The 107,959-nt window shown below is 63.0% G+C and carries 99 protein-coding genes, 1 pseudogene and 1 riboswitch; of the genes and pseudogenes, 50 read left to right on the top strand and 50 right to left on the bottom strand.

The genetic code is table 11. From position 1 onward, the window contains the following. Positions 1-57: 57 nt before the first annotated feature. Entirely contained in the window at positions 58-330 is a 273-nt protein-coding gene (locus ASD01_RS15290) for a hypothetical protein (RefSeq protein ID WP_244495245.1), read from the top strand. A 310-nt stretch (positions 331-640) separates the two neighbouring features. Here ASD01_RS15290 and ASD01_RS15295 read toward each other — a convergent pair whose 3' ends face one another. Then, the gene (locus ASD01_RS15295) at positions 641-7,297 is read right to left on the bottom strand and encodes an apolipoprotein A-IV repeat region-like domain-containing protein (RefSeq protein ID WP_034794624.1); all 6,657 of its coding nucleotides are present in this window, start codon (positions 7,295-7,297) and stop codon (positions 641-643) included. A gap of 538 nt (positions 7,298-7,835) precedes the next feature. On the opposite strand from ASD01_RS15295, the gene ASD01_RS15300 reads away from it, so the two are divergent. Continuing rightward, the gene (locus ASD01_RS15300) at positions 7,836-8,204 is read left to right on the top strand and encodes an Hpt domain-containing protein (RefSeq protein WP_034794621.1); all 369 of its coding nucleotides are present in this window, start codon (positions 7,836-7,838) and stop codon (positions 8,202-8,204) included. A 247-nt stretch (positions 8,205-8,451) separates the two neighbouring features. Next, positions 8,452-8,772, top strand: coding sequence for a 2Fe-2S iron-sulfur cluster-binding protein (locus ASD01_RS15305; protein WP_034794619.1), 321 nt, complete (start codon positions 8,452-8,454; stop codon positions 8,770-8,772). A 436-nt stretch (positions 8,773-9,208) separates the two neighbouring features. On the opposite strand, the gene ASD01_RS15310 is transcribed toward ASD01_RS15305, so the two are convergent. Further along, the gene (locus ASD01_RS15310) at positions 9,209-9,838 is read right to left on the bottom strand and encodes a DUF922 domain-containing Zn-dependent protease (protein WP_034794616.1); all 630 of its coding nucleotides are present in this window, start codon (positions 9,836-9,838) and stop codon (positions 9,209-9,211) included. A gap of 107 nt (positions 9,839-9,945) precedes the next feature. Here ASD01_RS15310 and folP point away from each other — a divergent pair, with 107 nt between their 5' ends. The 3 genes from folP (at position 9,946) to folK (ending at position 11,794) form a co-directional block, all read left to right on the top strand. After that, positions 9,946-10,797 (top strand): dihydropteroate synthase, encoded by an 852-nt coding sequence (gene folP / locus ASD01_RS15315; protein WP_034794612.1) that lies wholly within the window; start codon positions 9,946-9,948, stop codon positions 10,795-10,797. Positions 10,798-10,911: 114 nt separating this feature from the next. Then, the gene (gene folB, locus ASD01_RS15320; RefSeq protein ID WP_034794609.1) at positions 10,912-11,280 is read left to right on the top strand and encodes a dihydroneopterin aldolase; all 369 of its coding nucleotides are present in this window, start codon (positions 10,912-10,914) and stop codon (positions 11,278-11,280) included. Further along, complete coding sequence (folK, locus tag ASD01_RS15325) at positions 11,270-11,794, top strand: 2-amino-4-hydroxy-6-hydroxymethyldihydropteridine diphosphokinase (protein ID WP_034794607.1); 525 nt, start codon at positions 11,270-11,272, stop codon at positions 11,792-11,794. Before folB ends, folK begins: the two co-directional genes overlap by 11 nt. 78 nt (positions 11,795-11,872) lie before the next feature. Here the strand turns inward: folK and ASD01_RS15330 are convergent, their stop codons facing one another. Next, a complete protein-coding gene (locus ASD01_RS15330; RefSeq protein ID WP_034794604.1) occupies positions 11,873-12,424 on the bottom strand; it encodes a hypothetical protein in 552 nt (183 codons plus the stop codon). Between the two features lie 236 nt (positions 12,425-12,660). Between ASD01_RS15330 and ASD01_RS15335 the strand changes: the two genes are divergently transcribed. Both ASD01_RS15335 and ASD01_RS15340 read left to right on the top strand, forming a co-directional pair. After that, positions 12,661-13,524, top strand: a complete 864-nt coding sequence (locus ASD01_RS15335; RefSeq protein ID WP_051659311.1) for a cytochrome b/b6 domain-containing protein — start codon at positions 12,661-12,663, stop codon at positions 13,522-13,524. Beyond that, complete coding sequence (locus tag ASD01_RS15340) at positions 13,521-14,312, top strand: molybdopterin-binding protein (protein ID WP_034794601.1); 792 nt, start codon at positions 13,521-13,523, stop codon at positions 14,310-14,312. The genes ASD01_RS15335 and ASD01_RS15340 overlap by 4 nt, the downstream gene beginning before the upstream one ends. Positions 14,313-14,325: 13 nt before the next feature. On the opposite strand, the gene ASD01_RS15345 is transcribed toward ASD01_RS15340, so the two are convergent. From ASD01_RS15345 to ASD01_RS15355, 3 genes are all read right to left on the bottom strand, one after another. Beyond that, on the bottom strand, positions 14,326-15,411 hold the full coding sequence (locus ASD01_RS15345; RefSeq protein WP_034794598.1) for a YcjF family protein: 1,086 nt from the start codon (positions 15,409-15,411) through the stop codon (positions 14,326-14,328). After that, entirely contained in the window at positions 15,408-16,904 is a 1,497-nt protein-coding gene (locus ASD01_RS15350) for a YcjX family GTP-binding protein (RefSeq protein WP_034794595.1), read from the bottom strand. Before ASD01_RS15350 ends, ASD01_RS15345 begins: the two co-directional genes overlap by 4 nt. A gap of 147 nt (positions 16,905-17,051) precedes the next feature. Further along, positions 17,052-17,555 (bottom strand): SixA phosphatase family protein, encoded by a 504-nt coding sequence (locus tag ASD01_RS15355; protein WP_034794591.1) that lies wholly within the window; start codon positions 17,553-17,555, stop codon positions 17,052-17,054. Positions 17,556-17,958: 403 nt separating this feature from the next. On the opposite strand from ASD01_RS15355, the gene dksA reads away from it, so the two are divergent. After that, positions 17,959-18,378, top strand: a complete 420-nt coding sequence (gene dksA / locus ASD01_RS15360) for an RNA polymerase-binding protein DksA (protein WP_034794589.1) — start codon at positions 17,959-17,961, stop codon at positions 18,376-18,378. 174 nt (positions 18,379-18,552) lie between these two features. Here dksA and ASD01_RS15365 read toward each other — a convergent pair whose 3' ends face one another. Continuing rightward, complete coding sequence (locus ASD01_RS15365) at positions 18,553-19,554, bottom strand: flagellar biosynthetic protein FliO (RefSeq protein ID WP_034794586.1); 1,002 nt, start codon at positions 19,552-19,554, stop codon at positions 18,553-18,555. Positions 19,555-19,821: 267 nt separating this feature from the next. Here ASD01_RS15365 and cckA point away from each other — a divergent pair, with 267 nt between their 5' ends. Then, positions 19,822-22,440, top strand: a complete 2,619-nt coding sequence (gene cckA / locus ASD01_RS15370) for a cell cycle histidine kinase CckA (RefSeq protein WP_060644128.1) — start codon at positions 19,822-19,824, stop codon at positions 22,438-22,440. A 61-nt stretch (positions 22,441-22,501) separates the two neighbouring features. On the opposite strand, the gene ASD01_RS15375 is transcribed toward cckA, so the two are convergent. The 3 genes from ASD01_RS15375 to ASD01_RS15385 all read right to left on the bottom strand — a co-directional run bounded on the left by ASD01_RS15375 (position 22,502) and on the right by ASD01_RS15385 (position 24,764). Further along, on the bottom strand, positions 22,502-22,780 hold the full coding sequence (locus ASD01_RS15375) for a hypothetical protein (protein WP_051659310.1): 279 nt from the start codon (positions 22,778-22,780) through the stop codon (positions 22,502-22,504). A 75-nt stretch (positions 22,781-22,855) separates the two neighbouring features. Further along, on the bottom strand, positions 22,856-23,785 hold the full coding sequence (locus tag ASD01_RS15380) for a pseudouridine-5'-phosphate glycosidase (protein ID WP_034794581.1): 930 nt from the start codon (positions 23,783-23,785) through the stop codon (positions 22,856-22,858). Positions 23,786-23,816: 31 nt separating this feature from the next. Continuing rightward, complete coding sequence (locus ASD01_RS15385; RefSeq protein WP_034794577.1) at positions 23,817-24,764, bottom strand: carbohydrate kinase family protein; 948 nt, start codon at positions 24,762-24,764, stop codon at positions 23,817-23,819. Positions 24,765-25,083: 319 nt separating this feature from the next. On the opposite strand from ASD01_RS15385, the gene recA reads away from it, so the two are divergent. The 4 genes from recA to ASD01_RS15405 all read left to right on the top strand — a co-directional run bounded on the left by recA (position 25,084) and on the right by ASD01_RS15405 (position 31,496). Then, positions 25,084-26,172: a recombinase RecA gene (gene recA / locus ASD01_RS15390; protein ID WP_034794574.1), complete on the top strand. Its 1,089-nt coding sequence runs from the start codon at positions 25,084-25,086 to the stop codon at positions 26,170-26,172. Between the two features lie 231 nt (positions 26,173-26,403). Continuing rightward, complete coding sequence (gene alaS, locus ASD01_RS15395) at positions 26,404-29,067, top strand: alanine--tRNA ligase (protein ID WP_034794561.1); 2,664 nt, start codon at positions 26,404-26,406, stop codon at positions 29,065-29,067. Between the two features lie 372 nt (positions 29,068-29,439). Beyond that, the gene (locus tag ASD01_RS15400; protein WP_034794558.1) at positions 29,440-30,291 is read left to right on the top strand and encodes an AraC family transcriptional regulator; all 852 of its coding nucleotides are present in this window, start codon (positions 29,440-29,442) and stop codon (positions 30,289-30,291) included. A 209-nt stretch (positions 30,292-30,500) separates the two neighbouring features. Next, positions 30,501-31,496 (top strand): carbon-nitrogen hydrolase family protein, encoded by a 996-nt coding sequence (locus ASD01_RS15405; RefSeq protein ID WP_034794555.1) that lies wholly within the window; start codon positions 30,501-30,503, stop codon positions 31,494-31,496. 151 nt (positions 31,497-31,647) lie between these two features. On the opposite strand, the gene ASD01_RS15410 is transcribed toward ASD01_RS15405, so the two are convergent. Further along, entirely contained in the window at positions 31,648-32,862 is a 1,215-nt protein-coding gene (locus ASD01_RS15410) for an NADP-dependent isocitrate dehydrogenase (protein WP_034794552.1), read from the bottom strand. A 278-nt stretch (positions 32,863-33,140) separates the two neighbouring features. On the opposite strand from ASD01_RS15410, the gene ASD01_RS15415 reads away from it, so the two are divergent. The 3 genes from ASD01_RS15415 to murI all read left to right on the top strand — a co-directional run bounded on the left by ASD01_RS15415 (position 33,141) and on the right by murI (position 36,844). Continuing rightward, positions 33,141-35,117, top strand: coding sequence for an FUSC family protein (locus ASD01_RS15415; protein ID WP_034794651.1), 1,977 nt, complete (start codon positions 33,141-33,143; stop codon positions 35,115-35,117). A gap of 64 nt (positions 35,118-35,181) precedes the next feature. Next, positions 35,182-36,012: an RNA methyltransferase gene (locus ASD01_RS15420; RefSeq protein WP_034794549.1), complete on the top strand. Its 831-nt coding sequence runs from the start codon at positions 35,182-35,184 to the stop codon at positions 36,010-36,012. Further along, complete coding sequence (gene murI / locus ASD01_RS15425; protein WP_034794546.1) at positions 35,999-36,844, top strand: glutamate racemase; 846 nt, start codon at positions 35,999-36,001, stop codon at positions 36,842-36,844. Before ASD01_RS15420 ends, murI begins: the two co-directional genes overlap by 14 nt. 37 nt (positions 36,845-36,881) lie before the next feature. On the opposite strand, the gene ASD01_RS15430 is transcribed toward murI, so the two are convergent. Continuing rightward, the gene (locus ASD01_RS15430) at positions 36,882-37,067 is read right to left on the bottom strand and encodes a hypothetical protein (protein WP_034794543.1); all 186 of its coding nucleotides are present in this window, start codon (positions 37,065-37,067) and stop codon (positions 36,882-36,884) included. Positions 37,068-37,371: 304 nt separating this feature from the next. Between ASD01_RS15430 and ASD01_RS15440 the strand changes: the two genes are divergently transcribed. After that, entirely contained in the window at positions 37,372-38,889 is a 1,518-nt protein-coding gene (locus ASD01_RS15440; RefSeq protein WP_034794538.1) for a helicase HerA domain-containing protein, read from the top strand. 77 nt (positions 38,890-38,966) lie between these two features. Here the strand turns inward: ASD01_RS15440 and ASD01_RS15445 are convergent, their stop codons facing one another. Beyond that, the gene (locus ASD01_RS15445; protein ID WP_034794649.1) at positions 38,967-39,302 is read right to left on the bottom strand and encodes a cupin domain-containing protein; all 336 of its coding nucleotides are present in this window, start codon (positions 39,300-39,302) and stop codon (positions 38,967-38,969) included. A gap of 117 nt (positions 39,303-39,419) precedes the next feature. Between ASD01_RS15445 and ASD01_RS15450 the strand changes: the two genes are divergently transcribed. From ASD01_RS15450 to ASD01_RS15470, 5 genes are all read left to right on the top strand, one after another. Then, positions 39,420-39,947: a MarR family winged helix-turn-helix transcriptional regulator gene (locus ASD01_RS15450; RefSeq protein WP_034794535.1), complete on the top strand. Its 528-nt coding sequence runs from the start codon at positions 39,420-39,422 to the stop codon at positions 39,945-39,947. 227 nt (positions 39,948-40,174) lie between these two features. Further along, entirely contained in the window at positions 40,175-40,792 is a 618-nt protein-coding gene (gene rpsD, locus ASD01_RS15455) for a 30S ribosomal protein S4 (protein WP_034794529.1), read from the top strand. A gap of 153 nt (positions 40,793-40,945) precedes the next feature. After that, complete coding sequence (locus ASD01_RS15460; RefSeq protein WP_034794526.1) at positions 40,946-41,893, top strand: glutaminase; 948 nt, start codon at positions 40,946-40,948, stop codon at positions 41,891-41,893. Between the two features lie 129 nt (positions 41,894-42,022). Continuing rightward, positions 42,023-42,904, top strand: coding sequence for a tRNA 2-thiocytidine(32) synthetase TtcA (gene ttcA, locus ASD01_RS15465; protein ID WP_034794511.1), 882 nt, complete (start codon positions 42,023-42,025; stop codon positions 42,902-42,904). Beyond that, positions 42,901-43,725 carry an inositol monophosphatase family protein gene (locus ASD01_RS15470; protein ID WP_034794509.1) on the top strand — a complete coding sequence of 275 codons (825 nt, stop codon included), beginning with the start codon at positions 42,901-42,903 and terminating at the stop codon, positions 43,723-43,725. Before ttcA ends, ASD01_RS15470 begins: the two co-directional genes overlap by 4 nt. A 78-nt stretch (positions 43,726-43,803) precedes the next feature. On the opposite strand, the gene ASD01_RS15475 is transcribed toward ASD01_RS15470, so the two are convergent. The 8 genes from ASD01_RS15475 to ASD01_RS15510 form a co-directional block, all read right to left on the bottom strand. Then, positions 43,804-45,096 carry a multidrug effflux MFS transporter gene (locus ASD01_RS15475; protein ID WP_034794494.1) on the bottom strand — a complete coding sequence of 431 codons (1,293 nt, stop codon included), beginning with the start codon at positions 45,094-45,096 and terminating at the stop codon, positions 43,804-43,806. Between the two features lie 81 nt (positions 45,097-45,177). Further along, positions 45,178-46,416 (bottom strand): multidrug effflux MFS transporter, encoded by a 1,239-nt coding sequence (locus ASD01_RS15480; protein ID WP_034794489.1) that lies wholly within the window; start codon positions 46,414-46,416, stop codon positions 45,178-45,180. 475 nt (positions 46,417-46,891) lie between these two features. After that, positions 46,892-47,230: a Grx4 family monothiol glutaredoxin gene (gene grxD, locus ASD01_RS15485; RefSeq protein WP_034794485.1), complete on the bottom strand. Its 339-nt coding sequence runs from the start codon at positions 47,228-47,230 to the stop codon at positions 46,892-46,894. 131 nt (positions 47,231-47,361) lie between these two features. Then, on the bottom strand, positions 47,362-47,607 hold the full coding sequence (locus tag ASD01_RS15490; RefSeq protein WP_034794450.1) for a hypothetical protein: 246 nt from the start codon (positions 47,605-47,607) through the stop codon (positions 47,362-47,364). A gap of 6 nt (positions 47,608-47,613) precedes the next feature. Further along, positions 47,614-47,847 carry a BolA family protein gene (locus ASD01_RS15495; protein ID WP_034794447.1) on the bottom strand — a complete coding sequence of 78 codons (234 nt, stop codon included), beginning with the start codon at positions 47,845-47,847 and terminating at the stop codon, positions 47,614-47,616. A gap of 225 nt (positions 47,848-48,072) precedes the next feature. After that, positions 48,073-50,304 (bottom strand): phosphoribosylformylglycinamidine synthase subunit PurL, encoded by a 2,232-nt coding sequence (gene purL / locus ASD01_RS15500; RefSeq protein WP_034794444.1) that lies wholly within the window; start codon positions 50,302-50,304, stop codon positions 48,073-48,075. A 197-nt stretch (positions 50,305-50,501) separates the two neighbouring features. Further along, positions 50,502-51,083 (bottom strand): acyloxyacyl hydrolase, encoded by a 582-nt coding sequence (locus tag ASD01_RS15505; RefSeq protein WP_034794442.1) that lies wholly within the window; start codon positions 51,081-51,083, stop codon positions 50,502-50,504. Between the two features lie 92 nt (positions 51,084-51,175). After that, on the bottom strand, positions 51,176-52,594 hold the full coding sequence (locus ASD01_RS15510; RefSeq protein WP_034794440.1) for an aminotransferase-like domain-containing protein: 1,419 nt from the start codon (positions 52,592-52,594) through the stop codon (positions 51,176-51,178). 130 nt (positions 52,595-52,724) lie between these two features. Here ASD01_RS15510 and ASD01_RS36745 point away from each other — a divergent pair, with 130 nt between their 5' ends. Further along, positions 52,725-52,931, top strand: a complete 207-nt coding sequence (locus ASD01_RS36745) for a DUF1127 domain-containing protein (protein WP_034794438.1) — start codon at positions 52,725-52,727, stop codon at positions 52,929-52,931. A 94-nt stretch (positions 52,932-53,025) separates the two neighbouring features. Here ASD01_RS36745 and ASD01_RS15520 read toward each other — a convergent pair whose 3' ends face one another. From ASD01_RS15520 to purC, 4 genes are all read right to left on the bottom strand, one after another. Continuing rightward, positions 53,026-53,433: a hypothetical protein gene (locus ASD01_RS15520; protein ID WP_034794436.1), complete on the bottom strand. Its 408-nt coding sequence runs from the start codon at positions 53,431-53,433 to the stop codon at positions 53,026-53,028. A 54-nt stretch (positions 53,434-53,487) separates the two neighbouring features. Beyond that, complete coding sequence (gene purQ, locus ASD01_RS15525; protein ID WP_034794430.1) at positions 53,488-54,159, bottom strand: phosphoribosylformylglycinamidine synthase subunit PurQ; 672 nt, start codon at positions 54,157-54,159, stop codon at positions 53,488-53,490. A 168-nt stretch (positions 54,160-54,327) separates the two neighbouring features. Beyond that, positions 54,328-54,570, bottom strand: a complete 243-nt coding sequence (gene purS, locus ASD01_RS15530; RefSeq protein ID WP_034794427.1) for a phosphoribosylformylglycinamidine synthase subunit PurS — start codon at positions 54,568-54,570, stop codon at positions 54,328-54,330. A 17-nt stretch (positions 54,571-54,587) separates the two neighbouring features. Further along, complete coding sequence (purC, locus tag ASD01_RS15535; RefSeq protein ID WP_034794646.1) at positions 54,588-55,352, bottom strand: phosphoribosylaminoimidazolesuccinocarboxamide synthase; 765 nt, start codon at positions 55,350-55,352, stop codon at positions 54,588-54,590. 331 nt (positions 55,353-55,683) lie between these two features. Between purC and ASD01_RS15540 the strand changes: the two genes are divergently transcribed. After that, positions 55,684-55,998 carry a DUF1476 domain-containing protein gene (locus ASD01_RS15540; protein ID WP_034794424.1) on the top strand — a complete coding sequence of 105 codons (315 nt, stop codon included), beginning with the start codon at positions 55,684-55,686 and terminating at the stop codon, positions 55,996-55,998. A 59-nt stretch (positions 55,999-56,057) separates the two neighbouring features. Here the strand turns inward: ASD01_RS15540 and ASD01_RS15545 are convergent, their stop codons facing one another. Beyond that, the gene (locus ASD01_RS15545) at positions 56,058-58,580 is read right to left on the bottom strand and encodes a sensor domain-containing protein (protein ID WP_051659309.1); all 2,523 of its coding nucleotides are present in this window, start codon (positions 58,578-58,580) and stop codon (positions 56,058-56,060) included. Between the two features lie 178 nt (positions 58,581-58,758). Beyond that, positions 58,759-59,313 (bottom strand): RBBP9/YdeN family alpha/beta hydrolase, encoded by a 555-nt coding sequence (locus ASD01_RS15550; RefSeq protein WP_034794640.1) that lies wholly within the window; start codon positions 59,311-59,313, stop codon positions 58,759-58,761. Positions 59,314-59,573: 260 nt separating this feature from the next. On the opposite strand from ASD01_RS15550, the gene ASD01_RS15555 reads away from it, so the two are divergent. After that, positions 59,574-60,389 carry a DUF2189 domain-containing protein gene (locus tag ASD01_RS15555; RefSeq protein ID WP_034794419.1) on the top strand — a complete coding sequence of 272 codons (816 nt, stop codon included), beginning with the start codon at positions 59,574-59,576 and terminating at the stop codon, positions 60,387-60,389. A gap of 95 nt (positions 60,390-60,484) precedes the next feature. On the opposite strand, the gene ASD01_RS15560 is transcribed toward ASD01_RS15555, so the two are convergent. The 7 genes from ASD01_RS15560 to ASD01_RS15590 form a co-directional block, all read right to left on the bottom strand. Next, the gene (locus ASD01_RS15560; RefSeq protein WP_034794416.1) at positions 60,485-60,790 is read right to left on the bottom strand and encodes a PilZ domain-containing protein; all 306 of its coding nucleotides are present in this window, start codon (positions 60,788-60,790) and stop codon (positions 60,485-60,487) included. A gap of 154 nt (positions 60,791-60,944) precedes the next feature. Next, positions 60,945-62,246, bottom strand: coding sequence for an adenylosuccinate lyase (gene purB, locus ASD01_RS15565; protein ID WP_034794401.1), 1,302 nt, complete (start codon positions 62,244-62,246; stop codon positions 60,945-60,947). A gap of 63 nt (positions 62,247-62,309) precedes the next feature. Beyond that, positions 62,310-62,870 carry a hypothetical protein gene (locus ASD01_RS15570; protein ID WP_082572765.1) on the bottom strand — a complete coding sequence of 187 codons (561 nt, stop codon included), beginning with the start codon at positions 62,868-62,870 and terminating at the stop codon, positions 62,310-62,312. Beyond that, a complete protein-coding gene (locus tag ASD01_RS15575; RefSeq protein WP_034794398.1) occupies positions 62,867-63,610 on the bottom strand; it encodes a DUF2259 domain-containing protein in 744 nt (247 codons plus the stop codon). Before ASD01_RS15575 ends, ASD01_RS15570 begins: the two co-directional genes overlap by 4 nt. Beyond that, complete coding sequence (gene rpe / locus ASD01_RS15580; RefSeq protein ID WP_034794395.1) at positions 63,607-64,284, bottom strand: ribulose-phosphate 3-epimerase; 678 nt, start codon at positions 64,282-64,284, stop codon at positions 63,607-63,609. Before rpe ends, ASD01_RS15575 begins: the two co-directional genes overlap by 4 nt. A gap of 76 nt (positions 64,285-64,360) precedes the next feature. Beyond that, entirely contained in the window at positions 64,361-65,368 is a 1,008-nt protein-coding gene (locus tag ASD01_RS15585) for a P1 family peptidase (protein ID WP_034794392.1), read from the bottom strand. Then, positions 65,365-66,456: a branched-chain amino acid ABC transporter substrate-binding protein gene (locus ASD01_RS15590; protein ID WP_034794390.1), complete on the bottom strand. Its 1,092-nt coding sequence runs from the start codon at positions 66,454-66,456 to the stop codon at positions 65,365-65,367. The genes ASD01_RS15585 and ASD01_RS15590 overlap by 4 nt, the downstream gene beginning before the upstream one ends. 260 nt (positions 66,457-66,716) lie before the next feature. Here ASD01_RS15590 and ASD01_RS15595 point away from each other — a divergent pair. From ASD01_RS15595 to ASD01_RS15625, 7 genes and pseudogenes are all read left to right on the top strand, one after another. Then, positions 66,717-67,243: pseudogene (locus ASD01_RS15595) on the top strand (flavin reductase family protein). 125 nt (positions 67,244-67,368) lie between these two features. Further along, entirely contained in the window at positions 67,369-68,295 is a 927-nt protein-coding gene (locus ASD01_RS15600; RefSeq protein WP_060528802.1) for an AAA family ATPase, read from the top strand. Beyond that, the gene (locus ASD01_RS15605; protein ID WP_051659307.1) at positions 68,295-69,590 is read left to right on the top strand and encodes a vWA domain-containing protein; all 1,296 of its coding nucleotides are present in this window, start codon (positions 68,295-68,297) and stop codon (positions 69,588-69,590) included. Before ASD01_RS15600 ends, ASD01_RS15605 begins: the two co-directional genes overlap by 1 nt. Beyond that, a complete protein-coding gene (locus ASD01_RS15610; RefSeq protein ID WP_034794382.1) occupies positions 69,587-69,919 on the top strand; it encodes an XdhC family protein in 333 nt (110 codons plus the stop codon). The genes ASD01_RS15605 and ASD01_RS15610 overlap by 4 nt, the downstream gene beginning before the upstream one ends. Before the next feature lie 2 nt (positions 69,920-69,921). Continuing rightward, entirely contained in the window at positions 69,922-70,623 is a 702-nt protein-coding gene (locus tag ASD01_RS15615; RefSeq protein ID WP_034794379.1) for an XdhC family protein, read from the top strand. Then, positions 70,620-72,248, top strand: coding sequence for an NTP transferase domain-containing protein (locus ASD01_RS15620; protein WP_034794377.1), 1,629 nt, complete (start codon positions 70,620-70,622; stop codon positions 72,246-72,248). Before ASD01_RS15615 ends, ASD01_RS15620 begins: the two co-directional genes overlap by 4 nt. Next, complete coding sequence (locus tag ASD01_RS15625) at positions 72,241-72,558, top strand: TfoX/Sxy family protein (RefSeq protein ID WP_034794374.1); 318 nt, start codon at positions 72,241-72,243, stop codon at positions 72,556-72,558. Before ASD01_RS15620 ends, ASD01_RS15625 begins: the two co-directional genes overlap by 8 nt. A gap of 188 nt (positions 72,559-72,746) precedes the next feature. Here ASD01_RS15625 and ASD01_RS15630 read toward each other — a convergent pair whose 3' ends face one another. From ASD01_RS15630 to ASD01_RS15650, 5 genes are all read right to left on the bottom strand, one after another. Beyond that, positions 72,747-73,178, bottom strand: coding sequence for an NUDIX domain-containing protein (locus ASD01_RS15630; RefSeq protein ID WP_034794370.1), 432 nt, complete (start codon positions 73,176-73,178; stop codon positions 72,747-72,749). A 9-nt stretch (positions 73,179-73,187) separates the two neighbouring features. After that, the gene (locus tag ASD01_RS15635) at positions 73,188-74,696 is read right to left on the bottom strand and encodes a DEAD/DEAH box helicase (RefSeq protein ID WP_034794369.1); all 1,509 of its coding nucleotides are present in this window, start codon (positions 74,694-74,696) and stop codon (positions 73,188-73,190) included. A 185-nt stretch (positions 74,697-74,881) separates the two neighbouring features. Further along, complete coding sequence (locus tag ASD01_RS15640) at positions 74,882-76,216, bottom strand: M23 family metallopeptidase (RefSeq protein WP_034794366.1); 1,335 nt, start codon at positions 76,214-76,216, stop codon at positions 74,882-74,884. A gap of 104 nt (positions 76,217-76,320) precedes the next feature. After that, positions 76,321-77,148, bottom strand: coding sequence for a ferritin-like domain-containing protein (locus ASD01_RS15645; RefSeq protein WP_034794364.1), 828 nt, complete (start codon positions 77,146-77,148; stop codon positions 76,321-76,323). An 8-nt stretch (positions 77,149-77,156) separates the two neighbouring features. Then, entirely contained in the window at positions 77,157-77,624 is a 468-nt protein-coding gene (locus ASD01_RS15650) for a peroxiredoxin (protein WP_034794362.1), read from the bottom strand. A 411-nt stretch (positions 77,625-78,035) separates the two neighbouring features. On the opposite strand from ASD01_RS15650, the gene ASD01_RS15655 reads away from it, so the two are divergent. Continuing rightward, positions 78,036-81,428, top strand: coding sequence for a YhdP family protein (locus tag ASD01_RS15655; protein ID WP_034794360.1), 3,393 nt, complete (start codon positions 78,036-78,038; stop codon positions 81,426-81,428). Positions 81,429-81,578: 150 nt separating this feature from the next. Here ASD01_RS15655 and tyrS read toward each other — a convergent pair whose 3' ends face one another. Continuing rightward, complete coding sequence (gene tyrS / locus ASD01_RS15660) at positions 81,579-82,832, bottom strand: tyrosine--tRNA ligase (protein WP_034794357.1); 1,254 nt, start codon at positions 82,830-82,832, stop codon at positions 81,579-81,581. 100 nt (positions 82,833-82,932) lie between these two features. Between tyrS and ASD01_RS15665 the strand changes: the two genes are divergently transcribed. Next, positions 82,933-84,054 (top strand): anhydro-N-acetylmuramic acid kinase, encoded by a 1,122-nt coding sequence (locus ASD01_RS15665; RefSeq protein ID WP_034794354.1) that lies wholly within the window; start codon positions 82,933-82,935, stop codon positions 84,052-84,054. 140 nt (positions 84,055-84,194) lie between these two features. Next, entirely contained in the window at positions 84,195-85,394 is a 1,200-nt protein-coding gene (locus ASD01_RS15670; RefSeq protein WP_034794350.1) for a GGDEF domain-containing protein, read from the top strand. A gap of 11 nt (positions 85,395-85,405) precedes the next feature. On the opposite strand, the gene ASD01_RS15675 is transcribed toward ASD01_RS15670, so the two are convergent. Both ASD01_RS15675 and ASD01_RS15680 read right to left on the bottom strand, forming a co-directional pair. Then, a complete protein-coding gene (locus tag ASD01_RS15675) occupies positions 85,406-86,224 on the bottom strand; it encodes an alpha/beta fold hydrolase (RefSeq protein WP_034794347.1) in 819 nt (272 codons plus the stop codon). Between the two features lie 205 nt (positions 86,225-86,429). Next, a complete protein-coding gene (locus ASD01_RS15680) occupies positions 86,430-87,107 on the bottom strand; it encodes an alpha/beta hydrolase (protein WP_034794344.1) in 678 nt (225 codons plus the stop codon). A gap of 224 nt (positions 87,108-87,331) precedes the next feature. On the opposite strand from ASD01_RS15680, the gene ASD01_RS15685 reads away from it, so the two are divergent. The 9 genes from ASD01_RS15685 to ASD01_RS15725 all read left to right on the top strand — a co-directional run bounded on the left by ASD01_RS15685 (position 87,332) and on the right by ASD01_RS15725 (position 96,601). Further along, entirely contained in the window at positions 87,332-88,498 is a 1,167-nt protein-coding gene (locus tag ASD01_RS15685; RefSeq protein ID WP_034794341.1) for a cysteine desulfurase family protein, read from the top strand. 149 nt (positions 88,499-88,647) lie between these two features. After that, positions 88,648-90,117 carry a Fe-S cluster assembly protein SufB gene (gene sufB / locus ASD01_RS15690; RefSeq protein ID WP_034794338.1) on the top strand — a complete coding sequence of 490 codons (1,470 nt, stop codon included), beginning with the start codon at positions 88,648-88,650 and terminating at the stop codon, positions 90,115-90,117. A gap of 80 nt (positions 90,118-90,197) precedes the next feature. Next, positions 90,198-90,953 (top strand): Fe-S cluster assembly ATPase SufC, encoded by a 756-nt coding sequence (gene sufC, locus ASD01_RS15695; protein ID WP_034794631.1) that lies wholly within the window; start codon positions 90,198-90,200, stop codon positions 90,951-90,953. 22 nt (positions 90,954-90,975) lie between these two features. Further along, positions 90,976-92,256 (top strand): Fe-S cluster assembly protein SufD, encoded by a 1,281-nt coding sequence (sufD, locus tag ASD01_RS15700; protein ID WP_034794325.1) that lies wholly within the window; start codon positions 90,976-90,978, stop codon positions 92,254-92,256. Positions 92,257-92,385: 129 nt separating this feature from the next. After that, on the top strand, positions 92,386-93,627 hold the full coding sequence (locus tag ASD01_RS15705; protein WP_034794323.1) for a cysteine desulfurase: 1,242 nt from the start codon (positions 92,386-92,388) through the stop codon (positions 93,625-93,627). Positions 93,628-93,696: 69 nt separating this feature from the next. After that, the gene (locus ASD01_RS15710; protein ID WP_034794321.1) at positions 93,697-94,077 is read left to right on the top strand and encodes an SUF system Fe-S cluster assembly protein; all 381 of its coding nucleotides are present in this window, start codon (positions 93,697-93,699) and stop codon (positions 94,075-94,077) included. Between the two features lie 93 nt (positions 94,078-94,170). Then, the gene (gene sufA / locus ASD01_RS15715; protein WP_034794319.1) at positions 94,171-94,563 is read left to right on the top strand and encodes a Fe-S cluster assembly scaffold SufA; all 393 of its coding nucleotides are present in this window, start codon (positions 94,171-94,173) and stop codon (positions 94,561-94,563) included. Positions 94,564-94,655: 92 nt separating this feature from the next. Beyond that, on the top strand, positions 94,656-96,161 hold the full coding sequence (locus ASD01_RS15720) for a sensor histidine kinase (RefSeq protein ID WP_051659306.1): 1,506 nt from the start codon (positions 94,656-94,658) through the stop codon (positions 96,159-96,161). Between the two features lie 11 nt (positions 96,162-96,172). Continuing rightward, positions 96,173-96,601 (top strand): response regulator, encoded by a 429-nt coding sequence (locus ASD01_RS15725; protein WP_127889067.1) that lies wholly within the window; start codon positions 96,173-96,175, stop codon positions 96,599-96,601. Positions 96,602-96,743: 142 nt separating this feature from the next. Here ASD01_RS15725 and gcvP read toward each other — a convergent pair whose 3' ends face one another. Genes gcvP through gcvT form a run of 3 tightly spaced genes read right to left on the bottom strand, consistent with a single transcriptional unit; the run spans position 96,744 to position 101,126 of the window. After that, complete coding sequence (gcvP, locus tag ASD01_RS15730; RefSeq protein WP_034794312.1) at positions 96,744-99,608, bottom strand: aminomethyl-transferring glycine dehydrogenase; 2,865 nt, start codon at positions 99,606-99,608, stop codon at positions 96,744-96,746. Next, on the bottom strand, positions 99,608-99,970 hold the full coding sequence (gene gcvH, locus ASD01_RS15735) for a glycine cleavage system protein GcvH (RefSeq protein ID WP_034794310.1): 363 nt from the start codon (positions 99,968-99,970) through the stop codon (positions 99,608-99,610). Before gcvH ends, gcvP begins: the two co-directional genes overlap by 1 nt. A gap of 16 nt (positions 99,971-99,986) precedes the next feature. Beyond that, on the bottom strand, positions 99,987-101,126 hold the full coding sequence (gene gcvT / locus ASD01_RS15740) for a glycine cleavage system aminomethyltransferase GcvT (protein WP_034794307.1): 1,140 nt from the start codon (positions 101,124-101,126) through the stop codon (positions 99,987-99,989). Positions 101,127-101,266: 140 nt separating this feature from the next. Continuing rightward, positions 101,267-101,354: riboswitch (glycine riboswitch) on the bottom strand. A gap of 162 nt (positions 101,355-101,516) precedes the next feature. Between gcvT and ASD01_RS15745 the strand changes: the two genes are divergently transcribed. Continuing rightward, a complete protein-coding gene (locus tag ASD01_RS15745) occupies positions 101,517-101,906 on the top strand; it encodes a hypothetical protein (protein WP_034794303.1) in 390 nt (129 codons plus the stop codon). A gap of 95 nt (positions 101,907-102,001) precedes the next feature. Then, on the top strand, positions 102,002-102,988 hold the full coding sequence (locus ASD01_RS15750) for a copper chaperone PCu(A)C (RefSeq protein ID WP_034794300.1): 987 nt from the start codon (positions 102,002-102,004) through the stop codon (positions 102,986-102,988). A 22-nt stretch (positions 102,989-103,010) separates the two neighbouring features. Here ASD01_RS15750 and ASD01_RS15755 read toward each other — a convergent pair whose 3' ends face one another. Continuing rightward, entirely contained in the window at positions 103,011-103,367 is a 357-nt protein-coding gene (locus ASD01_RS15755) for a hypothetical protein (protein ID WP_034794298.1), read from the bottom strand. 199 nt (positions 103,368-103,566) lie between these two features. Between ASD01_RS15755 and ASD01_RS15760 the strand changes: the two genes are divergently transcribed. Continuing rightward, positions 103,567-103,995: a nuclear transport factor 2 family protein gene (locus tag ASD01_RS15760; protein WP_034794296.1), complete on the top strand. Its 429-nt coding sequence runs from the start codon at positions 103,567-103,569 to the stop codon at positions 103,993-103,995. On the opposite strand, the gene ASD01_RS15765 is transcribed toward ASD01_RS15760, so the two are convergent. Together ASD01_RS15765 and ASD01_RS15770 are read right to left on the bottom strand one after the other, a co-directional pair. After that, the gene (locus ASD01_RS15765; protein WP_034794294.1) at positions 103,992-104,306 is read right to left on the bottom strand and encodes a chaperone modulator CbpM; all 315 of its coding nucleotides are present in this window, start codon (positions 104,304-104,306) and stop codon (positions 103,992-103,994) included. The genes ASD01_RS15760 and ASD01_RS15765 overlap by 4 nt on opposite strands. Positions 104,307-104,309: 3 nt before the next feature. Further along, a complete protein-coding gene (locus ASD01_RS15770; RefSeq protein WP_060528803.1) occupies positions 104,310-105,224 on the bottom strand; it encodes a DnaJ C-terminal domain-containing protein in 915 nt (304 codons plus the stop codon). 227 nt (positions 105,225-105,451) lie between these two features. Between ASD01_RS15770 and ASD01_RS15775 the strand changes: the two genes are divergently transcribed. Both ASD01_RS15775 and ASD01_RS37255 read left to right on the top strand, forming a co-directional pair. Then, on the top strand, positions 105,452-105,694 hold the full coding sequence (locus tag ASD01_RS15775; RefSeq protein ID WP_034794289.1) for a hypothetical protein: 243 nt from the start codon (positions 105,452-105,454) through the stop codon (positions 105,692-105,694). Between the two features lie 193 nt (positions 105,695-105,887). Beyond that, on the top strand, positions 105,888-106,013 hold the full coding sequence (locus ASD01_RS37255) for a hypothetical protein (RefSeq protein ID WP_255380881.1): 126 nt from the start codon (positions 105,888-105,890) through the stop codon (positions 106,011-106,013). 90 nt (positions 106,014-106,103) lie between these two features. Here ASD01_RS37255 and ASD01_RS15780 read toward each other — a convergent pair whose 3' ends face one another. Both ASD01_RS15780 and ASD01_RS37260 read right to left on the bottom strand, forming a co-directional pair. Next, positions 106,104-107,777 (bottom strand): ABC transporter ATP-binding protein/permease, encoded by a 1,674-nt coding sequence (locus ASD01_RS15780; RefSeq protein ID WP_034794286.1) that lies wholly within the window; start codon positions 107,775-107,777, stop codon positions 106,104-106,106. Between the two features lie 25 nt (positions 107,778-107,802). Then, on the bottom strand, positions 107,803-107,959 hold a 157-nt coding region (locus ASD01_RS37260), incomplete at its 5' end, for a glucoamylase family protein (RefSeq protein ID WP_280138780.1).

Raw genomic sequence — 107,959 nt, forward strand, 5'->3', positions numbered from 1 at the left:
AGTGTAACTCCGGTCGGGCTACGCCCTCCCTTCGTCACACCCCCGCCGCCGAGTCTCATCCTGATTGACGCTGAATCTCACCTTGATTGCCGCCGCGCAGTGGTCGGCAACGGAGAGAAGACGTTCTTTTGCCGGCTGAACGTCGCTTCTGCCTATGTCAACAAGAAGGAGATGGTGAGCTTCACCGCAAGCGGCCGCATGCTCAAGATCGACCGTGCGACCTACGACGGCGCGCTCGGCGGACCGGACCCGAACAAGCCTTACCTGAAGGATCTGCAGGCGGGCCGGGTCAAGCCCGCCGATGTCGGCGGCTGTTCGCCACTGCGTTGAGCCGGTCCAGTCAGCACGCGTCGCCAGGCGCGGCTAAAGCATGTCGACAGCCCGTTGTTCACGACACCCGCCTACGAACCCAAATCCCCTTCGCGCAGCCGTGATTAGCGGGTAGTGGCTCGAACTTGCGACAAGGGGCAGAGTCCGGTCGTACGCGTGCCGGGAGCGCCTTAAGGAGCGCTCTGCATCATAAGGGATCGCCAGTATCTTAGCGGAAGTGATCCGTCGCTTTTCTTCTCTGATATCCCTGCAAACGAAAACGGCCCCGTCGCAAGACGGGGCCGTTTTGATTGTTTCTATCCGGGCTCGCTTAGCTGAAGCGACCGGCGGCGTGGGCGAGCATCGTATAGACCTTGCCGGTATCCGACGTCAGGTAGGTCTGGGTGATGCGCTTGTCCGGGTCGTTGCGGGCGACATCTGCGAGCAGCTTCTCGAAATCTGCGATGTAGCGATCGACAGCGGTGCGGAATTCCGGCTCGCGGTCGTACTTGCGCTTGATCTCGTCGAAGGTCTGCTGGCCCTTCAGCGTGTAGAGGCGACGCGTAAAGACGTCGCGCTCGCCGCGCTGGTAGCGGCGCCACAGATCGACCGACGCATCATGATCGATGGCGCGGGCGATATCGACCGAAAGCGAGTTCAGCGATTCAACCACGTGGCGCGGGTTGCGGCTGTCGCCGGCCCGTGCCGTCGGCTGAGCCTCGGCCGGACGCTGCGGCGCGGGCGAGGGTGCTTCTTCGCGCGACGCCGCACGGAGCAGGTCACGCATCCAGCCACCACCTTCGGCGACCTCGTTGCTCACAGCCTGCGTCGGCGCCGGCTGGCGAACGGCGGGCTGCTCGATACCGAGGCTGCCGCGCAGCGCCGGTGCCGGTTCCTGACGGCGCGGCTGCTCGATGACGGGCTGCTGCGCTACAGGCTGCTGTGCCACCGGCTGGGGCTGCGGCTGTGCGACCGGTTGCGGCTGCGGGGCTGCCTGCTGCTGCACCGGACGGGCGACCGGAGCGGCGGCCGGCTGCTGGCGCAGCGGCTGGGCCACTTCGAGCTGCGTCGAGGACTTGCCGATGATGTCGGACAGTTCCTGCAGCGCCTTGATCTGCTCGCCGACGGCACGGCGCATGACGGCCGCATTTTCCTTGGCTTCTTCCGGCAGGTCGAAGGCGCCGCGCTTCAGCTCTTCGCGGGTCATGTCGAGTTCCTTGCGGATCTCGCCAGCCGAGCGACGGATCTCGTCAGTCGCGCCGCTGAAGCGGCCGATCGCCTCGTCGATTGCGACGCGAACGGCGTCACGCAGCTGGTCTGCGACGCCATCGGACTTCTTGCCGCTTTCGGCAAGCATGCGCTCGATGTCGGACACCGAGGCCGCAACGCTGCCGCGCAGACGCGAGGCGACTTCCTTGGAGCGCTCCTCGGCATTGGCAAAGGCACCCTCGATCGAGGCACCGGCATCTTCACCGACCTTGGCGATCGCCTGGCGAAGGGCTTCCGATGCGCCGAGCGCACGGCCTTCGACGGAGGAGAGCGTCTTGTTGACGTCGGCAAACGAGGTCTCGACGCCCGAGCGAAGCGTGTTGGCGATCTGGCGCGAACGCTCTTCGGCACGGCTGAAGACCTGCTCGACCGAGGCGCCGGCTTCGTCACCGGCCTGGGCGAGCGTGTTGCGCATCGATTCAGCAGCTTCCGCCGCGCGCTGTTCGGCGCTCGTCAGCAGGCGACCGACATCGGCGAAGGACTGCTGGATGCCGCTGCGCAGGTTTCCGGCAACGTGGCCCGAGCGTTCTTCGGCCCGCTGGAAGGCGCCGTCGACGAAGCCTTCGAGCGCACGCATCGTGCGTTCGATCTCTTCCGAGCGCTGGACGAGGCCGACCGACAGGGTGCGAAGCGCATCCTGGCGTTCCTCGAGCGTGCTGACGAGGTTCGACTGGGCCGCGCCGAGCAGGTCGGAGGCCTGGCCGAGAACGCGCGAGTGGTCTTCGAACCGGCCGACAATGCCGCCGATCTGCGACAGGGTCGAGGCGGAGATATCGGAGAGCTTGTCGACCTTGCCTTCGATGAGGCGGGTGGAGGTCGACAGCATGTCGGAGGCCTGACGGGTCGATTCCGACACGCGGGCGATCGTCGATTCCAGACGCTGGTCCATTTCGCCGAGGTTGCTGCTCGCCTGGTCGATGACCGTGGCAATGGCCGCATTGTTGTTGGCGAGCTGGTCGATCAGGCCAAGGGCGGTCGACTGCAGACGGTTTTCGACCATCTTCATCGCCTTTGCCGTCTCTTCGGCGCGGTAGGAGATCGCGTTCAGCGTCTCGCCCGTGCGCTCGGCGATGGCGTTGACGAGGGCGGCGTTTTCCGCACGCAGGCGGTCGGCGCTTTCCTGTGTCACCGCAGCGATGCGCTCGGCTGCCTCGCGGCCGGTGGCGGCATACTGGTCGATGACAGGGCGTGCCTGCTCGTCGATCAGGCGCGAGAGCTCCATCGAGCGGCCGGCGAGCATCGAGTTGAGTTCGCGGGTGCGCTCGTCGAGCGTGGTGCGGATTGCTTCGCCACGGGCTTCCAGCGCCTTCTCCGTATTGCTGAGGCCCTGGTGGATGTTGTCGGCGTGGTTGGCGATCTGGCTGTGCGTTGCGGCCAGCCGTGCGCTTGCGGTGTCGGCCGCGTCGGCGATCGAGCGGGCAAGCTCGGCATGACGTGCAGCGGTCGCTGCCGCCTTCTGCTCGATCGAGTTGGCAAGCTCGGCGTGGCGCGCGGCGGTGGCGGCTGCCGTCTGGTCGATCGTGTTGGCGAAGTCTGCCTGGCGAGCGGCAAGTGCGGAGGCGAAATCGTCGCCTGCCTTCGACAGCAGCCCGGCCGAGCGGACAGCTTCCGCGTCGATTTCCTGAGCTGCACCGCTGATGGCGCCGCGCAGGCTGTTCACAAGGCCGGCGGCCTTGTCTTCCATGCGCAGTGCCTCTGCGTCGAGTTCCTGGGCGACGTCGCCAACGGCGCTGCGAAGCGTGTTGACGAGGCCGGCAGCCTTGTCTTCCATGCGCAGCGTTTCTGCGTCGAGTTCCTGCGCGACATCGCCAACGGCGCTGCGGAGCGTGTTTGCGAGACCGGCTGCCTTGTCTTCCAGGCGCACGGCTTCGGCATCGAAGTCCTCAGCCACGCCGCCGACTGCGCTGCGCAGATTGGCGACGATGTCGGACGTCTTGCCTTCCAGGCGATTGGCTTCAGCGTCGATATCCTGCGTTGCCTCGTGAACGGCGCCGCGCAGGCTGGTGACCAGAACGGCCGCCTTGCCCTCGATCGTGCGGTTGACGTTATCTAGGCCGATGTTGAGGGCACGATCCATGGTGCCGAGGCGTTCGGCGATGCGTTCCGCACCGGACTCGATGGCGCCGGTGATCCGGGTTGCCGCAACTTCGCTCATGCGGTCGATGTCGCCAGCGCGGTCACCAAGGCTGTCGGCGATCCGCTGTCCGGCGCCGTCGACGATCTGGTTGACGCTGCCGACGCTGTCGCGGACCCGATCTTCCAGCGAGCTGAGGCTGACTTCCAGGCGCAGGCCGGTATCGTCGACCAGGGTGTTGACGTCGTTGACGCTGCCGCGGATGCGGTCCTGAAGGACGCCGAGGCTGTTTTCGATCAGTGCACCGGTCTCGCCGACGATCGCGTTGACGCCGCTGACGCTGCCACGGATACGGTCTTCGAGCGCGCTGAGGCCACCTTCGACACGGGCCGCCGCATCATCAACGACGGAGCCGACATTGGTGACGCTGCCGCGAATGCGGTTTTCGAGGGCACCGAGATTGCTCTCGATCCGTGCGCCGGTGTCGTCGACCACGGCGCCGACATTGCCGACGGTGCCACGAATACGGTCTTCGAGGACGCCAACGCGGGTCTCGAGATGCATGCCGGTTTCGTCGACGATCGAGCTGATGTTGCCGGCGCTCTCGCGCATGCGCTCTTCGAGTGCGCCGAGGCTGGTTTCAACGCGCATGCCGGTATCGTCAAGGCGATCGTTGAGGCCGTTGATCGACAGGTCAACGCGGTTGGTGAGGCTGTCGGCCGCCAGGCTGATCTGGTTGGCGGTTTCGGCCAGGCGCTCGGCAATATGGCCCGTGGTCGAGCGCATACGGCTGTCGAGCACTTCGCCGCTGCGGTCGATGGCGCCGGCGAGTGCCGACTGGCGTTCTTCGAGCGACATTTCCAGCATGCCGGCGCTGGTGGCGAGCGTCGTGGCGATCGCGGTCGACTGATCGGCAAGCATGCCTTCGAGCTGCTCGCGGCCCTGGCCGACGGCAAGGTTGATGGCGTTGATGCGGTCGTCGAGCGTGACGCGGATCTGCTCGTGCGTGGACGAGAGCGTATCGCGCAGGTGCTCGGCGCGGCCGCTCAGCGTCTCCTCGATTTCCGCTGCCTTTCCGGCAAGCGACGCGGTCGCTTCGGTGGTGCGCGCCGTCAGCGCATCGGCGATGTGCGCGCTGGTCTCGGTCAGCGTATCGGAGATCTTGCTGACACGGCCGCTCAGATCCTCGGCGATGCGGGCACTCGTCTGGGTGAGCGTATCGGAGATCAGGCTGACGCGGCCGCCGAGGTTTTCTGCGATCGTGTTGACGCTCTCGGAGAGCTTCTGCTCGATATCACCGACACGGTCGGTCATGGTTTCGGCGACGGCGGTTGCCCGGAAGGTCAGGCTGTCGGCCACGTCTTCGGCGTGACGGCTCAGCGTATTGGCCATCTCGTTGGCACGCGACGACATCGTCGAGGTGATGGCGGCGGCGCGCTCGGCGAGTACGCCGTCAAGCGCCGTCGTCTGGTTGGTGAGCGCGTCGGAGATCGCTTCGCCGCGTTCGGAAAGAACGCGCTCCAGCCGGTCGGCCGTGCCGCTGACGGCGGTGTCGATCGAGTCTGCGCCCATGGAGAGGATCGTCGAAAGCGCGAGCGTGCGTTCCGACAGGGTGTTATCGAGGCGGTGCTGGCTGGCAGCGATCGCGCTGGTGATCTCGTCGGTCGAGCCGTGCAGGGTCTGCTCGATGCGGGCGTGCGCGGCCTGCAGGCCGTCGACGAAGGCAGCGGTACGGCTGTCGAGACCTTCGGTCAGGCGCTGTTCGCTCGTCGTCAGTGCGCTCGAAAGTGCGTCCGCACGCTGGCCGAAGCCGTTTTCGATGCGGTCCTGTGCCTGGGTGAGGGCACCCATGAGGCCGCTGGTCTTTTCGGAGAGCACGCTGTCGATGCGGGTGTGCGCATCGCCGATCATGTTGCCGAGTTCCGTGGTACGGCTCGCAATCGTCTCTTCGATGAAGTCCTGGGTCGCGCCGAGCGTGGTCGCAAGCGTCAGCGACTGGTCGGAAAGGGCCGAGCCGATCTTCTCGATGCTGCTGTCGAGTGCGCCGCCGATCGCTTCCGAACCGCCGGAGACGGTCTCGTTGATGCGGTGCAGGCTTTCCATGAGCTTGGTGTCGAGCAGGCTCGCACGCTTGTCGAAGGCGGAGGCAAACTCGTGGAACCGCTCGTCGAAGGCGGTTGCGAGCTGGCCGACGGTCGTCTGCAGCTTCTCTTCAAAGAAGCCGCCGCGAAGGTCGAGGTCCATGATCGCGTCGTCGGCGCTGGAGCGCAGGCTCTGGCGGAAGCTCGCGCCCTTTTCGTCGAGCGTGGCGTTGAGCGAGGCGAGCACGTGGTCGAGGCCACCGGTGATGGCGTGCTGGCCGACGCTCAGGCTTTCGTTGAGGTCGCGGGTGCGGGCGATCAGTGTTTCGTTGAGCTGGCGGGCGCGTTCGTTGAGCGCCGCATTCAGCTTCTCGGTGCTGGCGTCAAGCGAGGAGGCGCGCGTTTCGAACTGGCTGAGCAGGTCTTCGCCGCGCTTCGTCAGCGTGTCGCTGAGCTGGTCAAGCCGGGTGTCAAATTCAGTGCTGAGACCGAGGCCGGCAGCGGTCAGGCCCGAAAGCAGCGCATCGGTGCGGGTCGTCAGCATGCTGCCGATCGACTGCAAGGCGCCGTCCGATTTCTCGCTGAGGGCAGCCGCGCGGGTGTCGATCAGCGAGGCAAAGGCTTCGCCCGAAATTGCAATGCGCGAAGCGATGTCTTCGCTCGCCTGTTCCAGGTCGTCCTTCAGCTTGCCATGCGCACCGGAGATGGCCGAACGGATACGCTCCGAATGGCCGATGATGGCTTCGCGCTCAAGCCCGAGTTCCTGCACCAGGGTGCGCACGCGCAGTTCGTTTTCGCTGTAGCTGCGTTCGAGCGCGTTGACCTCGGAATGAACCAGCGTTTCGAGTTCGGTGGCGCGGGCAATCGTGCGTTCGATGCCTTCGTTCATCGCCGAGACTTCGCGACGGACGGCCTGGCCGACCGTCATGACGCGATCGGCAGCAGCCGTTTCCGGCTCGGCAAGGCGCAGGGCGACTTCCGCCATCGAGCGCGCTGCGTTGCGCAGTTCCTGCGCGCGGGCGATCATGATGGCAAAGGAGAAGAAGAGCATGATCGGCAGCACGATGCCGATCGCGACGCCGACGGCGCCAGGGGTGGCGGCAAGGTCGCTCAGCGAACGGATCTGCCAGATCTGCGGCCCGTAAAGAAGGTTGGCGACACCGAGGCCGGCAACCGCCCAGATGACGGACACCAGCGCAGCAACGCGGATCGCGGCGCGATTGGAGCGCACGTCGAGCGCACGCAGCATCGCAGCCGGCGAACGGCGACCATCGTCGTTGGCGGCGGAAAGGGACGGGGACTTGGGCGCAGGTTCCGGAGCGAGCGTCTTGGCCGCTTCTGCAGCACGCGCCCCGCGGGACTGTTCCGGCTGGGGCCGTGCTTTCTTATTCTGATCGGGCGTCGCCGCCTGATTGGTGGGCTGAGACACATTTTCCTCCGGATCATCCAAGGAAGTCTTGTCATTCGGGCTCGATGCAAGCTCGTCGAAATCAATCTTCAGGGCAGCTTCCAGAGCCTGGAACGCCTTTTCGTCGATCGACTCATTGCTCTTTTTCGTCGCCATAGGGATACGCCTCATTACCTTTTGCCCAGAACGGAAAGCGCCTCTGGCCCGTTAGCGGGCAGGGTCTCTTCCTCATGGGCGGTGACGGCAAGATACGCGCATCGGATCTACGCAATACCCTACTGATCACCCACTGCATTGCCTCGACGGATAGTCGCATTTGTGGCCGAATGGGACCACGCGTCGAGCTTATCCACCGGAACGGTTGCCATTTTCGTACGCGGGTCCGTTCCTAAGCGTATCGTAGTGACACATTAGCTGGGTTCTTACAATTAAGAGCGCTTGGGGTTGATTAAAATCCTAATGAAATCTTAATGCAATGCAGGTCTAAAAGCCGGAAAAGATAAGGAAATCAGAGAGTTTAACGGACGTTAACCATTTTCCCAAAATACTGCCTATATTGCGCCCGGGATTTGAGCCAATAGGTGCCGGAGCCCGCCGAAGATGGAAGTCTGAACAGTGCGGGCGGCGGCACCGCTCCCGATGAAGCGATGCCGGAAACAGGCCAACATCAAACAAACAATAGGGAAATTGGCTCATGGCGGCCCTCAGGATTGCCTTTGAAGCCCCGGATAGTCCGGGAAACTCTTCTGCGTCAGGCAAAAAGCCGATCGACTTTGCTCACCTCGCCGTCCAGACGATGGGTGACAAGGCGCTCGAAATCGAAGTGCTGCAACTCTTTGCGCGCCAGGCGCGCCAGGTCTTGAAGGAAATCGCCGAAGGCGAGGGCACGCCCCGTGCCCAGGCAGCCCACCGGCTAAAGGGCGCAGCCCTTGCTGTTGGTGCCGTCGACGTTGCAAGCGTTGCCGGCGCGATCGAACACAATCCGGCCGAAGCCTCGCTCTGCGACCAGCTCGCATCGGCCGTGCTCGAAGCCGAGCTCTTCATTCTGAAGCTCTGCCGCTAGCGGCTCCCGAGCAGACAGGGGGCCTAACCGACCCCTGTCTGTCGCACGATGCCCGCGCCTCGCATAGAGGGCGCCGTGCCGGCAGCCATTGCTACCGGCGCGATCTGCGGCGACGCACAGAATGACGGCCGTTGTTGACTGGCCGGCCGATTTGTTGGAAGAACTTTCCCTGAATTTGCGCCCGCGGGGTTCTTTTCTCAACAGGCCTTGCGCCCGGCCAATCCACCAGTTCATTCCGGAAAGAGACATGACAAAACTTACGATCGTTGCCTTTGATGGCGCGCGCCACGAACTTGATGTCGAGAACGGCTCGACGGTCATGGAAAACGCCGTTCGCAATTCGGTTCCCGGCATCGAAGCGGAATGCGGCGGAGCCTGCGCCTGTGCGACCTGTCATGTCTATGTCGACGATGCCTGGGCTCAGACCGTCGGCGCTCCGGAAGCCATGGAAGAAGACATGCTGGACTTTGCCTACGACGTCCGGCCGACGTCGCGGCTTTCCTGTCAGATCAAGATGAGCGATGCGCTCGACGGTCTCGTCGTGCACGTGCCGGAGCGCCAGGCCTAACGCCTGCGTCCCACGCCCCTTCCTTCAGGCCTCCGCACAAAAAAAGCGCCTCGCCGGTCGTTGGACAAGCGAGGCGAGGAGGGCGCATCGCATACAGATGAGGGAGGGAACATCTGCTGCACCAAGACACGCCAGGAGAACCCGTTCCGGCTCCGCTGTTCGATTTCTTCTTTTTCTTTTCAAGTGAACAACGTTGCGCAATTCAAAGTAAAGGCAACATCTAAGCTTTTCGCGCCGCAATCGCGTCGCGCATAACCTATTCAATTTGTGGGGCTAGTCTTTGTCCCGGCCCCTCTCTCATTGGTTTGAATATAGATGAGTCGCCGGCCGGCAGCCATCGTTATATTTCACCAATAAAATACTGTGGGTATTGCCGCTGAAATGGCCCGAGCCGTGACTATAGTCAGGCTCTTCTTCTGGGTTCCGGCTTTGCTATCTACTGTTGCGCTTTCTTCAGCGTCTCCAGCCTGTATTGCAGAAGACGGATCATGCGCTTGTCGAAGTTGGCGGCTTCGGTGCGGTCGAAGCGAGCCTGATCCTTGTCATGCGCCTCTATCGCGGTTGCGCTGACGCGGGCAACGCTTTCCTGCATCTCTTCGCACGTGTCCTGCGGCTTCAACGCCAGGAACATCTTCTCCATCCGCCGCGCGTGATTGCGGGCGATTTCCGCGTGGCGCTCCTCGTGGCGTTTGATGTCGCTCGACAGTGTGTCCCACACGAGGGCGAGGTCGCGTCCGGCCTGGCGGCGATACTTCCATTTGGGCAGAATGATGCGCGTGTTGAGAGTGACGCGGGCCGAGCCGACGGCGCAGCGTCCGTTGCGGCTGACATAGGTGATCGAGCCGCCGAACTTGATGCGGGTCGCGCCCGGATGCCGTGCGCCGGTCGATTTCATCATCGGGCCGCTGGCCGAGAGTGCCTTGTCCAGTTCTTCCGCAGTCCGGCCGCCGATCGAAAAATAGGAGAAGCTCTTGTTCACCACGGTTTCGCCCGAGGCCGTGCCAAGCGGGGCGGCAACCAGGAGAGCAAGAAGGGCGACTTTGAACGGGACGCGTACTCGGGACATCAATGCGTGGTTCTCTTCGGTTGAACTTCGATCAAGCTTGGGGCATAGCCAGCGCCGGCGCAACAGCAAAACGATGGCTCCCGGCCGTATGCGGATGGTGAGGGAAAATGACTTACAATCCATTTCAGAAATTTAGCTGGAAGCTGGCGCATGGACGCAGCCTCGAACTGGGGCCGCGTGGCGTTTTGATGGCGATCGTCAATGTTACCCCGGATTCTTTTTCCGATGGCGGCCGTTTTATCGATGCCGTTGCCGCGGTGGCGCAAGGGATGCGCTGCCTGGAGGAGGGCGCCTTGATCCTCGATATCGGCGGTGAATCCACACGCCCCGATGCGGCGCCCGTCAGCGCCGAGGAAGAACAGGCGCGGATCCTGCCTGTCATCGCAGCGCTTGCCCGTGATACCGATGCGCTGATTTCCGTCGACACTTACAGAGCCTCGACCGCCCAGCTTGCGGTCGACGCCGGCGCGCATATCGTCAACGATGTGCACGGCCTTCAGCGCGAACCCGACATTGCCACTGTCGCCGCCAAGAGCGGCGCTGGCATCTGCGTCATGCATACGGGCCGGGGCCGTGAAAAACTCGCAGACGTGATCGCCGATCAGTTTCATTTTCTCGACCGGTCGCTCGAGATCGCGGCAGCTGCCGGCGTGGAGCGGGATCGCATCATTCTCGATCCGGGCTTCGGCTTCGCCAAGGACACGGATGAGAACCTGGAATTGATGGCGCGCTTCGCAGAGTTGCACCGTTTCGAGCTGCCATTCCTGGTCGGAACGTCGCGCAAGCGCTTCGTCGGCGCGGTCAGCGGCCGAGAGGCGGCCGATCGCGACATGGCGACGGCCGCGACAACGGCGCTTTTGCGCGTTGCCGGCGCCTCAATTTTCCGCGTACACGATGTCGCAAACAGCAAGGATGCACTGGCGATGGCGGATGCTATGCTGCACGCCAGAGCGAGGTGAGATTTTCTCGTCCGCATTCCGCCTGAACCTGTGACTACCAATCACGCGCATGACTGCTGAGCGGCTCGACCGCGCAATCATGGCGATCCAAGAAAGCCGATGGGACTGAGAAGCATGAGCGCGACCTATATCATCACCCTCAAGAACTGCGCCTTCTTCGCGCGCCACGGCGTCTTCGACGAGGAGGAGCTTCTTGGTCAGCGCTTCTTCGTCGATGCCGAGCTCGAAGTCGAACAGGGAACGGCGCTGGTCGACGACTCGATCGAAGACACCGTGCATTACGGCATCGCCTTCCAGGAGATCGAGCGCATCGTCACCGGCCGCCGCCGCTATCTGATCGAGGCGCTGGCGCTGGAAGTGGCCAAGACGCTCTGCGTGCGCTTCCCGCAGATCAAGCGCGCCAAGGTGTCGATCCGTAAGCCGAATGCGCCGGTTCCGGGTGTGCTCGATTATGTCGAAGTGACGGTCGAGCATGTCGTCTGAGGTGAGCTGGCGGGCAGCGACACTCGGGCTTGGCGGCAATCTCGGCGATCCCCGCAAGGCGATGGCCGAAGCGCTTCGCCTGCTCGATGCCCGCGACGACTGCGTGATCAAGGCCGTCTCGCGCCTTTATCGCACGCCGCCCTGGGGCAAGACGGACCAGGCCTGGTTCTACAATGCCTGCGCCAAGGTCGACACGACGCTCGAGCCCGAAGCCCTGCTCGACGCCTGCCTTGATATCGAACGGTCGATGAAGAGGGTTCGCGACGAGCGCTGGGGGCCGCGCACGCTCGACATCGATGTGCTGACCTTCGAGGGCGTGGCGCAAGCGGGCGGGCGGCTGGAGTTGCCGCATCCGAGGATGACCGAGCGCGGTTTCGTACTGATGCCGCTTGCCGATTTCGCCGCCGACATGGCTGTTGGCGGCCGTCCGGTCGGCGACTGGCTGCAGCAGGCTGACGTCGCAGGCATCGAGGTTGCGGATGGTGACGTGAGCTGGTGGCGCGCAGGCGCCTGAACAGGACCGCAACGTAATCCACAGACGACAAAGCCCCGGTCGATGCCGGGGCTTTGACGTTTAATCGGGTGTTGAACGTTACTTGATGGAGCCGACAGCGATCGCGTCGATCTGGCGGTTGAGGCTGACGCCGATGACCGGCACCATCGTTTCTTCGACCTTGACCGAAATGGTGATGTTCATCGTCTGGTCGTCCTGCAGACGGGCGATCATGGCGCCATTCAGCTTCTTGCGATTGATGCCGACGACGACCTTGTCCTTGGCGACGTTGCCGGAAATGATATCCAGGCCCTTGCCCTCGGCGCCGTCGAGAAACTTGCCGGTATAGGTGTTGCCCTTCTGTGTGATCAGCGCCGACATCGGCTGCTTGAACACGCCGACGCGGCAGAAGCCGTCGAGCTTGATGCCGGTGTCATCGCCAGCAACCGGTTCGCCCGAGAGATCGCAGGTGAACTTGGTGCCCTTGTACTTGCCCGCGACGATCTCGCCCGGGCCCTTCCACTGGCCCGCGACCTTCTCGAAAAAGACCTTGTCCTTGGCGCCGGAAAAAGCCGGTGTCGCAAGGCCGACGGTGGCTGCAAGCGCGAAGGCGGCAGCGCCGCGAGCGATCAAAGAAGGGCGCGAGAACATAAACGATCCTTGATGGGTCAACGTCCGAAACTGAAAGCCACATTTGCGCGCAAATGGTTAACGGACGGTTTCTGCGCGGTGCGCGGCGCGGCTTCTTTGTGGCCGAAAAGCGGATTGACCACAGCATTTTTGGCTTAGGAAATACAGTGGGTTGGCGGATTTCGGCGAGCATTGTGCGGGGACATGAAACTTGCCCCAATCGCGCTACGTATAACCATGGGAAACGGGAGATTTCCATGGTTATAGCAGGACATGATTCCGAATCGACCGCGTCAAACGCACAGCAGAGCCTGGCGATATCGCGGCACCGGCTGACAACCCGGCTTACCCATTGGGGATGGGCCGGCGCGCTGTTCTTTCTGTTTCTCAGCGGCCTGCAGATCTTCAACGCGCACCCGGCACTCTATGTCGGGCAGCAGTCGGGTTTTGCCTTCGACAACAGCATCCTGTCGATTGGACCTGTTCGCGAGCGAAGCGGCGAGGTTCGCGGCCTGACGACAGTCTTGGGGCTGAGCGTTGACACCACCGGTGTCCTGGGCGTCAGCGGGCCGGAACAGGAGCGGGCCTATCGGGCTTTTCCGGCCTGGTTGACCTTGCCGTCCTACCAGGACCTCGCCACCGGCCGCGTCGTGCACTTCTTCTTCGCCTGGATGTTTGCCGTCGTCTATTCCATCTGGCTGGTCGCAAGCACGATCAACGGTCACCTGCGGCGGGACATTCTTCCCGCTTTGGCCGACATCCGCGCCTTGCCCGCGACCTTCATCGCGCATCTGCGGTTGCGCTTCGAACATGACGGGCGTTACAACAGCTTGCAGAAACTCTCCTACGGCATTGTTCTCCTGGTCTTTTTTCCTCTCATGATCGCGACAGGGCTGACGATGTCGCCGGGCATGGACGCCGGCTGGCCCTGGCTGGTTCAACTCTTTGGCGGCAGGCAGACGGCCCGCACGATCCATTTCGTCGTGATGCTGCTGCTCGTCGGCTTCTTCACTGTGCACATCGCCATGGTTTTTGCCGCTGGTCCAATCAACGAGATGCGGTCGATGATTACTGGGCGTTATCGCATCAGGCGTTCGGTGGACCGGGGAGGAAGGACATGAGCGCGTTCGTCCTCAGTCGCCGGCGCTTCCTGGCGGCGGCGGGGGCGACGGCCTCGTCGTTGCCGCTTGCCGGGTGCGACGCGCTCGATGGCCTCGTTGGCAACGGCAGTCGCGTGCGCGACTTTCTCGCATCCGCCAACAGCATTACTTACCGAGCACAGCGGCTGCTGGTGCCGGCTGATCGGCTGGCGCCGGAATTTGCCGAGAGCGAGATCCGGCAGGGGCAACGACCGAACGGCTCCACCGACCCGGGTGATGCGACCTATCTCGCGCTGAAGCAGGACGCCTTTGCCGGATACCGGCTTCGTGTTTCCGGCCTGGTCGAGCGACCGCTTCACCTGACGCTTGCAGAACTGCGAAACATGCCGTCGCGCACCCAGATCACTCGACACGACTGTGTCGAGGGCTGGAGCTGCATCGCCAAGTGGAGCGGCGTTGCCCTTACTCGCGTCCTCGATGAAGCCCGGGTGAAGCCCGAGGCGCGTTACGTGGTCTTTCATTGCTTCGACAGCATGCCGCTCGGCCTTGGCGGCTCGGTCGCCTATTACGAATCGATCGATATGCTCGATGCGCATCACCCGCAAACGATCCTCGCTTATGGCCTGAACGGCGCGGCTTTGCCGGTCGCTAACGGTGCTCCACTGCGCGTCCGGGTCGAACGCCAGCTGGGTTACAAGATGGCGAAATACATCAAGGCGATCGAAGTCGTTGCCGATCTCGCGCCCTTCGGTCGAGGGCGCGGCGGCTATTGGGAAGATCTCGGCTACGACTGGTATGCGGGGATCTAGTTTTGCTACCGCGCTATTTCTCGCCGCTTTCGCCAATCACGCGTCCGGCGCCGGGGCTGAGGTCGGCGAGAAAATCACCGATCCCGGGACGCTTCAGCGCGCGAAACGGCATCGGGCGGCAAAGGTCCATCGCGGCGATGCCGATGCGTGCGGTCATCAGGCCATTGATGACGCCTTCGCCCAGGCGCGCCGAGAGCTTCGAAGCCAGCCCGTGGCCGAGCACCTGCTGGATCAGGCTGTCGCCGGCGGCGATCGAGCCGGTGACGGCCAGATGAGCGATGACGTCACGCATCAGCCGCAGCAGACCGAGCGTGCCGGGGCGACCGCCGTAAAGTTCGGCCATGGCGCGGATCAGGCGGGCAGATTCGTAGAGGACGTAGCCGAGGTCGACGAGCGCCCGCGGGCTGACCGCCGTGACGATCGACACGCGCTTGGAAGCCGCGAGAATGAGGCGCCGCGCCTCGCGGTCGAGTGGGCTGAGCAGCTCGCGCTCGGTGAGTTCGATCACGTGCGGACCGTCGATGATCTCGCCTTCGCTTTCCTTCAGCCGTGTGCGCCCGCGCGCCGTCCGCGGATTGCTGGCCAGCAGATGGACGAGCTTTGCCTGCGCCGCGCGCGCGGGTTTCGCACTGGCCGAAGCGGCCGCCGCTTCCGTTTCCGCTTTCAGCTTCTGGATCGCCGTGAGCTGCATTAGCCCCGAAAATTCGCGGCCAACGACGATCAGCAGCGCCAGCAGTCCGATCGCGACGACGGCAAGTGCGGCGTAACCGAGCCAATCGGCACGCGCGAAGAGATCGCGAAGCAGGCGGTCGACCCAGAGGCCGGCAGCCAGTGACAGGATGATGCCGAGTGCGCCGGTCGCGATCTTGCCAACTGACAGGCGGCGCTTGCGAGGACTTGCTTCGGGCAAGGCGAGGGCCTCCACCGCAAGCGTGGTCTCACGGAAAGGGTCTTCCGCATCGGGTGTCAGCACCACATTGTCGTCGAAACTTGCGGGCGCGCGCCGCGCGCGCAGCTGCGGACGGGCCTCGGCGGGCTTGTCTTCGCCAACTGAAAAGGCGCCGGGACGGCGGCTGCGACCGTTGCTGTCGTCACTCATGCGAGCCGGTCTCCGAACAGGAATTGCATGGCCCGGTCGAGGCGGATATGCGGCACCGACAGTTTCAAGCCGCCGCCGGTTTCCTCAAGATGTGGCGGGCGGAAGCGAACAAAGCTGAGTTCCGGCAGCGGTTGAGCGCTTTCGAGATAGGTCGTCGCGCCGGACCGGGTCTCCATCGTCTTGAAAAGAACTTCAGGATCTTCCGGCAAGTCACCGGGAAATATCGCTGTTTTCCTTTCTCCATCGAAGATTTCGCCGTTGATCTTCTCGCCGGCGATCGGGGTGCCGACGATGACCGGCAGCGCATGGCCGTCGTGGTTGACGGTCGCTTCGCGGGTGGCCCGGACCGATGCGAGCGCCATGACCTCGAGGCCGGCGCCGCTCAATCCGATGCTTTCGGCGGCGCGATCGACGAGGCGCGCGGCGATGCGCTCCAGCCGGTCGTGGCTTTCGTGATGCAGGTGATCCGCCTTGGTTGCTGCGATCAGCACCTTGTCGATCCGTCGCGTCAGCAAGGACGAGAGCCAGCTGTTGGTCCCCGGACGGAAGCAGGCAAGTACGTCGGCCAACGCCTGCTCGAGATCGAGCAGCGCCTCCGGGCCGTTGTTGATCGCCTGCAGGGCATCGACGAGCACGATCTGCCGGTCCAGGCGCGCGAAATGCTCGCGAAAGAACGGGCTGACGACATGTTTCTTATAGGCTTCGTAGCGCCGCTCCATCATGGCCCAGAGCGAACCCTTTGGTGCGCGGCCCTCGGGTAGGTCCGGAAGCGGCGAAAAGGTGAGCGCCGGCGAACCTTCGAGGTCGCCCGGCATCAGGAAACGTCCAGGCGGCAGGGTCGAGGGCGAGCGTTCGTCCGCCTTGCAGGCCTTGAGATAGCCGGTGAAGCTCTCGGCGAGCCGGCGGGCGCTGCTTTCGTCGGCGGTCGCCGTCGAGCCAGCCGACGACGCAAGCGTCAGCCATTCGGCCGACAACTTCGCACGGCCAGGTGCACGGGCGCGCGCCACCGAATTGTTGCTGAACTCGCGGAAGTCCTGCGCGAGCAGGGGCAGGTCGAGCAGCCATTCGCCGGGATAGTCGACGATGTCGAGCGACAGCCGGCCCGGCGAGAACAGCCGGTTCCAGCCGCTGGCGCTCTCATATTCAAGGGTGATGCGCAGCTGCGAGATGGCGCGCGTGGAGTCTGGCCAGATGCGATCGCGCACCAGGGCTGCGATATGATCTTCATACTGGAAACGCGGCACGGCATCGTCGGGCTGCGGCTCGAGCCTGACCTTCGAGACCCGGCCCGAACGCACCGCCTCGAACACCGGCAGGCGCCCGCCGTTCAGCAGATTGTGCACCAGGGACGAGATGAAGACGGTCTTTCCCGAACGGGACAGGCCGGTGACGCCGAGCCGGATCGAGGGATTGACGAGGCCGGAGGCGCGGTCGGTGAGGTTGTCGAGCGCGATCAGCGCGTCGTCTTTGAAGCTGGTCAGGTTAGGCGCCAAGTCTTGGTCTTTCTTGCGGCGTGTTTCCCGGGGTCGTTCGCATCGTCAAGCCCGCCGAACGACGATCGGCTGCGGGCTGCCTCCGCGATATAGGCACTAATTGCGGCGCCGCAACGCGCACGTGTCAATTCTTCTTACGGTGCGCCTTCATGGCGTCGGCAACAGCAGCGATACCAGGCGGGCGGAGGTGGCGTCAGACGGCAGATCCAGAATGGCCAGGCCAGCCGGCGGATATCCATCGGGAAGCGCCTCGCGGGCGGCCTCGTCGCCCACCAGGTTGCAGAGCAATTGTTCGATCATCGGATTGTGGCCGACGAGCATCAGCGCGTTTACATGCCGGTGCGCATCGATGAGGTCGAGATAGATGCTCGTCGGACCGGAGTAGAGCGCATCGATGTAGCGGATATCCAGCTCTTCGCTGACCGTGCGGAAGAACGGCTCGGCCGTTTCGCGGCAGCGCACCGCCGTCGAACAGAGGATGCGGTCGGGGCGGATGCCCTGGTCTGCGGCCGTCTGGGCAAGCCGCTCCGCATCGATGTAGCCGACCTCGTCCAGCGACCGATCGAAATCGCGTTGGCCCGGCAGGGCCCAGCCGGAACGGGCGTGCCGCAGGAGGTAGAGGCGGAGAGCCTTGGGGGCGCTGTCTTGCATCGATCGGTTCCGGCGTTGCCTGCCGGTTGCAGCGACAGGGTAGAATTTTGCCGGCTTTCATGTCGGCCGGCAGACCGTCACCTTTCCCCGCACGCACCGTAAAGATCAAGCTGGCCGCCGTGATTTTTTCGGGGACTGCCGGTGCTGCGCTTTGCCGCGGTCGTGAATGGACGGTAAAATGGCGCAAACACGTCATTGTCACTTTTCAGCGAGCAGAGGCGGCGGCTTCGGTGGGCGCAAGTTGGAAATCAAGATCCGATGTGTAATTTTGATGAAATATTCGTCAGTTAGCCTGAAGCGCTAGCAACATTAAAATACGGTTGAGTGTCTGTTGCGAGGCTTGAATCACAGCTTCCATAGGTCTATACACCGCCGCAATGAGATGTTCTTCAGGAGAATCGCGTTGAGTGAGAAGATCGATCTTAGTACCTTCGTCCTTTCCGAGGACGATGAATTCATGAATGCCAACCACCGGGCGTACTTCCGGGCCAAGTTGAACGCTTGGAAAAACGACATCCTTCGCGAGGCACGCGAGACACTGGATCACTTGGCAGAGGAGAGCGCCAATCATCCGGATCTCGCAGACAGGGCTTCTTCCGAAACTGATCGGGCAATCGAGCTCAGAGCCAGGGACCGCCAGCGCAAGCTGATCTCCAAGATCGATGCGGCGTTGCAGCGTCTCGACGAAGGTACCTACGGCTACTGCGAAGAAACAGGCGAGCCGATCGGCCTGAAGCGACTGGACGCCCGTCCGATCGCGACCCTCTCGATCGAGGCGCAGGAGCGCCACGAGCGGCGGGAAAAGGTCTACCGGGACGAATAAGCTTTCGGGCTTTCGTAACAGTCTGAAAAAAGGCGCGGGTCAAACCGCGCCTTTTTCCGTTGTCCCGAATTTATTCCGAAGCATCGAAGCGGCTCTTCGCTTCGATGCCTGGGCTCAGACAAGTATCTCGCTGCCGTCGCGATGCCTGACGTCGCCGCCAGGCCAATGCGGCAATCAGGGCTTCCGCCCGGCGGAAATGTCGGCCAGCATGCGGTTCATCTCTTCTTCGATTGTCGGCTCCTTATGACCGCCGTCGGCGACAGGCGCGCCAAGCGTCGGCTCCTGACGGCCGGAATGGGCCGGCGCACGGTTTTCCGGAGTGACCGATGTTGCCGGACCCAGGCGCTGCAGGTCGCCGGTGATCTCCGCGTCGAGAAGGCGCTCGAAATCAGAAAGGGCGGTCGCAGGAGCCGGCTGCGGTTGGGGCTGAGGCTGCGACTGGATGATCGCTGCGGGGCGCTGAAGCTGCTGGGCCGGCTGCATCTGAATGGGTTGCGGCTGTACAGTCTGCGCCATTGCCACAGGGCGGTTCATGGCTGCATCGACGTTGACCGCGGGTGCTGCGACGGAGGTGATAGACGGGCTCTCGGGTGCGGGCTGGGCGACAGGGCGAGCGAGAGGGCGCTGCTCTGCAGCAAGGGCAGGTGCTGCCACCGGGCGCTGTTCGGCCGTAACGCGCATGGGCGCCACCGGCTCGACGCGAGCGACCGGCTGTTCCTCTGTCCGGGTGATGGGGCGAACTGGCGTCGCGACGACGGGTGCGGCCTGCATCGACGGCGCGGGCTGCTGAACGGGTTCCCTGACTGCCGGACGGCTTTCACCCACTGGTTCGGTCACCTTGCGTTCGATGACAGCAGAGCGTTCGCTGACGGCCGGGCGCTCGTCGCCGCCGGCGACGATCCGGCTTTCGATGACGATATCCGTCGGCCCGCCGATCATGATCAGGTGCTCGACATCGTCGCGGCGCACGAGCACGAGACGGCGCCGGGTGTCCACAGCGGCAGCATCGAGCACGGCCAGGCGCGGCTGGCGGTTCTTGCCGCCACGGATGAATGGCGAGGAAGGACGGTTGCGCATGATCCAGAGCACAGCCACGAGGCACAAAAGTCCAATCGCGACCGCTGCAGCGGCGACGACGAACCGGCTGCCGTTGTCGGCGATGATCGTTTCCATCATAGGGTGAACTCCTTCTGCCTTTCGAGTGGCAGTATTTGACGGCTTTTTTCGGGCTCGGACAAGCACTTCGCCGACATTCCCTGTGAATTGGCTCGAATGCTTCCGCACAGGTGCTTTTTGCTGTTATCTCTGATTGTTAAAGATGATTCTTGTCCGAATGATCGAGGGCGTGTCGGCTATGGCCGATTTTGCCCGGCGGTTTGAGCGGATGCCGGCCGGAAGGGCTGGGCCGCGCCGCGCGCGGCGCCGGCCGCGTAAGAGGACCCGATGACGAAATTGCGGCAGTCAGGCGACTACCAGATGCCGGTTGTTGACCGTGGCGTCAGGCCCGGAACCGTGCTGCGGATCGTGCTGCTCGCGATCGTCCTCACCGTCTCGGCCATCGCCTTCGTGATCTTCCGGAACCAGATGGAAAATGAGATCGTGCTCGGCATCCTCGGCGTTCTCGCCATGGTCGGCATCTTCTTTCTCGTGTCCTCGGTCATCGGCTTCATCGAGGTGATGCCGCAATCGCGCCCGGACGAACTGGCGCGTGCCTTTCTCGATGCGCATGAGGACGGCACGATCGTCACGGACCGGAAGGGCCGGATCATCTACGCCAACGCCGCCTATGGCGCGCTCACGGGCGCGAGGAACGCTGCCGGCATCCAATCGCTCGAAACGATCCTGTCGCGCAATCGCGAGGCGACGGAAGCAATCTACCGGCTGACCAACGGCCTGCACGAGGGCAAGCAGGGGCATGAGGAATTCCGCCTGCTGAAGCCGCTTGCGACCGGTGCGGCCACCGGCTCCGGCGCCCATTGGTTCCGGCTGAAGGCACGCGTGCTGCCGCTCGAAGACAGCGAGCGCAATCCGCTCTATCTCTGGCAGATCGCCGACATCACTGCCGAACGCGATGACCAGGAGCGCTTCTTCAAGGAATTGCAGAACGCGATTGATTATCTTGATCACGCACCCGCCGGCTTCTTCTCCGCCGGCCGCAAGGGCGAGATCTTCTATATCAACGCCACGCTTGCCGACTGGCTCGGCATCGATCTCACCAAGTTCCAGCCGGGCTCGATAAGTATCGGCGATCTGGTGGCCGGCGAGGGGCTGACGCTCGTCCAGGCGGTGCAGGCCGAACCGGGTCTGAAGAAGACCAAGATGCTCGACCTCGACCTGCGCAAGTTGAACGGCCAGAGCCTGCCGGTGCGCATGATCCACCGTGTCTCCTCGACCCGTGACGGCGCGCCCGGCGAAAGCCGCACCATCGTCATGTCGCGCGAGGGCGGCGAGGACAGCGACCAGTCGGCGTCGAGCGCAGCGATGCGCTTTACCCGCTTCTTCAACAATACGCCGATGGCGATCGCCTCGGTCGACGGCAATGGCCGGATCCTGCGCACCAACGCGCCGTTCCTGAAGCTGTTTTCCAGTCTCGTCTCGCAGGACGACGTCGAGCGCGGCGCGCTGATCGATGCCGTGGTGCACGAAACCGAGAAGCTTCGCCTGCACGACGCGCTGGCGGCCGCCAAGGACCGGCAGGGCGACATCGCGCCGATCGACGCGCTGCACCCGACCGATGGCGAGCGCCATTTCCGCTTCTACGTCAATGCCGTGATCGACCAGACCGATCAGGCGCCGGAGGAAGCGGCGATCATCTATGCGCTGGAGATTACCGAGCAGAAAGCGCTCGAAAACCAGATGGCGCAGACGCAGAAGATGAACGCCGTGGGCACGCTTGCCGGCGGCATCGCGCACGACTTCAACAACGTGCTGACGGCGATCCTGCTGTCCTCCGACCACCTGCTTCTGTCTGCCCGGCCGGCCGATCCGAGCTTCGCCGACCTGATGGAGATCAAGCGCAACGCCAACCGTGCCGCTGTTCTCGTGCGGCAGCTGCTTGCTTTCTCGCGCAAGCAGACGATGCGGCCGACGGTGCTCAACATGACCGACGTGATCGGCGACCTGCGCATGCTGGTCGACCGCATGACCGGAACGAACGTCAAGGTCGAGGTCGACTATGGTCGCGATCTCTGGCCGGTCCGGACCGATCTCGGCCAGTTCGAACAGGTGCTTTTGAACCTCGCGGTCAACGCCCGCGACGCCATGCCCCAAGGCGGCATCATTGCACTTCGCACCCGCAATCTGCCGGCGGCGGAGGTTTCGGCCTTCGGACGCCGTGAGCTGCCGGAGGAAGACTTCGTGATGGTGGAAGTTTCCGACCAGGGAACAGGTATTGCGCCCGAAATCCTCGACAAAATCTTCGAGCCGTTTTTCACGACCAAGGAAGTGGGCAAGGGCACCGGTCTCGGCCTGTCGATGGTCTATGGCATCGTCAAGCAGTCGGGCGGCTACATCTATCCGGAATCGGAAGTGGGCAAGGGCACGACCTTCCGCATCCTCTTGCCGCGCCATATCGAGGTGCCGGTTGCGCCCGAGGAGCCCGCGCAGGCAGGCACCGGAACCGTTGCTGCGCCGGTGGTGCAGACGATAGCGGCTCCCGTGGTCAAGACCGAGGAGCCGACCGATCTCACCGGAGATTCGGCAGTCGTGCTGCTCGTCGAGGACGAGGAGGCTGTTCGCCGCGGCGGCAAGCGCATGCTGGAAACGCGCGGCTACACCGTCTACGAAGCGGGCTCCGGCGTCGAGGCGCTCGACATCATGGACGAGCTCAACGGCGCCGTCGATATCGTCGTATCCGACGTGGTGATGCCGGAAATGGACGGACCGACGCTCCTGACCGAACTGCGCAAGAAGTACCCGGACCTGAAGTTCATCTTCGTCTCGGGCTATGCCGAAGACGCCTTTGCCCGCAACCTGCCGGCGGATGCCAAGTTCGGCTTCCTGCCGAAACCGTTCTCGCTGAAGCAGCTGGCGGTATCCGTGCGCGAAATGCTCGATTCCTAGAGCCGTTGAACGCCAGAGGATATCGACCGGGGTCGGCGCTGGGTACGTTAGGCTTCCGCCCCTAGTCGTTCTGCTGCCTTGACCAAGGCCCATTGGCCGAGGCGCGCGTTGCCGACCAGCCGGGAGGAAGATCGGCTATCTCGTCAAGGTCGGTGTGGCGCTCGACGACCTCCGCCATCGCGACCACCAGCACTTTCGCCATGTCGATCGGTGCGCCATCTGTAAACGCCCATGAATGATCGTCTTCATGATGTGTTGCGACGAGAACCGGGTGCCCCGCGAGCACCGAGCGGCAGGTAACGCAGGCAACATCAGGTGCTTGATCAAACTTCCAACGCATCGTCAGCCTTCGCCAATGTAAAAAGCCCGGCGCTTGCGGGCCGGGCTTCTCTATTTCTCGCCGTTTCTTACCGGATTACTTCACGTTCAACGCGACGGCGATCTCGCCGGCAAGCCGGGCATTGTTCTCGACCAGCGCGATGTTGGTCTCGAGGCTGCGGCCCTCGGTCATTTCGAAGAGGTTGCTGAGCAGATAGGGCGTGACCGCCTTGCCGGTGATCTCGTCGTTCTCGGCATTGTCGAGCGCGCGGGCGATATAGATTTCCATCTCTTCGCGCGGGATCTCGGCAGCTTCCGGAACCGGATTGGCGACCAGCATGCCGCCTTCGACGCCGAGCAGCTCGCGCATGGTCTGGAAGTTGGCGATCGCGGCCGGGCTGTTCAGCATCAGCGGGCTCTTGAGGCCGCTGTCGCGTGACCAGAAGGCCGGGAAGATTTCGCTGTCATAGGTGACGACCGGAACGCCGCGGGTCTCGAGCACTTCGAGCGTCTTCGGAATGTCGAGGATCGCCTTCGCGCCGGCGCAGACGACGATGACACCGGTGCGGGCGAGTTCATCGAGGTCGGCGGAGATGTCAAAGGAGAGCTCCGCGCCACGGTGCACGCCGCCGATGCCGCCGGTCGCAAAGACGCGGATGCCGGCGCGGGCAGCAGCGATCATCGTCGCGGCGACGGTGGTCGCGCCGGTGCGGCGCTCGGCGATCGCGAAGGCGAGATCGGCGCGCGAGACCTTCATCGCGCCCTGGGTCTTGGCCAGTTCTTCGAGCTTGGCATCGTCAAGGCCGATATGCAGTACGCCATGAATGACGGCGATGGTCGCCGGCACGGCACCCTGTTCGCGGATGATCGCTTCAACGCTGCGGGCCATGTTCAGGTTGCCCGGGTAGGGCATGCCATGGGTGATGATGGTCGATTCCAGCGCCACGATCGGCGCGCCACGCGCCTTGGCGGCTGCGACCTCGTCGGAATATTCCATCGGCAGGAAGGGGGAAGCGGGTTTGGTCATGGTCTTTCCTTGGGAGTTCTGCTGGCAAATGTCATGACAGCATTTGGGGCGCGGGCACAAGGGCCAGCGCCTGTTCGAGATTGGCCGCGGACATCTCTTCGGATGCGGCCAAGGGAGAACGCAACGTCAAACCGGCGGCTGCGATGCCGTGCCGCAGGCAATCGGCGATATCGCGGCCGGCAAGGCGGGCGGAAAGGAAGCCGGAGGCGAGCGCGTCGCCAGCGCCGGTGACGTCGGCAAGGGCGGGCAGGGCCGGCGGCACGACGACACAGGCGCTGTCGCCCTCGAAGGCAACGACCGTACGGCCGCCCCGGGTCACGACGCCTCCGTTGATGCCCAGACCGCGCAACAGGGCCGGCCATTCTTCCGCCTCGGCCGCCTCCTTGCCGGCCAGCGCCCGCGCCTCGGATTCGTTCATGAACAGGAACGAGAGATGCGAGAGGCACGGCCGATAGCGGATGACCTTGGCCGGCGAAACAGCGATGCCGGCGACGAGGCGGCCGTTGCCGGCAGCCGACTGGGCAAGTGCGGCGATCGTTTCTTCCGGCAGGTTGGCATCGGTCAGCACCAGCTTGCTCGCGGCGATGACCTCGCGGAGCGCCCGCCGCTGCAACTGCCGTGGCGAGAACAGCCGGTAGAGCTCCATGTCGGCAAGCGCAATCACCAGATTGCCGTCGTTTTCGAGGATCGCCGTATAGCTCGGCGTCTGGCGATCAAGAAAGGTGAGGGGACTGTCGATGACGCCAGCGGCGGCCGCGGCTGCGGTCACCATCTCGCCGGCCGCATCACCGCCGCGGGTGCTGATCATGCGCACGCTGTGGCCAAGCCGCGCCAGGTTGCGCGCGGCATTGAAACCACCGCCGCCCGCTTCTTCGAACCAGCTTCCCGGATTGCTCGATCCGGGCGCTGTCGTTCCCGATATACGGCCGCGCCTGTCGATATGCGCGCCACCGAAAACGGCGATGTCAGCTTGCGTCATGAATGTTCCTCTGCTTGGCCTATCGGCCGAATATCTGTTGGCATCCTGCAATGCCGCGTCGCAAAGCGCCACGCGCCCGACCTGCTCAAAGTCTCATGCGCAGGCGAATCGGCCGAGCCTTGCCGGGCAGGTTCGAAGGGCTGGCGCCAACATTCGAAAACTCTGGTTTCGTTCCGTGAACAAGAATCGAACGTATCGTGAAAAGCTATTGTTTTTCAATGCGTTGTCGCGCTCTTGCAAATACGGAACAAAACATGTACAAAAACTCCTGCGGCGGCTTCATTGCCTCGGTAGCTTCAATAACCTAAAGGTGGACCAAATGGCACAAAACTCTTTGCGGCTCGTAGAGGACAAATCGGTGGATAAAAGCAAGGCACTTGAAGCGGCACTTTCCCAGATCGAACGTTCGTTCGGTAAGGGATCGATCATGAAGCTCGGTGGGAAGGACAGCATCATTGAGATCGAGACGGTTTCGACCGGCTCTCTCAGCCTCGACATCGCGCTCGGCATTGGCGGCCTGCCGAAGGGCCGCATCGTTGAAATTTACGGCCCGGAAAGCTCGGGTAAGACGACGCTGGCGCTGCAGACCGTCGCCGAAGCACAGAAGAAGGGCGGCATCTGCGCCTTCGTCGATGCTGAACACGCGCTTGACCCGGTTTATGCCCGCAAGCTCGGCGTCGATCTCGAAAACCTCTTGATCTCGCAGCCCGACACCGGCGAGCAGGCTCTGGAAATCACCGACACACTGGTGCGCTCCGGCGCGATCGACGTTCTCGTCGTCGACTCGGTTGCCGCACTTGTGCCGCGCGCCGAAATCGAAGGCGAAATGGGCGACAGCCTGCCGGGCATGCAGGCCCGCCTGATGAGCCAGGCGCTGCGCAAGCTGACGGCGTCGATCTCCAAGTCGAACTGCATGGTCATCTTCATCAACCAGATCCGCATGAAGATCGGCGTCATGTTCGGTTCGCCGGAAACCACCACCGGCGGCAACGCGCTGAAGTTCTACGCCTCGGTTCGCCTCGACATCCGCCGCATCGGCTCGGTCAAGGAGCGCGAAGAGGTCGTCGGCAACCAGACCCGCGTCAAGGTCGTCAAGAACAAGATGGCGCCTCCCTTCAAGCAGGTCGAATTCGACATCATGTATGGCGAGGGCGTATCGAAGACCGGCGAACTGGTCGACCTCGGCGTCAAGGCCGGCATCGTCGAAAAGTCTGGCGCCTGGTTCTCCTACAACAGCCAGCGTCTCGGCCAGGGCCGCGAGAACGCCAAGACGTTCCTGCGCGACAATCCGGATCTCGCGCGCGAAATCGAGACGGCGCTGCGCCAGAACGCCGGCCTGATCGCTGATCGGTTCCTCGAGAATGGCGGTCCGGAAGCGGACGACGGTGACGAGCCGCCGGAAACATAAGCCGCTCGGTCCACTGAGGTTACCAGAAAACCGGTCGTCCCGTGGGCGGCCGGTTTTTTGCTGGCGTCTGGACAGTCGGATATGTGAGCGATAAAAGCCTTTGGTTCCGGCGACCCAGCGCGTTGGAGGGTGCGGTCACCACGGGTGGCCGCAGGGTTTAGGGACAATGGCTTAGTGGCGCGGCATGGGCCGGACGCGGGCCGGAATCGGTGCTTAAGAATAGGACGCAAGATGAGCGGCGTGAATGAAATCCGGTCGACCTTTCTCGACTATTTCCGCAGGAACGGTCACGAGGTCGTGTCGTCGAGCCCGTTGGTGCCGCGCAACGACCCGACATTGATGTTCACCAATGCCGGCATGGTGCAGTTCAAGAACGTCTTCACCGGCCTGGAGCAGCGTCCCTATTCGACGGCCGTTACGGCGCAGAAGTGCGTTCGCGCCGGCGGCAAGCACAACGACCTCGACAATGTCGGCTACACCGCGCGTCACCACACCTTCTTCGAAATGCTCGGCAACTTCTCCTTCGGCGATTACTTCAAGGAGAACGCGATCGAGCTCGCCTGGAACCTGATCACCAAGGAGTATGGCCTCGACGCCAAGCGCCTGCTGGTCACGGTTTACCACACCGACGACGAGGCCTTCGATCTCTGGAAGAAGATCGCCGGTTTCTCCGACGACCGCATCATCCGCATCCCGACCAGTGACAACTTCTGGGCCATGGGAGATACCGGCCCCTGCGGCCCGTGCTCGGAAATCTTCTACGACCACGGCGACCATATCTGGGGCGGACCTCCGGGCTCGGCCGACGAAGACGGCGACCGCTTCATCGAGATCTGGAACCTCGTCTTCATGCAGTACGAGCAGATCACCAAGGAAGAGCGGGTCAACCTGCCGCGTCCGTCGATCGATACCGGCATGGGCCTCGAGCGTCTCGCAGCCGTCCTCCAGGGCGAACACGACAACTACGACATCGACCTCTTCCGCGCGCTGATCGCGGCTTCGGAAGAAGCGACCGGCGTCAAGGCTGAGGGCGACCGTCGCGCCAGCCATCGCGTCATTGCCGACCACCTGCGTTCGTCCGCCTTCCTGATCGCCGACGGCGTGCTGCCGTCGAACGAAGGCCGCGGCTACGTGCTTCGCCGCATCATGCGTCGTGCGATGCGTCACGCCCAGCTGCTCGGCGCCCAGGATCCGTTGATGTGGAAGCTCTTGCCGGCACTCGTCGGCCAGATGGGCCGCGCCTATCCGGAACTGGTGCGCGCCGAAGCGCTGATCTCCGAGACGCTGAAGCTTGAGGAAACCCGTTTCCGCAAGACGCTGGAGCGCGGTCTCAATCTGCTGTCCGACGCATCTGCCGATCTGTCTGAAGGCGACCAGTTCAACGGTGAAACCGCCTTCAAGCTCTACGACACCTACGGCTTCCCGCTCGACCTGACCCAGGACGCGCTGCGCGCCAAGGGCATCACCGTCGATACCGACGCCTTCTCGGTTGCCATGGAGCGCCAGAAGGCCGAAGCCCGCGCCAACTGGGCCGGTTCCGGTGAAGCTGCGACCGAAACCATCTGGTTCGAGCTCAAGGAAAAGCACGGCGCGACCGATTTCCTCGGCTATGACACCGAGACCGCCGAGGGCGTGATCCAGGCGATCGTGCGCGATGGCGCTGTCGTAGCAACCGCCGCCAAGGGCGACACCGTCCAGGTGGTGCTCAACCAGACGCCGTTCTACGGCGAATCGGGCGGCCAGATGGGCGATACCGGCACGATCACGACGGAAAGCGGCAAGCTCACCGTCACCGACACGCAGAAGCGCGGCGAGGGGCTCTTCGTCCACTTCGCGACCGTGGCCGAAGGCACGGTCAAGACCGGCGACGCCGCCCAGCTCGACGTCGATCACGCCCGCCGCTCGCGCCTGCGCGCCAACCATTCGGCAACGCACCTCCTGCATGAGGCGCTTCGCGAAGTGCTCGGCACCCACGTGGCCCAGAAGGGCTCTCTGGTAGCGCCGGAACGCCTGCGCTTCGACGTTTCTCATCCGAAGCCGATGACGGCCGAGGAGCTGAAGGTCGTTGAAGAGATGGCCAACGAGATCATCGTCCAGAACACGCCGGTGACCACGCGTCTGATGAGCGTCGATGATGCGATTGCCGAAGGTGCGATGGCGCTCTTCGGCGAGAAGTACGGCGACGAGGTTCGCGTCGTCTCGATGGGCCGCGGCATCCACGGCTCCAAGGCCAACCGCGCTTACTCCGTCGAACTCTGCGGCGGCACGCACGTGTCTGCCACCGGTGACATCGGCCTGGTGCGCGTCGTCTCGGAAAGCGCCGTCGGCGCCGGCGTTCGTCGCCTCGAGGCGCTGACCGGTGAAGCGGCACGCGCTTATCTGAACGAGCAGGACGAGCGCGTGAAGACGCTCGCCAACACGCTGAAGGTTCAGCCGGGCGACGTGCTCGGCCGCGTCGAGGCGCTGCTCGACGAGCGCCGCAAGCTGGAACGCGAGCTGACTGAGGCCAAGAAGAAGCTGGCACTCGGTGGTGGCGGCGAAGCGGGTTCGGCCGATGCCGCCCGCGAAATCGCCGGCGTTCGCTTCCTCGGCAAGGTCGTTTCGGGCGTCGAGCCCAAGGATCTGAAGAGCCTGGCCGATGACGGCAAGAAGAGCCTCGGCTCCGGCGTCGTTGCCTTCGTCGGCGTTTCCGGCGATGGCAAGGCAAGCGCGGTCGTTGCCGTGACCGACGACTTGACCTCGAAGCTCAGCGCCGTTGACCTCGTTCGCGTCGCATCCGCCGCTCTCGGCGGAAAGGGCGGCGGCGGCCGTCCCGACATGGCCCAGGCCGGCGGTCCGGATGGCGACAAGGCGGCCGAAGCGATCGAAGCGGTGGCCGTCGCACTCGCCGGCTGATTGGTACCCGCAGCGGTGGCCGTCGCACTCGCCGGCTGATTGGTACCCGCAGCAGAATAGGAAAAGGGGCGTCCGTTGCGGCGCCCTTTTTGTTTGCATCGGGCAGGGCTTGTGTAGCTTCACGCTCGCGGTCCCGCGAGCCCCCTCCGGTCGTGCGTGTCATACCCCGCCGGATCACCAGCCCACACGAACAGAGCCTCGGCGCCTCGGACGGTCAAACCGAAACGTGATTGCTGGCCAAGGCACCGTTCTGGGGTCCTGTATCGCGGAAGGCTCGTACAAATCTCAGTCGAAGCACGCCCGCAACTCCGCAGGATTTGTCAAATTGAGCTATGGTCTACCCATCCGTGAGCAAAGCGCGAAAGGTTGGACATGGAAGAGCGGGTAGCGTGGGCGACCTATGAACGGCGTCTGCACCGGGTCAGCGACTATATCTACGGTCATCTCGACGGCGATCTCGACCTTGATCGCCTTTCCGAGATTGCCTGTCTGTCGCCGCACCATTGGCACCGGATCTACCGGGCCGTTCACCGCGAGACGCTGGCAGGAACGGTGAAGCGGCTGCGGCTGCAGCGGGCAGCGGCCGATCTCGCCCAGACCGATCTTCCTGTCGAAACGATCGCGCAGCGCTCTGGCTATCCCAATCTGCAATCCTTCAACCGCACCTTCAAGGCCGCCTATGGGCTGCCGCCGGCGCGATACCGCAAGGAAGGGAGCCATGTCGCCTTTGAAACCGCTTCAACGGAAGGAATTCCAGACATGTATGAAGTCACCCTGAAGGACGTCGAAGCCTTCGACCTCGTCGGCGTCGCCCACACCGGCTCCTATATGGAGATCGGCAAGGCGTTCGAGACGCTCTATGGCACCCTCTTTTCACGGCAATTGTTCCGGCCGGACATGGAGATGATCGGCATCTACCTCGACGATCCGGAACTGGTGCCGGCGGAAAAACTGCGCTCCTTTGCCTGCGTCAGCGCGCGCGGACCGATGCCGGCGGAGGCGCCGTTGACCCCGCAGCATCTCGACGGCGGCCGCTATGCGGTGCTTCGCCACAAAGGCCCTTACGCGGATATGCCGAAGGCCTACCATTGGCTCTACGGCACATGGCTGCCGCAGTCCGGCCGCGATATCCGCGACAGCCTGATGTTCGAGAAATATCTCAACAATCCCCGCGAAGTTGCGCCGACCGAACTCTTGAGCGAGATCTATCTGCCTTTGAAGTGACAGACACCCGAGCACACACCCGCAATTGACGAATCAGTGTCCGAGCGGCACCTTTTGGTTCGGCGTGGCCTGCGCCGAACCTCCAAAGATCGTCCCCAGCACGATCCTTTCACGGAGGCAAAGGGGCTTCAGTCTCGGGTCGCAATCTCGGTCCCACCGTTTCGGGTCCGGTTGCTGGGGAACTTGCCCGAGACGCGAAAGGCCCTGTGATGACTGAAAACCGAAATTTCAAACGGCGTGTTCGCGCCCGTGCCGCCAAGACCGGCGAATCCTATACAACTGCACTCATGCATCTTCGCCAGGCTTCGGCGGAAGACTTGGTGGCGCAACCAAGATTGCTGCGCCTGGCCGTGGCGCAATCCGGCTATTTCGACGATCCCCGCGATGCGGCGGCACTTCACCATGCCGGCGAAGGGATCCGACACCTGATGCGGGAGGCGCATCGGGCCGGCGCGCGGGTGCTGCATTTCCCCGAGGGCGCGACGTGCTTTCCGAACAAGCGCATCATGTCGACGATCGGTCCGCGCGAAATAGGCCCGTCCGATTGGCGCCGTTTCGAGTGGACGGTTCTGCGCAAAGAGCTTGATGCCATACGGACGTTGGCGCGGGACCTCGGGCTATGGACGGTCCTTGGATCCGTTCACAAGCTCACCGAACCGCATCGCCCGCACAACAGCCTCTATGTGATCTCGGATAAGGGGGCGGTCGCGACACGCTACGATGAGCGCATGCTGTCGAACACCAAGGTCTCGTTCATGTACACGCCCGGAACGATCCCTTTGACGTTCGAGGTCGACGGCGTCCGCTTCGGCTGCGCGCTCGGCATCGAGTGCCACTTTCCCGAGATTTTCGGCGAATACGAACAGCTGAACGTCGATTGCGTGCTGTTTTCGACCTCCGGCGGCGCTCTGGCGAACGACATTGCCTTTGCCGCCGAGGTGCAGGGGCATGCTTCGATCAATCGCTATTGGGCGAGTTTTGCGGTTCTCGCGCAGCCCGGCCTGACGGCTCCTTCAGGGATTGTTTCGCCCGACGGGCAATGGGCGGTCCGATGCAGCGGGGATGGACCATCGATCGTCGTGGCGGATATCGGCAGGGACCCCGTCGATCCGGCCCGGCCATGGCGCCGGAGCGCGAGAGGCGGGATCTACGACCCACATATCGTCAGCGACGATCCGCGCAGCAGCAGCCGCGACATGTTCTAGCAGTCGCTGCCGGTAGCATGGCCGCGCTCGCCTTGAAGTCGTGCGAGTACCGGCTGCAGTCCGGCGCCGATCCGCGTTCCGGAATTTTGATCGGTCCAAAAAAGAAACCCGGCGCGAGGCCGGGTTTCGTTGTCTCTTCGACTGGAGCCTATCAGGCAGCCATGGCCTTCTGCAGGTTCTCGTCGATCTTGTCGAGGAAGCCGGTGGTCGAGAGCCACGGCTGATCGGGACCGATGAGGAGCGCCAGGTCCTTGGTCATGAAGCCGGCTTCGACGGTGTCGACGCAGACCTTCTCAAGCGTTTCGGAGAACTTTGCGAGTTCGGCGTTGCCGTCGAGCTTGGCGCGATGAGCGAGACCACGGGTCCAGGCAAAGATCGAGGCGATCGAGTTGGTCGAGGTTTCTTCGCCCTTCTGGTGCTGGCGGTAGTGGCGGGTAACCGTGCCGTGCGCGGCTTCGGCTTCGACCGTCTTGCCATCCGGCGTCATCAGAACCGAAGTCATCAGGCCGAGCGAGCCGAAGCCCTGGGCGACGATGTCCGACTGCACGTCGCCGTCGTAGTTCTTGCACGCCCAGACGTAGCCGCCGGACCACTTCAGGGCCGAAGCGACCATGTCGTCGATCAGGCGGTGTTCGTACCAGATCTTCAGTTCCTTGAACTTCTCGGCGAATTCGGCGTCGAACACCTGCTGGAAGATGTCCTTGAAGCGACCGTCATAGACCTTGAGGATGGTGTTCTTGGTCGACAGGTACACCGGAACCTTGCGCTGGATACCGTAGTTGAACGACGCGCGCGCGAATTCGGTGATCGAATCGTCCAGGTTGTACATACCCATGGCAACGCCGGCCGACGGTGCGTCGAAAACGTCGTATTCGATTTCCTTGCCGTCTTCACCGACGAACTTCATCGTCAGCTTGCCCTTGCCCGGGAACTTGAAGTCGGTGGCGCGGTACTGGTCGCCGAAGGCGTGACGGCCGACGATGATCGGCTTGGTCCAGCCCGGAACCAGGCGCGGAACGTTCTTGCAGATGATCGGCTCGCGGAAGATGACGCCGCCGAGGATGTTGCGGATCGTGCCGTTCGGCGACTTCCACATCTTCTTCAGCTTGAACTCCTCGACGCGGGCTTCATCCGGCGTGATCGTGGCGCACTTGACGCCGACGCCGTGCTTCTTGATCGCGTTGGCGGCGTCGATCGTTACCTGGTCTTCAGTAGCATCGCGGTTTTCGACGCTGAGGTCGTAATATTCCAGATCGACGTCGAGGTAGGGATGGATCAGCTTGTCCTTGATGAACTGCCAGATGATGCGGGTCATCTCATCGCCGTCGAGTTCGACGACCGGATTGGCGACCTTGATCTTTGCCATGAATATGCCTCGTAGCTTATGCGGGACAGCGGGAGCGATGTCCCTTCCTCTCTGAAAAATCCTGTGCCCTATAGCACTCAGAACCGACAAGGCAAAGCATGCTTGGCTGAAACTTTGGATGGAGGTGGAGACGGACCTCGGACGGCTCTTCGCCACCGCTTTTCGACGCCTGCTTTCGTCGCGCCGGCCTTGCAAAGATCGCATCTGCCGCTATGCAGGAAGAACCGGCGAAGGCGGCGCGCGTCCACAGGCGGCCGCGGGACAGGCAAAGGCTTCCGATGGCACTTCGTTCCCGTATGCGCGATTGGCTTCTTGCCAACGATCCGGCCTTTTCCCGCCTGCGGCAGGCCTCGCGCATCACCGCGACCATCGTCGTTTCCATCCTGCTGCTGATGGCGTTTCATTACCTCGTCGCACCGCTGCCGCCGGCCGCCTTCGGGCTTGCGGCGTCGCTGTCGATCGAAGGGGGACTGGCGGTGCGCGATCGCACCATTGCCGGCCAGCGGCTCACCCGCATCATCGCGGTCCTCGTCGGCGTTTCGATGGTCGGGCTTGCGTCGGTTCTCGAGAATCACCGCTACGTTTCCGACGTCGTCTTCCTGCTGATCATCTTTCTCGCGGTCTATGGCCGCTCCTTCGGCCCCCGAGGTTTTGCCGTCGGCATGTTCGCCTTCATGTCCTATTTCACCGGCGCCTATCTGAGGCCAACGCTCGACCAGTTGCCGGCCCTGTTCTTCGGGGCGGCAGTCTCGGCCACCGTCGCGCATCTCGTCCGCACGCGGCTGTTGCCGGATGATCGCTATCGCGACCTCCTGCGCGCCACCGCAAGCGTGCAGCGTCGCGTAGACCAGATGCTGCTGCAACTGGCGGAGATCGCCCGCAAGCCCGTTCTGTCACCGGCCGATCGTCGTCAGCTGCATGCGGCCGAAGAGCGGCTGAAGGAAGCGGTGCTGATGGCGGAAAGCTTCATTCCGACGGAAAACCGGCGGCCGGAACCGCAGCCCGGCCTTACGACCTCCGACCTCGTCATCAACCTCTTCGACCTGCATCTTGCGGCCGAAAGCGTGATGGTCGTCAGCTTCCAATCGATGCCGCCGCCGGCACTGGTGGAGGCGATGGTGGCGCGCGACGGCGAACGGATCGACGCGGAGATCGCGCGGCTCGGCGATGCCGCTCCGCGCCGCGAAGAAACGGTGAAGGCGCTGCTGTGGCTGCGCAACGTCCGGCAAAGGCTCGCCCGAAGCCTTGCAAAGCTGACGCCGGCCGATCTGGAAGAGCCGCCACTGCACTTGAGCGGCGTTGCCGCCCGCTGGAGGCCGTCGCTGAACGATCCCGCCTTGAAGGCGGCGATCCAGATCACGCTCGCTTCGGGTATCGCCATGGTGTTCGGGTTGATGCTGTCGCGGGAACGTTGGTTCTGGGCGGTGCTTGCGGCGTTTCTCGTCTTCACCAACACGCGCTCGCGCGGCGATACGGCGGTCAAGGCGCTGCAGCGCTCGGCCGGCACCCTGTTTGGCATTGTTGTCGGCATCATCGTCGGCACGCTGGTAGCCGGCAATATCTACCTGGTGCTGCCGCTCAGCGCACTTTGCGTCTTTCTCGCCTTCTATTTCCTCGCCGTCTCCTATGCGACGATGACCTTCTTCATCTCCGTCGTTCTGTCGCTGGTCTATAGCCTGATGGGCGTGCTGAGCCCGCATCTGCTGCAACTGCGCCTGGAGGAAACCATGATCGGCTCGATCGCCGGTGCGGCGGTCGCCTTCGTCGTGTTTCCGACGCGCACCCGCACGACGCTCGATGCCGCCGTCGCAACCTGGTGCGACGAACTCAAGGGCCTGCTGCAGGCGGCGCGGGACGGGGCATCGGGTCTGGTGCTCATTACCCGCTCGCAGGCGCTCGACCGCGCCTATCGTGACCTGGCCGCCGCCGCAAAGCCGCTCGGGCTTCCCTGGCAGTTGGTGACGCGTCCCGGTCATGTGCGCCAGGCGCTGGCGATCTTCATGGCCTGCACCTACTGGGCACGGGTTTTCGCGCGGCGTGTCGGCACGGATGCGGCGCTGGAAGGAACCGATTTCAAGGCGGACATCGACGCCAATCTCGCGCTCGTCCAGACGGTGCGCGACAAGGCCTCGGCCTATTTCTACCAGGTCGGCCGGATCGGTGCGCCGGTCGATCGCCACCTTCCGATTTCGAAGGACGATGCGGAGCTTGGTCTGGAAATGATCGGGGTGTCTCTCAACCGGCTTCATTTGTAGTGGACTTTAATTTCGCCCGCATTTGTGCAAGGGAAACGCCGAACGAAAGGCGAAGGCTAAGGAAATGGCAGGAACGAACAGCGAGCGCGAACTTCTGGCGGAAGGACCGGCGATCATTCTCGCCTATCCGCAGCTCGGCGAAAACATCGGTATGGTCGCCCGCGCGATGGCGAATTTCGGCCTGGCGGAGCTTCGGCTCGTCAATCCGCGCGACGGCTGGCCGAGCGAAAAGGCACGATCAGCCGCAAGCCGTGCCGACCACGTGATCGACGCTGCCAAGCTCTATGGTTCGGTCGAAGAGGCGATCGCCGATCTCAACTTCGTCTATGCCACGACCGCCCGCGACCGCGATGGCTACAAGCCGGTGCGTTCGCCGATCGTCGCGGCGCGCACGCTCCGCCAGCGCTTCCAGACCGGAGAGAAAACCGGCATCCTGTTCGGCCGCGAGCGCACGGGCCTCACCAACGAAGAGGTGGCTCTGGCCGACGAGATCGTGACCTTTCCGGTCAATCCCGCTTTCGCCTCGCTCAATCTCGCCCAGGCGGTGCTTCTGATGTCCTATGAATGGCTGAAGACCGGCATGGAGTCTGAGGACCAGACCTCGTTCCAGGCGATCTCGCAGCGGCCGGCGACCAAGGAACACCTGCAGGGTCTGTTCGAGCATGTCGAGGAAGCGCTTGAGGCGCGCAACTACTTCCGTTCCGCCGACAAAAAGCCGAAATTGGTCGAGAACCTGCGCGCGGTTCTGACCAGGCCGTCCTTTACCGAATCCGAAATCCAGGTGCTGCGCGGCGTCATTTCTTCGCTCGACCGGTTCACGCGGGAAAACCCGCGCGGCTCCGGCGCTCCGGGCGAACACAGCAGGAAAGCGCGAGACAAAGGTGACAGCGAGTGAACTGAAACCCATCCTCGTCTTCGACAGCGGCATCGGTGGCTTGACCGTGCTGCGAGAGGCGAGGGTGCTGATGCCCGAGCGGCATTTCATCTATGTCGCCGACGATGCCGGCTTTCCCTATGGCGGCTGGGAAGAGGCGGCGCTGAAAGAGCGCGTGATCGCGCTCTTCGGCCGGCTGCTTTCCGAGCATGATCCGGAAATTTGCGTGATCGCCTGCAACACCGCCTTCACGCTGGTCGGCGCCGATCTGCGCGCGGCCTTTCCTCAGATGACCTTTGTCGGCACGGTGCCCGCGATCAAGCCGGCGGCAGAGCGCACACGCTCCGGCCTCGTTTCGGTGCTGGCGACCCCGGGTACCGTCAAGCGGGCCTATACGCGCGATCTCATCCAGTCCTTCGCCAGCCAATGCCATGTGCGGCTCGTCGGCTCCGAAAACCTCGCCAAGATGGCGGAGGCCTATATCCGCGGCGAGAAACTGGACGACGAAACGGTACTAGCCGAGATCGCACCGTGTTTCGTCGAGATGGACGGCAGGAAGACCGATATCGTCGTGCTTGCCTGCACCCACTATCCCTTCATGGCGAACGTCTTCCGCAGGCTGGCACCCTGGCCGGTCGACTGGCTGGATCCGGCCGAAGCGATTGCCAGACGGGCGCGTTCGCTCGTGCCGCAACCGAACGGCTTCGAACCGCTCAACGGCCAGGACCCGGCGATCTTCACCTCCGGCAAACCGGATTTCGCCACGCGGCGGCTGATGCAGGGCTTTGGCCTGACGGTGGCACTTGATGCCATCGGGGAAAAGCGAGCAGGGCATGCCGAAGCGATCGGGTAGTGCCCCGTTCATGCGTTCCTATGGCCGGCACGGTGCTTTAAAAGAAGATCGCCAGCAACAGGCCGATCAGAACAGCTAGCACGCAGGCGGCGCGAAAGCGCATGCGGCTGGCGCGTTCGGCGTCGTCTTTCGAGGCGACCCGTTGCGTGTCCTTGTAAGCATCGCGCATACGGCGATCGAGATTGTTCAGTTCCATCTGCTGCGCTGTTTCGTGGTGCTGCATTCCTGCCCCGGCAAATCGCTTCGACCAAATCGCATATGGGCGTCCGTGCCTTCTCGCAAAAGTACGACATTCAACTTTATATTGTGACCGCCAGATTCTACATCCGGTTCTTTTCCGAGGAGACTTTCCTAAGCGTATTCCCTGTGGGTTATGTGCGCCGACGGCAGGATTTCCGGGAAATCCGTGCTAGGTGTCGCCCGATAGGCGGTCTCCGCGTGATCGCGAATCAATCAAGAGTATTCAGGCACAGTGCGCAACGGTATCGCATCCGGACCTGCGTAAGATTTAACATGACGAGGTGGAAATGAAGGTCGGCATCGACATGGGAGCGACGTCCGAAGGGACATCGGCCTCGCTCGATATCGAGGAGCTTCTGGCCACCCGTCTCTTGGTGCAGGGCAATTCCGGTTCGGGCAAGTCACATCTGTTGCGCCGGCTGCTGGAACAGTCCGCGCCCTGGGTGCAGCAGTGCATCATCGACCCTGAGGGTGATTTCGTCACGCTCGCCGACAAGTTCGGCCATGTCGTGGTCGAGGGTGAACGCACCGACGCCGAGCTGATCGGCATTGCCAACCGCATTCGCCAGCATCGTGTTTCCTGCGTGCTCTCGCTTGAAGGTCTCGATATCGAGCAGCAGATGCGCAATGCCGGCGTGTTCCTGAACGCCATGTTCGATGCGGATCGCGAGTTCTGGTATCCGGTGCTGGTCGTCGTCGACGAGGCGCAGATGTTTGCGCCGTCGGTTGCCGGCGACGTCACCGAAGAGGTGCGCAAGATTTCGCTCGGCGCCATGACCAACCTGATGTGCCGCGGCCGTAAACGCGGCCTTGCCGGAGTGATCGCCACGCAGCGCCTGGCAAAGCTCGCCAAGAACGTGGCGGCGGAAGCCTCGAACTTCCTGATGGGCCGTACCTTCCTCGACATCGACATGCTGCGCGCCGCCGATCTGCTCGGTATGGACCGGCGCACGGCGGAAATGTTCCGCGACCTCAAGCGCGGTTCCTTCGTCGCGCTTGGCCCGGCGCTGTCGCGCCGGCCGCTCAAGGTGACGATCGGCGCGGTCGAGACCTCGGCGCGCTCGACGAGCCCGAAGCTGATGCCGCTGCCCGAGGCGCCGCAGGACGTCGAGGATCTGATCTTCACGCCGGATCCGGAGGAGCTGACGCGGCCGATCATGCGCCGCGCCGTTGCGCCGCCGCGCCCGACGACCGACATCCTGGCCGAGCTCTCCCGCCCGCGGCCCGAGCCTGCCGCGCCGGTCGAGGCAAGGCAGGCGCAGCCGGAACTTTCCGCCGAGGAAAAAGAGAGCCTGCTCGACAGCGTCTTTGTCGAAATCCTCAGCAATCCGGAAGCGGCCTTCCGCCCCGATGCAGAACTGTTCCAGGATTTTCTGGTGCGATGCCGCATTCGCCGGCTGCCATCCGGTGCAGCCCTGTCGCTGAGCGCCTTCCGCCGCAAGATGGCCGTCGCGCGCTCCGGCATCGACGCGGAGACGGCGGCAACAGAAACCTGGGCGCAGGCCTTGCAGCTTGCCGATCGCGTTACCGAGGACTTGCAGGCCGTGTTCCTGATGATGGCGCAGGCGGCCGTCCGCGGCCTGCCGTGCCCTTCCGACGCGATGATCGCGCGCGCCTATGGCACGCACTCCGCAAGGCGGGCCCGCCGTCTGCTCGGCTACTTCGAGGAGCATGGGTTGATCGTCATCCATGCGGATTTTGCCGGAAAGCGCATCGTCGCGTTCCCGGACCTTGGCAGCGAGACCGCTCCAGGCGACGCCAACGGGCCGGATGTGACGGCTGCGGCTGCCGCTGCGGCGGAGTGAACCTGGACCTTTCGCGTAAAGGCATCAGCTATTCCGACCACGCTCAGACGGCGCTGGCGCGTTACGGTGTCGTGGCGTCAGACCCATTCCTGGATGACGTGATCGGACGCGTGGATGCAGGTCATCTGCAGGCGGCCGGTGCCGGTATTGACGAAGCGGTGCGGCGTCTCCGGATCGACGACGATGATATCGCCGGCCTTACCCATGATCTTCTGCTCTCCGACGGTGAACTCCGCTTCGCCCGAGTGCACGATCCATGTTTCCGGATAGGGATGAACGTGAAGGGCAGGCCCCTGGCCAGGCTCGGCATCCATCAGGAACAGCGAGATCGGCGTGCCGAATTGCCCACCTTCAAACAGGATCGTGCGGTTTGGGCTCTGCTTCTGTTCTGTAAGGGGAATGACATGAAACATGCTGGCCTCCATCGTCGTCCGGGTTGGCTTCCCAACGGGAATAAATTATCTTCACGAGAAGATATTATCCGAAACTATCTTCTCGTCAAGATATATTGACCGATGCCGAGGTGAACGATGCAGAATGAGAATGAGGGAAGGGACCATGTGGACCGTCTGCAAGCGCAGTGGGCTGCCGAACTGCCCGACCTGAATACCGAGCCTATGGCCATCCTCGGGCGCGCCTACCGGCTTTCCAATCTGGTGCGCCCCTCGATCGAGGAGACCTTTGCCTCTTTCGGCATCGACCGCGGCGAGTTCGACGTGATCTCGACGCTGCGGCGATCCGGCCCGCCTTACCGGCTGACGCCGACGGATCTCTATACGCTGCTGATGATTTCGTCCGGTGGACTGACGCACCGGCTCGACCGGCTGCAGAAGGCAGGATTGATCCAGCGGGAACGCTCGGCGTCCGACGGCCGCAGCAGCGTCGTCGGGCTGACGGAAAAGGGAATAGCCCTTGCGGAAACCGCCTTTCGCGCCGACATGGCGAGCGAGTCGCGCTACCTCGAGGTGCTGAGCAAGCAAGACCGCACGGCGCTGGCGGCGCTCCTCAGGAAACTGCTGATTTCGTTGGAGCAAGCGCCACCGAGTGATCCGGCCTGATCAACGGCTGTTTGTCACGATTTCGTTTGACAACAGGAGCCGGACCCACTAAAGCCGCCCCAACGCCGGGCAGAAATGTCCGGTGTTTCATTTGACATGTCCCGTGGCTTCTCCGTCTGCGTGATCGTGAGAAACCTGTCAGAGCCCCGAAAATGGGTTCAGAGGAGGGCGTGTTTCCTTGATCCGGTTTGGAAACAGGCCGGTGTAACTGTTTGAAAGGAAATGCGATGAGCAAGCGCGAATCGTCCAAGTACAAAATTGACCGCCGTATGGGCGAAAACATCTGGGGCCGTCCGAAGTCCCCGGTAAACCGCCGCGAATACGGCCCGGGCCAGCACGGCCAGCGCCGCAAGTCCAAGCTCTCGGACTTCGGTGTACAGCTGCGCGCCAAGCAGAAGCTCAAGGGCTACTACGGCGACATCCGCGAGAAGCAGTTCCGCGCGATCTTCGCCGAAGCTGACCGCCGCAAGGGTGACACCCCGGAAAACCTGATCGGCCTGCTCGAATCGCGCCTCGACGCGATCGTCTACCGCGCCAAGTTCGTTCCGACGGTCTTTGCTGCCCGTCAGTTCGTCAACCACGGCCACGTCAAGGTCAACGGCGTCCGCGTCAACATCGGTTCCTACCGTTGCAAGCCGGGCGACGTCATCGAAGTCAAGGAAAAGTCCAAGCAGCTCGTAACCGTTCTCGAATCGGTTTCGCTCGCTGAACGCGACGTTCCGGACTACATCGAAGCCGATCACAACAAGATGGTCGCGACCTTCGTCCGCGTACCGGTTCTCTCCGACGTGCCTTACGCCGTCGTCATGGAACCGCACCTGGTCGTCGAATTCTATTCGCGTTAATCCGAGGCTCTCGCCTTGTGACGTTTCGAAAGCCGCCCGGAAACGGGCGGCTTTTTTGTCAGTGCCGATCAGCATCCGCGCTACCGCGGACCCCAGCGAATAAGCGCCTTATCGTCGCCTCGATCCGAAAGCGATGACCAAGAGGGAAGCCCGATGCCCGAAGAGCAGAAGCCGCAGGATCTGCAGGCGATCATCGACGACATTCATCGGGAGCTGAGCCCCCGGTTCGGCCAGGGCAAGGTCGCCGACTACATTCCACAGCTCGCGCGCGTGGACGCCAAGCATTTCGGCATGGCGATCGTGACCACAGGCGGCCAGATCTATCGCGTCGGCGATGCCGAGGTGCCGTTCTCGATCCAGAGCGTCTCCAAGGTCTTCACGCTGACGCTGGCCCTCGGCAAGCACGGCGAGAACATCTGGCACCGTGTCGGCCGCGAGCCCTCAGGCTCCGCCTTCAACTCGATCGTCCAGCTCGAGCAAGAGGGCGGAAAGCCGCGCAACCCCTTCATCAATGCCGGCGCCATCACCATCAGCGACTTGATCCTTGCCGGCCATACGCCGCGGGAACTGATCGGCGAGATCGTACAGTTCGTCCGCTATCTCGCCGACGACGACCAGATCGTCATCGACCATGAGGTCGCGCGTTCGGAGACGGCCACCGGTTACCGGAACTTCGCGCTTGCCAATTTCATGCGCTCCTTCGGCAAGCTCGACCACCCCGTCGACCACGTGCTCGGCGTCTATTTCCATCACTGCGCGCTTTCCATGACCTGCAGCCAGCTTGCGAAAGCCGGGCTGTTTCTGGCCGCCGGCGGCAGCAATCCGCTGACCGGCCATAACGTCGTCTCGCGCCAGCGGGCGCGGCGCATCAACGCACTGATGCTGACCTGCGGCCACTATGACGGCTCGGGCGATTTTGCCTATCGCGTCGGCCTGCCGGGAAAGAGCGGCGTTGGCGGCGGCATTCTGGCGGTGGCGCCTGGCAAGGCGTCGGTTGCCGTCTGGTCGCCTGGCCTCAACGAAAACGGCAATTCGCTGCTCGGATCGCTGGCGCTCGAAATGCTCGCGGCGCGCACTGGCTGGTCGGTCTTCGGTCCCTGAACTCGTCCGACAAGGGCGATCTGCACTGTGCGGCCGATTTCCCTTGATCTTGACGGCTGGAGCGGGCAAGTGCTGGCCCAAGATTAGCCGGGCGCCGGTTGCGCCTGCCTGCCGCACAGGATCCCCGCCATGGACCTTTCGCTCAACGCGTCGCAAGACCAGGCCGAAACCATTTTTGAGACCGAAATCGACGCCGGCGCGCATCCGCTGTTCAGCCGCATGCCGTCCTCCGTCTCGTTTAATAAGCTGCGCAAGCGCCTTCTTCGCCAGACCCGCCAGGCGCTCGACGACTTCGGCATGCTGAAGGGCGCCAAGCGCTGGCTGATCGGCCTTTCCGGCGGCAAGGACAGCTACAGCCTGCTGGCGCTGCTCATGGATCTGCAATGGCGCGGGCTGCTGCCGGTGGAGCTCATTGCCTGCAACCTCGACCAGGGCCAGCCGAACTTCCCGAAGCACATCCTGCCGGAATACCTGGCATCGATCGGCGTCAAGCATCGCATCGAGTATCGCGACACCTACTCGATCGTGAAGGAAAAGGTGCCGACGGGGGCGACCTACTGTTCGCTCTGTTCGCGGCTGCGCCGCGGCAACCTCTATCGCATCGCCCGTGAAGAGGGCTGCGACGCGCTGGTGCTCGGCCACCACCGCGAGGACATTCTCGAAACCTTCTTCATGAACTTCTTCCACGGCGGCCGGCTGGCTTCGATGCCGGCAAAGCTCTTGAACGACGAGGGCGACCTGATGCTGCTTCGGCCACTCGCCTATGCGGCCGAGGACGATCTCGCCAAGTTCGCGGCGGCCATGGAGTTTCCGATCATCCCGTGCGACCTCTGCGGCTCGCAGGACGGCCTCGAGCGCAATGCGATGAAGGCGATGCTGGCCGATATCGAGCGACGCATGCCGGGCCGCAAGGACACGATGCTGCGGGCGCTTGGCCACGTGAACCCGTCGCACCTGCTCGATCCCAAGCTGTTCGATTTCCAGTCCCTCACACCGGAGCCCAAAGAATGAGCCATTCCGTCGACATTGCCGGCCTTGCCAATCTGCTGCAGGAAGCGGCGGTGAAAGAGATCCTGCCGCGGTTCCGCAATCTTGAAGCCGGCGACGTCAGGGTGAAATCGGAAGCGATCGACCTCGTGACCGAGGGCGACGAGGCGGCCGAACGGCTGATCAAGGCACGCATCGAAGACGTCGCGCCGGGCGCACTTTTCGTCGGCGAAGAATCGGTTGCGGCCGACCCGGCGCTGCTCGACAAGCTCGCCGATGCCGATCTCGCCGTCGTCGTCGACCCGATCGACGGCACCTTCAATTTCGCCGCCGGCGTGCCGCTCTTCGGCGTTATGGCAAGCGTCGTCGCCAAGGGCGAGACGGTTGCCGGCATCATCTACGATCCGCTCGGCAACGACTGGGTGATCGCCGAGAAGGGCTCCGGCGCCTGGATGTGCCGCGCCAATGGATCGCAGGAGCGCCTGTCGGTCACCGCAGGCGTGCCGCTCGAGGCCATGGTCGGCGGTGCCTCGACCGGTTTTTACAAGCAGGAAGCACGCCGCGAAGTCATGGCCAACATGGCCAAGGTTCGCATCGCCACCAGCTACCGCTGCGCCGCGCATGAATATCGCATGCTTGCCGGCGGTCACATCCACTTCCTGATGTACCAGAAGCTGATGCCGTGGGATCACCTGGCTGGCACGCTGATTTCGCAGGAAGCCGGCGCCTATGCCGCCCGCTTCGACGGCTCGCCCTATCTGCCGTCCCATCTCAATGGCGGCCTGCTGCTTGCCACCGACAAGGAGAGCTGGGAGACGCTGCGCCGCGAGGTCTTCACGGTCTAAGCCGTTCGAAGCAGCCCAAAATACAAAGCCCGCCCGGATTGCTCCGGGCGGGCTTTTTGTTTGCCTTACGGCGGCCGGTTACATATGGCCGCCACCGTGATCCATGCTGACGTCCTTGTCGCCGGGATGGGTAAAGAGCTTGCCCTTCTCGGCCCAGAGCGTTGCCAGGATGGTCAAGGCCCCGAAGAGGGCGAAGCCGCCGAACAGCGGCTGCAGCGTGCCGTTGAAGAGCTGGCCGACGGCGCCGCCGATGAGCGCGCCACCGGTCGTCGAGACGAAGCCGGTGATCGCCGTAGCGGTGCCGGCAAGGTGACCCATCGGCTCCAGGCTGATCGCGGTGAAGTTCGTCGCGATGACCGCGAAGAACATCAGGAGCACCGAGAACATCAGATAGCTGACGACGAAGGCCGGCGTGCCGGAGAGCGACATCACGAAGCCCGCGACCGAGATCAGCGTAAACAGGATCATCGAGACATGCGAGATGCGGCGCATGCCGAAGCTGCGGACGAAGAAGCCGTTGGCGAAGTTGGCGACAGCAATGCCACCGGCCGTACCTGCAAAGGCGATCGGCAGCCAGTCACCGAGGCCGTAGACCTCGCCGAAGATCTGCTGGACCGTGACGATGTAGGCGCAGATGACGGCGGTAAACATCGTCATGCCGATCATGTAGCCGCAAGTGATGCGGTTGGTGAGAACGGTCTTGAAACCCGACGCGACCGCACCGACGGAGAGCGGCATGCGCTCTTCGCGCGGCAGGGACTCCTTCATGCGGGAAAAGGCCCAGACGAAGAGGATCGCGCCGATGACGCCGATCAGGATGAAGATCCAGTGCCAGTTGGCATAGAGGATGACGAGCTGGCCGATCGACGGAGCGACGATCGGTACGATCATGAAGACGATCATCACATAGGACATGACGCGCGCCATTTCGCGGCCGCCGAAGCAGTCGCGCACGATCGCCATGGTGGTGATGCGGATGGCCGCAGCACCGATGCCCTGGATGAAGCGCAGGATCAGCAGCGTCTCGAAGCTCTGGGTGAGGGCGGCGGCAAACATCGACACGGTGAAGAAGGCGAGGCCGCCGAGCAGCACCTTGCGGCGGCCGAAGGCATCGGACAGGCTGCCGAAGAAGATCTGCGAGATGCCGAAGCCGAGGAAGAAGACGCCGATCACCAGCTGGCTGTCGTTGGTGTTGGCGACGTTCAGCGACTGGCCGATTGCCGGCAGAGCCGGCAGCATGCTGTCGATGGCGATGGCGACGCTCGCCGTCATGACGGCGATGGTGATGATGAATTCGACGATGCCCATGTTGAGGCGCTCGGCCCCCGAGACCCCGTCGACATGTTCGGATTGATTGGTGATGGTGGACATTGGGAAAACCCGTAAATTCAATCTTTGGAAAAGGCTGGTCGGCGGTTTAGAGCGCGACAGCGACAGTTGGCGCTTTAGAGCTCAGCCGGCCGGCTGATGGTGCGGTTTGAACAGCTTGCCGCGTTCGGCGATGAGCACGAAGACGAGGCCGATGGCCGCGACGGTGAAGTAGCCGGTGGCAAGCGGGGTGGCCGTTCCGTCGAAGGACTGGCCGATGAAGGCTCCGATCACGCTCCCGCCGATCGTCTGCATGAAGCCGAGAACCGAGGACGCCGTGCCGGCGACATGGCCGAGCGGCTCCATGGCCATGGCGTTGAAGTTTGGCGCGATCAGCCCGAACTGGAACATCGTGGCGCAATAGAGGACCACGAAGGCCGGGAAGGGCAGCGGCGCATAGAGCGAGGCCGACATCCAGATGAAGCTTGCGAGCGTAAAGCCGCAGAGGGCCGCATGGGACAACGGCCGCATGCCGAAGCGGCGGACGAGGCGGGAGTTGGTAAAGGAAGCGACCGCCATCATACTCGCGAAAGCCGCAAAGACAAGCGGAAACCACACGCCCAGATCGTAGACGCCGACCAGCACCTGCTGCGCCGAGTTGATGAAGCCGAAGAGCGCGCCAAGGATAACCGAGGTCGCGAGCGTATAAAGCAGCGACAACCGGTTGGTCAGCACGATGCGGAAACCGCTTAGGATTACCGAAGGCGTGAAGGCGCGGCGGTGGGCCGGATCAAGCGTTTCGCCGAGCTTCGACAGCACGATCGCGATGTTCATCACCGCATAAAGCGCGACGATGACAAAGATCATATGCCACTCGGCAAAGCTGATGATGAGCTGGCCGATCGACGGGGCGATCACAGGCACGATCATGAACACCATCATGACCAGCGACATCACCTCGGCCATCTGCCGGCCGCCATAGACGTCGCGGACGATCGAGATGGTGATGACGCGCGTGGCAGCCGCACCCGCGCCCTGCATGAAGCGAAGGGCGAGCATGAGGCCGAAGGTCGGCACCATGGCAATTGCCACCGCACAGACGGCATAAAGGGCAAGGCCCGCCAGAAGCGGCGGCTTGCGCCCGAACCGGTCCGACAGTGGGCCGAAGAACAGCTGCGCCACGCCCATGCCGAGCAGGTAGGCGGTGATGATGTATTGCCGCTCGTTTTCCGACGCCACGCCCAGGCTGGCCCCGATTTCCTGGAGGCCCGGCAGCATGATGTCGATCGAAATCGCGTTCGTCGCCATCAGTGTGGCCATCAGCGCGATGAACTGGAATTTCGTGAGGCCGGGCAGGGCATCGTCGTTGGTCGTGCTTGTCATTTCAAAAGTCCTAGCGGCGCGGTGGGCGCCAAGCGAAACAGGTCTGGGTCCGGACCGCTCCGGAAAAAGAAGGATGTCGGCTGGCTAAATGCCGGTCGGCACAGGGATGTCAGGCGGGAGCGACCGGGAAGCCGCACCACATGGACCGGGCCTGCAGGAAGCGGCGGGAGCATCGATCGGCAGCGACGGGGTCATTTCCGTGCCGGGAGGCCGGAGCGGGAACCGCTGCTGCTTATGCCGAACGATCGCGACTGCTTCATGACAGGCCGAAAATGCGGCCCCAGGCCTCGCTGCAGAACGCCGGAAACGTTTCAGGAAGGAAGCCTGCTTTCACAAACATTCAAACGGTCATTGCGCGAACCAAGCGCGCAAAGCCTTTGGGAAGACAACGAAAATCGAGATCCGGACGGAACGTCCGAATCAAAAAAGGCGGTTGCCCGCCTTCTCCGATGGATCGGGACAAGGCGTCCTTAGATCAGGCGACAGCGCCCTTGACGGCGATACCCTGCTCCGAAAGGTGGGACTGAAGTTCGCCGGCCTGGAACATCTCACGCACGATGTCGCAACCGCCGACGAATTCGCCCTTGACGTAGAGCTGCGGGATCGTCGGCCAGTTGGAATAGTCCTTGATGCCCTGGCGCAGGTCCGCGTCGGCGAGCACGTTGATGCCCTTGTAGTCGACGCCGATGTAGTCGAGAATCTGGACCACCTGACCGGAGAAGCCACACTGCGGGAACTGCGGCGTACCCTTCATGAAGAGCACCACATCGTTCGTCTTGACTTCGTTGTCGATGAATTCGTGAATTCCGCTCATCCTGTCTTCCTTCCTGCGCCGGCTTCAAGGGCCGGATATCGATTGGGTCTTAGATAGCATGCATATTGGTGATTTTCACCACCCAATCGCAACAAATATTGATGGGCCTCAAGATGTGGTTTTAATACCACTCAAGCCGTGCGGCGCCGCGCCTTGCTGCGCGCCGCCGAGGTTTTCCGCCGGCTGACCTGTTTCTTCGCCGGCTTGCGGATGGCGGCTTCAAGGATATCCGCGAGGATGCCGCCGCCAGAGGCCGCCGGCCGCGTCCGGCGCTTCGTCCGCTTGGTGGTCGTGCGCTTGACGCCGGTCTTCCTCAGAATTTCCTTGAGCGCGCTGTCAACGACGCCGCTGACGAGTTCCTTGATCAGGTCAGCCACGCCAGCTTACTCCGGCGCGCTCGTCTGAAGTGCCAGGGCATGTAGCACGCCGCCCATATTGCCCTTCAGTGCGTTGTAGACCATCTGGTGCTGCTGCACGCGGCTTTTGCCACGAAACGCTTCGGCCACGACTTCGGCGGCATAGTGGTCGCCGTCACCGGCCAGATCGCGGATCGTGACCTTGGCTCCGGGAATCCCCGCCTTGATCATGTCTTCGATGTCGCCTGGTGTCATGGGCATGATACGCCAACTCCCTTTTTATTCTGCAACGTCAGCAGCCTGCCGACGTTGTCCATGAAACAAGGGAACCACGATTCAGGGGCGGAACGCAATTGCTGAATTGGGTGAGGGAGGGCAGTTGCCAGCGCCGACACGATCAAATGATCGCCCTCGGCAGCGCCTGCAAGCAGGCACGCAACAGGGGTGACGGGAGCCGCAGAAAGTGCGGCTCCCGTCATCGATCTCTCAGTTTTCAGGCGCGAGGTCGCCCTGCATGAAGTCCGGGAACCAGCCTTCATGGGCGGCGCGGAGATCCGCAACCGAGACGGCCCTGGCGTCGCCAAGCTTGACGGCGTCGCCGCCGGTCTTGCCGATGATGGGGAGCGAGACGCCGGCAGCCTTGGCACGAGCGGCAACCGCGTCGAGCGCGCCGGCGGCAACCGTCACGACGTAGCGACCCTGGTCTTCGCCGTAGAAGGTCGCGATCGGATCATGGCCGGCAACAGCGTCGACCGAGGCGCCGATGCCCGAAGCCATCGCCATTTCGGCAACGGCAAGTGCCAGGCCGCCCGACGAGCAATCGTGCACGGCGGTTACAAGACCGTCGACGATCAGGCCGCGGACGAAGTCGCCAACCTTGCGCTCATGCACCAGATCGACATGGGGCGCCGGGCCATCGGTGCGGCCGTGAACGTCGCGCATATAGACCGACTGGGCGATGTGCGAGCCGAGACCGGCCGGCGCGCCGGCGACGAGGATCGTTTCGCCTTCAGCGGCAAAGCGGATGCGCGCCATCTTCGACCAGTCCTTGATCAGGCCGACACCGCCGATGGTCGGGGTCGGCAGGATCGCCTGGCCGTTTGTCTCGTTGTAGAGCGAGACGTTGCCCGACACGATCGGGAAGTCGAGTGCGGTGCAGGCTTCTCCGATGCCCTTGATGGCATGAACCAGCTGGCTCATGATCTCAGGGCGTTCCGGGTTGCCGAAATTGAGGTTGTCGGTGGCTGCCAGCGGCAGCGATCCGGTTGCCGTCAGGTTGCGCCAGCATTCGGCGACCGCCTGCTTGCCGCCTTCGTAAGGATCGGCTTCGACGTAGCGCGGCGTCACGTCGGAGGAGAAGGCAAGCGCCTTGGAGGCATGACCTTCGACGCGCACGACACCGGCGTCGCCGCCCGGCAGCTGCAGCGAGTTGCCCTGGATCAGCGTGTCGTACTGCTCGTAAACCCAACGGCGCGACGAATTGTTGGCCGAACCGACGAGCTTGACGAGCGCGTCGGCGACGTCGGCTGCCGGAATGTCGTTGGTTGCGAGCGGTGCCGCGGTCTTGGCCGGGGTCCAGGGACGATCATATTCCGGCGCTTCGTCGCCCAGTTCCTTGATTGGCAGGTTCGCAACCTCTTCGCCCTGGTGCAGGATACGGAAGCGCAGGTCGTCGGTCGTCTTGCCGACGATTGCGAAATCGAGGCCCCACTTGACGAAGATCGCTTTGGCGACCTCTTCCTTGGCGGGCTCGAGCACCATGAGCATGCGCTCCTGGCTTTCCGACAGCATCATTTCATAGGCGGTCATGCGCTCTTCGCGCACCGGAACGGTGTCGAGGTCGAGCTCGATGCCGAGGTCGCCCTTGGCGCCCATTTCGACGGCCGAGCAGGTGAGGCCGGCTGCACCCATGTCCTGGATGGCGATGACGGCGCCGGTCGTCATCAGCTCGAGGCAGGCTTCGAGCAGGCACTTTTCGGTGAAGGGGTCGCCGACCTGAACGGTCGGGCGCTTCTCTTCGATCGACTCGTCGAACTCGGCGGACGCCATGGTCGCGCCACCGACGCCGTCGCGGCCGGTCTTCGCACCGAGATAAACGACGGGAAGGCCGACGCCTTCGGCCTTGGAGTAGAAGATGGCATCGCTCTTGGCGAGGCCGGCGGCAAAGGCGTTGACCAGAATGTTGCCGTTGTAGCGGGCATCGAACTCGACTTCGCCGCCAACGGTCGGAACGCCGAAGGAGTTGCCGTAGCCGCCGACACCGGCAACGACGCCGGAAACGAGGTGGCGGGTCTTCGGGTGGTCGGGCGAACCGAAGCGCAGCGCGTTCATCGCTGCGACGGGACGGGCGCCCATGGTGAAGACGTCGCGCAGGATGCCGCCGACGCCCGTTGCCGCGCCCTGGTAGGGCTCGATATAGGACGGGTGGTTGTGGCTTTCCATCTTGAAGACGACGCAGTCGCCGTCATCGATATCGACCACGCCGGCGTTTTCGCCCGGGCCCTGGATGACGCGCGGCCCCTTGGTCGGCAGCGTGCGCAGCCACTTCTTGGAAGACTTGTAGGAGCAGTGCTCGTTCCACATGGCCGAGAAGATGCCGAGCTCGGTGAAGGTCGGCTCGCGCCCGATCAGGCCGAGGATGCGCTCGTATTCGTCAGGCTTCAGCCCGTGCGATGCGATGAGGTCCGGGGTGATGGGGCGGGTGTTGGAAATCGTCATCGTCGACCGTCAAATCCTTCGGGCGGCGCGCAATCCACTAATGAGGAATATGGCGCGTGCGAACCGCAACAGAAACAGGGGGCGCTTTGCGGCTTCTTTAACCTATGCTGCGGCGGGGCGCGACAGAAAAATACGGGCGATCAACAGCGGTTGATGCCCGTATGAAGCTTTGTTGAGCGCGACTGCGCAGGCCTGCGTCAGAACTTGTAGCCGAGGGCGAGGCCTGCGCGTGTCAGGCCGTTGTTGGGACCGTCGCAGAGATTGGCATGCGACGCATGTTCAACGGTCGCCGAGACGTTCCAGTGTTCGTCGAGGCGCACGCCCGCGGCGGCGTATTCGCGGAAGAGGACGCGGCAGCCGAGTTGCGGACCGGAACCGTTGGGATCGTCGAGATCGCCGTCGTGAACCGTGCCGCCCGCGCCGAACTCCACGAAGAGGCGTTGCGTCATGTCGAAGGTCCAGCTCAGGCCGGCATAGGCCTGGTTGACGCCGTTCGACGACGTGGCCACGGCAGCACCGGTATAGACGCGTGGACGCAGCAGCTTTTCGCCGAGATCCGCGGCGCCGTCCGCATTGAACGGATCGAAGTAGAGCGTGAACGAGGGAAACACGCCGTCTTCCTGCTTGCCGCCGCTGGCGATCGATGTCGTCACGCCGAAGCGCATTTCGTCAAAGACACCATCTTGAGCCGCCGCCGGCGCGGCGATGACGGAGGTGGTCGTGACGAAAAGAAGGGATGCAATCAGGCGGGACGGAACCGGGCGAAGCGATAGCGGCATGCGAAATCCTTGAGGGCGAATCATCTACGCAAGACTGCTAAAACAGTATGATGCGGAAGCTTGCGCGAAAGTCACCCCGTCGATTTCGATAGTCACTCGAAACTGTCGTAGCCGGCTCGGCCGCTGTCGAGCAGCCGCTTCAGTGTCTGGAATCCGGCTCTCACCTCGGCGCGCTGCGGTGGCGAGGAAAAGCCGATGCGGATCCGATGGAAGACGCGATCGGTACGGCCGGCCTTGAACTCGTCCTCGTCGTCGACGAGCACGCCTTCCTGAAGAGCCGCCTGCTTGAAGGTTCCTGACAGCCAGGGGTCAGGCAACTTCATCCAGAGGAACGGAATGCAGGGATGGGACGCGAACTCGATACCCTCAAAGACCTCGCGCGCCATTGCTTCGCGGGCGCGAACCTCCTCAATGCCCTGGCTGCGCAAGGCTGCAGCCGAGCCGGAGAGCACCAGCCGGGCGCAGAGTTCCGCCAGGATGAACGGCAGGCCGCCGCTGACCATCTTGTGGGCGATGCGGATGCGCTGGCCGAAATGCGGAGGGCAGGCGACCCAGCCACCGCGAACGCCTGCGGCAACGGACTTTGAAAGACCGCCGACGAGGAAGGTACGTTCGGGCGCAAGCTCGGCGAGCAGCGGCGTTTGATCGCCGGTCATAGCGCCGTAGAGATCATCCTCCACCAGCCAGACGCCGTATTTGCGGGCGATATCGGCGATCGCCTGGCGGCGGGCGAGCGGCATGACGGCCACTGTCGGGTTCTGCGCGCTCGGCATCAGGAAGGCGAGCTTCGGATGCTGCTGCGCGCAGACGCGCTCGAAGTCGTCGGGGATCATGCCGAAGGCGTCGGATTCGACCAGCGTCGTGCGGCGACCAATCAGGCCGGCGCTGCGGCTGACCTGCGAATAGGTGAGCGTCTCGAAGGCGATGCGGTCGCCTGGGGCCGTCACCGCCGCGATTACGGCAACGACGGCCGCATGCGCACCGAGCGTCGGCACGATGTTTTCGGGCTTAGGACGAAACCCTCCGCGCGCCAGCCATTGGCAGCCTGCCTCGAACCAGTGATCCGGGAAGTTCCGCGCGTAGCTGGCAATATCGGCGTGATGCTCGTGACTGATTTCGCTCAACACTTCGCTCAGCACCGTTCCCTGGCCGATATCCGGCGCGGCGGTGCTGTCGAACCTGAGCTTGCCAACGGGCGCGACCAGGGGCCGGGTGCCGGCAAGGGACGTCGTCAGCGGGTCCGCCTGCTCCGGCGGCCGGCTTTCGGGATGGTCGAGCACATAGGTGCCGCGCCCGACTTCGCCGCTCACAAGCCCGCGCTCGCGGACAATATTGTAGGCGCGCCCGATCGTGCCGATTGTCACCCCGATATCGTAGGCGAGGTTGCGTTGCGGTGGCAATTTGGCGCCGACGGGCAAGGCCCCGTTGCCAATTGCCAGTTCGATTTGATCGGCGATCCGTGCGTAGAGCGGACCGTGACCCTGCTGAATGTCGGGGAGCCAATTTGTCATAGTGACAATTCTTTAGATTACAGCGGAAAATATGTCAATTATCACCAAGACAACGATAGCAATCGCTGCATTGGGGTTGTCAATGAGTACAATAGATACAATTTGTTTGTCCCGCTCGGAAGCGACGTCCGTGGGCTGCACCGGCACATTACTGGGCGGCGACTATTCGGACGAACGCGAGGGTCTGCTGAAGCGGCTTTGGACCCGCTATTGCGAGCTGGCGGCGAAGCGACGCGGCCGGTTGGCGCTCGAGGAGATGAGCGAGTGGCAGCTCAAGGATATCGGCGTTTCGGAAAAGGACGCGCGTCAGGAATCGACTGTCCCGTTCTGGCGCTAACCGATCGGATAGAACCGACTGTCCGAAATGCAAAAGGGCCGGCAACCTTGAGGTCAACCGGCCCTTTAATCAATTCGACAAGTTCAGCTTGGGGCTATTTGCAGCCCTGTCCGCCAGCGGCCCAGCGCTTGATGTCTGCGGCCATGCGCGTTCCCGTCGGCTCGCTCATCAGCGGCCCGAAGGCCTGCAGGCGGGCCGGATTGCCCTCGGCCTGAACGACGGCGAGGGGGCGTGCCTCCGGCGACTTGCGCGGCACGATCAAGATGCGCGGACGGCCGGAGAAGGAATTGAGCTCGGGCGCCAGGCGATAAGACTTGAATTCCGCATCGCCCGACTTGAACCAGCAGCTGTTGGCGCCGAGCGCCACGCGTTCCATGGTCGGCAGCGCCGCCGTGTTCGGGCTCGGGGCCGGCGGCTTCGGCGATTGGCACGAGGCCAGAAGCATTAGACCGAAGGCCGTGCAGGCAAGGCCGGTCAGGCGTGCAGGGGCAAATGAAGGCATCGACGGTCTCGCTCGCAAATGGGGATGGGTCGGATGCCTTCTACAGCCGGATGGTTAAGCGGCGATTACTTCGAGCGCAGACGCGAAGAGGCCGCGGCCGTCGGAACCGCCATGGGCGGCTTCGATCAGGTTTTCCGGATGCGGCATCATGCCGAGAACGTTGCCCGCAGCGTTCATGACGCCGGCGATATCGTTCATCGAACCGTTCGGATTGGTGCCTTCGGCGTAACGGAAGACCACCTGGCCATTGCCTTCGATCGTCTTCAGCGTCTCGGCATCGGCAAAGTAGTTGCCGTCGTGATGGGCGACCGGCGAACGGATGACCTGGCCCTTGGAATAGGCGCGGGTAAAGTCGGTGTCGGCGTTGACAACTTCGAGCTTGATCTCGCGGCAGACGAATTTCAGCGAGGCATTGCGCATCAGCGCGCCGGGCAGGAGGCCGGCCTCGACGAGGATCTGGAAGCCGTTGCAGACGCCGAGAACCTTCACGCCCTTTTCCGCCTTGGCCTTGATCGCCTGCATGACCGGCATGCGTGCAGCGATCGCGCCGCAGCGAAGGTAGTCGCCATAGGAGAAACCGCCGGGAATGACGATCAGGTCGACATCCGGAATCTCGGTCTCGGTCTGCCAGACGGTGACAGGCGCCTTGCCGGAGATCTTGGTGAGGGCCGCGATCATGTCGCGGTCGCGGTTGAGGCCCGGAAGCTGGACGACGGCTGACTTCATATCTCTGTCTCCGATACGGCGAGATCAATCTTGATGGCGCGCTCCGAAGAGCTGGCATCTGCTGCGACTATGGCAGCGGCGTTCCCGAGGGGACCAGCGGCTGCTCCGGCATTTCGTAACGTCTGGTTCCGCGCCCGAAGACGCGGAACGATTCCGTCGCCTGCAGGATCAGGCGAAGGAGATGCTGTAGTTCTCGATGACCGTGTTGGCGAGCAGCTTTTCGCACATGGCCTTGAGGTCTTCCTCGGCCTTGGCCTTGTCTGCGGATTCGATCTGCAGGTCGAAGACCTTGCCCTGGCGAACCTGGCCGATGCCGTCGAAGCCGAGTGCGCCGAGCGCACCTTCGATTGCCTTGCCCTGCGGATCGAGAACGCCGTTCTTCAGCGTCACGGTTACACGTGCCTTGATCACTTTGATTTTCCCCGAAGTTACTTCACGAGAACCGGACCGGTGCCGCGCACGGGTTCGTTCTCATTCATGATGCCGAGACGGCGGGCGACTTCCTGGTAGGCCTCGACGAGGCCGCCGAGGTCGCGGCGGAAACGATCCTTGTCGAGCTTCTCGCGCGTCTCGATGTCCCAGAGACGGCAGCTGTCCGGCGAGATCTCGTCGGCAAGCACGATGCGCATCATGTCGCCTTCGAACAGCCGGCCGCACTCGATCTTGAAATCGACGAGCTGGATGCCGACGCCGAGGAACAGGCCCGAGAGGAAGTCGTTGATGCGGATGGCGAGCGCCATGATATCGTCGAGTTCCTGCGGGCTTGCCCAGCCAAACGCGGTGATGTGCTCTTCGGAGACCATCGGGTCTTCGAGCGCATCGGCCTTGTAGTAGAACTCGATGATCGAGCGGGGAAGGACCGTGCCTTCCTCGATGCCGAGACGCTTGGCCAGCGAGCCGGCGGCGACGTTGCGCACGACGATCTCAAGCGGGATGATCTCGACTTCCTTGATCAACTGCTCGCGCATGTTGAGGCGGCGGATGAAGTGCGTGGGGATGCCGATCTTGTTGAGGTGCGTGAAGATGTACTCGGAAATCCGGTTGTTCAGCACACCCTTGCCGTCAATGACGTCGTGCTTTTTCTTGTTGAAGGCGGTCGCGTCGTCCTTGAAGAACTGGATGAGCGTGCCCGGCTCTGGACCCTCATAGAGGATCTTGGCCTTGCCCTCGTAGATACGGCGGCGACGATTCATGGATTTGTCTCTGTAGTTGTTGGCGCTCTCGGGACGCGCGTGGAACATCTCTCGGGGTCCATAGCCGAAAAGAACCGATTTCACAATCGGCGTATCTGCCCGTTCCCCTGATTTGCATGGGGCGCCGCGCGCCTTCTCAAAGTGCGCCAAGGTTGCTGCCGCCTCACGAAGCGGCGATGTCCTGATCCTTGATCAAAGGCGATCTGAGGAACCGCACAAAGGGTAACATGAAAGTCATCAAACCGGAAAAGTTCACATTGCAGTTTGACCCGCGTTTTGATTTATGGCGATAAACTGATTTCAGACATGGAATTCTCAGGGAGATTGATTGATGACGTCGATGCAGGATCGCGAAAAGGCCTTCGAAGCAAAGTTTGCGATGGACGAAGAGCTTAGGTTCAAGGCTGAAGCGCGTCGCAACAAGCTGCTCGGTCTGTGGGCCGCCGGCCTGCTCGGCAAGGCCGACGCCGACGCCTATGCCAGCGAAGTGGTGGCTGCCGATTTCGAAGAAGCCGGCCATGAAGACGTCGTTCGCAAGATCAAGGCGGATTTCGACGCGGCAGGCGTTGCCCAGACCGAAGAGCAGATCCGCGTGCGGATGCTCGAACTGCTCGGCGAAGCCGTCCAGCAGCTCCAGAGCAAGTAAGCCGAAAGGCTGTTGCCGCATTCATTGAAGCGCCGCCCGTCCATCTGGCCGGGCGGTTTTTATTTGTCCGGACCGCCGAACACCGGCTTCCAGCCGCGGCGCAAACGCTGCTCCAGCTCCAGCCGATCCATCGGCCGCGCAAGCGCATAGCCCTGCAGCACGTCGCAGCCGAGGTCCCGCAGCATCGCCGCGTGCTCCCAGGTCTCCACGCCTTCGCCGACGACAGCGATGTTGAGCGAGTGGCCGATGTCGACGATCGCGCGCACCAGCTTCGCCTGCTTGGCACCTTCGGTCATCGGTCCAACGAGCGCCCGGTCGATCTTGAGCCGGGCCGGATTGAGGTTGAGCAGGCCGATGATCGAGGCATGCCCGGTGCCGAAATCGTCAATCTCGATTTCGATGCCGAGGTCGCCGAGAGCTGAAATGGTCCCGGCGATTTCGTCTTCCGGGTCATCGAGGAAGATGGACTCGAGCAGCTCGAAGGAAAGGATGCCCGGCGGGATCCGCATGTCGCGCAGATCGGCGATCAATCCTGGGTCGCGCAGCCGCGGCGACGACATGTTGACCGAGATCTTGGGAACGCCGAGCCCTTCCTTTTGCCAGGACTGAAAGTCGCGATAGGCGAGCTCGACCACCTTCCTGTCGATCGCCGGCAGGACGTTGATCTCTTCGGCCACCTTCAGGAAATGGAAGGGGGTGAGGATGCCGCGCTCCGGGTGGTTCCACCGCACCAACGCCTCGACGCCGGATATCTCCAGCGAGCGCGCATGGAACTGCGGCTGGTAATAGACGGTGAACTGCCCTTCCTCGATCGCCTGGCGAATATCGTCGCCGATGCGCTTGGCGTTGAGGATCTGGGTTTGAATGAGCTCGGAGAACACTTCGACGCGATCGCGCCCGACGCTCTTTGCCCGATAGAGGGCGATGTCGGCATTCATCAGCAGCTGTTTGGCGTCGATGTCTTCGCCCCCCTTGAAGGCGATGCCGATGCTTGCGCCCAGGCGGCAGAGCTGACCGTCATAGGGAATGGGGCGGCGGAAGGCATGGACGATGCGCTCGGCAAGCTCGGTCAGCTGCGGCAGGTCGCGGTTCCGGCGGCAGAGAATGACGAACTCGTCGCCGCCGATGCGGGCGATAAAATCGTCGTGGCGGGCGTGGGCACGCAGGATCGCGGCCGCATGCGTTAACATCGCGTCTCCGGCCTGGTGTCCGAGCGTATCGTTGATCTGCTTGAAGCGGTCGAGATCGATATGCAGGATCGCGTTGACTGCGACATTCTCCGTCAGCATCTGATCCAGGTAGCGACGGTTGGGCAAGTCGGTCAGGTAATCGTGCAGCGCGTTGTACTCGATCCTGATCCGCGCCTGCTCGAGTTCACGGTTGCGCCCTTCGGCCGATGCTTTCGCCTGGCGCAGTTCTTCCTGCAGCGCGATGTCCTCGGTAACGTCCCAGTTGGCGCCGATGAGCTTGCGAGTTCCGAGATGATCGACATAGGTCGCGGCATTGGAGCGGATGTGGCGGACGGAACCGTCCGGGCGCACAATACGGAAAGCATTGCTGTAGGGTTTACCCGAGGCGATGCCTTCGTTGGTTCTGAGGACCACGGCATCGCGATCGTCGGGGTGAAGGGAGTTTTCCCAGGTCTCAGAGCTTGGTGCGCCGTCGGCGAGGTCGAGACCATAAATCTCGAACATGCGCTCGTCCCAGTCGTCGCGCAGTGCATCGAGATTGAAGTCGAACACGCCGATCTTCGAGACGCCGAGCGCCAGCCTCAGTCGGCGGGAGACCTCCTCGAGCCGGGCCTCGGCCTCCTTGCGGGCGGTGATGTCGGTATCCGTCCCGATGATGCGGCTCGGCCTGCCATCCGGCCAGTAGGCAACCGAGGCGCCGCGGCTTTCGATCCAGATCCAGTGACCGTCGGCGTGACGCTCTCGATACTCGAAAGTGTTGAAGATCGCCTCGCCGGAATCCTGCCGCTCGATCGCGGCGCGCACATGCGCATGATCGTCGGGGTGAACGTTCTGGATCCAGTTTTCAAGGGTACCATCCACCTGGGCGTCTTCGGACAGGCCACGAAGCCGCCTCCAGGTGGCCGAGTAAAACAGGTCTCCGGTTTCGAAGTCGTGATCCCAGACACCCTCAAGCGCGCCGTCCAGGGCATATTTCCAGCGGGTCTCGTCGTTGCGCAATCCGGCGATCTCGTTGACGAAGTCATCGGCCGGCAACATCAGCAGCAGCGAGGCGGCTTCATCCGCGAACCGTACCGGCGAACAGGCAACGAGCATCGGCACGGAGCGGTCGGGACCAAGGAAATGGATCGTCTCGGCGACCGTCGATGTGGCGCGCGGCGGCACGCGCGACCGGTCCTCTTCCGCCACGAAGTCATTCAGAAAGGCGTGTCGCAATTGTACAAGCGTGCGGCCGAACACTTCGCCGGCAAGGACGTTAGCGGCCAGGATCCGTCCGTGCGCATCGACAATGACCGCGCCTGCCGGCAACCGTTCCAAGGTGGCCTGCGTCAGAGCATCCGGATGCGCCGGTGCGCCTTGCGCACCTTTGGTGAGACGTTCGTTTACGGCCACTTCCCATGTCCAGTATCTGCGGCCGAGCAACCAAGCGGAACGATCCGGTCAATGCCGGCGCAGATCAAGGTTCGACAGCGCTCGGCACCATCATGAGACGAGTCGCGTCGTGCCGGCGATGATGACCGCGGACAATGAACGTCGGATTAATAAGGCGTCGACAGGTTGATCGGGCGCGTCAGGGTTTAAGCCGGCTCAAGAACTGGGCGAAGACCATCGTTCCCTCCGGCCACGGCCCGTGGCCGGACTCGGTGTTGATGTGGCCGGACTCTCCGGCATCGACGAGCAGCGAACCCCAGGCGTTGGCGATGTCGTCCGCATGCTCGTAGGAACCGAACGGATCGTTGCGGCTGGCGACCATCAGCGACGGGAAGGGAAGCGGATCGCGCGGGTAGGGACCGAAGGTCATCAGATGCTTCGGACGGATCGCCGGGTTGGCAACATCAGGAGGTGCCACCAGGAAGGCGCCGGCGATCGGCTTGGTGAAATGGGGTAGGGCGTGCACGGCGGTTGCGACGCCAAGCGAATGGGCGACGATGACCACAGGCTTTTCCGCCGCATTGACCTCTTCGATCATGCGCGCCACCCAATCCTCGCGGACAGGCTTTGCCCACTCCGCCTGCTCGACGCGGCGTGCGGTCGACATCTTGCGCTCCCAGCGGGTCTGCCAGTGCTCCGGTCCGGAGTTGGTGTAGCCTGGAACGATGAGGATATGAGCGTCGGATACTTTCATGGTGGCCGCGATGTGGCGCTGAAAGGCGCGGAAGTCAAGACCTTCAGCATTACCCGTGCTTCAGGGCCTCGAAGCCACCCATGGGAGCCTGCCCGACGAGCCCGATGTTCGCGCTCCAATAGGCCGCTTAACGTGGCGAGAGGCGGCAGGCGACAGCGGTCGCATTTTCTGTATAATCGAAGGGACGGTCGCGGATGGTGCGGCTTGGTTCGTCGCATCTTTGTTCCGTGGCCGCTCTGGTTCGTTGAGGAGTGTGAGCCATGACAACATTCCATGTCCTTTCGGGAGCGGACGCGAGTGTCGCCCATCCCGGAATAAAAAAGATTGGCGTCGCGGATGTATTCGACGCCTTACGCTTGGGCTTTGACGATTTTCGCGAGAAACCATCGCACTACGTCTTTCTTTGCCTGATCTACCCGATCGCGGGTGTCGTTCTGATCACCTGGAGCGCGGGCGCCAACATGCTGCCGCTGCTTTATCCTCTTGTCTCCGGCTTCGCTCTGATCGGCCCAGTCGCTGCGATCGGGCTTTATGAAATCAGCCGACGGCGAGAACTCGGCATGGACTACTCCTGGCCGCACGCCCTTCGCCTGCACCGCTCTCCGGCGCTGCCGTCGATCATGGCCGTCGCCGCCATGCTGTTCGTTGTCTTCATCATCTGGCTGCTCGTCGCCCAGGCGCTCTATGTGCAGATCTTCGGGGCGGAACCGCCGGATTCGATTGCAGCCTTCTGGAACGGTATCATCGGCACTGACCAGGGCTGGAACCTGATCCTCGTCGGCAACGCTGTCGGCTTCGTCTTCGCCGTCATCGTTCTGGCGACATCCGTCGTGTCGTTTCCGTTGCTGATCGATCGGGACGTCGGCGCCGTATCGGCGGTCGAGACTTCCATTCGCGCAACGCTCGTCAACCCGGTGCCCGTCGCCGTCTGGGGCTTCATTATCGCCGCCGGTCTGGTTATCGGCTCGATCCCGGTCTTCGTCGGCCTCGCCGTCATCATGCCGATCTTCGGACACGCCACCTGGCACCTCTATCGCAAGATGGTGGAGCCCGGTCCGCGCGCGCGTTCACACTGATCGCCGACAGCCGAAGGCGAATGTAACCGCTCATAAAAAAGCGCCGCATGTCGATCGACCTGCGGCGCTTGTGGCGTGTTGCCGAAAATCTCGGCCTAGCGAAAATGCTTGTAGTAAGATGAGATCTGCGCCGCGGTGTTGGACGACAGGTTGAGCTTGATGCCGATCTTGTCGCCGCGATACCAGCGCACCATGCCGGTCAGGAAGCCGAGTTCCTCGCTTCTGATCGTCACTTCCTGTCCCGTCTTGGCGCCGATGTCGAAGAGCAGCTGAAAGCAGATGCCCTCGGCAGAAAGGTCCTTGACGATGCCGCTGCTGGAGCCGGACTTGACGGTCACCGTACCTGTAATTTTCGTTTGCGTGCGCTGCGTCGCCCGCTCGACACTGTCCTTGTAGGCCATGTGATCCTCAGAACCTGGATTGACAGGCCCTGAGCTTTGCACGCAATGCGTGAATTTCCTGCTAACGCAAATGCCCGCATTTGAGCGATGTGCTCCAAATGCGGGCATGGCAACAAAAACCAAAGGCCTACGGCCGTCCGCTCAGCGCAGAACCTCAGCCGAAGACGCGCTTGAAGATCGTGTCGACGTGCTTGGTGTGATAGCCGAGATCGAACTTTTCGCGGATATCTTCCTCGGAAAGGGCCGCGCGAACTTCCGCGTCGGCGAGCAGTTCTTCGAGGAAGTCCTTGCCCTGTTCCCAGACCTTCATGGCGTTGCGCTGCACGAGGCGGTAGGCGTCCTCACGCGACACGCCGGCCTGCGTCAGCGCCAGCAGCACGCGCTGCGAATGCACGAGCCCACGGAACTTGTTCATGTTGTTGATCATGTTCTCGGGGTAGACGAGCAGCTTGTCGATAACGCTGGTCAGACGAGCGAGCGCGAAGTCGAGCGTCACCGTTGCATCCGGGCCGATCATGCGCTCGACCGAGGAGTGCGAAATGTCGCGCTCATGCCAAAGCGCAACGTTTTCCATGGCCGGGATCGAGAAGGCGCGAACCATACGGGCGAGACCCGTGAGGTTTTCGGTCAGAACCGGGTTCCGCTTGTGCGGCATCGCCGACGAGCCCTTCTGGCCCGGCGAGAAATACTCCTCCGCTTCAAGCACTTCGGTGCGCTGCAGGTGACGAACTTCCGTCGCCAGGCGCTCGATCGACGAGGCAATGACGCCGAGGGTGGCGAAGTACATGGCATGGCGGTCGCGCGGGATGACCTGGGTCGAAACCGGTTCCGGCTTCAGCCCGAGCGCCTCGGCTACGTGTTCTTCAACGCGCGGGTCGATGTTGGCGAAAGTGCCGACGGCGCCGGAGATCGCGCAGGTGGCGACTTCTTCGCGTGCGGCCAGCAGGCGCTGCTTGCAGCGGTCGAACTCGGCATAGGCGAGCGCCAGCTTGACGCCGAAGGTGGTCGGCTCGGCATGGATGCCATGCGAACGGCCGATCGTCACCGTCTCCTTGTGTTCAAAAGCGCGGCGTTTCAGCGCTTCGAGCAGCTTGTCGAGGTCGGCGAGCAGCAGGTCGGTCGCGCGGACCAGCTGCACGTTGAAGCAGGTATCCAGAACGTCGGACGAGGTCATGCCCTGGTGGATGAAGCGGCTGTCCGGGCCGACGAATTCGGCGAGATGCGTCAGGAAGGCAATGACGTCATGCTTGGTGACGGCCTCGATCTCGTCGATGCGGGCGACGTCGAAAGTGGCAGCGCCGCCTTTTTCCCAGATCGTGCGCGCAGCATCCTTCGGGATCACGCCGATTTCGGCAAGCGCATCGCAGGCGTGGGCCTCGATCTCGAACCAGATGCGGAATTTCGTTTCCGGCGACCAGATGGCCACCATTTCCGGTCGGGAGTAACGGGGGATCATGGGCTTAAGCTTTCGTCGTCAGTGGAGGGATGGTCGTGCCTCTAGCAAAGATAGCCGCGAAGCTCAACGCCGTTGCGCACGGCGATCGCTTGCCAGCCACAGGCAGACGGCGAGCAGTATAACACCGCCGATCGGCAAATAGAGGCGAAGGCCCATGACGAGAAACTGGTAGAAGGCGATCAGCGTCGTAAAGGCGAACTGGAAGAGCCAGGTCGTGGTTCCGATCGGGGCGTGCCACTGCGCATAGAACTCGCGGTAGTCGAGCGCAAAGAGCAATGCCGTCATCCCGATCGTGCCGAGCGAAAGGAAGAAGAGATAGGCGGCGAAACGCGTTTCTACGCCGCGTCCGATCGCCGCGAAGCGGGCGAGAAACAGCGCCGGCGGCCAGGCGAGCAAAGCGCCGGCCCCGAAAACCCAAAGAAGTTCGGCCAGATGAAAGGTCACGTCCCGTTCCCGCAGCCACAGCGCAAACCACGCCGATAGCGTCATTGACGCGCTCCACAAGGGTGCGCCAAGGAGCAGCAACGGAACGCTCGGCACGGACCGGGCAAGGCGGGTCCGCTTCCGGGCACCGACCGCCGCACGCCCTGCTTTCGCTTCGACGCTGGCGGCCGCTTCGTTCATTTCGCGATCCGCGTCGGGACCGCGATCCAGCGCCCGTCCGTCGTGCCTTCAAAGCCGAGCGACTTCACAAGCACCATGATCACATGGGTTTCCGAACCGTCGTCGTTGCGGTGGGTGATGGCGCCGCCGACCAGGTAGCCGGTGGGGCAACGGCGGCTTTCCGGTATGCGGCTGTCGTCCTGAAGCACGTCGCTTGCCGGTGCGCCCGCCTTCATCGTCATCGACAGACGGAAACCCTTGGCTTCCTTCAGGAAGTCTTTGCAGATGCCGTCCGGCTCGAAGGTCTTTTCCTCGAGCGTTACCGTATAGGTCTCGCGGAACGCTTCATCGGCTGCAAAGGCATCGTAGGTCAGCGAGTGCGGCTTGGCGTTGGTTTCCGTGATCGGGTTGAAGGCTGCGAGCAACCCGGGTGCATCGGCCAGGCGATAGGCATCGATCAGGGGCGCAGCCCGACGGCGGGCTTCATGGCGCGCCTTCGACAGCGGGCTGCCATCTTCGCGACTGACAGCGCGCACCGGTGCACCCGGCAGGAAGCTGTCATTGCGCGTGTCGATCACATAGATGGTCGAATACGGAAAGCCGGAGCCGTCCTGAACGCCATATTCCTCGAAGGCAAAGACATTGCCATCGGCGGAAAAGCCGATCGGCTGCAACGCGGCATAGTCGCCAGCAAGCGCCGGCGATGCAGCGGCGGCCGCGGCCAGGCAACAAAGGCCGGAAATTGCCGCGCGTGTCGTCATCGATAAGCCTTCTCGGCCGGCGCACGGATCGCTTCGATCGCCGAGCGATAGGCCTCGACCGAGCCGCCCTTGAAGATCGCCGAGCCGGCAACGAGAACATTGGCGCCGGCGCCGGTGGCAATGGCTGCCGTTTCAGGCGCAATACCGCCGTCGACTTCGATCTCGATCGGTCGATCGCCGATCATCGCCTTGATGCGGCGGATCTTTTCCGCGGTGGCGTCGATGAACTTCTGCCCACCGAAGCCCGGATTGACGGTCATGACGAGGATCAGGTCAAGCTGATCGAGCACGTATTCGATCGCGCTTTCTGGCGTTGCCGGATTGAGCGACACGCCGGCCTTCTTGCCGAGCGACCTGACCGTCTGCAGCGAGCGGTGCAGGTGCGGACCGGCTTCCGCGTGCACCGTCAGGATATCGCAGCCGGCCTTGGCGAAGGCTTCGAGGAACGGGTCGGCCGGCGAAATCATCAGGTGGCAGTCGAACGTCGCATCGGTGTAGCGACGCAGAGACTTGATGACATCCGGGCCGAAGGTGATGTTCGGCACGAAATGACCGTCCATGACATCGAGATGGATCCAGTCCGCGCCGGCATCGACGACATCGCGAACCTCCTGGCCGAGCTTGGAGAAATCGGCCGCCAGGATCGACGGGGCAATGCGGATAGGGTGGGTCATGGCGCACTCCAGCGTGTTTTCCGCGGGAATAGCACCGCCGAGCCCCGCAAACAACATGCCTGCGATCAAAGCTGCGTCAGCTACGCTCTGACCAGCAGGGCATGAGATCGTTTTCCGCCGGCGTTGCGTCGTGGACGCCGCGGGCGATCGCGCGCGCCATGGTCGAGGCTGCAACGGCGCCGAGATCGATGAAATCCTCTGTTGTCGGCGTCTTGCCGCTGGCGCCGGTCGCAAGCGCGAAGATCAGATCGCCGTCGAGCGGCGTGTGCGCCGGCCAGAGCCCGCGGGCGAAGCCGTCATGGGCGGCAATCGCCAGGCGCTTGGCTTCGGCCTTCGTCAGCACCGCATCCGTCGCAATGACCGCGATCGTTGTATTGGCCACGGCGGCCTGGCGGTCGCGGAACTTGATGCGGATGTCGGCCGCATCGGCCGGCATCGGGTGGGGCAGGCCAAGTCCGCCGAACTCGCTCTCCAGTTCGAAGGGCGCAGACCAGAAATGCCCGGTGTCGCCGACGGTGGCGGATCCGAGCGCATTGACGGCGACGAGGGCGCCGATGGTGATACCGTTCGGCAGAACTGTGGATGCCGAACCGAGACCGCCCTTCAGGCTCGCGGTCAGCGCGCCTGTGCCGGCGCCTGCCGAACCGGTCGAAAATGTCGCGCCGGCCCGCCCGACGGCCTCGAAGCCGAGTTCGCGATAGGGCGGGAATCGGCCCCAATCCTTGTCGCCACCGTTGATGAGGTCGAAGAGGATCGCCGTCGGTACGATCGGTATCCGGTGTGGGCCGACGGCGAAGCCGCGACCCATTTCCCTGAGCGCCGCCTGAGCACCGGACGCGGCATCGAGCCCGAAGGCCGAACCGCCGGAAAGAACGAGCGCATCGACCGTCTGTACCGTATTGTGCGGATCGAGCAGGTCGGTCTCCCGGGTTCCCGGCGCACCGCCCAGGACCTGGACCGCAGCCGTCGCGGGGGGGTCGCAGACGATCGCGGTGACGCCCGATTTCAGGCGATGGTCCTCGGCGTTGCCGACCGTCAGACCTTTGACATCGGTGATCAGGTTCAGCGGTCCGGGACGCATCATGGGGCGGCTCCTTCAGCGGCCGCGGGCGCGAAATGGCCGCCTTGCCACTGCATCAAACGGTAGGGGTTGTCGGCGCGCTCGTGCCCAGCGTTGAAGGCGGTGAGGCCGAGAACGGTCGGGTAGGGCCCCTTGCCGGCGATCGCTTCGATCAGCGACTTGTCGTCCTGTGCTGCCCGGTCCTTGGCTTCCTCCAGCAAAGCCATCACGGCGAAAGCCGGCATCACATAGCCTTCCGGCTCGATGCCGGCGGCGCGCATTTCGTCGGCAAAGGGCTTGCCCTCCGGCGACTGCGCCGCATCCGGCAGCGTTACTGCAAGCACGCCATCGGCAAGCGGGACAGTGAGATCGGCCGCATTCAAGGCATCGCCGCCAAGCAAGGTAAGGCTCGCGCCTTCGCCAATGGCATCGCGGGCGATCACGGCGGTATCCTGCCGGTCGCCGCCGGTGAAGACGTGGGTTGCACCGCTTTTCACCAGGCGCCGCACGAGGTTGATCTGCTGCTCCTGCGCCGGCCGGTAGGTGTCGCTGAAGACCGGCGTCATGCCGATTTCGGCGAGTGCTGCGCGCACGGCCTCGACCAGTTCCCGGCTGTGGATCGTGCCATCGTCGACGAGCGCGATGGGCTTGTCCTTCCAGCGGTTGACGATGGCATCGACGATCGCCGTAGCCTCGGCATTGCCGCTCGGTGCGAGGCGGAAGAGCGGCCATTTGTTCTTGAGCGCGTCTTCCATCAGGATATCGGAGCGCACGCTGAGCGTGATCGCCGGCAAGCCCGCCTCGGTCAGTGCCGGAAGCGCCGCATCCAGGCTTTCGGTGCAGAGAAAGCCGACTGCGGCCTCGGCACCTGCGGCAAGCAGCGCTTTGGTCAGTGCCTCGCTGCCGGCGGTATCGCAGGTCTCGGGAATGACGACGATCTCGCTGCCGCGATCACCGGCCTTGAAGCCGGCGCCGTCGACAATCTGCTTGCCGAGCGGCGCGAACGGACCTTCCACAGGCGCCACGACCGCCACCTTGATGCCGGCCGCCAAAGCCGGCGTTGCCTGTACCAGTCCGGCAAGGATAAGGCTGCTGACAATGGATCGACGCATTCACTTACTCCGCCGCCGCAAGCTTTCCCGACCGAACCGATCCGGGCAAAGTCCTACGGCGAGCCACCACAGCTTCCTGTTCCGTTGCCGCTCGCGTCAGACGCGAGGCACGGTCGTTGCCGCATGTTTTAAGGATGTGCCTCCCGGCGTCAAAGGAAAAGATGCCGCTCCTGGCGAAGAAGGTTCAATCTGCGTCACGGCCACGTCGCAGATGTGCAAGATTCTCCCTCCGGCGGGTTTCATATTTTCCGCCAGCGTCTATGTATGTGCCTGACATCGCCCGGAGAAAGATGTGTTGGAGAAGACCCGGCTGGACCCTATCAGTTATCGCGACGCGATGAGCCGCCTGGCCGGTCACGTGCAGATCATCACCGCCGCTGACGGCAGCGAGCGGCGCGGCGTCACTGTGACTGCGGCCTGCTCGGTTTCCGATAGCCCGCCGACGGTTCTCGTCTGCCTGAACGGCGCCAATCCGCGCAACGATATCTTCACGCGCAGCGACAGCTTTGCACTCAACCTGCTCGGCGACGAGCACCGGGCGCTTGCCCATGGCTTCTCCGGCCGCGACCAGCTCGACATGGATCTGCGTTTTGCGCTCGGACAGTGGACGCGGCTTAGGACCGGTGCGCCAATCCTCGTCAATGCCACCGCCGCTTTCGATTGCCGTCTGGTCGAGGTGAAGACGATCGCCACGCATCTGGTGCTATTTGGCGAGGTTGTCGACGTCGCGATCGGGCCGTCCCGCCCGCCGCTCATTTATGTGGACCGCGGATACCACTCGCTATAAGTTTTTTACTCAGCGGTCGACTGCTCATCGCAACATGAGAAGATCGCTCTAAGTCGTTGAGTTGGCCGGTGGATTTTGCCCCCTTCCAGCATCCAGCGATCGATTCGGGCCGTGGTGGAGGAGACATGGCACAGGCGGCAACGGGCCTGCCACAGTCCATCGAAGAGACGATGGCACTGCTGGAGGCACATGATTATCTCGCCGGCACGGCGCTGGCGACGGTGCTGTTTCTTGCACTCCGGATGAAGCGCCCGCTTTTTCTTGAGGGCGAAGCCGGCGTCGGCAAGACGGAGATCGCCAAGGTTCTGGCCAAGGCGCTCGACCGGCCGTTGATCCGGCTGCAATGCTACGAAGGTCTCGACGTCGCCTCGGCGGTCTACGAGTGGAACTATCCGGCGCAGATGCTCGAAATCCGCCTGTCGGAAGCATCCGGCAAGGTCGACCGCAAGCGGGTCGAAAGCGACATCTTCTCCGAACGTTTCCTGATCCGCCGCCCGGTTCTGCAGGCCATTTCCTCCAATTCGGGACGTGCGCCCGTTTTCCTGATCGACGAGCTCGACCGGACAGATGAAGCCTTCGAGGCGTTCCTGCTGGAAGTTTTGTCCGATTTCCAGGTGACAATTCCGGAACTTGGTACGATCCGGGCGGACGAACCGCCTGTTGTCATCATCACCACCAATCGCACCCGCGAGATCCATGACGCACTGAAGCGCCGCTGCCTCTATCATTGGGTCGACTATCCCAAGGCGGCGCAGGAACTGGAGATCATTCGCCGCAAGGTTCCCGGCTGCAATGCCACCTTGTCACGGGAAGTCATCGCCTATGTGCAGCGGCTGCGCACGATCGACCTCTTCAAGAACCCGGGCGTTGCCGAAACCATCGACTGGGCAACGGCGCTGACGGAACTCGACCGGCTGGCGCTCGATCCAGAGACGATCGCCGACACGCTTGGCACCCTACTCAAATACCAGGACGACATCGCCAGGATAGAGGGGGCAGAGGGGCGAAAGCTGCTCTCCGAGGTCAAGGCGGAATTGCTGGCGGCAAGCTGATGACGGAGGCGCGGGAACAGCACAGGGACGATGTTCCCCCGCCAATCGCGGCAGGCGACGGACGGCTTGCCGACAATATTGTCTTCTTCGCGCGCGCGCTCCGGCGCGCCGGCATCAAGATCGGGCCAGGCGCCATCGCCGACGCCATCGATGCGGTGGCGCTGATCGGGATCGGTGGACGGGACGCGTTCTACGCCGCGCTGCAATGCGTCTTCGTCAAACGTCACGAAGATCAGCCGGTCTTCGACGAGGCGTTTCGCTTGTTCTGGCGGTCGCGCGGTCTCGTCGAAAAAATGATCGCGATGATGTCGCCGCTGGCGCCGGAACGCGAGAGCGAACGGCAGCAGCGCCGGGCAGGCGAGACCCGCGTCAGCGACGCGCTGCTTTCTGGCCACGAGGCCGATCGACCGCCGCGCGACGAGCCGGAGATCGAAGTCGATGCACGTTTCACGGTCTCCGGTCGCGAGCTTTTGCGCCGGGCCGACTTCGCGCAGATGAGCGCTGCCGAGCTTGCCGAGGCCAAGCGCGCGCTTTCGGCATTGACGCTACCGATGGACCGCGTCGTCACGCGCCGCTTCCGCCCCTCGAAGCGTCAGATCCGCATCGACCCGCGCGCCACCATGCGCGACGCCATGCGCTTTGGCGGCGAACTGATCCTTCCGAGGTTTCGGGAGCGGCGCGTCGTTCATCCGCCGCTTGTCGTGCTCGCCGACATCTCCGGCTCGATGAGCCAGTACACCCGCATCTTTCTGCACTTTCTGTATGCGCTGACCGAGGAACGGCGGCGCGTTCATACCTTCCTCTTCGGAACCCGGCTGACCAATGTCTCGCGCCAATTGCGCAATCGCGATCCCGATGCGGCGATCGACGACTGCGTCGCTGCGGTCAAGGACTGGTCCGGCGGCACGCGCATCGGCGAGACCTTGCATGAGTTCAATCGGCGCTGGTCGCGGCGCGTGCTCGGGCAGGGCGCGATCGTGCTTCTGATCACCGACGGTCTGGAGCGCGATGACGTCGCCGATCTCGAAATCGAAATCGACCGCCTGCACCGATCCTGTCGGCGGCTGATCTGGCTGAACCCGCTGCTGCGCTTCGACGGCTTCGAGGCGCGGGCGCGCGGTGTGCGGGCGATGCTGCCGCATGTTGACGAATTCCGGGCCGTGCACAATCTTGAATCGATTGGCGAACTGGTGAAGGCGCTGTCCGGGCAGCGCTCCCGCCAGGCGGACCCGCGGCGGTTCCTAGAGCCTGGCCGGGCCACGGTGACCGGCGCGCATGGGAGGTGGCAGGCATGAGGCAGGCAGTCAATGTTCTCGATCCGCTCGACATCGCCGAAGCCTGGCTGAAGGAAGGACGCCGGGTGGCGATCGCAACGGTGATCGAGACCTGGGGCTCGGCGCCACGGCCGGTCGGCAGCCATCTGGTGATCGATAGTGAGGGCAATTTTCAGGGCTCTGTTTCGGGAGGATGCGTCGAGGGCGCGGTCATCACCGAAGCGGCCGACGTGATCGCCTCTGGCACCTCGCGCGTTCTCGACTTCGGCGTCGCGGACGAGACCGCCTGGCGCGTCGGGCTTTCCTGCGGCGGCCGGATCCGGGTCCTCGTGGAACGGGTTAACGGCTGACGATGGAACAGGCGATCCTGGAAACACTCAATCTTGCGCGCGCGGCCCGCCGCGCCGCCGTCACCGTCAGCGATCTTACCGGTGGTGTCCGCGTCTACCTCGAAGGCGACGACTGTCCAGAACCCTGGCGCGAAGCCGTTGCCCGTGCCTTGCGGTCCGGCCGAGCCGGGATCGTCGAAACCGGGCAGGGCTCCTTCTTCCTCAATGTCTACCTGCCGCCGCCGCGCATCCTCGTCATCGGCGCGGTGCATATTTCACAGGCCCTGGCGCAGCTTGCGCCCGTTGCCGGCTTCGACATGACCATCATCGATCCGCGTACGGCCTTTGCCACGCCGGAACGTTTTGCCGGCGTCGACCTCATCGCCGATTGGCCGGAGGACGCCCTGAAACTCAGACCGCTCGACCGCTTCACGGCACTTGCAGCCGTGACGCATGACCCGAAGATCGACGACGAACCGATCCGGGCGGCACTGTCGGCCGGTTGTTTCTATGTCGGTGCACTCGGCAGCCGCAAGACACATGCCACACGGATCGAACGACTGCGGCATGCGGGTGTCGCCGATGCTGACATGGCCCGCATCCGTGCACCGATCGGTCTCGATATCGGCGCGGCAAGTCCTGCCGAAATCGCGGTTGCGATCCTCGCCGAAATCATCGAGGCGCTGCGACGGCGTGACGTTGCTTCCGCAGGGAGTGAAGCATGAGGTTCGGCCCGATCAAGGTCGCAGAAGCAGAGGGCGCGATGCTCGCACATGCGGTGAAGGTCGGTGATGCCAGGCTGCCGAAGGGGCACCGGGTCACATCCGCCGACATCGTCGCTTTGACCGCTTCAGGTGTCGTGGAGGTGGTGGCCGCCCGCCTTGATGCCGGCGACCTCCCGGAAGACGAGGCGGCCACGCGCATTGCCGCGGCCGTGGCCCCCGATCATCTCCGGTTTTCGCGGGCAGCGACCGGCCGCGTCAACGTCTATTCCGAGGTCGCCGGCCTCTTCGTTGCGAGCCGCGAAATTGTCGATCGCTTGAACCGCCTAGATCCCTCCATCACCTTCGCCTGTCTCGACGACCATATGCCGGTGCAGCCCGGCGATATGGTCGCAACGATCAAGATCATCCCGCTTGCGGTCGCCGGCGCCTTCGTCGAGCAGGCGGAGAGGCTTCTGCGCGACCATCGCGCCTTCGAGGTCAAGCCGTTCGCGCCGCGCCGCGCAGCCTTGATAGCAACGGAGTTGCCGAACCTCAAATCCCAGGTCATGGACAAGACCCATGCCATCCTCGCGGCGCGGCTGCGACAGGCCGGAAGCGAACTCTTCACCGAACGGCGCGTCGCGCATAGGGAAGACGCCGTGGGGGCGGCGATCGCCGAAATGCGATCAACGCACGACCTGCTGATCGTCTTCGGCGCTTCGGCGGTCGCCGATCCCGAAGACGTCATTCCGGCGGCGATCCGGCGGGCCGGTGGCGTGGTCGATCATGTGGGAATGCCTGTTGACCCCGGTAATCTTCTCGTTCTCGGCCGCGTCGGCGAAACGCCGGTCATCGGTGCACCCGGCTGCGCCCGCAGCCCGCGCGAGAATGGTTTCGACTGGATCCTCGACCGGATCCTTGCCGGCGAGTGGCCGAGTTTCGACGATATTACCGGCCTTGGCGTCGGCGGCTTGTTGAGTGAGATCCCGACCCGGCCGCAGCCACGCGAACATGCAACGGAGTTGTCATCCGGCTCGGTTTCAGTCGTCGTTCTGGCCGCTGGCCGGGCCAGCCGTATGGGCGCTGACGGCGGGCACAAACTTCTCGCAACTTTCGATGGCGTGCCGCTCGTGCGCCGCAGCGTCGAAGCCGCGCTTAAGGCCGCTCCGGGCAAGGTCAGCGTCGTGACCGGCCACCGCGAGGCCGATATCCGCTATGCGCTGCAAGGACTGCCGGTGACGTTCGTTTCCAACCCCGACTACATTTCGGGCATGGCCTCTTCGCTGACGGCCGGGCTTTCGGCAGTCGGGGCGCGGGCGCCGGGCATGCTGGTGATGCTTGCAGACATGCCCGGGATAACCGGCGACGATCTGCGCCGGCTCATCGAACGTTTCGTCGCCGAAGGTGGCCGCTCCATCATCCGCGCGACCGCAGGCGGACAGCGCGGCAATCCGGTGATCCTGCCGCGACAGACATTTTCGGCGATCAAGCAACTGGTCGGAGACGTTGGTGCAAGGCACATTATCGAAAAGAGCGGGCTGCCGGTCATCGATGTCGAACTCGGCGCGGCGGCGCGCCTCGATCTCGACACGCCGGAACAGATCGTCGCCGCCGGCGGTATCTTGGAGGAACAGACGCGTGGATAATGCCGCAATCGAAGACATGTTCGCGGTCCTCGGGCCGGTGACCATCAAGCGGATGTTCGGCGGCAAGGGCATTTATTGCCAGGGTGTGATCTTCGCCCTTGAGGTCGATGGCGAAATTCTGCTGAAGGGCGACGAGCAAACAGCGCCGGCGCTGGAGGCGGCCGGTTCGCGGCAATGGGCCTATGACGGCAAGGGCAAGCCGGTGAAGATGCCCTATTGGAGCATTCCGGACGACGCATTCGACGATCCCGACGAGATGGCGCGGTGGGTGCGGCTTGCCTATGAGGCGGCGCTACGCTCCAGGAAGTAGGCCGTCCAGCCTATGCGCGGCAGCTGCGCCTCAGATGAAAATATTGACACGATCACCACGTTTCCCATCGGCGCGCCTAAGTGACATCGGCCGGATCTGTTGGTGCCCGCGGAACGCCGCCGACAGCGGCACCAGCAATGCACAGAACGAGGGACGTACGAAGAACACCGGCCCCCGGTGGGCGGCTGCTATGCGGCGACGCCCTGTTCATGCCTGCGCAAGGCATCGGCGGCATCGGCGGTAAAGCGGGATAGCGGTTGGGGCAGGGCGTCGAGGCTAAACCAGCCGAATTCGGAAAGCTTGTCCGGTTCGGTGAGTTGAGGTTCACCTGAGAAATCCCGGGTCACATAGATCATCGAGATCCAGTGCTGGCGGTCAGCGTCGATCACCTGTTCGCTGAGGCAGAGGAATTCGGTCGAGCCAATCTTGAGGCCGGATTCTTCTTCGGCCTCGCGGCAGGCCGCAGCCTGCGAACGCTCCATGTGATCTACCTTGCCGCCGACGATGTTCCAATGCCCGGCCTCAGGCGCATTGACGCGCCTGTAGAGCAGAATCTTGCCATCGCGCACGATGACAAGTCCGCAGCCGAAGCCCGGAAAATCGATGCCCGGCTGGCCCATCCTTTCGGATCAGGCCTTGCCGGCAATCAGCATGAAGGCAGGGATTTCGTCGCCGAAGCCGACGGGCGTCGGGCCGTCGTCATAGTCGCGGCGGTGACGGTTGCGGCGGTCGCGATTGTCGTCGTTGGCAGGGTTCGATGCACGCACCGGACGATCGCCACGGTTGTTCTGTGCCTGCTTGTTCTCTGCGCTGCGTGCCGGTTTCACCGATTCCGCCCTTTCCACGACTGTTTCAATTTCGGCCTCACTATCGGCGCGCACGGTATCGGATTTATGATCGGAACGGGCCTTGGAGCCGCGATCCCCATCTTTTTTCCGGTCCTTGCGGCCATCACGACCGCGTTCACGGCGGCCGGTATCGTGGCTTTCCATCGGCTCAGGCAGATTGGAAAGGTCGCCGTTCAGCCATTCGACCTTCTGGCCGATCAGCTTTTCGATGGCGTCGGAGAATTTCGTGTCGCGCTTGGTCACCAGCGTGAAGGACGCGCCCGAGCGGCCGGCACGGCCGGTACGGCCGATGCGGTGGACGTAGTCTTCCGCATGGATCGGAACGTCGAAGTTGAAGACGTGGCTGACATCAGGGATATCGAGGCCGCGGGCCGCAACGTCGGAGGCGACGAGCAGCTTGATGTTGCCGTCCTTGAAGTTGGCCAGCATCGTCATGCGCGACCGCTGGTCCATGTCGCCATGCAGCGCACCGACGGAGAAGCCGTGGCGGTCGAGCGAACGGAAGAGGTCGGCGACATCCTTCTTGCGATTGCAGAAGATGATCGCGTTCTTCAGTTCGTCCTGGGCGCGAATCAGATCACGCAGTACCGCGCGCTTCTCGTAATCCTTGGCATGCGCCGCAACGAAGCGCTGCGTCACCGTCTGAGCCGTGGAAGCCGGGCGGGCGACTTCGACGCGCTCCGGGTTCTGCAGGAAGCGGTCGGCAAGCTTCTGGATTTCCGGCGGCATCGTCGCCGAGAAGAACAACGTCTGGCGCGTGAACGGGATCAGCTTGGCGATGCGCTCGATATCGGGAATGAAGCCCATGTCGAGCATACGGTCGGCCTCGTCGATGACCAGGATTTCCACGCCGCTCATCAGCAGCTTGCCGCGCTCGAAGTGGTCGAGCAGGCGGCCGGGCGTGCAGATCAGCACATCAGCGCCACGCTCAAGCTTGCGGTCCTGCTCGTCGAAGGACACGCCGCCGATCAGAAGCGCGATGTTTAGTTTGTGGTTCTTGCCGTACTTGTCGAAGTTCTCTGCGACCTGTGCGGCGAGTTCGCGCGTCGGCTCCAGAATGAGCGTACGCGGCATGCGCGCGCGGGCGCGGCCCTTTTCGAGCAGCGTCAGCATCGGCAGCACGAACGAAGCGGTCTTGCCCGTGCCCGTCTGGGCGATGCCCAGAATATCACGACGCTGCAGCGCCGGCGGGATAGCGCCTGTCTGGATCGGGGTCGGGATTGTGTAGCCCGCATCGGTGACAGCGGAGAGAACTTTTTGGCTCAGGCCAAGGTCAGCAAAATTGGTCAAAGGGAAATCTGTTTCCGTTCCGGTTCAATAGAACACTGATCGATCGATGGAAAACGCACGAGCACGTGGCCGCGCTCTTAAGCTGAACGCCGCCGAAAGTCAAGAAATCCAGCACGTTGAAGCAGTAAAAGGTAAATAGTGGCGAATCTGTCGCATTTCTTGTCAAGCGGAACCGCGCGGCAGCGTCAGTTCATATAGCTCGCAAGCTTGGTGCTCGCATCCAGAAACCGCATGGGATCCACGGCATTGCCGTTCAGCCGGATTTCATAGTGTAGGTGCGGTCCGGTGGAGCGCCCGGTGTTGCCGGACTTGGCAATGACTTCGCCAGCCTTCACCCGGTCGCCGGCTTTCACCAGCACGGTGGAAAGGTGGGCGTAGCGCGTCGCGACACCATTGCCGTGGTCGATCTCGACCATGTTTCCATAGCCGCCCGTCAACCCTGCATTGGTCACCGTTCCAGGCGCGGCCGAGCGGATGCGTGTACCGACCGTTGCGCGAAAGTCGATGCCGGCATGCAGCGCCAGACGCCCGAGAAACGGATCAAGCCGGTTGCCGAAATCGCTGGTGATGTCGCTGGCCGGCGAGGGGTTGCCGAAGGGCAGCTTGCGGACCTCGGCGCGCGTGCGGTCGAGCTCCAGGAGTGCGGTATCGAGTGCGGCAAGCGAACGGCCGAAATCGTCATCGTTCACAGGCTCGACGAAGGGGCCGCCGATCGCCGTCTCGGCCGAGCCGGATATGTCGTTGGCCGGAATCAACTCGGCGACATCGTCAACGGGCAGGTCGACACCGGTGCGCCCGACGATCGAACGAATCGCATCCGACGTCTTCGCCGCACCGTCCGTCAGTCGCTGGACCCGCGTCATCTGCTCGCGCTCGACATCCTTCAGCGAGAGCGTCACTTTTGAGAAAATCCGGTCGGCGCGGTCGGAACTTGATTCGCCGGCATCGGGTGCTGCATAGGCGAGGGCGGGGACAGCTGCAGCACTGACCGGCGCAACGTTCAGTCCCATCAGCTTCTCAATTGCCTTGACACTGCCGCTGCTGCTCGCATCGGCGCGTTTTTCATAGGCAAGCGGCTCGACGGCCGCAGGCGCATCGGTTGCGGTCGTGACGCCGGAACTTTCGGCCCTTTCGACCAGGGCGCCGAGCTTTCCGTTGCGCGAGGTCAGCGCCATCTGCTGGCGCAGCAGCTTCTCGACCTTTTCCTCGACCACTTGCTGGTCGAGCAGTTGCCGGCTGGTGACCCGATCGACCTGCGCCCGCAGCGCTGTGATCCGATCCTCGTATTCATGCTGCATGCGGGCCTGGCGGGCAATCGTGCCGCCGATCAGGTCGTCGCGCAAAACCAGATAGGAAGTGGCCGCGAGATAGCCGATGCTGCAGACGCCTGCAAAGGAGACAGCGATCGCCGCCATCCACGGGCGCACGGTCATGTGCCGGACCTTGTCGCCGCTGGCCAGGATCAGGACGTGATTCTGCTTGCGTTTTCCAAAGGTACGATTTGCCTGATGTCCAGACACCCGTTCTCTCCCGCCATGTGCGCGTTGCCTCGCATCACCTGGGGATCATTACACTTTGTTAGGGTTAACAATCGGTAAGCAAGATTGCGGGAAGGTGATGTCCGCTATCGATTGGTCGAAGCGGTCATCGAGCGGTAGAACGACGGCGTCAGGCCGGCCTCGGCGCGGGCGATATCGTTGAACGGCGCCTTCAGGGGACCGCGGAAATTGGCGCGCACCAGCTGCTGGAAGGTCGCTGCCGGGTCCTTCTTCTCGCGGGCGCAGAGAAAGCGGAACCATTTGGCGCCAACGGCGACGTGGCCCTTCTCGTCCTCGTAGATGACGTCGAGCACGGCCGCACTCTCGAAGTCGCCGGTTTCGCGCATCTTGGCCTGAAGCGCTGGCGTCACGTCGAGACCGCGCGCTTCGAGAATGAGCGGCACGACGGCGAGCCGCGCCGTCAGGTCGTTGCGCGTATCGTGCGCCGCCTGCCAGAGGCCGTCATGGGCAGGCAGGTCGCCATAGTCGGCGCCGAGGTCGTTCAGGCGCTGGCGGACCATGCGGAAGTGCTTCGCCTCTTCGAAGGCGACACGCATCCAGCCGTCGAAGAAGGAATTGGGCACCGGCTCGGTTGCAAAGCGGGCGACGATATCAAGGGCGAGATCGACGGCGTTCAATTCGATATGGGCGATGGAGTGCAGAAGTGCGATTCGGCCCTTCAGCGAACCGAGAGACCGGCGCTTGACCTGCGTCGGTGGCGTCAGCACCGGCTTGTCCGGTCGGCCTGGGCGCACCGGCACCGGCCGGTCGAGCGGCGAGCGCAGCGACAGCGTGCGGCGCTGCCAGCGCCGGGCGGCTTCCTGCGCGAGCGCCGTCTTGACCTCGAGGTCGGCGGCGCGGATCGCTTCGACTGCACCGCCCCGCAGGCTGTGGAACACGGGCAACTCCGTCATCGGCGCCCTCAGATCGCCTTTGCGGCGTCAAGGACCTCGCGGGCGTGGCCGTCCACCTTCACCTTTTCCCAAACTCTGACGACGACACCGTCGGCGCCGATCAGGAAGGTACTGCGCTCGACACCCATGTACTTGCGCCCGTACATCATCTTCTCGACCCAGACGCCATAGGCTTCGACGACCGACTTCTCCTCGTCGGCAGCGAGCGGCACCGTCAGGTTGTGCTTCTTGGCGAAGCGGTCGTGCTTCTTCACCGAGTCGGGCGAAAGCCCGATCAGGGCTATGCCGGCTGCGGCGAAGTCGTCGGCAAGTTCCGAAAACGAGATCGCCTCAAGCGTGCAGGCCTGCGTATCGTCCTTCGGATAGAAGAACAGAACAACCGGGCGGCCGCGCAGGGCCGAGAGCGAAATCGTACCGCCGCCGTCACGCGGCAGGGTGAAGTCGGGAGCGACATCTCCGGGACCGGGTCTTGCCATGATTAAACCTTCCTTCCGCCAAGTTTTGCAGACAATCGGGCGCTACTGGATGTTTTCATTGGTCTTTGCCGACCAGAGGGCAAAACGTGCAGTGCTCAAGCTAGTCGAGTGACATTTGCGCGCCACAAGGCACGCGGCGCTGTTGGGCATAGCGAAAATCGTCGACTGCCGTCCAGCGCATTTGTGCTAGATTCGACAGGTTTCGGACGGCATGGGCCGCTACGAAACGTTGCAGTCGCCTGCGCGCGCGAATTCCATCGCAGGTGGTCGCTTTCCACAGCATGGTCCCGCGTCCCTTGGTGACTCGGCACGATGACATGTGGTCTACAAGAAGCGAGAAGTGGTCGCCCCGAAATGACAGAGACGGAGGGCGACGACGAAGCTCGTATCGTATGGAGGACGCCCGCGCTGATGAGTGAGATCCGCGGCGAAAAAGTCGGCTTTCGCAAGAAAGACATCGTCGCGTTGCATGCGTTGCCTTCGGCGCAGGCGCACGAACCCATGATCGTGCACGCGCCGCGCAAGAACAAAGCCGCGCGCTTCTGTGCCAAGATCGCACTGCTGACATCGCTGCTCGCGCTTTCCATCGCGGCGATCCTCATTGTCGTCATCGAAAGCGGGGTGATGGACAGCACGCTTAACGCGCGCGCCCGCACCGCACTCAATGCAGCGCTCGGCGATGCCTACCGCGTAGAGGTCGGCAGCACTGTGGTGCGCATGACCGCGGGCGGCGCGATTGCGCTCAGAGCCCGCGAAGTGGCGCTCAGCGAAGCGTCCTCAGGCCAGCCGGTCGCCAAGCTCCGCGCGATCTCGATCGCGCTCGACCCGCTGGCGTTGATGACCGGACGCATCGCCGTCTCCAACCTCGAAGCGGAAGGCGGCGATTTCGATTCCGGGTTGCTGCCGCGCGGCGAACCGCTCGATCTCACCAAGATCCGCATTGCCGACGTTGGCGATACGCTGGAGGCAATCTTCTCCCACGTCGACCGCATATCGCAGATGGCGGCCGGCCGCGGCAGCCAGAAGGTCACGCTGTCGGATTTCAGCTTCTCCGTCATCGGCTCCCGCGATCGCGTCGTGCCCGTCGTCGCCAACGCGCTCGAGTTCAACCGTGACGCGGGCGGCTCGATGAGCGTCAAGGGCAGCGTCACCGTCGACGGGGTGGACGTCGATCTCAGCGCCGACGCCCTTGGCGACAAGGGGCACATGACCGGCTTCGAAGCGTCGATCACCAATCTGCCGCTCGCACCTTTCTTCTACCACGGTAAAGTCGGCTCGGAGCCGCCCTTCGGCGTCGTCGCATCGGCCGGGCTGTCGCTGAAGGCGACGCGGGCCGCCGGCAATGCGAAACCGGATCTGCGCGTGACAGTGCGCACGTCCAAGGGCGAGTTTCACGCGGGCAACCTCGTCTCGACGCTCAATGCCTCGCAAATGGACGTCGCCTATGACTTCGAGCGCTCGTCCGTCGAAATTCTGCCGTCGGCCGTCAAGATCGGCCGTTCGACCTTTCCGTTTACCGGGGCGATTATCGACCTCGACAAGATTGCCGGCGCAACGGAGAAGGGGTTTGCCATCGACCTCCTGCTCAAGAACGCAAGCTCCGCCCCGGAAGACGTCGCCGACGCGCCACTGATCTTCGATGCCAAGGCAAATGGCCGGTTTGTGTCGGACAAGCGCCAACTGATCTTCGACCAGCTCGCCGTGTCGACCCCGCTCGGTTCGATGTTCGGATCGCTTTCCGTCGCCTTCGGCAAGACATCACCGCAGATCAGCTTCGCCTCGGTCAGCGATCGCATGGAGGCGACCGCCGTCAAGCAATTGTGGCCGTGGTGGTTGGCCAAGGGCGCGCGGCGCTGGGCGATCGCCAACCTCTTCGGCGGCACGGTCACCAATGCCCGCATCGAAGTATCGGTCGCCGAGGGGCGGATCGCCTCCAACGAAGGCGAGCTCAAGCTCAACGAGCAGGAGCTCAATATCAACTTCGATATCGACGACACGCGCATCAACATCACCGGCGAGATACCCCCGCTGCGCGACACCTCCGGCAAGTTCAAGCTGAGCGGCCAGCGCATGACAGCCGAGATCGAGAAGGGGACCGCCTTCTTCCCGTCTGGACGCGCGGTCGCGCTCAACGGCGGCGACTTCATCCTTCCCGACGTCTACACGAAACCACTGATGGCGGAGATGAAGATCGAGGTTGGCGGCGATGCCGATGCGATCGCCGAGCTCGTGAGCTACAAGCCGATTCAGGCGCTGCAAAAGACCCCGCTGCTGCCGGAAGATTTCAGCGGTCCTCTGACCGCCGTCGTGGGCGCCCGTTTCGGCCTGATCTCGGATCAGAAGCCGCCGAAGCCGCTCTATCAGGTACAGATGCAGCTCGACAAGGTCACGGTCCAGAAGGCCATGTTCGGGCGCGCCGTAGAGGATCTGGTCGGCACATTTCGGGTAGATAATCAGCAGGCGGTCCTCGATGCGGATGCCCGTATCGAAGGCGCGAAGGTCAAGGTCGCGCTGACGGAACCGGTCGATTCCGGTTCGACCGTCAAGCGTTCGCGCGAGATTTCGGGCTCGCTGGAGCAGGGTGTCTGGCAGAAACTGATACCTGGGCTTTCTCGGATCGTTTCCGGACCGATCACGATCGACGTTGCAATCGACGAGGCGAGCCGGCAGACGGCAGAGATCGACCTCACGAAAGCCCAGCTCTCGCTTCCCTGGATCGGCTGGAGCAAGGGCGTCGGGATTCCGGCCGAGGCGCAGTTCACGTCCTCGATGGACGGCAAGATCGCAACAATCAGCAATTTCACGGTTGCCGGCGACGGCTTTGGTGCGCGCGGCAAGCTGCAGATCGACGATGGCGGTCTGCTCTCGGCGGATCTCGATAATGTCCGCCTGGCGCAGGGCGACGACTTCAAGGTCTCCATCGACCGCACCAGGGGCGGCTACACGGCGTCGCTCAGCGGCGCTGCAGCCGATATCAGGCCGATCCTGGCGCAATTGAAGACCGGAAGCGACCAGAACCAGGGTGGTGGCGACGACATTGCCATCAGGGCCCAGCTCGATCGCGTCACCGGTTTCAATGGCGAATCGCTCTCGAACGTCAATCTGGTCTACGGCGAGCGCGGACGTCAGATCGAGGACGTCAACCTCTCGGCCGTGACGAGCAGCGGTCAGGCGCTGGTTGCCCGGCTCGCCAAGGCCGGTGCCGACAACACGCTAGAGCTGACCACGGGCGATGCCGGCGCGCTGGCGCGGTTTGCCGACATCTACCAGAACATGCGCGGCGGCCTGCTCAATCTCAAACTGCGTGACCGTGGCGGACGCTCCTGGCGCGGCAGCGTCGATATCCGAAAGTTCCAGCTGGTCGGCGAGCAGCGCCTGCAATCGATGGTGTCGACGCCCACCGGTGCCGACGGCCGAAGCCTGAACCAGGCCGTGCGCCGTGACATCGACGTCAGCTCGGCCCGCTTCGAACGCGGCTTCGCGCAACTGGCGCTCGATCGCGGCGCGATTCGCGTCGAAGGCGGCGTGCTGCGCGGCACCGATGTCGGCGCGACCTTCCAGGGAACGGTGCGCGACAACAATGGCATCATGGACATGACTGGCACTTTCATGCCGGCCTATGGGCTGAACCGCATCTTCGGCGAACTGCCGCTGATCGGCGTACTGCTCGGCAACGGCCGCGACCGCGGCCTGCTCGGCATCACCTTCAAGCTCAACGGCCCGTTCAACCAGCCGAAGCTGACGATCAATCCTTTGTCGATCATCGCGCCGGGCGTCTTCCGCAGCATCTTCGAGTTCCAATGAAGAAGGCCGACGCACTGCATGTCCTTAAATCGTCGCCGATTTAAGGACAAAACATGCAGCACTTCAAAGTTCTACAGCGACCTTTGCGCGTCTTAACAGACGCGCGGCGCTGTCGGGCCGGCCCTTCAAATTCTTGAGTGGCGCTCCGGTTCAGGCCGGGCGCACCAGAATGTGCTTCTTCTTGCCGAGCGACAGCTTGACGACATTGTCGGCGGTCACGTCGCCGGTGCCGATGATCCGACGCTCGTCGCTGACGGCCTCGTCGTTGATCCTGACGGCACCGCCCTGGACATGGCGACGAGCCTCGCCGTTGGAAGCGGCAAGACCGGCGCGTACGATCAGCGTCAGCAGGCCGAGGCCGGCTTCAAGCTCAGCAGTCGGGATCTCGACCGAGGGCAGGTCGGCGGCGAGCGCGCCTTCCTCGAAAGTCTTCCGAGCGGTCTCCGCCGCCTGCTCGGCGGCCGGTCGGCCGTGCAGCATGGCGGTGATCTCGGTTGCCAGGATCTTCTTGACCTCGTTGATCTCAGAGCCGCCCAGCTCGGAGAGCCGATCGATCTCGGCCATAGGCAGGGTCGTGTAGAGCTTCAGGAAGCGGGTGACGTCCGCATCCTCGGTGTTGCGCCAGTACTGCCAGAAGTCATAGGCCGACAGCATGTCCGGGTTCAGCCAGATGGCGCCGTTGACCGACTTGCCCATCTTTGCGCCCGACGAGGTGGTCAGAAGCGGCGAGGTCAGGGCATAGAGCTGCTCGGTGCCCATGCGGTGGCCGAGGTCGATGCCGTTGATGATGTTGCCCCACTGGTCCGATCCGCCCATCTGCAGGCGGCAGCCGGTGCGCTTGTGCAGCTCGACGAAGTCGTAGGCCTGCAGGATCATGTAGTTGAATTCGAGGAAGGACAGCGACTGCTCGCGATCAAGCCGCGTCTTGACGCTGTCGAAGGACAGCATGCGGTTGACCGAGAAATGACGGCCGACGTCGCGCAGGAATTCGAGGTAGTTGATGCCGAGCAGCCAGTCGGCGTTGTTGATCATCAACGCGTCCTTGGGGCCTTCGCCATAGCTGAGGTAGTTGGAGAACACCGTCTTGATGCTGGCGATGTTGGCGTCGATCGTCGCCGGCGTCATCAGCTGGCGAGCCTCGTCCTTGAAGGACGGGTCGCCGACCATGCCGGTGCCGCCGCCCATCAGCGAGATCGGCCGGTGGCCGGTCGCCTGCATCCAGTGCAGCATCATGATCTGGATCAGGCCGCCGGCATGCAGGCTCGGCGCCGTCGGGTCGAAGCCGATATAGGCCGTCACGGTTTCCTTCCGGAACAGTTCGTCCAGGCCAGTCTCGTCGGAGATCTGGTGGATGAAGCCACGCTCGCTGAGGGTGTGAAGGAAATCGGACTTGAAACCGGACATGATCTGTCTCTCTTGCGGGGGGAGTTTTTGAACGAACGGGCGTTTAGCACTGTTTTTGCGCATAATCACTTCAAAAGTGATTCTGGAAATATTGACCCGCATGACACAGACAAGAACCGCAATCGGCCTGATGAGTGGCACGAGCATGGACGGCATCGACGTGGCCCTGTTGCGAACCGACGGGGAGACCGTCGTCGAGCGCGGACCATCTGCCAGCTTTCCCTACGACGCGCAATTTCGGGATCGTTTGAAGCAGGGACTGGTCGAAGCGAAGGCGATCACGCAACGCGACCAAAGGCCGGGCGCCCTTGATGCGCTTGAGCGCGACCTGACGCTGCGACACGCAGAAGCGGTCAAGACCTTCCTCAAACAGAACAACCTGTCGGCGGCTGATATCGACGTGCTCGGCTTTCACGGACAGACCGTGCTGCACCGCCCAGACGAGGCCCTGACGGTGCAGATCGGCGACGGCGCGCTCCTTGCCGGAGAAACGGGCATCGATGTCGTCTACGACATGCGCGCCAACGACATGGAACATGGAGGGCAGGGCGCGCCGCTGATCCCCGCCTACCACGCAGCACTGGCGCGAGGCGCGGCCGGCCTTCCAGCACCGGTTGTCTTCGTCAACATCGGCGGCATTTCCAATCTGACCTTCATTGGCGAAGGCGAGACGCTCATTGCCTATGACAGCGGTCCCGGCAACACGCTGATCGACCAGTGGGTCGAAGCGCATGCCGGCATTCCCTTCGACCAGGGCGGCATGATCGCCTGCGAGGGAACGGTGCTGCCGGCGCTTGCCGAACGCTATCTCACCAATGCCTTCTTCACCGCGGCCACGCGCCGCTCGCTGGACCGGAACGATTTTGCACCACCGGCCGGAAGCGATGCCGGCCTTGCCGACGGCGCACGCACGCTTGCCCATGTCACGGCGGCAGCGATCATCAAATCGGCGGGGCACTTGCCACAGCGGCCAGTCACCTATGTCGTCTGCGGCGGCGGCCGGCTCAATCCGGTGATCATGCGTGACCTCGCTTCGCTTGCCGAAGTAGAGGGCGCAACAGTGCTTGCGGCGGAGGCGGTGGGCTTCAACGGCGATTCGATGGAGGCCGAGGCCTGGGCCTACCTCGCCGTACGCGCCTTGCGAGGCCTGCCGCTTACCTATCCGGGAACGACGGGCGTGCGGCAACCGGTCAGCGGCGGCCGGCGCGCGGCAAGAACTTGAAGTTGATCTCGCGTTTCGCCATAAGTCCGTCATCCCAACGGATTAATCAAATTTTCGCAACAGCGAATTAGGATCTCAGCCGCTGCCACTGGAGGTGGCGAGGAGCGGCTTGGTGCCGCACGAGGGTTTCGGGTTCGTCGATGGGTGGTGCGATTTCTCTGCTGGCCGTGAATTTCATCATCGCGCAGATCTTCACGGCCGCATTTCTCATCATTGCCGCAAAGAGCCGGCAGCGGCGTGCGGCGCTCTGGTGCGCTGCCGGATTTGCCGTCGCCTCGCTTGCAGCCGTCTGCGAAACGATCGTTCCCTTTTCCTCGACCCCGCGGCTCTTTGCCGTCAGCGCCTTTGCCTGCGTGCTCGGCGGCTTCTGTCTTCTGCGTTTTGGCCTCGGCCTTTTCTATCAAGTGCCGGTGCGCGTGCCGTTGCTCGGCGCCTTCTTCGTTGCCGGCGTTTCCCTGGACCTGGCGATCTACGACCTGCCGAGAGGCACCTGGGAGCATGCGATCCCGTACCAGGCGCCCTTTGTCGTGATCCAGGCGTGGACGGCATCGGTCGTCCTTCGCTCCGGCCGTCGCACCTTCTTTGACTGGCTGTTGTTCGGCCTGCTGGCGCTCTCGGCCGCCTACTACCTCGTAAAGATCTATGCCGCGGTCGTCGCAGGCTCGGGCGTAACGGCCCAGGACTATGTTTCCAGCCCGTTTGCGCTCATCTCGCAGGCGCTCGGTGCGATCCTCATCGTCGGCGCCGGCCTTGCCATGCTCGGCGCGATGGTCAAGGAGATTGTCGACGACGCGCAGGCGCGCTCGGAAATCGACCTGCTCTCCGGCCTCTACAATCGCCGTGGCTTCATCGAACGGGTCATGCCGCTCCTGCACGCCCGCACCACCCAGACGCCGGGAACAGTCATTCTCGCCGACCTCGATCGCTTCAAGTTGGTCAACGACACCTATGGCCACCTCACGGGCGACGAAGTCATTCGCCGATTCGCCCGGGTGCTGATGGACGTGATGCCCAACCGTGCCGTCGCCGGCCGTCTCGGCGGCGAAGAGTTCGCGGTGTTTCTGCCCTGCACGGACCTGTCGGAAGCGCGCGTCGTCGCCCACGGCATGCGTGCGGCGATCATGTCCCAGCAGATCGGCGGACTTCCGGAAGCAGCAAGGGTGACGGCGAGCTTCGGAGTCACGGCCGTCGGCATCGGCGAGGCGCTCGATCCGGTGATACAGCGCGCCGACGAGGCGCTCTATACGGCCAAGGCCAACGGTCGCAACCGTGTCGAATGTGCCGAAGCACCGACCACGGTCGTCAACCCAAGCGTTCCACACTGGATCGGGCGGTCATAGACGACCGGCGTCTAGGCGATGCATTTCTCTCGGAGAAACCGGAGGATGTCTTCGGTGAACTGGTGCGGGTTCTGCAGTATCGAAAAATGGCTGACCTCAGGCTGGATCAACAGGCCGGCCCCCGGAATGTTGTCGGCGATGAACAGCGTGTCGTCCCGTTTGATGGCTTCCTCATGGTCGCCATCCACCACCCAGACAGGGACCCGGATTTTCTGAAGGTCGCCGGCCGTGATGTTCGGCTGCGAAGTCCACATCGCCATCATCTCGTCGAAGAAGCGCTTAAATCCCCCTGGCGTCGACGACAGCAGGGCGTACTCTTCGCCCGTTCGCGCGATATAGGCGTTGAAGACGACGCTCATGGTAAAATCGTGTGTTCCGGATGGATTGCTGTTTGCCCCGAAGGAAAAGACACCGGCTATGAGATCGGGATGCCGCATCGCCAGCAGGAGCCCGATAATCGCGCCGTCGCTCCAGCCGATGATGACCGCCTTTGGCAACGTCAGGTGAGCCATCAGTGCCATGACATCGCCTGCCATGAGTTCATAGCTCATGCTCCCACCACCTCGGGAGCTGCGTCCGTGACCCCGGCTGTCCATCACGATGACCTGACAGGTTTTGGCGAGCTCCGTGACCTGAAGCCCCCAATAGTCGGAATTGCCGAGCCCGCCATGTAGCAAAATGACGGGAGCACCCGAACCATACACCGCGTGCCAGATCCTGGCGTCCGCGAGCTCGACAACACCCTCACGTCCGCCAGCCGGAAGCTGCGGAGTGGCGGGCAGGGTTAGCCACCTCGGCTCGCACGCCGACACATTCGACACCTGCGACATGGCTCCCTCCCGTGAATGCTGCTCGGCTCTGCCCCACCCAGACAGCCTAGACTTGCACTATACGCCGATCACACGGCGCTGAAACTCATCCTATCGGGTGAGAGTTGTTGCAGCCTTCGGGCGCACGACCATGGGGCGCATTTGTCCATAAAAAACGCCGCGCACCCGAAGGGGTACGCGGCGCTCCTGTACGTGGCCCGGGTTTTCAGCGAATACGCTTGGCGGCCGGCTCCGGTGTCAGTTCGCCGTTGAGGCGACGGTCGAGGTAGTCCTCGCATTCCGTCATCAGGCCTTCGACCTGGCCGTTGAAGAAGTGGTTGGCGCCGGGCACCGTCTTGTGGGTGATGAGAATGCCCTTCTGCGCCTTCAGCTTCTCGACGAGACCGTTGACGTCCTTTTCCGGCGCAACCTTGTCGGAATCACCATTGATGATCAGGCCCGAAGACGGGCAGGGCGCCAGGAACGAGAAGTCGTAGATGTTCGGCTGTGGCGCGACGGCCATGAAGCCTTCGATTTCCGGGCGGCGCATCAGGAGCTGCATACCGATCCAGGCACCGAAGGAATAGCCGGCAACCCAGCAGCTCTTCGAATCCGGATGCAGGCTCTGCACCCAGTCGAGCGCCGATGCCGCATCCGAAAGCTCGCCGGCGCCGTGGTCGAATTCGCCCTGGCTGCGACCGATGCCGCGGAAGTTGAACCGGAGCGTGGTGAAGCCGCGCTTCTGGAACATATAGAAGAGCTGGTAGACGATCTGGTTGTTCATCGTGCCGCCGAACTGCGGGTGCGGGTGCAGGATGATGGCGATCGGCGCGCTCTTCTGCTTCGAAGGCTGATAACGGCCTTCGAGGCGGCCGGCGGGTCCGTTGAAGATGATTTCGGGCATTGGCTCTCCGGGAGTGTTCCTGGTTCGAATCTTGGGTTCAGATCGCGATGAGTCTTGACGAAAGCAGTCAGCTTTTCTAAAACCTAGTTTAGAACCGTTCAAAACTTCTGTGCGGGCATTCCGCCTTGTGCTTCGTCTCATAAGGCAAGCGGCGCGGAAAATTCAAGGAAAATGCATCGCCAGAGGTTGCGGGCCTGTGACCTGTTGATCTAGCGAAGGAAATCATGTCGAGTTCACGCATCTATATGGACTGGAACGCCACGGCGCCGCTTCTGCCCGAAGCGCGCGAGGCTTGCCTGTCGGCGCTCGACCTCCTTGGCAACCCTTCTTCCGTTCACGGAGAGGGCCGCGCGTTGCGCACGTTGATCGAAAACGCCCGTCGCGACGTGGCAGTGCTCTGCGGCGCCAAGCCTGGCAGCGTCATCTTTACCAGCGGCGCCACGGAAGCGGCCAACCTGGTGCTTACGCCCGATTTCCGCATGGGCCGCACGCCGCTGAAGATCGGCCGGCTCTATGCCTCGGCGATCGAGCACCCGGCTGTGCGCGAAGGCGGACGCTTTCCGCGCGAAGCCCTCAGCGAAATCCCGGTGATTTCAGACGGCGTCGTCGATCTCCCGGTGCTGAGGGAGCTGTTATCCGCGCATGATCGCCAGCTCGGCTTGCCGATGGTTGCCGTCATGCTGGTCAACAACGAGACGGGCATCATCCAGCCGATCGCCGCGATCGCCGAGATCGTTCGCGCCCATGGCGGCATTCTCGTCGTCGACGCGGTGCAGGCCGCCGGCCGCGTGCCGCTTTCGATTGAAGACCTCGGCGCCGACTTCCTGATCGTCTCCTCGCACAAGATCGGCGGCCCGAAGGGCGCCGGCGCGCTGGTGGCGCGCGGCGAGGTTATGATGCCCGCACCGCTGATCCGCGGCGGCGGACAGGAAAAGGGGCACCGTTCCGGGACTGAAAATCCGGTGGCGATTGCCGGCTTTGCAGCAGCCGCCCGGAAGGTCGGCGAAGATGTCGGCCAACGAATAGGCGTGGTCACCGCGTTGCGCGACAAGCTCGAAGGCGAGATGCTGGCCGCGGCAACCGACGTGGTTATTCACGGCCGCGACGTTTCGCGCGTTGGCAACACGATCTTCTTCACGCTTCCTGGCCTCAAGGCCGAGACCGGGCAGATTGCCTTCGATCTCGAAGGTGTGGCGTTGTCGGCGGGTTCCGCCTGCTCCTCCGGCAAGGTCGGGCAGAGCCACGTGCTGACGGCGATGGGTTACGATCCGCGCCAGGGCGCACTTCGAATCTCGATCGGCGAGGGCACGACACAGGCTGATATCGACCGTTGCGCCACGGTCTTTGCAAAGGTAGCAGCAAGAAGACGAGCGCCCGGGCAAGCAGCCTGAGCGGAACGACCGGACGAAATTGCGGAAAAGCAATTTTCCGCTTGGCAAACAGGGTGAAAAGCGCCTTTTAGCCATTACATAAGCGGTGTGCCAAGCGCATCGTGTTGACAAGCTGCCGGACCTTGGATCCGGCAAGATTGGAGAACGACATGCCTGCCGTGCAGGAGACCATTGATCAGGTCCGTCAGATCGACGTTGACCAGTACAAATACGGTTTTGAGACGACCATCGAAGTCGAGAAGGCCCCGAAGGGTCTCTCGGAAGACATCATTCGCTTCATCTCCGAGAAGAAAAACGAGCCGGAATGGATGCTGGAATGGCGTCTTGAGGCCTATCGCCGCTGGCTGACGCTCGACGAGCCGACCTGGGCACGCGTCAGCTATCCGAAGATCGACTTCAACGAGATCTACTATTACGCCGCTCCCAAGGGCGTGACGGGCCCGAAGTCGCTCGACGAAGTCGATCCCGAGATCCTCAAGGTCTACGAAAAGCTCGGCATTCCGCTGAAGGAACAGGAAATCCTCGCCGGCGTACAGAAGTCGAAGATCGCCGTCGACGCCGTCTTCGACAGCGTCTCGGTCGTCACCACCTTCAAGGAAGAGTTGAAGAAGGCCGGCGTGATCTTCATGTCGATCTCCGAGGCGATCCGCGAGCACCCTGATCTCGTCAAGAAGTATCTCGGTTCCGTCGTTCCGACGACCGACAACTACTATGCGACGCTGAACTCCGCAGTCTTCACCGACGGCTCCTTCGTCTACGTGCCGAAGGGCGTTCGTTGCCCGATGGAACTGTCCACCTACTTCCGTATCAACGAGAAGAACACCGGCCAGTTCGAGCGCACGCTGATCATCTGCGAAGAGGGCGCCTACGTGTCCTATCTCGAAGGCTGCACCGCACCGCAGCGCGACGAGAACCAGCTTCATGCCGCCGTCGTCGAACTCGTTGCGCTCGATGACGCAGAGATCAAGTACTCGACGGTCCAGAACTGGTATCCGGGCGACAAGGAAGGCAAGGGCGGCATCTACAACTTTGTCACCAAGCGTGGCGATTGCCGTGGCAAGAACTCCAAGATCTCCTGGACGCAGGTCGAAACCGGTTCGGCGATTACCTGGAAGTATCCGTCCTGCATCCTGCGCGGCGACGGTTCGCGCGGCGAGTTCTACTCGATCGCGGTGTCCAACGGTCACCAGCAGATCGACAGTGGCACCAAGATGATCCACCTCGGCAAGAACACGTCGAGCCGCATCGTCTCCAAGGGTATTGCTGCCGGCGTCTCGGAAAACACCTATCGCGGCCAGGTTTCGGCCCACCGCAAGGCCGAGAATGCCCGCAACTTCACCCAGTGCGATTCGCTGCTGATCGGCGACAAGTGCGGCGCGCATACCGTTCCTTACATCGAGGCGAAGAACTCGACGGCACAGTTCGAGCACGAAGCCACGACGTCGAAGATTTCCGAGGACCAGCTGTTCTACTGCCAGCAGCGCGGCATCCCGACCGAAGCGGCGATCGCGCTGATCGTCAACGGCTTCGTCAAGGAAGTCATCCAGGAACTGCCGATGGAATTCGCCGTCGAAGCGCAGAAGCTGATCGGCATCTCGCTTGAAGGCTCGGTGGGCTAAGGCCCTGGACTGAAAATTGAATGGCGCGCACCGAGAGTTTGCGCGCGAACGAACGTTCGTTTCCCAAGAGGACGATAGAAATGCTTGAAATCAAGAACCTGCACGCCCGCATCGCCGAAGACGGCACCGAGATCATCCGCGGCCTGAACCTGACCGTGAAGGCCGGCGAAGTTGCCGCCATCATGGGCCCGAACGGCTCCGGCAAGTCGACGCTCTCCTACATCCTGTCGGGCCGCGAAGATTACGAAGTCACCGAAGGCGACATCCTCTACAACGGCGAAAGCATCCTGGAACTCGACGCGTCCGAGCGTGCGGCCAAGGGCATCTTCCTTGCCTTCCAGTACCCGGTCGAAATCCCGGGCGTTGCCACCATGCAGTTCCTGAAGGTGGCGATGAACGAACAGCGCAAGTATCGCGGTGAAGACGAGCTGACGACGCCGGAATTCATGCGCCGCGTCAAGGAAGCCGCTGCCGAGCTGAAGATCGCACCGGAAATGCTGCGTCGCCCGCTCAACGTCGGCTTCTCCGGCGGTGAGAAGAAGCGCGCCGAAATCCTGCAGATGTCGCTGCTCCAGCCGAAGCTTTGCGTGCTCGACGAAACCGACTCCGGCCTCGACATCGATGCGCTGAAGATCGTCGCCGACGGCGTCAACGCCCTGCGTTCGCCGGATCGCGCCGTCGTCGTCATCACCCACTACCAGCGCCTGCTCGACTACATCGTGCCCGACACGGTGCACGTCCTCTACAAGGGCCAGGTGATCAAGTCGGGCGACAAGACGCTGGCGCACGAACTCGAAGCCAACGGCTACGCGGATATCATCGAGGCCGCAGCTTAGAGCCTGTTGAAGGAGTGTTCGAATGAATATGCAACAGGCAATCAAGATGACGGCGGCCGAGACGGCGCTCGTCGACGCCTATACCGCGCAGATCGGCGATCTGCCGGGTGACGGTTCGGTGCTTTCGGTTCGCGACACGCTGGTGCACGAACTGAGGACTGCGGGTCTGCCGACCCGCCGTGTCGAATCCTGGCACTACACCGACCTGCGCACGCTGCTGCGCGCGGTGCCGGCTACCGATCCGACGGCTTTTGCCGATCGCGTCGACGCGCTGGTTCCGGGCTCGACGGTGTTTTCGGTCCGAAACGGCCAGGCCGAGGTCAAGGGCAACCTTCCCGAGGGCGTGACGGTCCGTTCCTATGTCGACAGCCTGCTCGACGGTTCGGCCACGGCTGGCCTCGCTGTGCTCGGCTTTGACGACGCGATCGGCCGCATCAACGGCGGTCTCGTGCGCGGCGGTCTCGAAATCGCCGTCGGCGATGATGCAACGGTCGAAAATCCGCTGGAAATTCAGCTGGTACAGAGTGTCGGCCAGGCGCATACGCGCTTCCCGGTGACGTTCGGCGCCAACGCCAAGGCAACCGTGATCGAGCGGCATCTGTCGACCAAAGACGGCGAGAGCTTCGTCTCCTCCGTTAGCGACATTACGCTCGCCGACGGTGCCGATGTCATCTGGATCATCCTGCAGCAGCAGGGCGCTGCCGATACCCATCTCGGCCAGATCCGCTTCGACCTCGGCAAGAATGCCAAGCTGCATCTCTTCGTGATCAACGCCGGCGGCAAGCTGGTGCGCCAGGAGATCCATGGCAAGACGAGCGGCGAGGGTGCGGATTTCAAACTGCGCGGCATCAACCTGCTCGGCGGCGAGAGCCACACGGACGTGACCTTCACGCTCGGCCACAACGTACCGCACACCACGTCGACGGAGATCATCCGCAACGTCGTGTTCGATCGTGCCAAGGGCGTGTTCCAGGGCAAGATCCTGGTTGCCAAGGACGCGCAGAAGACCGACGCGAAGATGGCATGCAACACGCTGCTTCTATCCGACGACGCCGATCTCTCGGCGAAGCCTGAGCTGGAGATCTTCGCCGACGACGTGCAGTGCGGCCACGGTGCGACGGTTGCCGATATCGACCACACGCAGCTCTTCTACCTGATGGCGCGCGGTGTTCCGGAAAACAAGGCTCGGGCCATGCTCGTCAATGCCTTTGTTGCCGAGATCGTCGAAGAGCTGGAAGATGACGAGGCGCTGGTCGAGGCGCTGGAAGAGGTCATCTCGACCTGGCTCGACAAGCACGCCTGACGGGCTGTCTGCGTAATTCCTTAAATCGGCGTCGATTTGGGGTAAAATTGCGCGGGACTTCAACATGTTGCAGTGCGCTTAGCGCGTCCTCAGGGACGCGCGGCGACGTGGCGAAATTGGATTGAAGACATGGAACACTCTGTACCGGTGCCCGCCTACGACGTCGAAACGATCCGCAAGGATTTTCCGATCCTGTCGAAAACCGTCTACGGCAAGCCGCTCGTCTATCTCGACAACGGCGCATCGGCACAGAAGCCACAGGTCGTGATCGATGCGATCTCCCATGCCTATTCCAACGAATACGCCAACGTCCATCGCGGCCTGCATTTCCTGTCGAATGCCGCGACGGAAGCCTATGAGGCGGCACGCGAAAAGGTGCGCCGCTTCCTCAATGCCCCGTCGGTCGACAACGTCATCTTCACCAAGTCTTCGACCGAGGCGATCAACACGGTCGCCTATGGCTACGGCATGCCGAAGCTCGGCGAGGGCGACGAGATCGTGCTGTCGATCATGGAGCACCACTCCAACATCGTTCCCTGGCATTTCATCCGCGAACGCCAGGGCGCCAAGCTCGTCTGGATCCCGGTCGATGACGACGGCGCGTTGCACGTCGAAGATTTCGTCAAGTGCCTGACGGACAAGACCAAGCTCATCGCCATCACCCATATGTCGAATGCGCTCGGAACCGTTGTTCCGGTCAAGGAAATCTGCCGCATCGCCCGCGAGCGCGGCATCCCTGTACTCGTCGACGGCAGCCAGGGCGCCGTGCACATGCCAGTCGACGTCCAGGACATCGATTGCGACTGGTACGTGATGACCGGCCACAAGCTCTACGGCCCCTCCGGTGTCGGTGTGCTCTACGGCAAGACGGACCGGCTGAAGGAGATGCGACCGTTCCTCGGCGGCGGTGAGATGATCGAGGTGGTGACCGAGGATTATGTTACCTACAACGATCCGCCGCACCGCTTCGAGGCCGGCACGCCCCCGATCGTGCAGGCAATCGGCCTTGGCTATGCGCTCGATTACATGGACAAGCTTGGTCGTGCAGCGATCCAGGCGCATGAAGCCGATCTGACGGCCTATGCGCGCGAGCGCCTCTCGTCGGTCAATTCGCTGCGGGTCTTCGGCAACACGCCCGACAAGGGTAGCATTTTCGCCTTCGAGCTTGCCGGCATTCATTCGCACGATGTGTCGATGGTAATCGACCGTGCCGGTGTCGCTGTTCGCGCCGGTACCCATTGCGCCCAGCCGCTCTTGAAACGTTTCGGCGTGACCTCCACATGCCGTGCATCCTTCGGGCTCTACAACACACGGGCCGAGGTCGATGCGCTGGTCGACGCGCTGGAGCATGCACGAAAGTTCTTCGCCTAAGAAATTTGTAAAAAGTTCAGGGATTTATCCCAATCTGCTGAACCACTAGAGAAAGTCCAGGAGGCCGACATGAGCCTTGATGCAACGGAAGAAAAGGTCGACGTCCGCGAGGGCATCGTGCATTCGGCGATCCCAACCGAAGAGATTGCGCGCCTCAGCGACGACATCATCGCGGCGCTGAAGACCGTCTACGACCCGGAAATCCCGGCCGACATCTTCGAACTCGGTCTCATCTACAAGATCGACATCGAAGACGACCGCATGGTCAAGATCGACATGACGCTGACAGCACCCGGCTGCCCGGTGGCGGGCGAGATGCCGGGCTGGGTCGAGAACGCCGTCGGCGCCGTCGAGGGCGTCTCGGGTGTGGAGGTCAAAATGACCTTCGATCCGCCGTGGACGCCGGACCGGATGTCCGAGGAAGCACAGGTCGCCGTCGGGTGGTACTGAGCCTCGCGTATTGATCCGTTAAGGCACGGATACTACATTTGATTCTGTAAGGCGCCGGGCCTTTACCCCGGTGACGACAAGGAGAATGAGCCCATGGGCTTTGCCGTGATGAGCCTGACCGATGCTGCTGCCGGCCGCGTGCGCGCGATCGTCGAGAATTCCGGCGCCGATGCCAAGGGCATTCGCGTCGGCATCAAGAAGGGTGGCTGCGCCGGCATGGAATATGCCGTCGATCTCGTGACCGAGCCGAACCCCAAGGACGACCTGATCGAGCATCAGGGCGCCAAGGTCTGGATTGCGCCGGAAGCCGTGCTCTATCTGCTCGGCACGCAGATGGATTTCGAAGTGACGACGCTGCGCTCCGGATTCACCTTCCACAATCCCAACCAGACATCCGCCTGCGGATGTGGCGAATCGGTCGAGCTGAAGCCGGCCGATCTGGCCGCACTTGCGGCACAGGGTGACGCCGTAGTGCGCGCCAACTGAGTTTTACCATTCCTTCAATTGAATAGGTCGGCCCGGTTTTCGCCGGGCCTTTTTTCTGCTGAGATACACATCTATGGAATAGGGAGAGGGACATGGCGGCGTTGAACGAAGATCTCGTCTTCAAGGCGCTCTACGAAACGTTTCCCGATCCCGTGATCATCATCGACGCCGAGCGTATCATCCGTTCCGCGAACAATGCAGCACTTCGCCAGTTCGGTTATCCGTCCGCGGAGTTCATCGACAGATCCGTGCGCCTGATCTACGCGACCGATGCGGAATATGCCAAGCGCCTGCAGAACCGGGCGGCGCGCGTGGACGAAACCGCCCCCCGGACTTCGAACTATCTTTATATCAGGCGTGACGGCTCGACATTCTCCGGGCATCTGCGCACCACGCCCCTGATCAACGACCAAGGCGAAGAACTGGCGCTTATCGGTATCATCAGAGACGTTTCGGACCTGACCGAAGCGGTGAGCGAACGGCAGAAGGCTTCCGAGATGCTGAATGCGGCCCTCGAAGCAATGCCTGAAGGCTTTGCCATCTTCGACAGGGAGGAACGGCTGGTCGTCTATAACAGGGCCTATCAGGCGATCTGCGGGCCTGCCGGTCCGGCACTCAAGCCCGGCATCACCGCCGAGGAAATCCTGCTCTTGGCGCGCCAGGGCGGTCACTACCCGGACGCCTTGCCGGGCACGCGCGAAGGCAACGAATGGATCGCCTCGCGTCTGCGCGATTTCCGCTATCCGGACGGAAAGCCGAAGATCCACCGCTATGCCGACGACCGCTGGCTGAGGGTGGAGAACATCAAGGCCAAGGATGGCAACACGGTCGTCGCGCGTGTCGATGTCACGGATCTGAAGCGCGCCGAGCTCGCGCTCGAGCGGCAACGGCAGGAACTGGAACACAAGAACGAGGCGCTCGATCAGTTCACCGCCACCGTCTCCCACGATCTCAAGGCGCCGCTTCGGCACATCTCGATGTTCTCCGAGATGATCGAAGACGACCTCAAGGCAGGCAATCAGACCGAACTTGCGGAAAATGCCCGGCACCTGCGCGACAGCGTCCGGCGCATGAACCGCGTGGTCGACAGCCTGCTCGACTATGCGCAGATCGCGCATCGCATCACCGACTGGACCCAGGTGCGGCTGAGCGACGTCGTCTCGGAGACGCTGACGATTCTCGCCGGTGACGCAAACGACGCAAACGCAACCTTCGAGGTAGGCCCACTGCCGGAACTGGAAGGGGATCCCGAGCTGCTGCGCCGCCTGGTCCAGAACCTCGTCGGCAATGCGATCAAGTACCGGCACGCCGACCGCCCCCCGGTCATCCGCATCCACGGCAGCGTTTTGCACCAAACGGTGGAACTGGTCGTAGAGGACAACGGCATCGGCATCGATCCGCGGTTTGCGACGCGCATCTTCGAAGTGTTCCAGCGGCTGCACAAGGATGAAACGGTCTATGGCGGCACGGGAATCGGCTTGTCGCTCGCCAAACGCATCGCCGAAAGCCATGGCGGTTCGATCTGCCTTGACACGAGCTTCCGAGAAGGCGCACGTTTCATCGTGTTGCTTCCGAGGTGGCTGAGGAAGGCGAAGTAGGGCGGAACAAGGTGACCTCGACGCCAAAGCGATTGCTCTTGGTGGAAGACGACGCGCACGATGCGCGTTTCGTGATGCGCGCCTTTGCCCAGATCGACAAATCGATCGAACTCGTCCTGGTGACCGACGCGGACGAGGCCGTGGAACAGCTCTCCAGCGGGCACTTCGACTACATGCTGATGGATATCAAGCTGCCCGGCAGCGATGGGATCGAGCTCCTAAGGCGCGTGCGCAAGAGCCGTGCCACTGCGCTCATCCCGATCATCGTGCTGACGTCCTCGATCAATCCGGCCGACGTGCTTCACTGCTACGGTGCCGGCGCCAATGCCTATGCGGCAAAGCCGTCTTCGGTCATCGAATATCGTCGCTTCGCCGAGGCGTTCATTCGCTTCTGGGTCGAAAGCACAATCCTGCCACCGGGCATGAGCGCGCGCCGATAGGCCAGCTGTCTTCACGCGATCGGTAATACACGCCACGTTTTTTTGGGGAATGGGGTCGAGCGCACAGGCGCGCATCCGTCCGGGCGCAGCCGCGCCGGAGAAAACAACCGGCGGAGCATTGCTGCTCCGCCGGTCGATGTCGTTACTCTGCGGCTTCCGCGTAGCTTTCGAGCGGCGGGCAGGTGCAGACGAGGTTGCGGTCACCGAAGACGTTGTCGACACGATTGACCGGCGACCAGTACTTGTCGACCCGGAAGGCGCCCGGCGGGTAGCAGGCCTGCTCGCGCGAATAGGGGCGATCCCATTCGCCGACCAGGTCTTCGACCGTGTGCGGAGCGTTCTTCAGCGGGTTATTGGTCTTGTCCATGCGACCTTCCTCGATCGCACGGGCTTCCTCGCGGATGGCAAGCATTGCCTCGCAGAATCGGTCGATCTCGGCCTTGGTTTCCGATTCGGTCGGCTCGATCATCAGAGTTCCGGCAACCGGCCAGCTCATGGTCGGGGCGTGAAAACCGCAGTCGATCAGGCGCTTGGCGACGTCGTCAACGGTCACGCCGGCGCTTTCGACCAGCGGGCGGGTGTCGATGATGCATTCATGCGCGACACGCCCCTTCGACGACTTGTAGAGCACCTCGTAGGCGCCCTTGAGCCTTGCTGCAATGTAGTTGGCGTTGAGGATCGCCACCTTCGTCGCCTGGGTCAGGCCTTCGCCACCCATCATCAGGCAGTAGCTCCAGGAGATCGGCAGGATCGAGGCCGAACCGAAGGGAGCCGCCGAAACCGCGCCGTCCTGGCCGTCCGTTTCCGGGTGGCCGGGCAGGTATGGCGCCAAATGCGCCTTGACGCCGATCGGGCCCATGCCGGGACCGCCGCCGCCGTGCGGAATGCAGAAGGTCTTGTGCAGGTTGAGATGGCTGACGTCGGAGCCGATGTCGCCGGGGCGGGCAAGGCCGACCATGGCGTTCATGTTGGCGCCGTCCATGTAGACCTGGCCACCGTGCTTGTGCACGATCTCGCAGACCTCACGCACATTCTCCTCGAACACGCCGTGCGTCGAAGGATAGGTGATCATGCAGCACGAGAGATTGTCGGCATACTGCTCGGCTTTCGCACGGAAATCTTCCATGTCGATGTCGCCGTTTTCGCTGACCTTGATGACGACCACCTTCATGCCGGCCATCTGGGCCGACGCAGGGTTGGTGCCGTGCGCCGAGGTCGGGATCAGGCAGACGTCGCGATGGGCGTTGCCCTGCGCAAGGTGGTATGCACGGATCGTCAGGAGACCGGCATATTCGCCCTGTGCACCGGAGTTCGGCTGCATGGAGATCGCGTCATAGCCGGTGACGGCGCAGAGCTTCTCCGACAGGTCTTCGATCATGTGCTGGTAGCCAGCCGCCTGATCCTTCGGCACGAAGGGATGGATCTCCGAGAATTCCGGCCAGGTGATCGGCAGCATCTCGGCGGTCGCGTTCAGCTTCATCGTGCACGAGCCGAGCGGGATCATCGCCCGATCGAGCGCCAGGTCGCGGTCCGACAGACGGCGGATGTAGCGCGTCATCTCGCTTTCGGCGCGGTTCATATGGAAGATCGGGTGCATCAGGTATTCGCTGGTGCGCAGCAGCGGCTGCGGCAGGCGGTAACCCGGCTCGAACTCTTCCACCTTGAAGTCGCCACCGAAGGCGCGCCAGACGGCTTCGAGCGTGACGGGGCGCGAGCGCTCGTCGAGGCTGATGCCGATCTTGGTCTCGCCGATCTTGCGCAGGTTCACTTCCTCGGCGACCGCGGTCTTGAGGATGATGCCCTGCAGCTTGCCGACTTCGACGGTGATCGTGTCGAAAAACACATCGGGCTCGACCGTGTAGCCGAGCTTTTCGAGACCCATGGCGAGACGAACGGTCTTCTGGTGAACGCTCTGGGCGATCGCCTTGATGCCCTTCGGTCCATGGAAGACGGCGTACATCGAGGCCATGACGGCGAGCAGAACCTGCGCGGTGCAGATGTTCGACGTCGCCTTTTCGCGGCGGATGTGCTGTTCGCGGGTCTGCAGCGACAGGCGGTAGGCGCGGTTGCCGCGCGCGTCGACCGAGACGCCGACGAGACGGCCGGGCATCGAGCGCTTGTGTGCATCCTTGACGGCCATATAGGCCGCATGCGGACCCCCATAGCCGACCGGAACGCCGAAGCGCTGGGTGCAGCCGATGGCGATATCGGCGCCCATTTCGCCAGGCGACTTCAGAAGCGCCAGCGCCAGCGGATCGGCGGCAACGGTCGCGATAGCGCCAGTCTGGTGCAGGCGGGCAATCAGGCCGGTGAAGTCGTTCACATGGCCGTAGGTGCCCGGATACTGGAAGATCGCGCCGAAGACGTCGACCGGATCGAGATCGGCGAAGGGATTGCCGATGACAATCTGCCAGCCGAGCGGCTCGGCGCGGGTCTTCAGAAGCGCGATCGTCTGCGGATGGCAGTTTTCGTCGACGAAGAAGGACTTGGCCTTCGACTTCGAGACGCGCTCGGCCATCGCCATCGCTTCAGCGGCTGCGGTCGCTTCATCGAGAAGCGACGCGTTGGCAACGTCGAGGCCAGTCAGGTCGCAGACCATGGTCTGGTAGTTGAGCAGCGCTTCGAGGCGGCCCTGGCTGATTTCCGGCTGGTAGGGCGTATAGGCCGTGTACCAGGCCGGGTTTTCCAGGATGTTGCGCTGGATGACCGGTGGCGTGATCGTGCCGTAGTAGCCCTGGCCGATCAGCGACACGAGCTTCTGGTTGCGGTTGGCCGTTTCGCGCATCTTGTCGAGCGCCTCGCGCTCGGTCATCGGCGCGCCCCAGGCAAGCGGCGTTTTCTGGCGGATCGACGGCGGCACGGTGTCATCGATCAGCGCATCGAGCGTCGGGTAACCGACGACCTTCAGCATCTCGTCCATTTCGGCCGGCGACGGGCCGATATGACGCCGATTGGCGAAGTCATACGGCTTGTAGTCCGTAAAGGTGAAATCCTTGGGCATGCTCATCAGGCGACGAGCTCCTTGTAGGCCGCTTCCTCGAGGAGGGCATCGGCATCGCTGGGGTTGGCAAGCTTCAGCTTGAAGAACCAGGCAGCACCCTGCGGGTCGCTGTTGACGAGCGACGGGTCGTCGACGATCGCCTGGTTCACTTCGACGATTTCGCCGTCAAGCGGACAATAGACGTCGGAAGCTGCCTTGACGGATTCGACGGTGGCGGCGCTATCGCCCTTGGCAAAGTTCGAGCCGGTTTCCGGCAGTTCAACGAAGACGAGATCGCCGAGCTGGCCGGCGGCATGCTCGGTGATGCCGACGGTTGCGACACCAGCTTCGATCTTCAGCCACTCGTGTTCCTCAGTGAACTTCAACATGTGCGCTCTCTCCTGATCAGCGTTTGTAGGTTTGTTTGACGAAGGGAAGGGCGGCGACCGCCACCGGCAGGTACTTGCCGCGCACTTCCGCAAAAAGGGTGGTGCCGTTCTCGATATGGCCGGCATCGACATAGCCCATGGCGACCGGGCCATCGACCGAGGGGCCGAAGCCACCCGAGGTCACCTGGCCGACCGGGGTCTTGCCCTCGGCATCGGCAAAGAGGTTAGCGCCGCCGCGAACCGGCGCGCGTCCCTCGGGCTTCAGGCCGACGCGGCGGCGCGAGGCGCCAGCGGCGAACTGGCCGAGGATACGATCGGCACCGGGGAAACCACCTTCGCGGGCGCCACCGGCGCGGCGCGCCTTCTGCAGTGCCCATTCGAGCGCCCCTTCGACCGGGGTCGTGGCGGTGTCGATGTCGTTGCCATAGAGACAAAGACCGGCTTCAAGGCGCAGCGAATCGCGGGCGCCAAGGCCGATCGGCTTCACATCGGGATGTTCGAGCAGGCGTTGGGTAACATCGACGGCGGAGGCAACGGGAATGGAGATCTCGAAACCGTCTTCGCCGGTATAGCCCGAGCGGGAAATGATGCAGGTGACGTCATGCAGGTCGGCTTCGGCGACGTCCATGAAGCGCATGGCGGAGACATCAGCCCAGAGTTCGCCGAGCACGGCTTCGGCGTGCGGGCCCTGAAGCGCGATCAGCGCGCGATCGTCGAGCATCGTCACGTCGCAGGTATCGGAGAGACCGGCCTTCAGGAGCTCGAAGTCGGCGTCCTTGCAGGCGGCGTTGACGACGAGGAAGAGATGGTCGCCGCGGTTGGTGATCATCAGGTCGTCGAGGATACCGCCTTCGGCATTGGTGAAGAGGCCATAACGCTGGCGGCCCTCGGCAAGGCCGAGCACATCGACCGGCACCAGCTTTTCGAGCGCCAGGGCCGCGTCCTCGATCTTGCCGGACTTCGGCCGAACGATGACCTGGCCCATATGCGATACATCGAAGAGACCGGCAGCAACACGGGTGTGCTGGTGTTCCTTCATCACGCCATCGGGGTACTGCACCGGCATGTCGTAACCGGCAAAGGGTACCATGCGGGCGCCCAGCGAAAGGTGCAGCGCATGCAGCGGCGTCTGTTTCAAATGAGGATTGTTTTCCAAATCCGGCCTCCAGGTCTGGCGCTCCCGCGCCGGCTCACACTTCCGGCGTCAATCGCCGTCGATTCGAGCCCCCTCTGTCCCTTTGCCTGAGATTGTTATCCCTTCGGCGAGCGTAAAACGCTTCTCTCCAGAGTCCTACCGGCACCTTGCTGGTCCTTTGGCCTGAGAGTTTCCGGGGCGGTTGCTCCTTCGGCACCGGAGTGAACCGGCTTCTCCCAACAAGATCGTCTCCAGATAACGGCGAAGGCCAGAGCTTGGCAAGGGGGCGGTGTCGCGCCGAAACACATTTTTGTCGCATGACCAAAAGACGCAGCCGGGCAGGGTGCGGCAATTCTGCCTTTGCATTCTTCTCCGGTTGAGGATAACCCAAGACAGATACCGGGGATAACCATGACAGGGCGCGACGGAAAATTCGGGATAGCAGTGCGGCTGATCGCCGTCTTTGCGCTCGTTTTCCTGACCTTTGCCCACAAGCCGCTCAGCGCCAAGAGCCTGAGCCCGGCTGAAATTTCCGCCTATCAATTGCCTGACGGAACGATCGCCGAAATCTGCTTCGGCATGGATGGCGTCGACCACGAAAGCGGCAAGGGCCAGGCGATGGCCCCGGTCTGCGAGGCCTGCCGTCTTTCGGGCTCTATCCTGCTGCCGGCTCCGCCAACCGAGAGCGTTCGCGCCGAAACGGGCGCGTGGCAGGTTTCGACAGCTGTCGCTGAATACGCGACACCCCATCAGCATCTGCGGTTGCTGCCGCCTTCGCGCGGGCCTCCGGCGCGTTCGTAATTCTCCTCTCGCATCCCAATACAATTTGCCGCGTTCAAGCGGCTTGGACCACCGGACATCGGGCAAAGCCCGGCGCGTGGTCAGGAGATTACGACATGACAAAGACCAGGATCGTTTCGCTTTCGCTCGGCCTTACCCTTGCCGCAAGCGGCATCGCCCACGCCCATGCCACCTTCGAGAAAGACACGGCGCCGGTGGAGACCACCTTCAAGGCGGTGCTGCAGGTTCCGCATGGCTGCGACGGCAAGCCGACGACGGAAGTACAGATCAAGCTGCCGGAAGGCTTCGTCTTCGCCCAACCGCAGCCGAAGCCCGGCTGGGAAATCGAGATCATCAAGGGCGATTACCAGAAGACCTATGACAATCACGGCAAGAAGGTCTCGTCCGGCCCACTGGAGATCCGGTGGAAGGGCGGCAATCTTCCCAACGAATACTACGACACCTTTGTCGTGCGCGGTAAAGTCTCGGGCTTCGACAAGGAGACTGTGCTGGCCTTCCCGACCACGCAGCTTTGCGGCACCGAAGGCAAGGTCGTCTGGGACCAGGTGGCTGCCGAGGGCCAGAACGCACATGACCTGAAAAGCCCGGCACCGACCGTAACGGTGACGATGGCCGATGCCGCCGATCCGCACGCCGGCCATGGCGGACATATGGCTGCGGCCGGCGGCTCGGCGAAGGTCGGCGATCTCGATATCTCCGGTGGCTCGGTGAAGGCCATGCTGCCGGGCGCCAAGGTCGGCGGCGGCTTCCTGACGATCAAGAACGGTGGGGCAGGTGAAGACCGGCTCGTTGCTGTCGAGAGCCCTGCGGCCGCGCGTGTCGAGATCCACGAGATGAAGATGGAAAACGACGTGATGCGGATGCGCAAGCTCGACGACGGCGTGGCATTGCCGGCCGGCGAAACGGTGGAGCTCAAGGCCGGCGGCCTGCACCTGATGTTCATGGACGTGAAGACGCCCTTCAAGGAAGGCGATACGGTTCCCGTCACGCTCGTCTTCGAAAAGGCCGGCAAGGTCGATGCGACGTTCCCGGTCGGCTCGGCCAAGGGCGGTGAGGCAGCCGGCGGCCAAAAGCATCATTGACCCGAGAAACTGCGATTCCGCCTCAGGCGGCGTCGCTTTCATCCTCCTGGCCGGCGGGCTCATCCTGCCGGCCTTCGTTTTCCTGCTTCTCGGAACCACCGTCGTCATCGCGCATGAATTCGAGATAGCGGCGCAGGGCTTCGGCTTCCGAGCGCTCCGGCAGACGGCCGTCGGCCGTGGCTAGCATGAAGGAGAGGGGCAGGGCGCCTTTGGTCTTCGGGATCGAGACCGGCGTCAACTTGGGCTCTTCGGTGCGCCGCGCCGAGAGCAACGTGATCGCTTCATCGGTCGGACCGTCGCCGCGCACACGTGCAGACGGCTTCAGCGCTTCTGCCGCATAAGCCGCCGTCGTTGCGGATACTGTGACGACCTGTGTCACGTTTTCTCTGCCTTCCCGTTAGCAATCCATTCTTGTCGCTCAGTTTCACCTGAAGGCGGGTAAAAACTGGTGGTTGCATTTTAGGAAAACTCTAACGATGGTCACTGCGACCGGTGCGAAGCGGGCCGGAACACCACTAATACTTGCGCGATCGCTAAAGTTAAAACACACTCGTTCTAATAGAAACGGGGAGGCTGTCATGACTGAGCGAAGCATGCTGGAATTCAGGGTGCGGGCCCTTTATCTCGCCCGCGATGTCAACGACCTCGACACCATGATGGCGCAACTTGATCCGGACTTCAGCTTCCGCATCGTGGGAAGCGGCAGGCTCGGCACGATGGCACTGGCCGTCAACACGCCGGAAACAGTGCGCGACAGTTTCACGACGCTCGTCAAGAACTGGGACCTGAGCGAGATGGAGATGGTCGGCTGCTATGCCGATGGCGATACCGTCATCGTCCACCGCGCCGGCTTTGTTCGCTTCATCCCGTCGCAGACCCGCGAGCGAACCGAGATCATCGACAAGTTCACGTTCCGGGACGATCGGATCGTCGACCTTACGGAGTTCGTCGATACCCTGTTTGTCGCCGAAACGGTCGGGCTGCTGAACGAGCCGGCCGTCGCCTAATCCTCCTCGGCGCTCGACAAGATGAGCTTTTGAACCGCCGGCTCCTGGGAGCGAATGGCGTTCATCAACACCGCTAGGCGACCCCGTAGGCTGTGGACCTGGTCGAGCAGTTGCATGGCCACGTCGACGCCGTTGTCATTGACCCCCATGGGGCCCGTCAGATCCTGGATCAGACGCGCGCGCGCAAGGTCGGCATCCTCGAACAGCCAGCCGGCGTCAGCCTCCTGGGGCATCAGCCAGCGCTGCTCGACCCAGATGCGCAGAACCTTGACCTCGATATCGAGATGTTCGCAAAATTCACAGTCGTTCATAGGTCATCCTCCCATGCCCTTGCGCGGATCTTCCGTCTTGCCGGCGGCCCAGCCTTCGACGAAGGCGGAAAGCGCCGGGTCGGGGGCCTGCGGCAGCACGATCTTCAGGCTGACATAAGCATCGCCATGGCCACCGCCCGGCTTGTGCAGTCCCTTGCCCTTCAGCCGCAGTGTCTTGCCCGTGTTGGTGTGCGGAGCAATCGAAATGTTCACGGCACCATCGATCGTCGGAACGCGGATCTTGCCGCCGAGCACGGCCTCGCTCAGCGATATCGGCACCTCGTAGCGCACGTCGTCACCATCCGTGGCAAAGAGCGGATGCGGGCGGACGCGAATGTCGATCAGCGCGTCGCCGGCCGGTGCGCCGTCGCGACCCGGTTCTCCCTTGCCGCGCAGCCTCAGCGTCTGGCCATCGCGCGTGCCGGGCGGAATGGTCAGGTCGAGCGCCGGTCCGCCGCCGGGCAGGGTGATCTGGGTCTTGGTGCCGTTCGCCGCGTCGAGAAATGCGATCTCCATCGAGAAATGGGTATCGCGACCGCGCTGGCGCTGCTGCTGCCCGCCCGCGCGCCGTGAAAAGAAGCTCGAAAAGATATCGTCCGCTTCGGCAAAATCAGAAAAGCCATGCGCGCTTTCGTAACGTGCCCCCGCATCGCCTGATTGGGCATAGTCGCGGTAGTAGTGCCGGGGCGGCGTTTCCGCTCCGGTCCCGTCGATCTCTCCGCGGTCGTATTTTCCGCGTTTGTCTTCGTCTCCAAGCAAGGAATAGGCCGCTGAAACCGCCTTGAAGCGGTCCTCCGCGCCCTTGTCTCCCGGATTGAGATCCGGGTGCAGCTTCTTGGCAAGCTTGCGATAGGCGCTCTGGATGTCCTTTTGCGTCGCGTCGCGGCTGACACCGAGCGTTTCGTATGGGCTCGTCATGCGATCTCCTTTGGGCGAGCGCGGATCGACCACGTTCCCCGAGCCTTGCCGGGCCGGCGCGTGCGTCTTCAATCGCTCGCCTAAAAGCATAGAGCAGATTTGCGCCCGCAACAGGGGCGAGACGCCGCGCGAACTCCACCATTTCGCGAATGAGAGCGGTCTGCTACAATCCGCCGCGCAAATGCACGCTTAAGGGGCGTAGCGCCCCGAAGCTTCGGGAGGTCGAAATGTCCGTCCGCCTGCAACTCGCGATCATGGTCGGCCTGATGATCAACGCCATCGTGTTCGCCATCGGGATCCTGATCGTTCTGTCGGTACCGGCCCTCACGGCCAACGCCAAATATGCGATCCCGATCGTGGTCGTCAGCTGTTTCCTCGTCACGCCGTTCATCGCCTGGATCATGGCGCCGCGACTTCGGCTGCAGTACTGGAGAGAGCGCGAACAGACCAACCGGCAGCGCCCGATCTAGGCGACCTTTTCATCCATTGTTGACCGTGTCCGGATTGCCGCCCCATAGCGGGCGGCAATCGTTGAAGATTGCATCTTCAACGATCATAGATTTTGTTATACCACCATTTTAGTACTTGTTTTCTAACCGGCTCCGCCTCAGATTCTCCCAAGTCTCAAGGACATAGCCGGCATGCAGGCCAGAAGGGGACTTCATGAGAACGATCGTATTGTTGCTTGCGCTCACCACGCTGGCCGCCTGTTCACAAACCTACAATGGTCCGCCGCGGGTCGTCGGCGGTGATGGCGACTACTACCAGGGCATCGTCGCGCCGCGGTAGGTGCCGGCGTCAGAATCGGTCATCGGGCGATCGCTCGGCGGGGCATGCCGGTCAGGTCTCGGCCTTGAGTGCGTGCCGGGATGGGGCTGATCAAGTCCGATCGTCTTTCCACGTCCAGCTGCCATCCTCCCGGCAATCCAGGAAGGCGCCGTAAAGGTCGCGTGTATCGCCTTCCTCGCCGTTGTTGATGCAGGTGATCGAACTCTGGCGGAGAAGGCTCAGGGTGTTGCGCAAGGCCTCACGACCAAGCGTTGCCTCGATCCGGTCGAGAAACACATACCGTGGCCTGGCGAGAAGCACCTTGGCGAGGGCCAGGAGCTGCTGGTCGCCCAAGGACATATCCCGATCCTGTTCCTTCTCCAGCCCCTCGGCGCCATCGGCGAGCCCATCGAGACCGAGGCTGCGCAAGACATTGAGCACCTGGCTATCGGAGATGCCTTCGGAACTTCCAGGCGGCAGAAGATATTGCCGAAGAGGACCCGGCGGCAGATAGGGTCGTTGCGGCAGAAACATCAGACTTTCCGGGCGCTCGATCCGCCCGGTGCCGGGGGTCGGAATTCCCGCGGTGGCCCGGAAGAGCGCAGCCCCCGCGGCCGCATGCGGCCCTGAGATCAGCACAGGCGTTCCCATTGGGATCGACAGCGACAGATCGCGAAGCAATGGGTGGGTGACTGCCGATCCCAGCGTTACCTGGTCAAAGGCCAGATCGCCGTCTTGCTTCACCAGTTCGATGCTCGAGACGCTGCTTTTTCGGCTTTCCTCGATCGCCTCCAGCAAGGCGCTCAGTCGAGAAACGACGACGGCGAAATTCGAGATCGAGTTGAACTGCCTGACGATCAGCGAGAATGCGCCGACAAGCATGGCGAAGGCTGCACCTGATTGGGTAATCACCCCAAACTCGATTTCGCCGCGCATGAAAGCCGGAGCGATGATCAAATCCGGGATGATCTGGATCATCCAGTTGTAGCCGCTGGTAAAAAAGGCCAGGTTGCGATTGACGGCGGTAATCGTCAGGATGTTGACGACCAAGGCATCGAGGCGATCTAGCAATCGCGTCTTCTGCTGCCCCTCGACGCTGGTCACCATCACCGCTTCTGCGTTTTCGCGCAGGTGCATGAGGCTCGACCTCAAGTTCGCCTCCCTGTCGAGCCGCTCATAGTTCAGGCCGATCAGCGGCCGACCGAGCACGATCGTCATATACGAGCCGCAGGCGGCATAGAAAACAGCGACGACAAACAGCAGCGGGCTGATCGACCAGAGCACGCCTGAGAACGTCACCACCGTCAGCGTGCTGCTGAACAGCATGATGATGTAGGAAAGCGTGGTGACGGTGAACGCCTGGATGTCCTCCGATATCCGCTGGTCCGGATTGCTTAGCGTCCCCGAGACTTCCACGCGATAATAGGTCTCCTCCTCCAAATAGAGATCGACGGCGCGTCTCGTCATGAATTCACGCCACAGCAGCGCCAGCCGTTCTTCGACAAAACGTGCGATAACACCGGTGACGGTGAGAACGGCAAAGACGCAGACGTAGAAAACCGCTTGCTGAATGAACTCGTTCATCTGGCGCTCGGCGATCGCCGTCATAAAGTTTCGGCCGACGTAGTTGTTGACGACGTTGAGGCCGTTCAGACCGAAAAGCAGCGCAATAAGCCCGGCAAACATCAACTTGGCACGGCCTCCGACCTCGGAGGTCAGCAGCATCCGGACAGCCCGTGCGAAGCGAAGTGCGGTTGTTCTGATCGGCACTGGCTGGCTGTCCATCAGAGTACCTTTGTTGCTTTGGCCGTCAGAGCCAGCCGCCGGAGAAGCCTGCCCGTCGCAATCCCACCACCATCGGCTCGCAGCGGCGCATGATGTTCCACAGCAGGCCGGTCCTGTAGTTCTCGATCATCAGCACCACGGGGCCTTGGTCGATGCCGAAATGATAGGGGCTGACCCACCAG

It is taken from the genome of Ensifer sp. Root423 (assembly GCF_001426275.1).
Taxonomy (GTDB): domain Bacteria; phylum Pseudomonadota; class Alphaproteobacteria; order Rhizobiales; family Rhizobiaceae; genus Ensifer; species Ensifer adhaerens.

What these genes read in the sequence shown, in the direction of transcription:
- ASD01_RS15445 (WP_034794649.1), bottom strand. Translation starts at nt 39,302, where the DNA reads ATGTTTCATGTCATTCCCCTTACAGAACAGAAGCAGAGCCCAAACCGC.
- ASD01_RS15745 (WP_034794303.1), top strand. Translation starts at nt 101,517, where the DNA reads ATGACAGGGCGCGACGGAAAATTCGGGATAGCAGTGCGGCTGATCGCC.
- sufC (WP_034794631.1), top strand. Translation starts at nt 90,198, where the DNA reads ATGCTTGAAATCAAGAACCTGCACGCCCGCATCGCCGAAGACGGCACC.
- ASD01_RS15585 (WP_034794392.1), bottom strand. Translation starts at nt 65,368, where the DNA reads ATGATGCGTCCCGGACCGCTGAACCTGATCACCGATGTCAAAGGTCTG.
- gcvH (WP_034794310.1), bottom strand. Translation starts at nt 99,970, where the DNA reads ATGTTGAAGTTCACTGAGGAACACGAGTGGCTGAAGATCGAAGCTGGT.
- ASD01_RS15495 (WP_034794447.1), bottom strand. Translation starts at nt 47,847, where the DNA reads ATGCCCATGACACCAGGCGACATCGAAGACATGATCAAGGCGGGGATT.
- ASD01_RS15680 (WP_034794344.1), bottom strand. Translation starts at nt 87,107, where the DNA reads ATGCCCGAAATCATCTTCAACGGACCCGCCGGCCGCCTCGAAGGCCGT.
- ASD01_RS15295 (WP_034794624.1), bottom strand. Translation starts at nt 7,297, where the DNA reads ATGGCGACGAAAAAGAGCAATGAGTCGATCGACGAAAAGGCGTTCCAG.
- ASD01_RS15415 (WP_034794651.1), top strand. Translation starts at nt 33,141, where the DNA reads ATGGCACTTCGTTCCCGTATGCGCGATTGGCTTCTTGCCAACGATCCG.
- ASD01_RS15620 (WP_034794377.1), top strand. Translation starts at nt 70,620, where the DNA reads ATGAGGTTCGGCCCGATCAAGGTCGCAGAAGCAGAGGGCGCGATGCTC.
- purB (WP_034794401.1), bottom strand. Translation starts at nt 62,246, where the DNA reads ATGATCCCCCGTTACTCCCGACCGGAAATGGTGGCCATCTGGTCGCCG.
- ASD01_RS15630 (WP_034794370.1), bottom strand. Translation starts at nt 73,178, where the DNA reads ATGGGCCAGCCGGGCATCGATTTTCCGGGCTTCGGCTGCGGACTTGTC.
- cckA (WP_060644128.1), top strand. Translation starts at nt 19,822, where the DNA reads ATGACGAAATTGCGGCAGTCAGGCGACTACCAGATGCCGGTTGTTGAC.
- sufB (WP_034794338.1), top strand. Translation starts at nt 88,648, where the DNA reads ATGCCTGCCGTGCAGGAGACCATTGATCAGGTCCGTCAGATCGACGTT.
- rpe (WP_034794395.1), bottom strand. Translation starts at nt 64,284, where the DNA reads ATGACCCACCCTATCCGCATTGCCCCGTCGATCCTGGCGGCCGATTTC.
- ASD01_RS15665 (WP_034794354.1), top strand. Translation starts at nt 82,933, where the DNA reads ATGACACAGACAAGAACCGCAATCGGCCTGATGAGTGGCACGAGCATG.
- ASD01_RS15300 (WP_034794621.1), top strand. Translation starts at nt 7,836, where the DNA reads ATGGCGGCCCTCAGGATTGCCTTTGAAGCCCCGGATAGTCCGGGAAAC.
- ASD01_RS15770 (WP_060528803.1), bottom strand. Translation starts at nt 105,224, where the DNA reads ATGACGAGCCCATACGAAACGCTCGGTGTCAGCCGCGACGCGACGCAA.
- ASD01_RS15335 (WP_051659311.1), top strand. Translation starts at nt 12,661, where the DNA reads ATGGTTATAGCAGGACATGATTCCGAATCGACCGCGTCAAACGCACAG.
- ASD01_RS15650 (WP_034794362.1), bottom strand. Translation starts at nt 77,624, where the DNA reads ATGGCAAGACCCGGTCCCGGAGATGTCGCTCCCGACTTCACCCTGCCG.
- recA (WP_034794574.1), top strand. Translation starts at nt 25,084, where the DNA reads ATGGCACAAAACTCTTTGCGGCTCGTAGAGGACAAATCGGTGGATAAA.
- ASD01_RS15460 (WP_034794526.1), top strand. Translation starts at nt 40,946, where the DNA reads ATGCCCGAAGAGCAGAAGCCGCAGGATCTGCAGGCGATCATCGACGAC.
- ASD01_RS15450 (WP_034794535.1), top strand. Translation starts at nt 39,420, where the DNA reads ATGCAGAATGAGAATGAGGGAAGGGACCATGTGGACCGTCTGCAAGCG.
- ASD01_RS15670 (WP_034794350.1), top strand. Translation starts at nt 84,195, where the DNA reads ATGGGTGGTGCGATTTCTCTGCTGGCCGTGAATTTCATCATCGCGCAG.
- purQ (WP_034794430.1), bottom strand. Translation starts at nt 54,159, where the DNA reads ATGAAGTCAGCCGTCGTCCAGCTTCCGGGCCTCAACCGCGACCGCGAC.
- ASD01_RS15610 (WP_034794382.1), top strand. Translation starts at nt 69,587, where the DNA reads ATGAGGCAGGCAGTCAATGTTCTCGATCCGCTCGACATCGCCGAAGCC.
- ASD01_RS15405 (WP_034794555.1), top strand. Translation starts at nt 30,501, where the DNA reads ATGACTGAAAACCGAAATTTCAAACGGCGTGTTCGCGCCCGTGCCGCC.
- ASD01_RS15540 (WP_034794424.1), top strand. Translation starts at nt 55,684, where the DNA reads ATGACGTCGATGCAGGATCGCGAAAAGGCCTTCGAAGCAAAGTTTGCG.
- folK (WP_034794607.1), top strand. Translation starts at nt 11,270, where the DNA reads ATGTCGTCTGAGGTGAGCTGGCGGGCAGCGACACTCGGGCTTGGCGGC.
- ASD01_RS15365 (WP_034794586.1), bottom strand. Translation starts at nt 19,554, where the DNA reads ATGATGGAAACGATCATCGCCGACAACGGCAGCCGGTTCGTCGTCGCC.
- ASD01_RS15550 (WP_034794640.1), bottom strand. Translation starts at nt 59,313, where the DNA reads ATGAAAGTATCCGACGCTCATATCCTCATCGTTCCAGGCTACACCAAC.
- folP (WP_034794612.1), top strand. Translation starts at nt 9,946, where the DNA reads ATGACTTACAATCCATTTCAGAAATTTAGCTGGAAGCTGGCGCATGGA.
- ASD01_RS15475 (WP_034794494.1), bottom strand. Translation starts at nt 45,096, where the DNA reads ATGTCCACCATCACCAATCAATCCGAACATGTCGACGGGGTCTCGGGG.
- ASD01_RS15410 (WP_034794552.1), bottom strand. Translation starts at nt 32,862, where the DNA reads ATGGCAAAGATCAAGGTCGCCAATCCGGTCGTCGAACTCGACGGCGAT.
- ASD01_RS15510 (WP_034794440.1), bottom strand. Translation starts at nt 52,594, where the DNA reads ATGACAAATTGGCTCCCCGACATTCAGCAGGGTCACGGTCCGCTCTAC.
- rpsD (WP_034794529.1), top strand. Translation starts at nt 40,175, where the DNA reads ATGAGCAAGCGCGAATCGTCCAAGTACAAAATTGACCGCCGTATGGGC.
- ASD01_RS15775 (WP_034794289.1), top strand. Translation starts at nt 105,452, where the DNA reads ATGTCCGTCCGCCTGCAACTCGCGATCATGGTCGGCCTGATGATCAAC.
- ASD01_RS15520 (WP_034794436.1), bottom strand. Translation starts at nt 53,433, where the DNA reads ATGCCTTCATTTGCCCCTGCACGCCTGACCGGCCTTGCCTGCACGGCC.
- ASD01_RS15555 (WP_034794419.1), top strand. Translation starts at nt 59,574, where the DNA reads ATGACAACATTCCATGTCCTTTCGGGAGCGGACGCGAGTGTCGCCCAT.
- ASD01_RS15605 (WP_051659307.1), top strand. Translation starts at nt 68,295, where the DNA reads ATGACGGAGGCGCGGGAACAGCACAGGGACGATGTTCCCCCGCCAATC.
- ASD01_RS15590 (WP_034794390.1), bottom strand. Translation starts at nt 66,456, where the DNA reads ATGCGTCGATCCATTGTCAGCAGCCTTATCCTTGCCGGACTGGTACAG.
- ASD01_RS15480 (WP_034794489.1), bottom strand. Translation starts at nt 46,416, where the DNA reads ATGACAAGCACGACCAACGACGATGCCCTGCCCGGCCTCACGAAATTC.
- ASD01_RS15760 (WP_034794296.1), top strand. Translation starts at nt 103,567, where the DNA reads ATGACTGAGCGAAGCATGCTGGAATTCAGGGTGCGGGCCCTTTATCTC.
- ASD01_RS15575 (WP_034794398.1), bottom strand. Translation starts at nt 63,610, where the DNA reads ATGACGACACGCGCGGCAATTTCCGGCCTTTGTTGCCTGGCCGCGGCC.
- sufA (WP_034794319.1), top strand. Translation starts at nt 94,171, where the DNA reads ATGGGCTTTGCCGTGATGAGCCTGACCGATGCTGCTGCCGGCCGCGTG.
- ASD01_RS15600 (WP_060528802.1), top strand. Translation starts at nt 67,369, where the DNA reads ATGGCACAGGCGGCAACGGGCCTGCCACAGTCCATCGAAGAGACGATG.
- ASD01_RS15655 (WP_034794360.1), top strand. Translation starts at nt 78,036, where the DNA reads ATGAGTGAGATCCGCGGCGAAAAAGTCGGCTTTCGCAAGAAAGACATC.
- ASD01_RS15750 (WP_034794300.1), top strand. Translation starts at nt 102,002, where the DNA reads ATGACAAAGACCAGGATCGTTTCGCTTTCGCTCGGCCTTACCCTTGCC.
- grxD (WP_034794485.1), bottom strand. Translation starts at nt 47,230, where the DNA reads ATGAGCGGAATTCACGAATTCATCGACAACGAAGTCAAGACGAACGAT.
- ASD01_RS15645 (WP_034794364.1), bottom strand. Translation starts at nt 77,148, where the DNA reads ATGACGGAGTTGCCCGTGTTCCACAGCCTGCGGGGCGGTGCAGTCGAA.
- ASD01_RS15470 (WP_034794509.1), top strand. Translation starts at nt 42,901, where the DNA reads ATGAGCCATTCCGTCGACATTGCCGGCCTTGCCAATCTGCTGCAGGAA.
- ASD01_RS15430 (WP_034794543.1), bottom strand. Translation starts at nt 37,067, where the DNA reads ATGCAGCACCACGAAACAGCGCAGCAGATGGAACTGAACAATCTCGAT.
- ASD01_RS37255 (WP_255380881.1), top strand. Translation starts at nt 105,888, where the DNA reads ATGAGAACGATCGTATTGTTGCTTGCGCTCACCACGCTGGCCGCCTGT.
- ASD01_RS15375 (WP_051659310.1), bottom strand. Translation starts at nt 22,780, where the DNA reads ATGCGTTGGAAGTTTGATCAAGCACCTGATGTTGCCTGCGTTACCTGC.
- tyrS (WP_034794357.1), bottom strand. Translation starts at nt 82,832, where the DNA reads ATGTCCGGTTTCAAGTCCGATTTCCTTCACACCCTCAGCGAGCGTGGC.
- ASD01_RS15505 (WP_034794442.1), bottom strand. Translation starts at nt 51,083, where the DNA reads ATGCCGCTATCGCTTCGCCCGGTTCCGTCCCGCCTGATTGCATCCCTT.
- ASD01_RS15705 (WP_034794323.1), top strand. Translation starts at nt 92,386, where the DNA reads ATGGAACACTCTGTACCGGTGCCCGCCTACGACGTCGAAACGATCCGC.
- ASD01_RS15615 (WP_034794379.1), top strand. Translation starts at nt 69,922, where the DNA reads ATGGAACAGGCGATCCTGGAAACACTCAATCTTGCGCGCGCGGCCCGC.
- ASD01_RS15710 (WP_034794321.1), top strand. Translation starts at nt 93,697, where the DNA reads ATGAGCCTTGATGCAACGGAAGAAAAGGTCGACGTCCGCGAGGGCATC.
- ASD01_RS15420 (WP_034794549.1), top strand. Translation starts at nt 35,182, where the DNA reads ATGGCAGGAACGAACAGCGAGCGCGAACTTCTGGCGGAAGGACCGGCG.
- ASD01_RS15685 (WP_034794341.1), top strand. Translation starts at nt 87,332, where the DNA reads ATGTCGAGTTCACGCATCTATATGGACTGGAACGCCACGGCGCCGCTT.
- gcvP (WP_034794312.1), bottom strand. Translation starts at nt 99,608, where the DNA reads ATGAGCATGCCCAAGGATTTCACCTTTACGGACTACAAGCCGTATGAC.
- ASD01_RS15560 (WP_034794416.1), bottom strand. Translation starts at nt 60,790, where the DNA reads ATGGCCTACAAGGACAGTGTCGAGCGGGCGACGCAGCGCACGCAAACG.
- ASD01_RS15305 (WP_034794619.1), top strand. Translation starts at nt 8,452, where the DNA reads ATGACAAAACTTACGATCGTTGCCTTTGATGGCGCGCGCCACGAACTT.
- ttcA (WP_034794511.1), top strand. Translation starts at nt 42,023, where the DNA reads ATGGACCTTTCGCTCAACGCGTCGCAAGACCAGGCCGAAACCATTTTT.
- purC (WP_034794646.1), bottom strand. Translation starts at nt 55,352, where the DNA reads ATGAATCGTCGCCGCCGTATCTACGAGGGCAAGGCCAAGATCCTCTAT.
- ASD01_RS15765 (WP_034794294.1), bottom strand. Translation starts at nt 104,306, where the DNA reads ATGAACGACTGTGAATTTTGCGAACATCTCGATATCGAGGTCAAGGTT.
- ASD01_RS15310 (WP_034794616.1), bottom strand. Translation starts at nt 9,838, where the DNA reads ATGTCCCGAGTACGCGTCCCGTTCAAAGTCGCCCTTCTTGCTCTCCTG.
- ASD01_RS15780 (WP_034794286.1), bottom strand. Translation starts at nt 107,777, where the DNA reads ATGGACAGCCAGCCAGTGCCGATCAGAACAACCGCACTTCGCTTCGCA.
- ASD01_RS15380 (WP_034794581.1), bottom strand. Translation starts at nt 23,785, where the DNA reads ATGACCAAACCCGCTTCCCCCTTCCTGCCGATGGAATATTCCGACGAG.
- alaS (WP_034794561.1), top strand. Translation starts at nt 26,404, where the DNA reads ATGAGCGGCGTGAATGAAATCCGGTCGACCTTTCTCGACTATTTCCGC.
- ASD01_RS15355 (WP_034794591.1), bottom strand. Translation starts at nt 17,555, where the DNA reads ATGCAAGACAGCGCCCCCAAGGCTCTCCGCCTCTACCTCCTGCGGCAC.
- ASD01_RS15330 (WP_034794604.1), bottom strand. Translation starts at nt 12,424, where the DNA reads ATGTTCTCGCGCCCTTCTTTGATCGCTCGCGGCGCTGCCGCCTTCGCG.
- ASD01_RS15720 (WP_051659306.1), top strand. Translation starts at nt 94,656, where the DNA reads ATGGCGGCGTTGAACGAAGATCTCGTCTTCAAGGCGCTCTACGAAACG.
- purL (WP_034794444.1), bottom strand. Translation starts at nt 50,304, where the DNA reads ATGACGATTTCCAACACCCGCCCCATCACCCCGGACCTCATCGCATCG.
- ASD01_RS15570 (WP_082572765.1), bottom strand. Translation starts at nt 62,870, where the DNA reads ATGAACGAAGCGGCCGCCAGCGTCGAAGCGAAAGCAGGGCGTGCGGCG.
- folB (WP_034794609.1), top strand. Translation starts at nt 10,912, where the DNA reads ATGAGCGCGACCTATATCATCACCCTCAAGAACTGCGCCTTCTTCGCG.
- sufD (WP_034794325.1), top strand. Translation starts at nt 90,976, where the DNA reads ATGAATATGCAACAGGCAATCAAGATGACGGCGGCCGAGACGGCGCTC.
- ASD01_RS15340 (WP_034794601.1), top strand. Translation starts at nt 13,521, where the DNA reads ATGAGCGCGTTCGTCCTCAGTCGCCGGCGCTTCCTGGCGGCGGCGGGG.
- ASD01_RS15385 (WP_034794577.1), bottom strand. Translation starts at nt 24,764, where the DNA reads ATGACGCAAGCTGACATCGCCGTTTTCGGTGGCGCGCATATCGACAGG.
- ASD01_RS15675 (WP_034794347.1), bottom strand. Translation starts at nt 86,224, where the DNA reads ATGTCGCAGGTGTCGAATGTGTCGGCGTGCGAGCCGAGGTGGCTAACC.
- ASD01_RS15345 (WP_034794598.1), bottom strand. Translation starts at nt 15,411, where the DNA reads ATGAGTGACGACAGCAACGGTCGCAGCCGCCGTCCCGGCGCCTTTTCA.
- ASD01_RS15400 (WP_034794558.1), top strand. Translation starts at nt 29,440, where the DNA reads ATGGAAGAGCGGGTAGCGTGGGCGACCTATGAACGGCGTCTGCACCGG.
- ASD01_RS15440 (WP_034794538.1), top strand. Translation starts at nt 37,372, where the DNA reads ATGAAGGTCGGCATCGACATGGGAGCGACGTCCGAAGGGACATCGGCC.